We start from the raw sequence: 115,343 nt of genomic DNA on the forward strand, positions 1-115,343 counted from the left end.
TTTCCGAGCCGCGCTCGGTCAGCGACGACACCATCACGACCGGCATCGGTCGCAGGCGCATCAGCTTCTCGAGGAAGTCGAGGCCGTCCATGCGCGGCATTTCGACGTCGAGCGTGAGCACGTCCGGGTTGTGCTGTTTGATGAGATCACGTGCGACGAGCGGATCCGGCGCGGTTGCGACGACCGTCATGTCCGGCTGGCCATTGATGATTTCCGTCATCAGGCTGCGAATGAGCGCTGAATCGTCGACACACAATACCTTGATTTTTTGCACAGCTGTCACGCCTCCTCTGTAGTCCTGGCGTTGTTCTGGTTGGCGGGGCGGGCGCTCGAACCGAACAGTTCGACGCGCGGCTTCGTGCCTGGCGTCGCCGGCGCGGTGGCTGCCGCCCCGAACAGTTCGATGCGCGGCCTGGCTCCTGAGGCCGCCGGTGCGGCGAACAGTTCCACGCGTTCGCGCGCCCGCGCAAGCCGCTGGGCGCGCTCTTCGGCAGTCTGCCGGGCGAGCGCCTGTTCCCGTTCGGCCACCCCTTGATCCTGCTGCAGTCGCAGCTTCTTCACCATCACCTGGCCGGTGCGCGGCATGAACGCGACCTTGCGCGGATGCCCGCCCTGCAGGTCTTCGGCCGTGACGCGGATTTTTTCGAGCGCCAGATAACGGCGCACGAACTCCGAATTGCGGTCGCCGATGTTCATCGTCGTCATGCCCGCGAGCACCGCTGCGCCGCCGAACACCTTGGCTTCGAAGCGTTCGCGCCGGCCACCGGCCTTGATCAGTTCGTTGATCAGCACTTCCATCGCGTACGCGCCATAGCGCATCGAGTCCGATGCAGCCTGCACGACATCGGCGCCGTCGTCGGGCAGCATGAAGTGATTCATGCCGCCGATGCCCGCCGTCCGGTCCTGGATGCACGCCGCCACGCACGAGCCGAGCACGGTGACGAGCACCATGTCTTCGCCGGTCGTGTAGAACTCGTTCGGCAGCAGCTTCACGCCGGGGCGCTTGAAGTGGTTGTCGAAATACAGATTGCTTGCGATCGGCAAGGTGCTGCTCATACGCTCACCTCACCCATCGATTTCGTCGCTGCGCCCGCTGCCGTGAGGGACGAGGCATGCACGCCGCCAGCGTCGCGCGTCAGTTCGTAGACCGTCTGACCACGCAGGCGGAACGCCTGCGTGACATAGGTGAAGTTTTCCGAGTGGCCTGCGAACAGCAGACCGCCGGGCTTCACCAGCGGCTCGAAGCGCGCCAGCACCTGCGCCTGGGTCGGCTTGTCGAAATAGATCATCACGTTGCGGCAAAAAATCGCGTCAAACTGCGTGCGCAACGCATAGTCGCGGTCAGTCAGATTCAGCTGCTCGAAGCGGATCATCGCGCGCACTTCGGGACGCACCTTCACCATCCCAGCATGCGCGCCGGTTCCCTTGAGGAAGAAGCGCTTCAGCCGTTCCGGCGACAGGTGCTTCACCTGATCGAACTGGTACATGCCCGCTTCGCCCTTCGCGAGCACCTGGGTGTCGATGTCAGTGGCGTGCACGGTCGCCTGGCGCGCCGCGCTGTCGCCGAGCGCTTCGATCAGCGTCATCGCGATCGAATACGGCTCCTCGCCCGTCGACGCTGCGGAGCACCACACCGATACCGGCCCCTGCCGCTTCTTCACGAACCCGGCGAGGATCGGGAAATGATGCGCCTCGCGGAAAAACGCCGTGAGGTTAGTCGTGAGCGCGTTCGTGAACGCTTCCCACTCGGCCGGGTCCCGATCCGCTTCGAGCCGGTCGAGATATTCCTTGAAGCTGTCGATATTGCGGGCGCGAAGACGCCGTGCGAGACGGCTGTACGCCATATCGCGCTTATGATCCGACAGCGAAATTCCCGCACTGCGGTGGATCAGTTCGCGAATGCGCGCGAAATCCGCCGACGTGAACTCGAAGTCACGTCCCGGGTCGCCGGAGCGGCCGGCGTCGGCCCGCTCGGGCCGCTGCTGCTGTGCGCGCGTTGACATCATGACTGCCTGCCATTTTCCTAGAACGTTTCCCAGTCGGCGTCCGAGCCGGCTGAGGTGGTCACGGGCGAGGCCGGGCGCGTCGCCGGTTCGCCTGGGCCTGCGGATACCTTTTTCGACCTGAGGACCGGTTCCGCGCGCGTCGCGGCTTCCGGTCTCGCGGCGGGCGCGCCTGCCTGCGTGGCCTGCGTGGCCTGTGTATGGGTCACGCCCGCCTGCTGCGTTGCTTGCGGCTGGCTGTGGGCCTGGGCATGCGTCGGTGCCGCGTGCGCTGCCGGCGCGGCGGCTGCGCAGAACGACCTCACTCCGCCGCTGCGTGCACGCACACCGGATGAAGCCCCCTGCGGCTGCGCCACCGGGCCGCCACGCGCTTCATGCAGACCGCCCGTCACCCGCCACGCGCCAACCACGGTCTGCAGGTGACGCGTCTGTTCTTCGAGCGACGCCGCAGCCGCCGCGGCCTGCTCGACGAGGGCCGCATTCTGCTGCGTGACCTCGTCCATCTGCACGACAGCGCGATTGACCTGCTCGATGCCGGTCGACTGCTCTTCCGACGCCGCGCTGATCTCGCCCATGATGTCGGTCACGCGGCGCACGGCCTGCACGATCTCATCCATGGTCGTGCCGGCACGGCCCACCAGCAGCGAACCGCTCTGCACCTTGTCGGCCGAATCGCCGATCAGCTCCTTGATTTCTTTCGCGGCGCTTGCGCTGCGCTGCGCCAGACTGCGTACTTCGCCCGCCACCACAGCGAAGCCTCGGCCTTGTTCGCCCGCGCGCGCCGCTTCGACGGCGGCGTTCAGCGCGAGGATGTTGGTCTGGAACGCGATGCCTTCGATCACGCCGATGATGTCAACGACCTTGTTCGAGCTCTTCGCGATGTCCTGCATCGTGCTGACGACCTCGCCCACCACCTCGCCGCCGCGCGTCGCGATGTCCGACGCGTTGACGGCCAACTGGCTCGCCTGGCGCGCGTTCTCGGCGTTCTGGCGCACCGTGCCGGTGAGCTGCTCCATGCTCGATGCGGTCTGCTGCAGCGAGGCTGCCTGCTGCTCGGTGCGCTGCGAGAGATCGGTGTTGCCCATCGCGATTTCGCGCGCGCCGGTATCGATCGAGCCGGTGCTGCCGTGCACGGCCTTGACCATCGTCGCGAGGCTCTCCTGCATCCGCTTGATCGCGCTGAAGAGACGGCCGATTTCGTTGCTGCTGGAGACTTCGACGTGCTGCGTCAGGTCGCCCGACGCGATGCGTTCGAAGGCATCGACCGCATCGTCGAGCGGCTGCACGATCAGGCCGCGCAACGCGAAGCGGATCAGCACAACCAGCACCAGCGCCAACACCGTGACGCCGATGATCAGCGCCGTCATCGTCGAGATGTTCGACTGCGACGCGGCCTGCTCGTCGATCGCGCGCTGCTGCAGCGCCTTGACGACCGGCGTCGCGGCCTCATCGTAGGCAACGAACATCGGACTGATTTTCGTGTCCGCGATCGCGTGATAAGCCACCAGGTCGTTCGCGCGCAGCGCCGCGAACTCCGGATCGACGCCGTCGCGCATCACCGCCGCGCGGCGCGCCACCAGCTCGTCGAGCGGCGCCTGATCGACGCCCGTCTTCGGCGCGTTCAGATAGGCCTGCCACGCTTCGTTCGACTTGTTGAGCAGAAACTGCGCCCGCTCGAACACCTTCTTCGCGTCGTCCGTGTTGCCTGCAGCGGTCATCGCATCGAAGCGATTGAGCGTAATGCGTGAGCGCAACATATACGACGCGGCGTCGTCGAGCGAGTGGATGGCGACCAGATCGCCGCGGGCGATCGAGTCGAGTGACTGGCTCGCGCGATTGAGCGCAGTCAGTCCGAGCGCGCCGACCACCACGGTCAGCGCGACCAGAACGACGCCCACCGCCGTCAGCGAGGTGCGGATCGACAACTTGCCGAGCATCGCTATTTCTCCTTGATACCTGTGAACCGGCGCTTAGGCGCCGAGGTTTTCGATCAGCGCCATTTCCCGGCTGGTCATCAGCTTTTCGATGTCCATCAGGATCAGCATGCGGCCGTCGACCGTGCCGAGGCCGGTCAGGTACTCGGTCGTCAGCGTCGCGCCGAATTCCGGGGCGGGCATGATCTGGTCGGTCGCGAGCGTCAGCACGTCGGACACGCCGTCCACCACCATCCCGACTACGCGATGCGCGACGTTCAGGATGATCACGACGGTCTGATGGTCGTACTCGACACGGCCGAGATGAAACTTGATCCGCATGTCGACGATCGGCACGATGATGCCGCGCAGGTTGATCACGCCCTTGATGAAATCAGGCGCGTTCGCGATGCGCGTCACGCTGTCGTAGCCGCGGATTTCCTGCACTTTCAGGATGTCGATGCCGTACTCTTCCGCGCCGAGCGTGAAGACCAGAAACTCCTGGCCGCCGGCGTCGGCCTGCCCCGCATCGCGGCGGCCATTCGCGCCGCTCACGGTCGAATTGATGGATTGGACTTCTGCCACGTTAGCCCCCAAACGGTTGGGTTGAATAAAGGTTGTTAAGAGAGGTTGTTCAGGGCACCGTGCGCTGCACGGGTTTCGCGGTTAAGAGCTGCCACGTCCACGATCAGCGCGACACTGCCGTCGCCGAGAATGGTCGCGGCAGAAATGCCGTGCACCTTGCGGTAGTTCGTTTCCAGATTCTTCACCACCACCTGCTGCTGGCCGACGAGCTCGTCGATCAGCATTGCAAAGCGGCGTCCTTCGGTCTGCATGATCGTGACGATGCCTTGAGTCGGTTCGGCCTTGGCGTCGTCGACGGAGAACACTTCGTGCAGCGCGACGAGCGGCAGATATTCACCGCGTACGCGCACCACGCGCTCGCCGTTGGCGACCGTATAGATGTCTTCGGCCCGCGGTTGTAGCGACTCCATCACGAAGTTGAGCGGCAAGATGAAAATCTCGCTGCCGACCTTCACCGACATGCCGTCGAGAATCGCCAGCGTGAGCGGCAACACGATGCGCGTGGTGCTGCCCTTGCCCGCGTGCGAGGTGATTTCGACGTGACCGCCCATCGACTGGATGTTGCGCTTCACCACGTCCATGCCGACACCGCGGCCCGACACGTCCGTGACCTGTTCGGCGGTCGAGAAGCCCGGCAGGAAGATCAGGTTCCAGACTTCTTCATCGGTCATGGTTTCGCTGACCTGCATGCCCTGCTTCGCCGCCTTGGCGAGAATCTTGTCGCGGCGCAGGCCGGCGCCGTCGTCGCTGACTTCGATCACGATGTTGCCGCCATGATGCGCGGCCGACAGCACGAGCTGTCCGGTCGAATCCTTGCCTGCCGCACGCCGCGCTTCCACAGTCTCGATGCCGTGATCGAGACTGTTGCGCACGAGGTGGGTCAGCGGATCGATGATGCGTTCGATGAGGCTCTTATCGAGTTCGGTCGCCTGACCGAAGGTGACGAGTTCGACCTCCTTGCCGAGCTTCGCCGCGAGATCGCGCACGAGGCGCGGGAAGCGGCTGAAGACGTAATCCATCGGCATCATGCGGATCGACATCACCGCTTCCTGCAGATCGCGCGCGTTGCGCTCGAGCTGCGCCATGCCGTTGAAGAGGCGGTCGTGCAACGCCGGGTCGAAGGTGCTGGTGGTCTCCGCCAGCATCGCCTGCGTGATCACCAGTTCTCCGACCAGGTTGATCAGCTGGTCTACCTTTTCGACGCCGACGCGGATCGAACTGCCTTCCGCGCTGGCAGCCGCTGCCGGACGGGCCGCGGCCTTGCGTTCCGTTTCAGCGGGTGCGGCCGGTGCCACGGGCGCCGCTGCTGCGGTTGCCACCGGTGCGCTGGCGGCCGGCGCTGCGGCGGGCGCCGATGGTGCTGAGCTGGCTGCGGGTGGCGCGGCCGGAGCCGGCACTGCATTGCCTGACACTGCCGCGGACGGCGCCCCCGCGCCGCCGCCTGCCGTGCTTCCTGCGAACGCCGGTGCAGAAGGCGCAGTCTCGGGCGCTCCAGGTTCGCCCTCCTGCGTCTCATCCACTGGCGCTGCGCCGCGGCCGATCACGATCTGACTTTCGTCGATCACGAAACAGCACACGGCGACGATGTCGTCGGACGATACATCGGAGTCGAGCCACAGCGTGAGATCGCCGCCTGTCTTCACCTGTCCGACGATACGCCCCAGGTTGCCGAGTTCTTCCGTCAGCAGTTCCTGGTCCTTCTCACCTACTCCCCGTAGCGTAATCTTCAGATGCGGGCCGCCCGGTGCACCCGTGACGGCCGGCTCGGCTTCGTTCCATTCGCCCGCTGCCTGCACGGCCTGCTCGACCACGTGCTCGGGCGGCCGCGCGCCTTGCGGCGCTTCGGGCGCCGCGGCGGCAACGGCAACGGCGGGAGCGGCGGCTGCTGCGGGCGCCGCATTAGCCGGCGGCGTCGCGCCGGCGGGCAGCACTCCGCGGCTTTCGTTATAGAGATATTCGAGGCGTGCGCAGATCGCCTTCGCCACCGCCGCGTCCGGTTCGGCGCTCGCGCGGTAGTCCGCCAACTGGCCGGAAAGCACGTCCTTGGTTTCGAGGAACGTGTCGATCATGTCCTTGCGCAGCACGAGTTCATTGTTGCGCGCGCGGTCGAGCAGCGATTCGAGGATGTGCGTCGTTTCCGTCAAGGCGGTGAAGCCAAAGGTCGCCGCGCCGCCCTTGATCGAGTGCGCCGCGCGGAAAATCGCCGCGAGGTCTTCGGGATCGGGGCGGCCGATGTCGAGATTGAGCAGCAGCTGCTCCATCTGCGCGAGCAGTTCGTCCGCTTCGTCGAAGAACGTCTGATAGAACTGAGTGATGTCGAGTGTCATGCCTGGTTCACCGCGAGAGATCTGTCTGGGCTGGGGCCGGTTTGCACGTTAGCTTGTTGCCGCTCAGACGTCGCTGGGTACGGCAAGCGCCGCAACCAGTTCGGTCAGCATGTCGGGGTCGAGTGGCTTTTCGATCCAGCCGGTCGCACCTGCGTCGCGCGCCGCCGCCTTGAACGTGTCGCCGGATTCGGTCGTCAGCACAAGGATGGGCGTCGCCCGGTATGCAGGGTTGTCGCGCAGCGCGGCGATCAGATCGAGGCCGCATCGGCGCGGCATATGCTGGTCCGTCAGCACGAGGTCGAAGGGAATCGCGAGCGCGTTCTCCAATCCCTCTTCGCCGTCGGCCGCGAGCGTCACCTGATAGCCGGCCGCCGTCAGCGTCGCGGAGAGAATCTCGCGCATCGCTGCCGAATCGTCGATTGCCAGAATGTGCCTGATCATGAAAGCCTCGTTGCGCTCACTTTAAGTTGCCTCGCCTGCTGCGCCGCGCCGGCGGCGCGAACGTGGCCGGACAACTGCGTTCCTTTACTGCGTCGCCGTCGCCGGCTTCGGGGCAACCGCCGCCGGTTGCGCGATGCTGTCCAGAAGCTGCTTCGAGCCTGCAGCGTCGTCGGACAACGTGGTCGTCGTCGAATCGTCGCGCGTCAATGCCTCTTCCGACCGCTTGTTCAGCACGATGATGCTGATCCGGCGGTTCTCCGGATCCATCGGGTCGGCCTTGTTCAGGTTCTGCGTCGATGCGAGACCCAGCACGCGCAACACTTTCGCTTCATCCATGCCGCCCGCGATCAGCTCGCGGCGCGAGGCATTCGCCCGATCCGCCGACAACTCCCAGTTGCTGTAGCCCTTCTCGCCACCCGCGTACTGAACCGCGTCGGTGTGCCCCTGCACGACGATGCGGTTAGGCACGTCGTTCAGCGTGCTGCCGATCGCACGCAGAATGTCGCGCATGTACGGCTCGACGACGTCCTCCGCGGTCGCGAACATCGGCCGCTTCTGCGAGTCGACGATCTCGATGCGCAGGCCCGTCAGCGTCGAATCGATCCGGATTTGCTGCTTGAACTGGCGCAGCACCGGATTCGCTTCGATCGCGGCCATCAGCTTCACCTGAAGGTCATGCAGACGAACCTGCTCGCGGCGCTCGAGCGTGCCCTGCATCTGTTTGAGCGCTTCGTCGTCGTTGTGCGCTTCGCTGTGCTCGGCGCGCATGATCGAACCGTCGGTCTGACGGGTAATGCCTTCCTTGTCGGTCGAGATGTCGCGGCCGCCGCCCTTCATGACGCTCGAATCCACCGCGCTTCGGTCGCCGCCCCACAGCGTGACTTTCAGCGGCTGGTTGAAGTAATCCGCAATGCCCTTCAGCTGCACCGTCGATGCCGAGCTCAGCAGCCACATCAGCAGGAAGAACGCCATCATCGCGGTCATGAAGTCCGCATAGGCAAGCTTCCACGCGCCCCCGTGATGGCCTTTCTTCGGCGGCGCCGAGCGCTTGACGACGATTGCGCGGTCCTTGTCCTTACTCATCGACTGATCCCTGGCCCGTGCCTTACTTCGCCTTCACGCGGCGCACGTGCTCTTCCAGCTCGGTGAACGACGGGCGTTCGGTCGAGAAGAGCACCTTGCGGCCGAACTCGACGGCGATCGCCGGCGCATAGCCGTTCAGGCTGGCGAGAATCGTCACCTTGATGCACTGGAACATCTTGGTCGACTCGGTCACGCGCTGTTCAGCGACGCTCGCGAGCGGTCCGATCAGCCCGTAGGCAAGCAGAATCCCAAGGAAGGTGCCGACGAGCGCCTGGGCGATCATCTCGCCGAGCACGGCAGGCGGCTTGTCGGCGGACGCCATCGTGTGGACCACGCCCATCACGGCGGCGACGATCCCGAAGGCCGGCATCGCATCGCCGACCTTGGTGAGCGCGTGTGCCGGAGCCTCGCCTTCGTGATGGTGCGTTTCGATTTCCTCGTCCATGAGGCTTTCGATTTCGAACGCGTTCATGTTGCCGCCGACCATCAGCCGCAGGTAGTCGGTCAGGAACTCGACGATATGCTGGTCCGCGAGGATCTTCGGATATTGGGTGAAGATCGGGCTCTTCGACGGATCGTCGATGTCGGCCTCGAGCGTCAGGGTGCCTTCCTTGCGCGCTTTCGCGAGCAGCACGTACAGAAGCGCCATCAGCTCCATGTAGACGTCCTTGTTGTACTTGGCGCCCTTGAAGAGCGACGGGATCACGCGAAGCGTGGCCTTGATCGTCTTCATGCCGTTGCCGAGAATGAATGAGCCAACGCCCGCACCCACGATCATCAGCACTTCGACGGGCTGCAACAGCGCGGCAAGGTGGCCGCCTTCCAGCACATAGCCGCCGAAGACGGACAACAGCGTTACGAGTGTTCCCACGAAAATCAACACTGCCGAGCCCTCACAAAGAAGCGACGGGAGACCGTCGTTAAACTGGTTTACGGCAGGCGGGCAGAAAACTTTGGGGGGAAAAGGGGCTGGCGCCCCCGGTGTATACCAGCGGAGCGCAGCAAGGCGCGGTGCGGCCTGCCGGGCAATCGGCAAGCCGCCGGTTCAGGCGACCAGCACCACATCGTCGGCGGCACGGGCTTTCGCGTCGGCGGCCTTTTTGGTCTTGCCCGCCCGCGAAGGCGGTTGACACAATCCGCAGACGAAACCGTGCCGCGGATCATGCGCATGCGCGACAAAATGCCCACGGCAGCGCGAGCAAGGCGTCATCTGCAGCATGCCGGAGTCGAAGAAGCGCACCAACGTCCATGCGCGCGTCAGGCTCAGCACAGGCTCGTCGCCCTGCAACTCGACGTGCTCCATATACAGCCGGTAGCTCTTCACAATCGACTGGATCGTCTCGCAGCCGCCCTGCACGCTCATGAACCGGTAGACGTTATAGAACAGCGACGAGTGGATGTTCGGCTGCCATGTCATGAACCAGTCGGTCGAGAAGGGCAACATGCCTTTGGGCGGCGACGCGCCCTTCAGCTCCTTGTAGAGCTTGATCAGCCGGTCACGCGACAGGCTCGTTTCCGCCTCGAGCAGTTGCAAACGCGCGCCGAGTTCGATCAGCTCGATTGCCAGGGTGATTTCCCTGACTTCCATCACCACGCTTTTATGTGCCATCCGCCTCTTGTCCCGCGATCCTGCTGGATTGAGTGAGGTGCGACGCGGGCGTCAACCGATCTGCTCGGTCGGCTGGCTCGCCATCAGGATCGCGGAATGGGCCTGGGCAATGACGCTCTGCTTGCCCTTGTCGGCAAGCGACGAAAGAATCGCGTGGTCATCGAACCTGAAGCGGCATAGCACCTGGTTCGATGCGGCCAGCTTGACAGTCTGCGCGAGCGACAGATTCGTCAGCACGTCGGCCAGCTGGTCTGAAATGCCCATGCGGAACATCCCCATGGGCTTGTCCTCGCGAAGAAGGTGCTGGGCCAGCAACAGATAAGACAGGTTAACTTCTCTGATCTCACTGAGCATTTCGCTTGTTGCGCTCATCATTCCCCCGAGTCGATCTGGCTTGGTCTGGTCTTGCGGAAACGTTTGCTCGCTCGCATGCATAAAAAACGCACGAACGGCCCGTTTATGGTCTTGCCAGCATTGTGTCCAAAGGGAATACGAACGGAAATCGGAAAGACGCCCCGTCGTTCTGACGGAAAACTCCATTAATACTGTAAGAATTATTCCTACAAACCGGACAACGTGGGGATTTTGCGGGGATTTTTGCCGCGCCGGGGCGGCGGAGAGAAGAATTCGCCGGGATTATAGAGCGTTTTCATCACGCTGCAAGATATGCGTGATAGATAGACCCGGGTTCTCGCCTGCTGCTCCGCACGATACCCTCCGAAGTGGCTGAACGCCTTTACTGGCAAGGGTTTTCCACCTCCGGTACAGCCCCGCTACAGGGTGTGTATCGCGCTGTAACAACATTAAGCGTTTGAAAAATACCTCGAAATGCTGCGGCCGATCCTGATAATGGACTGTCAGGGATAACCCGATCCGGTTCGGGCATGTTCCTCGTGTGGCGACCAAAAGAAGCTCACCCGCCCGACCAGGCTTTTGCGTGTCGCTCGACCTGAACGCCGCGACGCGAAGCCTTTCTGAACTAGGAGAACCGCATGCGAATTGCACAGATTGCGCCGCTTTATGAAGCTGTCCCGCCGAAATTTTACGGCGGCACGGAGCGCGTTGTGTCCTACCTCACCGAAGCGCTTGTCGATCTCGGCCACGATGTGACGCTCTTCGCAAGCGGCGATTCGGTCACTTCGGCGGATCTCGAAGCCTGCTGGCCGCGCGCGCTGCGTCTCGATCCGACGGTGCGCGACGCGATGGCACCGCACGTGTTGATGATGGAGCAAGTACGCCAGGTCGCCCACAAGTTCGATGTGCTGCACTTCCATCTCGACTACCTGCCCTTTCCGCTGTTCTCTACACTCGACACGCCGTTTGTCACCACGCTGCACGGGCGTCTCGATCTGCCAGAACTGCAGCCGGTGTTCGACGCGTTCTCCAACGCCCCGGTGGTGTCGATTTCCGATTCGCAACGGCAGCCGCTGCCGCAGGCGAACTGGCTCAACACGATCTATCACGGGCTGCCGGAGCAGTTGCTGACGCCGCAAGCCCACAAAGTGCCGGAGTATCTGGCGTTCCTCGGCCGTATCTGTCCTGAGAAACGCGTCGATACAGCCATCAGGATCGCTGCCCAGAGCGGCCTGCCGCTGAAGATCGCCGCCAAGGTGGACAAGGCCGACGAGGAATACTTCAAGACGGAAATCGAACCACTGCTGTCGCAGGCGCACGTCGAGTTCGTCGGCGAGATCACCGAAGCGCAGAAGCCCGAGTTTCTGTCGGGCGCGAAGGCACTGCTGTTTCCTATCGACTGGTCGGAGCCGTTCGGGCTTGTGATGATCGAGTCGATGGCATGCGGTGCGCCGGTAATTGCGTTCAACCGCGGCTCGGTGCCCGAGGTGATCGACCACGGCGTAACCGGCTTCATCTGCGAAGACGTGCAAGGCGCGGTCGCGGCGCTGCAGCGGATCGACGAACTATCGCGCAGCGAAATTCGCGCGCAGTTCGAACGCCGCTTCAGCTCGAAAACGATGGCGCAGAATTACGTGGACGGCTATACGGCACTCGTGGAAGAATGCCGCCGCCCGATACTGCGTCGCGTAGCGGTCGGCTAGGCGCTGAGCGCTAATTGCGCGTAACTTTGTCAGGTGAATCGTTTGCGCGATTCGAAAATTGCTAAAACCACCTGCCATCGACAAAAAGGCTGCCTTTAAAGGCAGCTTTTTTATTGACGCAAAAGAGGCACAAAAAAGATTGATTTGCCCCACATGCCTTCAGAGAGCTTTCACACCGTCGGTTGATTACGGCTCGATCAGGAACCGCTCGCGATTCTTGCCCGCGATCCATTTGGGCGGCTTGCCCCGGCCGCTCCACGTACTGCCCGTCTTCGGATCCTGATAGCGCGGCGGCAGCGGCGCCTTCTTTGGAGGCCGCCCACGCCGCGCTGCCACGGCAAATCCGAGGTCCTGGGCGGACAGACCGTACTCGACGATCTTGCTCCGGATCTCGGCGATGACGTTCACGAGTTCAGTGCGCCGCGCTTCCTCGGCCTGCGCCTGGAGCTTCGCAATCTGAGCCTTCAGATCTGCGTATTGTGACATTTTGGTCTCTGCCCTTTTCTAGGTGTCATTCGATCGGAGATTAGCTGCAAATAAAGAAATTCGCAATGCGAATTACACCCGCATATCAAGAAATCCTCTGATAATAATTAAGCGATGGGTGACTTATAAATCGTGTGACTCTTTCTCCGAAATAATCGAAGTGACCTGCTCGGATTTGACAATTCTTGACCACGTTGCGTTGATCGTTTGTCTAGAATCGGGCAGGGCGGTGCGCATCGGTAGGTTGCCGCGCCGCTTCCCGTCTCGAACTTTTTCGGGCGAATTTTTCAGGCGAATTTTCAGGAATACGTATATGCAGTTGTCAAAACGTGTCGCAGCCGAGCTCTTCGGCACTTTCTGGCTGGTGCTCGGCGGCTGCGGCAGCGCCGTGCTTGCCGCCAGCTTCACCGGGCCGGCCCATGGGCTAGGCATCGGCTTCGTGGGCGTTTCGCTCGCATTCGGCCTTACCGTCCTGACGATGGCCTACGCCATCGGTCACATTTCCGGATGTCATCTGAATCCGGCGGTGAGTGTCGGCCTGACGGTTGCCGGCCGCTTTCCGGCACGGGATCTCGTGCCGTACATCGTGGCGCAGGTCGTCGGCGCAGTGCTCGGCGCCTTCGTGCTCTCGTTGATCGCGTCGGGCAAGCCCGGTTTTGATCTCGTAGCCAGCGGGTTCGCCAGCAATGGTTACGGCGATCGTTCCCCGGGCCACTACTCAATGATTTCCGCGTTCATCTGCGAGGTCGTGATGACGGGTTTCTTCCTGTTCGTGATCCTCGGTGCAACGGATCGCCGCGCACCCGCCGGTTTTGCGCCTATCGCCATCGGCTTCTGCCTCACGCTCATCCATCTGATATCAATTCCGGTCACCAATACGTCCGTCAATCCAGCGCGTTCCACTGGGCCAGCGCTCTTCGTAGGTGGCGCCGCGGTCGACCAGTTGTGGCTGTTCTGGATCGCGCCGCTTCTCGGCGCTGTGATCGCTGGCGTGGTGTATCCGCTCGTTGCGGATCAACGCCAGACCGCCCCGGTTTTGAACTAAGACCACATTTCTCTGATGTCTGCTTGTCGGGCGGACATCACGATCTGAATCCGTGAACGGGCGCATCGGCGCCCGTTCTGCTTGCTACGCTGTCTGCGCAACGGTTCGCGAGAATGGGAAAGGCAATCGCAAAAATTAATGAATGGCACAAATGTAAGCGTCGCTTACCTTGATGCAAGCGTCGCGGCCCGACGACCTCGCACCCGCTCTGTGCGTACTGGTTGAACCCGTTGAAGGACGAGCGATGCACCGCTTGTCGATGTATCTCGCAACGGCTCCTGCGGACCGCACCATTTGCGCAGCTTGCATCGACGCTTGCACTCCGTAACATCTCGTCGCAGTCGAACCCTTCCCGGATGCGTAGATTGAACCTGTGCGACAACTATGTCGCGAGACAGGGGAAGAACCATGAAACGCATCGTTACTCATCTGCTTGTTGCTGCAGGTCTTGCCGCCGGCGCGTGCGGTGTCGCCGAGGCACATACGGATCTGAACATCGGTCTCTCGCTAGGCGCTCCTGCGCCGGTCTATGTACAGCCGACACCGGTCTATGCAGCGCCCCAACCGGTATACGATCATCCCGGCTGGAATCGCGGTGGCTGGGACCACCGTGGCTGGGAGCAGCAGCACTGGGACCGTGGTGACCATCGCCGCTACGACAATGAACGCAACGATCGTGGCGGCTGGGACGCTCGCGGGGACCGTGGCTACGGCTGGCACGGATAAGCGGCTCGATCGCGCACACGGCGGCGGTTGGTTCCACGGCTGATCGCCGCCGCAAGCCGGCTTGCGTGGCGCGGTGAGTGTCGCTGCGTCACACCAGTTCAGGTATCGGGAGACCTATGAGGTCACCGCGCCGTCCATCGCAAACAGCTTGCGCAGATGATGAGCAACGCCCGCCTCGAAGTTGTTGCCGATACGCGGCACGTTCGGCAGACGCGTGATGAGATCAGGATTGGCGTTGTTCATCATGAACGGATGCCCAGCCGTTTCGAGCAGATCGATATCATTCATATTGTCGCCGAACGCGACGCAGCGGGCCGCCTCGATGCCGAGACGGTCCAGCACGACCTGCAGTGCGCGCCCTTTCGATACATTCGCTGTCATCACCTCAAGACAGTCGGGTAGCGAATAGGTCACATAGAGCTTGTCGCCAAACTCGCGCTCGAGATTCGCTGCGACCTGCGCCAGATCACCAGGCTCACCGATATAAAGCACCTTCGCGATATCGCTGCCATCGTGCTGACGAAGGTTCGTCACTTCATACGTGAAGCCCGAATCCTGATGGAAGCGCAGGAGTTCTGGCGCATGGCGATCGATGAGCCATGCCTCGTCGGCGAAGAGATTCACGATCACCCGCCCGTGTTCGCCGGCGACGTGCGGATGCACGAGGCGCCGCACGATGTCCGGCGGCAGATCGCTTGCGTGGATCAATGCGTTGTCCGGCCCATGCACCCGTGCACCGTTCGACGTAACCAGATAGGGGCGGATGCCGAGCACATCGCGGATTCCGGCGACGTCGCAGAAATGGCGTCCCGTCGCGATCACGAAATGCATACCCTGCGCCTCCAGCGCGCGCACTGTGGATACGGTGAACGGATCGACCTGGTGGTCGCTGTTGAGGAGAGTTCCGTCAAGATCGGTGGCGATGACTTTATACATTTCGCAGGCAGCCGGGCAGCATCAGAGGAGCTATTTTAGCGTTCAATCGCGTCACCCCTAACGCCCGTTGCGCCGCTGGATGTCGACAAGAGGTGCGCCGCTTCACGCTGTGCGAGCTGAAGGGCGCCGTGGGCCGAATCGGCGAGCGGCGCGCGCAGCCGGGGACGATACGATTGCGGCACATACGACCGCAGCGGCTCGCCCAGGCCGCCGCACAGCGCGACAGGAAGTGTTCCGGACGGGTCGAGTGCGTCGATCATTTTCGCGATCTCGACGCCCGCCTCGCCTAGCAAACGGGCTGCGAACGGATGCCCGCTGTGCGCGAGCACAATGGGCGCAAGGCCCGCATAGGCAGTCTGGTTAGCCTCGCACAGCCATACGATCAGGTTGTCCCTGTCGCTGGCGCCGACGTGTTCGAGGAGAGCCTGCGAAAACGCGTCGTGCGCCACCCGGCTATCAAGTGCGTGCTGCGCGTGAACGATGGCGCGCAATCCCAACCAGGCACCGCTTGCCTCGTCGCCGGACGGAAACCCGTAGCCGCTCGCGATGCGCCACGGTCCTTCGCCATCGGCCGACGCCGCCACGCTTCCCGTTCCGAGCGCCACGACCACGCCATGCGCTTCGCCGTGCGCGCCGAGGAGCGTGGTGTACGCGTCGCTTTCGACGACAAGGCCCGCGAGTGCGGGCGCGTGCGCGCGGAAGGCGGCGAGCCAGTCACGGTTGTTCACGCCCGCCAGTCCACAACCGAGCACACAACGCGACCAGTCGAATTCGCATCCGGCGCGCATGAACGCGTCGCGACACGCGGACTCGATGGACTGCCACGCGCGTTGGACACCGAGTCCGAGCCCAGATGGACCACCCGTAGCCTGTGCGAGTTCTGCGCCACGCAGATCGCCGAGCACTAGCCTCGTGCCCGACCCACCGCCGTCGACACCGATGAGGAAATAGTCTTGAGTCATCGAAATGCATTCGTTTGAGTAAGTGCTGCAAAGCGTATCGGGTTCGCCTCGATCCGGCAATCGGCCGTCTGGCCAGGTGGCGGCGCGCATCTGTTCGGCTATTCTTGCGTAGCCGTGTCGGCGGCGACACACACGCACAAAATCTCCTTCACATCCCACCCGCAGGAGCCGGAAAGTGACACAGCGATGCAACTGGGCAACGAGCGAAGCACTCGCGCAGTACCACGATAGCGAATGGGGCGTTCCCTCACGAAACGACCAGCACCTGTTCGAAATGCTCGTGCTGGAAGGCGCACAGGCCGGATTGTCCTGGTCGACTATCCTGAACAAGCGTGAAGGTTACCGTCGCGCGTTCGCAGACTTCGATATCGACAAGGTCGCACGCTTCACGCCCAAACAGATCGACGCACTGGTGCTGGACGCCGCCATCGTGCGCCATCGCGGGAAACTCGAGTCGGCTGTCACCAATGCGCGCGCCGTGCAGCAGATCCAGGAGGAGCACGGCTCGCTTGCCAATTTTGTGTGGTCCTTCGTCGACCAGACCCCACTCCAGAACAACTGGGCGTCGTACAAGGAGGCGCCGGCGTCGACAGAGATTTCAGACGCTCTCAGCAAGGCGCTGAAACGATACGGCTGCAAGTTCGTCGGGACGACGATTTGCTACTCGCTCATGCAAGCCATCGGCATGGTCAACGATCATGAACAGACCTGCGAGTGCCGCGCTCGGTGTGCCTCGCTCGGCAAAAAAGGGCGCAAACGCACGGTAGCTTGAAAAATGACGATCCGTGTCACCGTCCCATTTTATGCAGTTGCTTACGGGTTATTCCCGATGCTCGGGAAATCCCGTCTCCCCAAGGCCACCTCCCGAAGCCCCTATGCAGAAGGCTCTGCAATGTACAGCTTCGCTGCAAGCGACTTCGCTTCATGTCAAAATTGCGCGCCCGCAAAACCGGCCGCTACGTTTTTCCCGCTCTGGGTCGTTATTGGGGTACTAAAGAATGTCGGGGCGACGTCTCCCCGAGCAGTTCCCAATCGTTGCCAGTTGCCACAGCGGCGGGCAGCGAGCCGCGTTCTCTAAAGGGGGCGGCAGTTTTGGGCGTTTCCGGCCTTGTTTGTTGCGCCACACCAGACCCGGCTGACATTACACTCGAATAGAACAACCGCTGCGCTTCGCGCAGGGGCATCCGTCACATGAAAAGCCCGAACTTTCTCACTCACCAGGAAATATTCAACCGGGCTGTGAGCCACCTTTACGGGCAAGGACGTACTGCGTTGCTGCCGCGGGGTGGCGGTGCCTACCGGGGTATCTGCGGTGGCTGTCCAGTCGGCAGCTTTATCAAGCCGCGCGACTACATGACGGTCATGGAGGGCATTCCTGTGCGCTACGTCACAAAGGACCCGCTGAATGTGCCGGCCTACATGGACGTCGGTATGCGGCATTGAAGGAAGCACTCTTGCGGGCGCGTATCGACACTTACGACGCTACCGCCGTTGAATTGCTTAGCTGCCTGCAAAACGTTCACGACGCGTTCGGCATATGGGAATGGCCGGAACGGCTTAGTTCGATCGCCCGCCAGTTCTCGCTGTCCGCTGAGCGCGTAAAGAGCACGGCTTGAGTCCGGCTCGTCCGATATCGAGGCGCATCTGAACGGATGCTGCGCCTCGCGACAGCCGGTCCATCGCAGAACGCGAAATTGCAAAACTCTGCGCGCGGACGCCTGCCGGTGCCCGCTTTCGCACTGCCGAAACAAAACGGCGGTGACGCTTCTTTCGAAGCGTCACCGCCGTCGAGCCATACCGGAAAGCTTGCTTAGTGCAGCTTTTTCGGCAGTTGCTGGCTGCGCAGGCGCTTGTGCAGGCGCTTCACAGCTGCTGCCTTCTTGCGCTTACGCGCCGTCGTCGGCTTCTCATACGATTGGCGCTCACGCAGCTCGGCGATCAGGCCATTCTTTTCGATAGCGCGACGAAAGCGGCGAATCGCCACTTCGAACGGCTCGTTTTCTTTCAGAAGAATCGTCGTCATGTAATTCCTAACTAAATCGCTTGATACGGTTAATTGCGTGGCGGCAACCCGCTCACGCGCCGGCACTCCGGTCGTTTCGATACATGGCCAATAACAGGCAAACGAAACCATGGACGAAAACGAGAGGCAAAGCGGCCACGGAGGCCGGAAAAGAGAGGTGGGGAGTTCACCGCGAAACGCGGGCAGACGCACAATGCAGCGCCGCGTCTGATGCCCACTTCGCCACCGACTTTGACTACAAATCGACCACGAAACAGGCAAAGATCTCAATTCACTCCCGATGATATCAGGAAAATATCGTGCCGACCACCGTTTTAGCGATTTGGCTCAGGCACTTGCGTCGTTCAACTGGCGGATATCGGCGTCGCTGAGCGTCAGATGGACCGCTGCGGTGAGACTCTTCAGCTGTTCAACCGACGTCGCGCTCGCGATCGGTGCCGTCACGCTCGGCCGCGCGATCAGCCATGCGAGCGATACCGTCGCGGGTGCGCTGTCATGTCGGCCGGCGACTTCGTCGAGCGCTTTGAGGATGCGAATGCCGCGCTCGTTGAGGTATTTTTCGACGCGGCTGCCCCGCGCGCTTTTGCCCAGATCCGCGCCAGACCGGTATTTCCCGGAAAGGAAACCGCTTGCGAGGCTGTAATAGGTCACGACGCCCAGCCGGTGCGCCTGAGCAACCGGTTCGAGGTCGCTTTCGAAGGCTGCGCGATCGTACAGGTTGTATTCGGGCTGGATCAACTGATATTTGGGCAACCCGTACTGCTGCGCGACCAAAAGCGCCTCCTCAACACGCGCACCGCTGTAGTTCGACGCTCCGATCACACGCACCTTGCCCACCTCGATCAGGCGCTGATAAGCACCGAGGGTCTCCGCGAGCGGCGTATCCGCATCGTCGAGGTGAGAAAAATAGACATCGACACAGTCGGTTTGCAGGCGGCGCAGCGAATCTTCGACCGCCGTCTGGATATTGCCGCCCGACAGGCCCTTGCGCGCTGCGAGCATCCCTACTTTCGTCGCGAGCACAACCTTGTCGCGCTTGCCGCTTTTCTTCAGCCACTTGCCGATGATGGTTTCCGACTCGCCGCCCTGGTGGCCCGGCACCCAGGCGGAGTAAACGTCCGCGGTATCAATGAACTCGAGCCCGGCATCGACAAAGGCGTCGAGAATCGAGAATGAAGTGGCTTCATCGGCGGTCCAGCCGAACACGTTTCCGCCGAATACCAGCGGCGCGACCTGTAGCGAAGAGCTTGCGATAGTGCGTTTCTGCATGACGCCTCCACAAGCGTTATGCCTCAAGATCGTCAAGAATACGCCGCATTGCCGACGCTCACAGCGGACAACATCGACGTCCTCCCTCGGCCCCTGCGCGATTCGATCGCCGCCAGGATCTCGACTTCATGCGCCGAGCGGCTTCCGCCTATGAGTTCGAACCCCCATTTTCAAATCTTCCCTAAAGTTTTCGTCTGATCCCGCCGACAACCAGGAAAGGCGGCGCCACTCATCAAACAGCGCGACGCCTGGAACCAAACAGCCTATCTCCGAGGCGTTTTCCAAAAGAGGAAGCAAATGCTGAGCATAAACACCAATATTCTGTCGCTGACGGCACAGACCAATATCTCGGGTTCGCAAAGCGCGCTGTCGCAGGCGATTAACCGCCTTTCGTCGGGCAAGCGTATCAACACGGCGGCTGACGACGCAGCAGGCAACGCAATCGCGACGTCGCAAACGGCGATGATCAACGCGCTGAACCAGGGCGTCTCCAACGCGAACAACGCGGTTTCGATGGTGCAAACGGCCAACGGCGCGCTTTCTTCGACCGTCGCCGACCTGCAACGTATCCGCCAGCTGGCAGTTCAAGCCGGTGACGGTTCGCTGAACTCCGCTGCGCTGTCGAACCTGGACGCCGAAGTTCAAACGCGTCTTGCCGACATCACCCGCATCGCGTCTCAAACCACGTTCAACGGCACGGCAGTCCTGTCGTCCGCGGGCACGGTGAACTTCCAGATTGGTGCATTTGCGGGCCAACAAACCGCGCTGAGCTTCGGCGCCACCACGTGGAATTCGACCGGCCTCGGCGTCAACGCGCTCTCCGTGTCGACAGCTGCAGGTGCACAAACGGCGATGGGCTTGATCGATACCGCGCTCGCCAGCGTGAATACCTTCCAGGCAACGCTGGGTGCACAGCAGAACACGATCACCCAGGCGATTTCGACGACGGAAACGGAATCGACAAACATGAGCGCGGCACAATCGCAGATTACCGACGCCAACTTCGCACAGGAAACGGCGAACCTGAGCAAGGCACAGGTGCTGCAACAGGCTGGCATCTCGGTGCTGGCTCAGGCAAACTCGCTGCCGCAGCAGGTTCTGAAGCTGCTCCAGTAAGCATGACTGGCAAGCGGCGCGCATCATCGCGCCGCTGTCTGGCCGGAGCTGCAGCAGCAAGCAGCTCCGGCACTCAGGCGCATCGCCGTCTAACCGGGAGGCACGCCTCCCGTCATGCATTTATAACGAGCACAAATCTGCTACTTCGAATCGACGACCGGAGTTTCTGAATGACCGCCACTACGACATCGACGACCGCCTCCAGTCTGAGCAGCCAGCTCGCACAGGCGGCTCAGTCCATCATCTCCGGTTCGACCAAATCATCGCTCGATGTCAGTTCTCTCGTATCGGCTTTGGTCACGTCGAAGACTGTCGGCCAGGCGACCACCATCAGCAACGCACAGACAAGCGACAATACTGAACTGACCGCAATCGGGCAGATCAAGTCTGCGCTGGCTGCGCTTCAAACTTCATTGAGCGGTCTCTCGGACGGCTCCACCTTGGGGCAACTAAGCGCCACCGCGAGCGGCTCAGGGCTGACCGCGACCACGACGACCGGCGCGGCGGCGGGCACCCACACCATTCTGGTGTCCAGCATTGCGACGGCCAACTCGATTTCGTCGCAGGCTTTCACCTCCACCCAAAACTTCGGCAGCGGCACGCTGACCGTCGGGTTGGGCACTAGCTCGATGCAGGTCAGCGTGTCAGCGACGGACACACTTTCCACCATCGCCGCGAACATCAACGCGTCGAGCAGCAATCCCGGGGTAACGGCAACGATCGTCAATGCGGCGGACGGTCAACATCTGGTGGTGTCGTCGAATTCGACCGGCGCCGCCAACACGGTTTCGCTCTCTGCGACGAGCGGTCTCAACCAGTCGCTGGCGACGGGCTACTCGACGGTAGTGGCGGCCGCGGACGCCTCGCTCAAGATTGACGGCAATACTGTCACCAGCGCAACGAACTCAATCTCCAGTGCACTGACCGGCGTGACGCTGAACCTGACGTCGGCTGCTATCAATCAAACGCAGACGCTGACGCTTGCGCAGGATACGACGGGCATTACCACGGCGATCAATAGTTTCGTGACGGCGTACAACAACGTGATCACCACTGCGTCGGGACTGAGTTCGTATACGGCGGCGAGCAGCGGGAACGCTGCGACAGCGGGCCCACTGCTCGGCGATGCAATGCTGAATTCGATCACGAACGGTATCGCCAGCATCATCAGCGCTGGCGTGACATCGGGCAGCAAGACGTACAGCCTGTCCTCGCTGGGTCTGAATCTGCAGCCGGACGGCACGATCAAAGTCGACAGCACGGCGTTACAAACGGCATTGACGTCGAACAGTGCGGCGGTATCTGCTGTGTTCAACCAGGCTAACGGCATCGGTGTGTCGTTGAAGGACTTCCTCACGCCGTACACGGAGACGACCGGCGTCATCGACCAGCGCACGCAGTTCCTGAATAGCGACCTGTCGAAACTGGCGGATCAGAGTACCCAACTAACAAGCTACCAGAACTCATTGACCGCGCAATACAACGCCCAATTTACGGCGCTCAATACCCTGATGGCGCAGATGCAGAGCAATTCCACTTATCTGACCCAGCTGTTTGGCGGTACGAGCAGCGCTGGCACGCTCGCCACCAACAAGTAACGAAACGGCACCTGTCATTATCGACTTTCAGGAGTGGGAAGCATGGAAAGCAATTCGCTTCGCCGCGCCCTCACGTTGACGCACGCACTCAAAACCGCCGTCGCGCAGGGCGACTGGGTGCAGGCAGCGGCACTGGGTGACGAGCGCTCGGCCCTGTTAATGTCCCTGCAGCCCGGGCAGCCGGAGGAAGCGCTCGCCATGATCCGCGAAATCCAGCAAATCGACCGTGCAGTCACGGAGCAGATCAAGGCCGGCAAGGAGAAGCTCGAGGAGCATCACAATTGCGCGATACGGCGTATCGATTCAGTGAGCAAGTATCACTCGACGGCGATGCTTTGAAGTACCGACGGCGCGCGCCGCAACGGAATCTGGCATAACGCAGTGAATACCCCATCCATCGAATGGGGAATGGTAGAGGTGCCCGGGAAAGCCGCAGTCATGCGGCTTTTTTTTCGTGCGGCAGCGGGACGCACATGCGCAGCGACCCGCCGCCCAGGGTCTGCCGACGCTCAGCACGCCGTCAGGTTCCGCTCGGAGCCCCGGCAATGTACCTCTCCCACATTCCTTCGAACGCCTCTTCCAGGTTGCGCGCGAAGCGCGCGGCGTCGCATAGCGGCGATGCCAGAAGCTGCTCGCGCAAGCCCGCCCGCAGCACGCGCAGACGCTCACGGTCCGCAGAGAATGCCACGGCTTTGGCGATGTAATCATCATCGTCTGCGGCAATCCAGTCTGCCATACCCGCGGTCTGGGCAATCGTTTCGCCCACGTGCGACAGAAACCGGTCGCCGCGGCGCGTGAGCACCGGAACGCCCATCCACAGGCTTTCCACGCTCGTCGTTCCCCCCGGATACGGAAAGGGATCGAGCGCGAGATCGACGCGGTTGTATGTCTCGAGATGTGCAGTCCGCGTCGTGAAACCCTCCAGCAAGAGGCGCTCTGTGGCAATGCCATGCGCCTCAAACCGTTCGGTCATTGCGTTGCACCCCGTCGGCCTCATGAACTGCTTGGCCTTCAAAAGCAGACGTGAGCCGGGCACCGCATGCAGTACACGCGACCAGAGCGCAACCGCTGCGTCGCCGATCTTGTCGGCGTTATTCAGACAGCCGAACGTCACGAATCCATTTTTCGACGCGGGCAGCGAGTCGATCGCGATTTCCGGCTCGGGCGGTGCAAAGCACAGATAGCTGTCCGGCAGGCGCCAGGGCTTCTCCACGAAGTGCGACGCTTCGGACTCCGGCAACACATGACGGTCCGCCAGAATATAGTCAATGGCCTCGAGCCCGGTGGTCGCGAAAAAGCCAAGCCAGGTCACCTGCACCGGCGCCGGCTTCCAGGCAAACACCGACAGCCGGCTGTATGCGGTATGCCCTGACAGATCGACCAGGATGTCGATGCGATCGGAACGAATGAGATTCGCGCAAGCGTCGTCAGGCATACCACTCACGTCGTGCCACCGCTCGAAACGGGGCTTCAGGCGCACGGTCATTTGATCCACGAAGGCATGCGTCGAGTACGCGACCAGTTGCACGCGCTTCCGGTTCAGGTGTGCGATGACATTTTCGAGGAAAAAGGCAACAGGGTGGCACTTCAGATCGCCGGAGACAAACCCCACGCGCAGCGGCCGCGTGCCCTCCGTGCTCGCCGGCACGTGATGCCAGGGTCGCGCGTCTTCGGCCGCCCGCTCGCCAAACCGGGACGCATAACCACGCACCGTCTCGGGCGAAAAGCGCGCAACGGATGTCATGCTGAACATCAGCGAGTAATACATATTGACTGCCCGGAAACCCCGTTCGAGTGCTTCGAGATAGGCGTCAACTGCAGCCTCATGCTGCCCGAGTGCGTGAAGAATGTCTCCATGCGTGGCATGTATAGCCGCCGCCCCGTCCAGTAAAAGCGCCTTGCGACAACTCGCCAGCGCCTCTTCAAGCTTGCGCTGTTCGACGAGCAGAACCACCAGATTGTGGTGCATGACGGCATCGTCAGGGTTGAGCTCGAGCGCATGGCGGTAACTCAGCTCGGCCGCCTCATGCTTTTCGAGTTCGCGGTACGCATTGCCCAGATTGCTGTACGCCTCGCCCAGCCGGGGGTCGAGTTCGAGCGCGCGCTGGCACGACACGATTGCCGCGTCGTGTTTCTTCTGGCGCCTCAACGCGCCCCCCAGGTTACAGTGCGCGATCGCCAGCTTCGGATCCAGCGCAACGGCCGCCTCGAACTGCGTCACCGCCTCTTCCAGTTCGCCCGCATCGCGCAGCGCGCAACCCAGACTGTTGTGCGCGTTCGCGTCATCTCCACCCAGCCCGCGGCGCAGGCTCTCGATCGCCTCCGCCAGCGCGCCGCGCTCGCGCAGCGCCAGCCCCAGGCCGTGATGCGCCATGCGCAGCTGCGGCATCAGCGACACCGCCCGCCGGTAGCTTGCGATCGCCTCATCGAGCCGCCCCTGCGCCCGCTGCACATTGCCCAGGTTGTTGTGCGCCTGCGCATACTCCGGCCGCAGCGCCACCGCCTTGCCATAGCTGGCCGCCGCGGCCTCCAGCTCACCCAGGTCCTGCAGCGCATTGCCCAGGTTGTTGTAGGCCTCGGCGTACCCCGGGCGCAGCTCGATCGCCTGCGCGCAGCTGAGCATCGATGCCTGTGGCTGCCGCGCCTCGCGCAGCGCGTTACCCAGGTTGTTGTGCGCCTCCGGGTAATCCGGTTTTAACGACACCGCCCGCCGGTAATGCTCGATCGCCTGTGCCAGCTGCCCACGCTCCAGCAGCATGTTGCCCAGATTGTTGTAATACGCCGGCTGCGGCTGCACCGCGATCGAGCGCTCCATCAGCCTGATGCCCACCTCGTGCTGCTGCACCTGACAGGCCAGCAGCCCCAGGTAATGCAGCGCATCCGCCTGCTCCGGCTGCGCCTGCAGGATCTGCTCGTACAGCCTCTTCGCCTCGGCCAGTTCGCCGGACCGGTGATGCGCCAGCGCTGCTTTCAGGGAGTGAGAAATATCTTGCATCGCTCTTTAGCGCGGCGTTCACGGACAATCACACGCCCGCTCGCCAACTGCTCCATTCATTCACGCCGCGGTGGCTGCTTCGGCGACACCGGCGCAGTACCGGGCCCACATGCCCTGGAAGGCGTCGTCGAGATTGCGGGCGAAACGCTGTGCATCGCATAGCGGCGAGGCCAGCACCTGCGCGCGCAGGCCCGCCCGCAGCACGCGCAGACGCTCGCGGTCCGCAGAGAACGCCACGGCCCTGGCGATGTAGTCCTCCTCGTTTTCGGCGATCCAGTCTTCGAGACCCGCCGTGTGCAGCAGGCTCTCGCAGATGTGGGTGACGAACCGGTCGCCTTTCATGCACAGTACCGGCGAGCCCATCCAGAGGGCTTCGGCAGTCGTGGTACCCCCCGGATAGGGAAACGGGCTCAGCGTGATGTCCACGCGATTGTAGGCATTGAGATACTCCGCACGCGGCGAGCCGGCTTCAAGGATCAGCCGCCCCGCGTCGATGCCATGTGACGCAAAGCGTGCCACCGTCGAGCGCCAGATGTCTTTCACATTGCTCCCCGGCGACTTCAGGAACAGCCGCGAGCCTGGCACCGCATGCAGCAGGCGGGACCAAACGGCAATGACGTTATCGTTCAGCTTGATATGCTTGCCAAAGCAGCCAAAGGTCACACCGTCATTCGTAAGCATCGGCAGCGGACCGATCTTCACCTCGGGCTCGGGCGGCGTGAAACACAGATAGCTGTCCGGCAGGCGCCAGGGCTTCTCCACGAAGTGCGATGCCTCCGACTCCGGCAACACGTGACGGTCCCCCAGAACATAGTCGATGGCCTTGCAGCCCGTGGTCGCAAAAAAACCGATCCACGTCACCTGTACCGGCGCCGGCTTCCACGCGAACACGGGAATTCCGGTGAAGGCCGTATGTCCGGACAGATCGACCAGAATATCGATTCGATCGTCGTAGACCTTTTGCGCGGCCGCTTCAGTGCTCAGGTGATGCAGCGCGTGCCACCCGGAAAAATACGGCTTGAGGCGTGCAGTGATGTCGTCTTCGATCTCGCAGGTCGAGTAGGCGACCAGTTGTACGCGCGCGGAGTCGAGGTGCGCGCAGACAGATTCAAGAAAGATGCCGATCGGGTGCAATCTCAGGTCGCCGGACATGAAGCCCACCCGCAGCGGGCGCGCCTCCCCGCTCACGGGCGGCGAATGACGCCAGGGCCTCGCGTGTTCGGCCATCAGGTCGCCGAAACGGACCGCTTCTTCATGGAACGCTTCCACCGAGGTATTCGGTGAACCCGCGAGATTGAACAGCAGGCGGTTATAGGCCTCTACTCGATCTGGCGCAAGCTGGATCGCCTGGCGGTAAACAGCGGCCGATCTGACGAGGTCGCCTTGCGCGCGCAGAATGTCACCGAGATTGATGTACATCCGCGCAGTCGGCATGACGAGCGACATGGCCTTGTTGCTGCTTACCATCGCTTCTTCGAGCTTCTCCAGCTTGAGCAGCACCGTCGTCAGTTCGTCTTGCACGACGGCATCGTCAGGGTTGAGCTCGAGCGCATAGCGGTAACTCAGCTCGGCCGCCTCATGCTTTTCGAGTTCGTGGTACGCATTGCCCAGATTGCTGTACGCCTCGCCCAGCCGGGGGTCGAGTTCGAGCGCGCGCTGGCACGACACGATTGCCGCGTCGTGTTTTTTCTGGCGCCTCAACGCGCCCCCCAGGTTGCAGTGCGCGATCGCCAGCTTCGGATCCAGCGCAACGGCCGCCTCGAACTGCGTCACCGCCTCTTCGAGTTCGCCCGCATCGCGCAGCGCGCAACCCAGACTGTTGTGCGCGTTCGCGTCATCTCCACCCAGCCCGCGGCGCAGGCTCTCGATCGCCTCCGCCAGCGCGCCGCGCTCGCGCAGCGCCAGCCCCAGGCCGTGATGCGCCATGCGCAGCTGCGGCATCAGCGACACCGCCCGCCGGTAGCTTGCGATCGCCTCATCGAGCCGCCCCTGCGCCCGCTGCACATTGCCCAGGTTGTTGTGCGCCTGCGCATACTCCGGCCGCAACACCACCGCCTTGCCATAGCTGGCCGCCGCGGCCTCCAGCTCACCCAGGTCCTGCAGCGCATTGCCCAGGTTGTTGTAGGCCTCGGCGTACCCCGGGCGCAGCTCGATCGCCTGCGCGCAGCTGAGCATCGATGCCTGTGGCTGCCGCGCCTCGCGCAGCGCGTTACCCAGGTTGTTGTGCGCCTCCGGGTAATCCGGTTTTAACGACACCGCCCGCCGGTAATGCTCGATCGCCTGTGCCAGCTGCCCACGCTCCAGCAGCATGTTGCCCAGATTGTTGTAATACGCCGGCTGCGGCTGCACCGCGATCGAGCGCTCCATCAGCCTGATGCCCACCTCGTGCTGCTGCACCTGACAGGCCAGCAGCCCCAGGTAATGCAGCGCATCCGCCTGCTCCGGCTGCACCTGCAGGATCTGCTCGTACAGCCTCTTCGCCTCGGCCAGTTCGCCGGACCGGTGATGCGCCAGCGCTGCTTTCAGGGAGTGGGAAATATCTTGCATGGCTCTGTCGGGGCGGCGCGCGGAAACGCCTCCCGCGGCACCGTCCGGTTGGTCAATAGGGGTGGGAGGCGGTGCCGAAGCTTACGAGTTCACCGTCGTGCTCGATCATCACGTCCAGCACCGTGATTCCTTCACGTGACATCTCGGCAATAATGTCACGCGCCCGCCACTGCGTGGGTATCACAATGACATCGACCGCAGAGTCCTTCAGCACGTCGCGGTACTGGATCTGCTGCCCGGTTCCCGGCACGTAGGTGCCAGCCTTGTGTGGATCAGAGTCGACAACCAGCGGAAAGCGCAGGGCGTCGGCGCCGAATTGATGGATGAAGGCTGCGGCCTTCCCCGTCCCTCCCCAGATTGCGACGCGTTTGCCCGATGCCGAAATCGCCGACAGTTGCTGCGCGATGGTCTTGCGGCTTGTCACCGTGCGCGCTGCGAAACGGGCCGCGGCTTCGGCACGTACGCGCGACTGCGTAGAGACGCCGAGCCTGACAAGCGCGTAGACAACTTCGCCGTCGTAGCCGTGTTCGAGCGTGACGACCTCGCCCGCACGCGACATCAACGCACGGAACGACTCGGTGGTGAAATGCGACACATGCTCGTAGAAAAAATCAGCGAGCCGGCTGGTTTCGAAGACACGGTCAATACACGGCACTTCAGCGAACAGCCAGCATTCCTTGCCCTGCATGGCCGCGCCCCACGCAAGCGCTTCCAGCAGCTTCGCCGGTTCGGTGAGGTGTTCAAGCACGTGACGAATCACGACGGCGTCGGGCGTGAAAGTAGCCATGTCGACGAGCGGCTCGAACAGCCGCGCATGAAACTCGACACCGTTGCCCGTTTCGGGGCTCGCGTTCGGATCGAAGCCGACAAAACGGCCCGCCTCGCGCGCCTGCGCGAGCCCGCGCACGAAATGCCCTTCTCCGCAACCGATCTCGACGACTAGCGGTGCATCAGCCAGCCGGTTCAACAGCAGATCGCGCGTCTCCGCAAGATGGCCCTTCCAGATCGAGCCGTTGTTGAACATCCGGTTCGGATTGCTTTCGTAGGGAATCGCTTCGTAACGGAATTTGTGATTCCAGACATGCGAACAGGCCGGACATTGGACGAAGTCCTGCGCATGGCGCGGCAACGCGCGTGCGCCTTCGGCCGACGTCGGCCAGGCGAGCGTCGCCAGGGTTTGCTCGCCGGCCGGAAAAAAGCGGGCTGCGACAAAGTGAGCGCAAACCGGGCAGCTCGCTGCCACCATATCGAGACTCATGATGTCACCACCTTCCTGAAATATGCGATGGTCTCCTTCAGACCGTCTTCGAGTTCAATGCCGGGCTGCCAGTCGAGATGCCGGCGCGCCTTCGAGATGTCGGGCCGACGTTGAACAGGATCGTCCGGGGGAAGCGGACGGTACACGAGACGGCTCTTCGAGCCGGTCAGACGCAGCACCGTTTCCGCCAGTTCCCGGATCGTGATTTCCGACGGATTGCCGACATTCACCGGGCCGACTTCGTCGTCCTGGTCCATCATCCGCAGCAGCCCTTCGACCAGATCATCGACGTAGCAGAACGAGCGGGTCTGGCTGCCATCGCCGTATAGCGTGATCGGTTCGCCCTTCAATGCCTGCATGATGAAGTTCGACACGACGCGGCCATCGTCAGGGCGCATGCGCGGTCCATAGGTGTTGAAGATCCGTACGATCCGGATGTCGACGCCGTGCTGCCGGTGATAGTCGAAAAATAGCGTTTCGGCGCAACGCTTCCCTTCGTCATAGCAGGCGCGCGGTCCGTTCGGATTCACATTGCCCCAGTAACTTTCCTGCTGCGGATGCTGCTGCGCATCGCCATAGACTTCGCTTGTCGATGCCTGCAGGATCCTGGCATTGCAGCGTTTGGCTAGCCCCAGCATGTTGATCGCGCCGAGGACCGCCGTCTTCACGGTGGAAACAGGATCGCTCTGATAGTGCACGGGACTCGCCGGACAGGCCATGTTGAACACGCGGTCCGCCTCGACGTAGAGGGGCAGCCACACGTCATGGCGAATCAGCTCGAAGTTCACCTCGCCGATCAGATGCTGGATGTTCTGCTTGCTGCCGGTATGAAAATTGTCGACGCACATCACGTCGTGGCCGGCGCGCACCAGCCGCTCGCACAGGTGCGAGCCAAGAAAGCCGGCGCCGCCGGTAATCAGGATCGAGTCCGCGTTCATTGCGTCGATTCCACACTGGCGACGTGTTGGGCCCACATCCCGTGAAGCGCGCTCTCGAGATTCCTCGCAAACCGCGGTGCATCGCACAGCGGCGACGCGAGAACCTGCTCGCGCAGACCCGCGCGCAGGGTTTTCAGGCGTTCGCGATCACCGGCAAAGGCTACTGCCCGGGCGATATAGTCTTCGTCGTCGTTGGCAATCCAGCCGCCGAGACCAGCCGAGTGCAACAGGCTTTCGCAGATGTGCGACAGGAAGCGGTCGCCGCGGCGACATAGCACCGGCACGCCCATCCACAAGCCTTCGGCCGTCGTGGTACCGCCCGCATACGGAAACGGGCTTAGCGTGATGTCGACGCGATTGAACGCCGCCAGATATTCGGCGCGGGGCGAATGGCCTTCCAGGATCAATCGCGAAGCGGCGATTCCATGGGCGGCGAAACGACGGACGACTGCCTCGCGGACGTGCGCGACGTCGAGGTGTTCAGCCTTGAGGAACAGGCGCGATCCCGATACCGCCAGCAGCAGGCGGGACCATACGGCGATGACGGGGTCGGTCACCTTCGTCAGCTTGCCGAAGCTTCCGAACGTCACGTGGCCGTTGGCGAGCATCGGCAGCGGCCCGACCTTGACGTCATCGCGCGGCGGCGTGAAGCACAGGTAGCTGTCAGGCAGGCGCCACGGCTTCTCGACGAAGTGCGCTTCTTCCGCAGCAGGCAACACGTGACGGTCGCCGAGCACATAGTCGATTGTGCGCAAACCCGTACTGGCAAAATAGCCAGGCCAGCTCACCTGTACCGGCGCGGGCTTGCGCGCGAAAAGTGGCAAACGGTTGTACGTGGTGTGGCCCGACGCATCGATGAGCACGTCGACGCGGTCGTCGCGAATCTTCCGCGCGGCCGCTTCGTCGCTCATGCCGGCAATGCTCGTCCATGCGGCAAAGCGCGGCATGATGCGGTACGTCAGTTCGTCTTCGAGCACGCGCGTCGGGTAGGCGAAGAGTTCGACGCGCGCCGGATCAAGATTCGCTACGACGCTTTCCAGAAAGTACCCGACCGGGTGCTTCTTGAGATCGCCCGAGACGACGCCGACGCGCAACGGCCGTGCCGTTCGCGGTCCGATATCCACCAGCCAGTCCGACGAGGGTTTCACCTGCGCGCCAGCGCTTTGCGCAAAGCGCTGCGCCTCGTCCAGGTACTCTGCTACCGACAGGTCGTGTCTATAGTTCAGAGCGAACAGCAGATTGCTGCGCGGCGCGGCGAAATCCGGTCGCAGCGAAATGGCTTGACGGTATGCCTCGATAGCGGCATCGAGTTCGTCGAGTTCCATCAGCGTGTTCGCGAGGTTGTTGTATGCCTGCCCGTGCTCCGGCTGCAGGCTGAGGACGTCGCAAAACGCCTGCGCCGCCGCTTCATACTCCTTGAGGGCACGCAGCGCATTGCCAAGATTGTTATGCGCGTCGACATAGTCCGGCTGCAGCGCTAACGCCTGGCGGAAACACTCGGCGGCGGCTGCAGGCCGATTGTGTGTCTGCATGACGTTGCCAAGGTTGTAGTAGTAGATCGCCTGCGGGTTGCTGGAGATCGCCGCCATGATCAGCTCAGAGGCGGTGTCGTATTGCCCGAATTGATGCGCGATAAGTCCCAGCAGGTGCTGTGCGTCCGCATGGTCCGGGTGGGTCGAGAGAATTTGCCGATAGAGCGTCTCGGCCTCGTCGAGGCGATCGGCCTGATGATGCTCGAGCGCGGTCTGGAGTGCGGCTTCCAGCGGCACCGTCAGCGGTGCGGGCGTTATGGCGGAGATCGCCGGCGACGGCATACGCAGCCAGGAGGCACCGCCGCCTTCGAGCGGTGACGGGTCGTGATGACCGAGGTCGTTCATGGTGAAATGTGCCCCGTGTGATTCGGGGCGTTCTCTGGTGGGCGTCGCTCTGTGTTAACGACTTTTTGGGCACCCGCTTGAGGGCGCGGACGGGCCTGGGCACCAGCAACGTACTGGCGCCACATGCCCCTGAATGCCGCTTCGAGGTTTCGCGCAAAGCGCGACGCATCGCAAAGCGGCGACGCAAGAAGTTGCTGGCGCAGACCCGCTCGCAGACGCTTCAGGCGGTCATGCGCGGCGGCGAAGGTCACAGCTTTGACGACGTAGTCGTCGTCGTTGTGGGCGATCCACTGCGGCATGCCTGCGTTGTGCAGAATGCTTTCGCCGACATGCGACAGAAACCGGTTGCCCCGGCGAGTCAGCACGGGCACACCCATCCACAACGCTTCGACGGTCGTCGTGCCGCCCGGGTACGGGAACGGGTCAAGCGCAATGTCCACCCGGTTGTAGGCGGCGAGCAGCGCGGCGCGCGGCGACTCCCCTTCGAGGATCAGACGCGCGTCATCGATGCCAAGCGCTGCGAATCGCGCGGCCGTGGCGCACTGCACGGACGGATCGTTGAGCTGCTTCGTCTTGAGGTAGAGCCGCGAACCCGGCACCGCGTGCAGCACACGTGCCCACAGGGCCACGACGGCGTCGTTCAGTTTGACGAGATGGTTGAAGGAGCCGAACGTCACCGTACCGCTTGTCAGCATCGGCAACGGATCAGTGGCGATTTCCGGCTCTGGCGGCGTAAAGCAGAGATAGCTGTCCGGCAAACACCAAGGCAGTTCGACGAAGTGCGCCGTTTCGGTATCCGGCAGGACGTAACGGTCACCGAGCACGTAGTCGATCGACCGTAGACCCGTGGTCGCGAAGTAGCCCAGCCAGCTCACCTGAACCGGCGCGGGCTTCCAGGCGAACATCGATAGCCGGTTGTGATTCGTATGTCCGGACAGGTCGACCAGAATGTCGATGCGGTCCGCGCAGATCTGTTTGGCGCAGGCTTCGTCATCGCGTCCCGCCAGCAGATGCCATGCGGAGAAATGCTGCTTGAGCCGGGCCGTCAGGGCGTCTTCGTGAATTCGCGTCGGGTACGCGACGAGTTCGATCTGCGCCGTCTCCAGCCGGGCGACCACGTTTTCGAGGAAGAAGCCGACCGGATGCGTGTTCAGGTCGCCGGACACCAGACCGATGCGCAGACGGCGCTCTGCATCGCCCACCTCCGGTTCGTGCACAAACGGACGCGTCCGCACGATCTGCAGTTCGCCGAAGCGGCGCGCTTCGGCGAACTGATCGCCCGGCGGCACGTGCGGCAAAAAGTTGAGTTGCAGCAGCAGGTTGCTGTGCGCCTGAAACAGATCGGCATCAAGCGCGATCGCCTGACGAAAGCTGGCAACGGCGTCGTCGAGATAGCCCCGGTCACGCAGCACGTTGCCGAGGTTGTTGTGTATGGCTGCGACGCCGGGCTTCAATGCTATGGCACGGCGATAGCACGCCGTCGCCTCATCGAGCCGGCCCAGCTTTTCGAACAGGTTGCCGAGATTGTTGTGCGCCTCGGCGTAGTCCGGGCGCAACCCGAGCGCTTTCGCGTAGCTCTTCAACGCGGCGTCGTAGCTGCCATGATCCTTGAGCGCATTGCCGAGGTTGTTCCAGGCTTCCACGTAGTCCGGCCGGAGGGCAAGTGCGTTCGCACAGCTTTCCATCGAAGCGACAGGGTCGCCCGTTTCGCGCAGCGCGCTGCCAAGGTTGTTGTGCGCCTCGGCATAGTCGGGCCGGCGTGCGAGCGCCTCCCGATACGCGGCGATCGCGGCGCCCGGTTTGCCCTGTCTTGCCAGCACATTGCCCAGATTGCTGTAGTACGTCGCATCCGGCAGCAAACGGATCGACCCTTCGATCCATTTCACGCCGGTTGCATGCTCGCCTGTATCGCAAAGGAGCAGACCGAGAAAATGCATCGCGTCGGCGTGTTCCGGATCGGCGGCGAGGATCTGGCGGTAGAGCAACGCGGCGTTATCGGTACGGCCCGCCCGATGGTGCGCAAGCGCGGTTTGCAGCAATGCAGCGTCGGCAACGGGCGAAGGCGCCGCGGCGGCGGCGAAAGCCGGCAGCAGCGCGCCATCCTGCGCGCCCTGTCCGCCGCTACCGTTCGCACAACCTTTGTCGCCCACTATGTCCACTGCTCCTGTCCATCGCCATCGCTATCGCTAAAGCGCGTTGCCGCGCTTTAGCTGCCGAACACCGGGTCATATCGATCAGACGGCTCGCCCCCCGGCGTGTGCATGCCTAGTCTGTGTACTTGTGCAGATAGCGCTGATACGCGTCGCGCCATGCGGGTGTACCGAATGCCCCGCCGCTTTCGTGAATAACGCTGATGGGCCACGTCCCCATCCGTAAGCCTTTCAGTTCGGCCTGCCGGCAGAAATCCATGTCGTAAAAGTGAAACGCGAACTGCTCGTCGAAACCCAGACCGACTTCGTTCAGACGCTCGCTATCGGCCGCCAGCAGCAGCCCATCGAGAAGCTTGCACTCCAGCCCTGCGGGCCCGTACATGGACACGTCGCTACACGGGAAGCCCTTACCGTGGCCGACCACGCCGCTGAAGAAGCGCGGATCGTCGCGCGTGAAGCCCGGATCGACAAAGATCCAGGCCGGTTGACGCGGTACCCGGCGCGTGTTGCCCGCCAGACCGACCACGTCGAACTTGTCGACCGCCTCACGGATCCTGTCCATCCAGAAGAAGTCGGACAGGTAAATATCGTCATGGATGAAGACCAGGATCGCTGGATTGTCTTTCGCCTGCTGGATCGCCTTGTTGTAGATCGTCGAGAGGCCTGCCTTGTTGTTGTCGAAGAGGAGAAGCTGCGGCGGATTCCGGTAGCGACTGACCGTCAGCGAACGTCCCAATGCTGTCTTCTGCACGAAGTCGTCGTACGAGACACGGGTGCCGCAAACCAGTCGAATAGGCTTCATAAAAGGAAAATCCAGGAAAAAACGAACGATCCAGTCTCGTCGGGTCGAGTACGTAGAGGCGGAGCGGGAGGCACTGCACGACCACAAGGCCGCCGCCCACTGTCAACATCTCCACTCGCCGATAACGACGCCTGATGCTGGCGTTGTGACCGCGATGATTGAATCTTGCGGGTTATTGTGGCCGCGACCGCAGGATCCTGATCAATGGATCAAGCCGCGTAAATGGTCGCTATTCCGCGTACTGTCGTTGCGCCCAGCCGGCGGCGACAGCACGCTCGCGGAAAGTTGATCTATGGCGCCTGCAACGTCACGTGACTGCGGAGCGCGTGGGCGACCTTGTCGGGTGCATTCCACAACAGCACGTCAATGATCGACAGATGGGGCTCGTACCGGAACGGCGCGGGGTCGTAGGTGAATTCGTCGAACCCGGCAAAGCGGAGCGATACGCCGATGCGCGCGAATTTGACAGGGTCGAAAAGATCGCGACCGCCGAGCGGATTCACGTATTCCGTCGCGCCCAGCGCGCGACAGATGAACGGCGCCCAGTCGCCCGGCCCCATCTCCTCGGGAAACGCCAGGTTCAGTTCAGAGCCGATACGCCACGAAAAGGGCAGGCCGAGATATTCGCACACCGCCTGCAGCGCGTTGACGTTCAGCGCACACAGCGAATCGCCTGTGGTGCGCTCGAACGCGTCACGCACCAGCTGACTCACCTCCGCATAGAACGGTGCATGCTTTCGAAATGTGGAGAGCTTGCCAAGCAGGCTCGTTTTCGTATCGATGAGGTTGAGTACGCGCGCTTCATGCGTTTTGATCGATGTCGAGGAGTTCGCCAGCGGCACTGTCGCGTACTGCCAGCCTTCCTTCGGATGAAGAATGCGATTCCGGTTCATCCACGTCTTCGGCGTGTACTGCGTCACGTCGAAGACGATCCATTCATCGACGGCAGCAATCAGCGCGAAATGCCCGAGATACGGGAAAAAATACGGCTGCATGATGCCGAGTTTCACGAACGCTCTCCACCCGCATGGGTTGCTCGCGAGGAGGCCTCGCCGATGATCTCGCACACCGTGTCGACCATCGGCACGCTCACGTGCGCACCCACGGGTAGCATCAGCCACGACGCGCCGATGTGCGCGGCGGCCGTCAGGCCGCTTATGTCAGCGGACGCTCCTTGCGCCGCAATCACCGGACGCGCCTCGACATTGTCGGCTGCCAGCCGTTCGATCAGCGCATCGCGCGTCAATCCGAAAACCTGCTCGTCGATCTCGCACATCAACGCCTGGTGATTCGATACATCGACGCTCGCGGGCTCGACCACACGTAGTCCACGCACCGCGTCCAGACGCGTGCGATAGGCGTCGAAAAGGGTCCGGTTGTGCGCCCGGTTAGCGGCGTAGTCGTCAAGGCTCAACAGCCCGATCGCGGCCTGCGCCTCGGACATTCGCCCGTTCGATGTCTTCACGACGGCCACCGGGCGGCCCGCACCGTAGCTACTGCGAATGTTGCGCAGGCGGGCGGCAAGCTCGTCATCGTCCGTCGTTACGCAGGCACCGCCACCCGCATTCAGCACGTCCCTTTCGCTGAAGGCCAGCACTTCGACCTGGCCAAACGTACCGACTCGCCGGCCCCCGATTTCGCAGCCGAACGCATGCGCGGAATCAAAGAGCACGGGCAGGCCGCGCGAGTGCGCGAAGTCCTCCAGCGCGCCGGCCGCGCACGCGCCACCCCAGAGATTCGCGGCAAACACAGCACCGACAGGCGTCGTGAGCCGCTCTGCGAGACTCGCGACCGACATCTGGCCGGTCATGGAGTCGACGTCGCAGACAACGGCTTCGACCCCGCACCACGCCATCGCGTGCAATGCCGCCGCGTTGCTCACAGCGGGCACCAGCGCGCTGCCGCGCACGCCTAGCGCCTCGCTTGCCATCATCAGGCCAATGGCTTCATTGGTCACGCAGACCGCGTGCCGGACGCCGACAAAATCCTGCAGACGCTCTTCGAAAGCACGCGCGAGCGGCCCCTGGTTAGTGTAGTAGCGGCGCTCGAAAATATCCCGCATGGCGGCCTCGTAGCGGTCCCACGAAGGCATGTTGTACTGGCCAATCGCCACGACCTGCGCGAACGCTGGCGCGCGCAGATTCATTGCGGCATGCCGCCCCGTCATACATTCACCTCTGCGGTTTCGACGCGTGCGCGGATTTCGTCTGCGTGCGCGCGTATGAACGACAGCAACGCGACGACGGTATCGATATCGTCAATCGTAACGAAGTCGCCGCATGGCATCAGCGCGAAACGGCCAGCGAGGCGGTCCGTTTGTGGCAGATCGGCGGGGATATACGGATACGCCATCGGTTTGCTGTGCAACGGCGGCGCGTAGTATGCCCGCGCCAGCACACGCTCGGCGTTCAGGATGTCGATCGTCAGCGACCGGGAAAGCGGCCAGTTGTCCAGTTGTTCGACCACGATGTTCTTGTAACTGGTGCGATGTGTCTCGTCGAAGTCGATCAGACGGATACCGGGCACAGCGGGTAACAGCTTGCGGTAGTGGTAATAACGCTCGCGGTTGCGCAACACCTGGGCGTCGAGTTCGTCGAGATTGGCAAGCGCCATGGCCGCATGCGTGTCGCCGAGCCGGGCATCGAGTGCGCCCCGCTGCAGCGTGCCGCCATCGCGCAGACTAGCCAGCGTGCTGGCGAGCGCCCGATCGTTGGTGGTTACGTAGCCGCCCTCGAAGCCGTTGAGCAGCTTGCTTGCGTGCAGTGAGAAGCACTCCGCGTAGCCGAAACCACCCACCCTGCCCGAATCGCACGCCTCATAGACGGATTCGACAGAATCGAACAGGAGCGGAATCCCTTGCTGCGTCGCGAGGTCGACGAGACCCTCCACGTCGCAGCAGTTGACTATGGGGTGCACACCGAGCAGCAGCGCAGTGTCGTCGCCGAGGCAGGCACTCGCAGTCGCGGCGCTGATCGCAAGCGTCGAGGAATCAACTTCGCAAAAGCGCGGCAGCATGCCGGTCCACGCAACGACGTCGGCCATGCGCCGATAGGTTAGCGACGGCATCACCACTTCACGCCGGCCGGGACGGGCAAGCGCGATCATCGTCACCGCAAGCGCCCAGAAGCCGCTGCAAAAGCTCACGCAGTGAGCAACCTCGTGAAACTGCGCGAGGCGCTCTTCCAGCAACTTCGTGACCGCGCCCGGCGGCGTGCCTGGCGTGACGAACGCCGCCTGCGCGTAGTCGAGAAAACGTCCGAACTCCGGCTGAACGAGATTCGATGTCGATTTTGGCGCCGTAAAGAGCGGTGGCGCGCCGAACAGCGCGAGATCCGCCGCGCCTTGCCGGCCGTTCATTGGGCGGGCCCTCCGGCACCGCCTGTCGCGCGGCGCCGCAAGACGACGTCGTAGCGATAGTGCACTGAGAAGAACGACGCCGGCATCGACGAGAATTCGGTGTCCCAGCCCGCGTCGGCGGCCATCGCGGCAAATTCGTCCTGGGTGCGCCAAATGCCGATCTGCGCGCGCGGGTCGGTGAGTTCACCGGGCAACGGCGTGCGCGGCGCGTAAAACGCCGCCGCACGGTCGCGATCCGGCAGGTTGCCGATGAAGATCGAATTGACTTTGGCAAAGCGCCGATGCAGCAGGTGCAGCGCAGATTCGGCGTCCTGCTGGGAAAAATACGCGAAGCTGCCGTAGCACAGCACCTTCGTGAACCGTTCTGGCGCCGGCTCGTTGAGCAGATATTCGGCTGCGCCGTTGGCGATAAAGGTGAACTTCGGCGCGTCGGCAAAATGCGCGTTAGCGACCTCGATCAGGTATTCGGACAGGTCGACGCCGACCAGTGCTGCGCACGCATCGAACAGCCGCTGGGACAGCGCGCCGTTGCCGCACGCGAGATCGAGCACGACGTCATCCGGCTGCAACGCGAGATGCCGCCGGATCGCGTGAACGATCATGTCGATATGCTCGTCCGGCACGGCTTTGCCGCGCACCGTGCGCTTGACCTGAGCCCAGAAGTCGTCGGGAGGACAGGTCCGTGCGTGTTCGTCGTAGTCGACGGTGGGGTAGTCGCGCAATGGGGTTTGCGTAGCGTTTGACATGAGGGTCCCAGGTAGCCGGTCTGGCGATTGGCGTGCGGCTTAGCTTGCGCGGCGCTTGCGCCATGCGCACGAAAGAATCGTCTCGATGACGCGCTCCTGGTCTGCGTCATCCAGCGCCGGGAAAATCGGAAGGCAGAGCACCTGACGCGAGATCGCCGTCGCAACCGGCAGGTTGTGCGGACCTGCAGACGGCAGGCCGCGGTACATTGGAAACTCGCTGATCAGCGGGTAAAAATAACGGCGCGCGGCGATATGTTTTTCACGCAGCTCGTTATACAGATCGTCCCGGCTGACAGGGAACTCCGGCGTGACGAGAATCGGAAAGTACGCAAAGTTCCTTGTGCAATGCACCGGCACGTCGTGCATCGCGATCCCGTGCAGATTGCGAAGCGCATCCCGATAACGCGCATCGATGCGGGCGCGCTGCGCGTTGACCTCATCCATGTGCTTGAGCTGCAGCAGTCCGAAGGCGGCCTGAACTTCGTTCATCTTGCCGTTGATACCGGGCGCCACGACCGTCGTCTCATCGACAAAGCCGAAGTTCTTCAGATTGTCGATACGGCGCTTGGTCTTCGCGTCGCGACAGACGATCGCGCCGCCTTCAAAGGTGTTGAACACCTTGGTGCCGTGAAAGCTCAGCACCGACATGTCGCCGTAGTGAAGCACCGAGCGATCGTTGATACGCACGCCAAAGGCATGGGCCGCGTCGTAGATCACACGCAGCCCGTAGGTATCGGCGATCGACTCGATCCGCTCGACGTCGCACGGATTGGCATACACATGGACCGGCAGGAGCGCGGTGGTTTGCGGCGTGATTGCCGCTTCGATTTTCTCGGGGTCCAGATTCAGACTGACTGGGTCAATGTCGGCAAATACAGGCTTGATACCGTTCCAGTGCAGGGCATGGGTCGTGGCGACAAAGCTGAACGGCGTCGTGATGACTTCGCCGGTGATCTTCAATGCCTGCAACGCGGTGATCAGCGCCAGCGTCCCGTTCGAGAACAGCGAGAGATGCTCGACACCGAGGTAGTCGCACAACTGCTCTTCGAGTTGCTGATGGAACACGCCGTTATTGGTTACCCACTTGCGATCCCAGATTTCTTCGAGGTACGGCCGGAACTCGTCCAGCGGAGGTAGGAACGGTTGCGTGACGGGAACGAAAGTCGGTTTCGGATCGCTCATGGAGTGCGCCTGGAATCGGTCGGGTCGAATGAACGTCCCTGTTTTGCGCCCCTGTATGCGCCACGGGGTCTAAGAGCGGGCTCTTGAATGACGATGACGGCGCAGGTTGGCTTGATCGAAGTGTGTCACCAGTCCCCGCGCCCCGATCGGTCAAACAGGCGGGCGAATGCCCGCCAATTCCGCGAAACGCCTGTCATCGGGCACGACGCTCAGGCCGAGAAGGCAGGCATGTGTCCTTTCGAGAAAAGGAAGAACGGTTCGCGCACATTGCAGCCGACGACGTCCGGATCGATCTCGCCCAGCACCGTCTTGTGCGGATACAGATCGCCGCTCAGGCCGGCGCCACGGAAGTAGTCGACGATGTCGGCACCGAAAAGCCGCACGTGATCGTCCTGACCAAAATAGCGCGTGGCGAACGCGCCAGAAACGGGCCGGTTCAACTCGAACGTATGCTTGAGCACGGGCGAATACGGCGTCTGCGCGACCAGATGCCCGGTCGGCGTGAGGCAACGGCTGAATTCGGCAATCGCCTGCGCCGGGTTGTCGACGTGCTCCAGCACATGATTGCAGATGATCAGATCGAAGTAGCCGCCAGGGAAATCGAGCGACTCGACGTTAATCTTGCGATGCGCCGGCGAACGGGGAAACAGGTCGCCTGCGATGTACTCCATCGGCTCCAGGGCACGGATGCGCGGCTCCAGCCGTGCTTCCGGCGCGATGTGCAGGATACGTTTGCTCGACGCGTTCTCGAGCAGACCCGAGTATGCGAAATACAGCCAGAGATGGCGGTCGCGATCGTTGCAATAGCAGTTCGGGCAATGATGCTTTTCAAGCGTCGAGCCGACGGATTCGACCTGCTGCATGAAGTCCCGATCGCTCCCGGCAGCCGGGTGCGGCAGCCATTCCGTGACGGGCTTGTCGCACACCACGCAGAACTTCTGTGCGACGGGTGCCGCCTGCGCCACGGGCTTTCGACGTGCCGCCACGCGCGCCGCCACGGCCGAGCGCGCACGCTCCAGGTCGGCCTGGAAGCGCTGGGAGGCGAACAGTTCGTGCGTCGGACGGGCAATCAGTTCCTGCAGATTGCCGAGCAGGTGCGCGAGTTCCGGCAGCTTGCCGGCCCAGTTCGAATAGAGTTGCGTCAAAAGCTGCTGCGCCGAGGCGAGCGCTTCGCCTTCGAGATACCCGGCCCCCGCCTCGCCGCGCACCATCAGTTCCCATTCATACAGGCCCGCGCTGAAGTTGGGGCTGAGCGCGTTCGAGCTTTGGCCATCGTGCCGCCGGAACGCGCTCAGGTACCCGCCTACTGCGACGAGCGGTCCGTGCGCGGACAGGTTCAGATAGATCGCCACGTCGCCGAGAAAGTCCAGCTTCCATGAGCGATAGTCGAACACGCCCGCCGCATCGATCAGCCTTTCACGGTTGAACATGATGTTGCTCGGCTCGCCGATGAAATTGTTCAGCTTGCCGACCATTTCCCGTACGAGAAGCGCACGGTCGATCAACGCGCGCTCGCCGTCCTTGAGCAAGGGCGGGGGCACCTGGCTCACGGCGTCGTTTTCGTCGATGATCACGCGCCCGTGGAACGCCATCGCCGACTCGGGATGCGCGCGCAACGCCTCGACGAGCGCTTCGACCGAAGTGGGCATCAGGACGTCATCGTCGTACAGCCACTTGATGTACTTGCCGCTTGCCCGCTGCAGCAGCGCCTGCGAATTACGCGTGCCTTTCTGGAAGCCATGATGGAAGTACTGGATACGCGGATCGGCGAAGCTTCTGACGGTCTGTTCAAGCGCCGCATCCGGCGTGTCGTCGCCGACCAGAATCTCGATATCGTCAAACGTCTGGCCTTGCGCACTGGTCAGTGCCCTTCCCAGAAACCGGGCCTTGTACGCCGGAATCAGAATGCTGACGGTAGCCATTGAAGCGAACCCTTTCCTGTAATCGATCTGCCAGCGGCGCTCAGGCGGTCAGCCAGCGTCCCCATGATTGCTCGGCGCCGCGCCGTCAGCAGGGCCAACGGATAACACCGGGTGATGGCGAGAGCTTAGCGTCAGCAGCGACAGTTCAATCAGGCAAACAGACCGGGATTTCGGCGCTATTCCGTTCGCTGGCTGGCCGGGTAGGCGATTTGTGGCCGCGCGGCGGTTGCTTCGACCGGGGGCTGGCGGGACTCGATGGGGGCGGGGGCGGTGGGATGGAGTGCGGGGGGCGATAGTTCCGGGGCTTTCGAATCGAATCTGCCGCCCGGAAACAAAAAAGCCCGCTTGCAACAAGCGGGCCCATCTCGTGCAAAATCGTTATCTTTGGCGCGCCCGGCTGGGATCGAACCAGCAACCCCTGCCTTCGGAGGGCAGTACTCTATCCATTGAGCTACGGGCGCATTCGGCAAAAAGCGCTGCAAAATCAACAAAGCAGCGCCTCAAGCGAGACCGAGAGGATACCCGGTTTCCCGTGACACGTCCACCGAGGGCTCGCTTGCGTCCGCCCGGCGCCGGTGAAAGTGCCCGCGGCCGCCCTGCGGCAGCGGCCCCGCGATGCGGGTAAACGCCTGCTGAAGAGCTTCCCCGCCGCTCGCCGCCGCCGAAACGTTGCGTCTATAATCGTTCTCGCATTAATAGAAAAGGTCGTTGCCGTCACGCTGTACCGCTCACAATATCCCCGGAGACGAGACAAGCATGAGCGAAGCACCCCACGGAAATCCGATCAAAACGCCCGCACAGCTCATCGCTGCCGTCATTGCCGGGTTCGCTGTACCGATCACCATCATCATCCTGCTCGCCTACTACGTCGACTATTCGACCCGCACTGGCGCCGGCACTGACAGCCTCTCCGATGCCGTCGTCGCCCAGCGTATCGCGCCGCTCGCCCAGGTCGAGATCCGCGACACCAACGCGCCCCGCGTCTACAGGACCGGCGAGGAAGTCTACAAGGCAGTCTGCTCCGCGTGCCACGCCGCCGGCACCGCCGGTGCACCGAAATTCACCAATACCGCCGACTGGGCGCCACGCATCGCCCAGGGTTTCGACACGCTCTGGCACACCGCGCTCACCGGCAAGGGCGCGATGCCCGCTCGCGGCGGCACGAGCCCCGACGACTTTAGCGATTACGAAATCGGCCGCGCCGTCGCCTATATGGCGAACAACGCGGGCGCGAACTTCGCCGATCCGCCTGTGCCAGCCGCCGGGGCTTCGGGAACAGCGGCGGCTTCCAGTGCGGCGCCCGCCACCGCAGCCGGGGCATCCGACGCGGGCGCAGCGCAGGCGGCCGCCGCGATGGCCGCCATGGCCAGCATTCCGCAGGCTGCGGCTCCCGCCGCGGGCGCGACGCAAAGCGCGGACGCGTCCCAGGCGGGCAAGGCGCTGTATACGCAGGTTTGCCAGGCATGCCACGCCGCTGGCGTGCTCAACGCACCGAAGTTCGGCGACAAGGAAGCGTGGGCGCCGCGTCTGAAGGATTCGATGGACACCGTCTACAACTACGCGTTGCACGGCAAGGGCGCCATGCCGCCGAAGGGTGGCTCGACCGCGTCCGACGCCGACGTGAAGGCCGCTGTCGATTACATGGTCAGCTCGGTGAAATAGCTGGCCAGGCTTCGGTCAGGCAGGGAACCTGCCGAGCCGAAGTGAACATGAAAAAATCCCTGCGCGCGCCCAGGCGCCGCAGGGATTTTTTTACGCCTGCACGGACAACGGCGTGACGGGCGCGGCGAACGCGTCGATGAACGCCAGCGCCGGTGTTTTGCGCGCAAGCGCCTGAAAGTGTTCAAACAGCGCGTCCGGCGAAAGCCATGGATACGTAAGACCGTTCTGTAGCGACGCGAGCAGCGTCGCATCGTGATCCGGCACGACGTCCATTCGTGCGATGTGGATATGAAAATCGGTGACGCGGACTGCGTGCGCCTCTTCCCCCGCCGCGAACGTCCAGCGGTACAGACCGTGGCCGACGCGCAGCGCGCCCTTCGGCGGCTCACGCATCAGCACGAGCCACGGTAGCGCGTCGATCTGCCCGTCCTGCGGCTCCAGCGCGTCGCACACGTAATAGGTTCGGCACTGCGCATACTGCAAGGCGAAATCGGTGACGAGCGTCTTCGCGATGGCGTCCGCGCCGACCGTACGCGCAGGGAATGCGATGTTTGCGGTGGCAAGCGAAAAGGTGAGCACGGCGTCGGGCGCGAAAACGTCGGCGATGCGTTGCGGTCGCGTGTTGTCCTTCGCGTCGATATAGCCTTCGAGCGCCTCTTTGTAGCGTTCCAGCAATGGTGTGGTCATGCCGGCGAGTCTCCGTTAAGCAGGCCGCGCCACTCTAGCGCAAGCACGCGGGCAAACCGACGATGCACCTGACGCACGCGGGGTTTTACGCCCGCCTCGCCGAGCGCGCGGCGCCATCGCGATCAGCAAGGACGCGAAGGCACGGATGACGCTCACGGCTTCTGCAGCAGCGCCTTCAGGCTCGCCAGCCGGTCCTTCGGCGACATCGGCGCTTCCTCTGGCGTCGGCGGCGGCGCGTCATCGAGGCCCATTTCGGGAATGAAGCGCGACGGCTCGCACACCACGGTCTCCCTTGCGCGCTTTCGCTTCTTGCACCAGTTCAGATGCAGGCTGCGCTGCGCCCGCGTGATTGCGACGTACATCAGCCGGCGCTCTTCCTCGATGCGGCCGTCGTCGATCGGCGCGTCGTCCGAGCCGCCGCGATGCGGCATGATCCCTTCCTCGACGCCCACTAGAAACACATGCGGATATTCAAGGCCTTTCGACGCATGCACGGTCGACAGACGCACTGCATCCGGGTCCTCGTCCTTGCCTTCGAGCATCGACATCAGCGCGACCGTCTGGATCAGACCCAACAGGTTCTTGCCGGTGTCGGCGAGGCCGTCGGCGTTGTCGTAACCGGTGGCTTCGCTGCCGGTCTCAGGTTCGGGTTTCGTGCCCTTGCGCTTCAGCCATTCGAGAAACTCCAGCACGTTCTGCCACTTCGACTGCGCCTGGCGCTCGTCGAAAGCGTCGTATAAGTACGCCTCGTAGTGGATCGCGTCCATCAGGTCGTCGAGCACGGTAGTCGCGGCGTCCTTTTCGGCGCGATCGGTGAGACGCTGCATGAAATCGCAGAAGGTCCGCAGCGGTTCGACCTGACGCGCCGACAGCCGCGCCTCGATGCCACCCATGTACACCGCTTCAAAGAGCGACACCTTCGCCTGCCCGGCAAACGAACCCAGCGCCTCGAGCGTCGTGTTGCCCACCCCTCGACGCGGTGTCGTGATCGCGCGGATGAACGCGGGATCGTCATCGGCATTGGCGATCAGGCGCAGGTAGGCGCAGATGTCCTTGATCTCAGCCTTGTCGAAAAACGACTGGCCACCCGACAGCACATACGGAATCCGCTCGCGCCGCAGCACCTGTTCGAAGATGCGCGCCTGAAAATTCCCGCGATACAGGATGGCGTAGTCGCGGAACTGCGCGCGCCGCTCGAACTTGTGCGCCGACAGCCTGAACACCACCGATTCGGCTTCATGCTCCTCGTCGTTGCAGGGCGTAACGGTGATCGTGTCGCCCATGCCGTGCTCGGACCACAGCTTCTTCTCGAAGAGCTTCGGATTGTTCGCGATCACATTGTTCGCAGCGGTCAGGATACGCACCGTCGAACGATAGTTCTGTTCGAGCTTGATCACGTGCAGCTTCGGAAAATCCTTGCCGAGCTGAGCGAGGTTTTCGAGCGTCGCGCCGCGCCAGCCGTAGATGGCCTGATCGTCGTCGCCCACCGCGGTAAACGCGGCGCGCGGACCGGCGAGCTGCTTGAGCAACTCGTACTGGCAGGCGTTCGTGTCCTGATACTCGTCGATCAGCAGATAGCGCAGCTTGTTCTGCCAGCGGTCGCGCACCTGCTCGTTGTTCGCGAAGAGTTCGGCAGGCAGCCGGATCAGGTCGTCGAAATCGACGGCCTGGTATGCGTGCAGCGTCGCGACGTAGTTGCGGTAGACGATCGCGGCCTGATGCTCGTCCTCGTTCGCCGCGATCGCGATCGCCTCTTCCGGCATGATCAGGCCGTTCTTCCAGAGCGAAATGATCGACTGGATCTTGCGGATGAAACCCTTGTCCGTCGAGCCGACCTGCTCCTGAATCATGCCGAAGCAGTCGTCGGAATCCATGATCGAGAACTGCGGCTTTAGGCCGACGTGCTCCGCCTCCTGGCGCAGGATCTGCACGCCGAGCGAGTGAAACGTGCACACGGTCAGCTGGTTGACTGGCACCTTGCGGCCTTCCTTGCCGGGCGTCGTCAGCACCTTGCCGTCGAGCAGCTTGCCGACGCGCTCGCGCATTTCCGCGGCAGCCTTGTTCGTGAATGTGACGGCGGCGATATGGCGCGGCTCGAAACCCTTGGCTTCGATGAGGTGCGCGATCTTCTGCGTAATGACGCGCGTCTTGCCGCTACCCGCGCCGGCGAGCACGAGACACGGACCATCAAGATAGCGCACCGCTTCGCTTTGAGCGGAGTTCAGGCCTGCGGACATCGTCAGTGGATGGTATTGCGGTTGAGGGGCGCATCGGCAACAGACGGCCCAGGGACAGTCAGCGCGGCGGCGTGGCCGGTGCGCGACCACATGAAATGCGGCGCGCATTCGGGATCGACCACCAGCGCGAGACCCGCGATGTTAACACGGATGACCCGGAGTCAAAGGCGTGCTCGATAGCGATGTCGCGCCGCATCGCGATGCCCGTTAGCGGCCTGTGTTCCGCCGCGCCGGCGAAGTCTCGCTGTAGCCAAGCCACCCAGGAAACACCGGCCAGGCGCGCCTTCATCGAGAGTGCCCCCGGACCGGCGCCTGCCCGTGCCACAATTAGGGCGTTGCGCGCCGCCCCCGCCGCGCGCCGTTTTTTGCAGGAAGAGCTTGCATGACTTCATCGCTGAAAACCGGTCTGATGGGCTACGGATTCGCCGGCGCGACGTTCCACGCGCCCGTCATCGACAATTGCGGCCGCGCGAGCGTCGCGGCGATCGCAACGGGCCAGCCGGACAAGGCCCGTGCCGATTATCCCCAGGCGGCGATCGTGCCGGACCTCGACGCACTGCTCGCGCTCACCGACATCGAATGCGTCGTCATTGCGACGCCCAATGACACGCATTTCGACATGGCGAAGCGGGTGCTCGAAGCGGGCAAACATGTGGTGGTCGACAAGCCCGTCACGTTGACTGCAGCCGAAGCCCGCACCCTCGCCGACCTCGCACGTCAGAAAAATCTCGTGTTCGCCCCCTTCCACAACCGGCGCTGGGATGGCGACTTCCTGACCGTGCGCGATCTCGTCGCAGGCGGCGAGCTTGGCCGGATCACGCATTACGAGTCGCATTTCGACCGCTTCCGCCCGTACGTCCGGCAGCGCTGGCGCGAGGACGCGACGCGCGGTGGCGGTTTGCTGTTCGATCTCGGCCCGCATCTGATCGACCAGGCGCTGACGCTCTTCGGCGTGCCGCAGACGGTGAACGCGACCGTGAAAATCCATCGCGACGAAGGCAGCGCGCCGGACTACGTTCATCTGCAACTCGGCTATGCGGAGCACGAAGTGGTGCTGCATGCGAGCGCCCTGGCGGCCATCGCGCCGCCACGTTTCGCGATCCACGGCACGCGCGGCAGCTATGTGAAGCACGGCCTCGACACCCAGGAAGACCAGCTGAAGGCGGGGCTGCGGCCGGGCCATGTCGAGTTTGGCGCCGGCAACGAGCCGGGCGTGCTGCGCCTGCTCGACGGCGATCAGGAAGTCGAACGCCCGCTGCCGACGCGCGACGGCGCGTACGCCGATTTCTACCGCTCGCTCGCGGCGACGATCCACGACGGCGTGCCGTTCCCGGTCAGCGCCGGGGATGCGGTCGACGTCATGACGATCATTGAGCTGGCCAACCAGAGCGCCGAAGAAGGTCGTCGGCTGCCGTTCAGCCGCGCAGGGTGATGCGTCCGGCGGGGGTGTCGCATGAGCATCGCCTGAGCACCACCCGACGATCCCGCAAGGAATCAATCGCTACAAACGAGCCGGGCAGTCATCGAACGAGGCGGGCCCGGCGTTCTAGACCGTATCAACTCAATTAAAGGGAGAATGGAATGCCTCGTTTGCTTCGCGCACTCGCCTGCTGCGCGCTGGTTTGCTCACTGGCTGCGTGCGTTGTCACTCCGCAGCAGACCGCCCAGCCGCGCCCTAATGGACACGAAATGGCGGTGCAGCGCTTCGATCAGGTCAATGAACGCATCGATAACCTGAGCCACCGCGTCGACGTGCGGGTGAATCAGGGCTACTATCCGCCGCCCCAAGGTGGCGCATTCCATCACCGCCTCGACGTGATCCGCCAGGAAGCACACGACATGGCGACGCAACACGGCGGCGGCCTGTCCGGCGACGAACAGCGCGTCCTGAATCAGGAACTCGATTCCGCGGCACACGCAATCGGCTAAAAATGCCTGATTGCTGCACGGCAGCTTAAGGAAGGGCGCGAGGCACTCCTCGCGCCCTTTTTCGTTCCCGCTACAGGCGCGATTTTTGACGCAGTCGCCGGCTCACGCACCGCCCACGCGCCCCACGTGTCGCAATTTGACAAGCCCCGGGGCCTCGCGTACATTCGCCGCACGCGTCGGGAGAGCGCGCCGTCTGTTGTTCACACGCAGCCAGCGCCGCCGAAGGGGCACACCCGCAAACTCTCAGGCAAAAGGACCGACCGCGTCGAAGAACCCGTCTGCAACGCAATGGCAGGCACCGGTTTTTCGCACTCTGGAGAGCGGCAGTAGCCCGTCGTGATAAGACCGGCAGGCTGCCCACCGAAGGGGCGCGCGTTCGTCGTCGCCGGTCAACGACCGGCTCACGGCAGCGCAATCTCTCAGGTATCGAGGACAGAGGGGTCATGCATCGAATCGCTCGCAGGCACGAGGCCGCGAGGATTTTCGCCGCATGGCCTTTTTTGTTTCGCGAGACGCCCGAGGCCCCATGACCGAACTCAAACACACCCCGCTCCACGCCACCCACCGCGCGCTGAACGCGCGCATGGTCGATTTCGGCGGCTGGGACATGCCCGTCAACTACGGCTCGCAGATCGACGAACACCGCGCGGTGCGTACCGATGCGGGCATGTTCGACGTGTCGCACATGTGCGTCGTCGACTTCACGGGCGAGCGGGTGCGTGCCTTCTTCGAATTCGCGCTCGCGAACAACGTCGCCAAACTGCAGACGCCGGGCCGCGCGCTCTATTCGTGTCTGTTGAACCCGAACGGTGGCGTGATCGACGATCTGATCGTGTACTACTTCGGCGAAGACCACTTCCGCGTGGTCGTCAACGCCGGCACGGCGGACAAGGACATCGCCTGGTTCAACCAGCTCAATGCCGAAGGCGGCTACGGTCTGACGATTGCGCCGCGCCGCGACTTCGCGATCGTCGCCGTACAAGGTCCGAACGCCCGCGAAAAAGTCTGGCAAACCGTACCGGACGCGCGCGCCGCCACCGAATCGCTGAAACCCTTCAATGCAGCACGCGTCGCCGATACGGCTTTTGGCGAGCTGACCGTCGCCCGCACCGGTTACACCGGCGAAGACGGCTTCGAAGTCATCGTCCCGGCCACCCACGTCGAAGCGCTGTGGAACGCGCTTGCCGGCAACGGCGTGCGCCCGGCGGGCCTCGGCGCGCGCGACACGCTGCGCCTCGAAGCAGGCATGAATCTGTACGGCCAGGACATGGACGACGACGTCTCGCCGCTCGACGCCGGCCTCGCGTGGACGGTCGATCTGGTGAACCCGCGCAATTTCGTCGGCCGCTCGAAACTGGAGGCTGAAGGCTCGCAAGCGGCGTTCGTCGGCCTGATCCTGCAGAAGGAAAACGGCAAGGCAGGCGGCGTGTTGCGCGCCCATCAGAAGGTCGTCACGCCCTACGGCGACGGTGAAATCACGAGCGGCACGTTCTCGCCGACCATGCAGGAATCGATCGCCTTCGCGCGCGTGCCGAAGGGTGTGCAGCCGGGCGACGTCGTCCACGTGCAGATCCGCGACAAAGCCCTGCCCGCAAGCGTGGTAAAACTGCCATTCGTGCGCAATGGCAAAGTGCTCGTCGCCTGAGCCGGACCGGCGCGCGCGTCCCCCTTTTCCAGCAATACAAACAATACGCAACAGGAGCATCCGATGAGCATCCCGGCCGATCTGAAATACACCGAATCGCACGAATGGGTCCGCACTGAAGCGGACGGCACACTGACGGTCGGCATCACCGACCACGCGCAGGAAGCGCTCGGCGACATCGTTTTCCTCGAACTGCCGGAAGCCGGCAAGACCGTCGCCGCCGGCGACGCCGTCGCGGTGATCGAGTCGGTGAAAGCCGCCTCGGACATCTACGCACCGGTCGCAGGCGAGATCGTCGAAGCGAATACTTCGCTCGCCGACACGCCGGACTCCGTCAACGGCGCACCGTACGAAAGCTGGCTCTTCAAGATCAAGCCGGCCGCTGGCGCTGCCACCGACCGTCTGATCGACGCCGACGCCTACTCGAAGTCCATCGGCGCGTAATTCTTTAACCGTCAGGTGCGGCCTCCACCCGGCTGGCCGGTCCAGCACACGGGACGGCCGCACCACCAGGAACACCCATGAAGCTCGAACACCCGGATCGTCTGATGAACCGCACCCCTCTCTCGCTCGCCGCGCTCGAAGTGCACGACGCCTTCGCCGAACGGCACATCGGCCCGGATTCCGCCGATCAGCAGGCGATGCTCGAAGCGCTCGGCTTCGCATCGCGCGCCGCGCTGATCGACGCGGTCATTCCGAAGACGATCCGCCGCAGCGAACCGCTGCCGCTCGGCCCCTTCGCCCAGCCGAAGAGCGAAGCCGAAGCGCTGGCCGCGCTGCGCGATCTGGCGGACAAGAACCAGGTGTTCCGCTCCTACATCGGCCAGGGTTACTACAACGCGCACACGCCGACGGTAATTCTGCGCAACGTGCTCGAAAATCCGGCGTGGTACACCGCGTACACGCCGTACCAGCCGGAAATCTCACAAGGCCGTCTGGAAGCGCTGCTGAACTTCCAGCAGATGATCATCGACCTGACCGGCCTGTCGATTTCCAACGCCTCGCTGCTCGACGAGGCCACCGCCGCCGCCGAAGCGATGACGCTGCTGCAACGCGTCGGCAAGCCGAAGTCGAACGTGTTCTACGTCGCCGACGACGTGCTGCCGCAAACCATCGAAGTCGTGCAGACACGCGCGAAGCCGGTCGGTATCGAGGTGAAGGTTGGCCCGGCCGCCGACGCCGCGGGCGCGAATGCGTTCGGCGTGCTGCTGCAATATCCGGGCGTGAACGGCGATGTGCGCGACTACCGCGCGCTGGCTGACGCGATCCACGCGGCGGGTGGCCACGTGGTCGCCGCCGCCGACCTGCTCGCGCTCACCGTGCTCACGCCGCCGGGCGAATGGGGCGCGGATGTTGCCGTCGGCAATTCGCAGCGCTTCGGCGTGCCGGTCGGTTTCGGCGGTCCGCACGCGGCCTATCTCGCCGTGCGCGACGAATTCAAGCGTCAGATGCCGGGCCGTCTCGTCGGCGTGACCGTCGATGCGCAAGGCAATCCGGCGCTGCGTCTTGCGCTCCAGACGCGCGAACAGCACATCCGCCGTGAAAAGGCGACCTCGAATGTGTGTACGGCACAGGCGCTGCTCGCGATCATGGCGAGCATGTACGCGGTCTACCACGGCCCGCGCGGACTCAAGACGATCGCGCTGCGCGTGAACCGCATCGCCGCCCTGCTCGCCGAAGGTGCGAAGCAGCTCGGCTACAAGCTCGTCAACGACACCTTCTTCGATACGCTCACGTTCGAAACCGGCGCACGCACCCAGGCGTTGCTCGACGCCGCAGCGGCCAAGCGCATCAACCTGCGCCATGTGAGCGACACGCGCGTCGGCATCTCGATCGATGAAACCACGAAACGCAGCGATCTTGCCGATCTGCTGGCCGCGTTCGCGCAGGCGGCATTTGCCAGCGACGTCCCGCAAGTCGACGCACTCGACGCCGCACTGAGCGCGTCGAACGCTTCGTCGGTGCCGGCTTCGCTCGAACGCACGAGCGCGTACCTGACACACCACGTATTCAACCGTCACCATTCCGAAACGGAAATGCTGCGCTATCTGCGCAGCCTGTCGGACAAGGACCTCGCGCTCGACCGCTCGATGATCCCGCTCGGCTCGTGCACGATGAAGCTGAACGCGACGTCGGAAATGCTGCCGGTCACGTGGCCGGAATTTGGTCAGATTCACCCGTTTGCGCCGGCAGAACAAACCGTCGGCTACCGCGAAATGATCGATCAGCTCGAACAGATGCTGGTCGCCGCCACCGGTTACGCCGCTGTCTCGCTGCAACCGAACGCCGGCTCGCAAGGCGAATACGCCGGCCTGCTGATCATCCACGCGTATCACGCTTCGCGCGGCGAAGGTCATCGCAACGTCTGTCTGATTCCGGCTTCGGCGCACGGCACCAACCCGGCTTCGGCGCAGATGGCCGGCATGCAGGTCGTCGTGGTTGCCTGCGACGCGCAAGGCAACGTCGACATCGAAGACCTGAAGGCGAAGGCCGCGCAGCACGCTGACAAGCTCGCGGCGATCATGATCACGTATCCGTCGACCCACGGCGTGTTCGAGCAGAACGTCCGCGAAATCTGTCAGATCGTGCATGCGCACGGCGGTCAGGTTTATGTCGACGGCGCGAACATGAACGCGATGGTCGGTCTCACGGCGCCTGGCCAGTTTGGTGGCGACGTGTCGCACCTGAACCTGCACAAGACTTTCTGCATTCCCCACGGCGGCGGCGGACCGGGCGTCGGTCCGGTCGCGGTCGGCGCGCATCTTGCGAAGTTCCTGCCGAACCAGACGTCGTCGGGCTATGAGCGCGATGCGAACGGCATCGGCGCCGTTTCGGCCGCGCCTTACGGCTCGGCTTCGATCCTGCCAATCTCGTGGATGTACATCGCGATGATGGGCGCGAAGAACCTCACCGCCGCCACCGAAGCCGCGATCCTCAACGCGAACTACGTCGCGAAGAAACTCGCGCCGCACTACCCGGTGCTGTATTCGGGCCCGGGCGGACTCGTCGCACACGAATGCATCCTCGATCTGCGTCCGATCAAGGAAACGAGCGGCATCAGCGTCGACGACGTCGCCAAGCGGTTGATGGATTACGGCTTTCACGCGCCGACCATGAGCTTCCCGGTGCCGGGCACGCTGATGGTCGAGCCGACCGAATCGGAATCGAAGGAAGAACTCGACCGCTTCATCGAAGCGATGATCGCGATCCGCGAGGAAATCCGCGCGGTCGAGGAAAGTCGCGGCGATCGTGAGGACAATCCGCTCAAGCACGCCCCGCACACCGCGGCAGTCGTCGTAGCCGACGACTGGAAGCATGCTTATTCGCGTGAAACCGCCGCGTATCCGTTGCCGTCGCTGGTCGCGAAGAAGTACTGGCCGCCGGTTGGCCGTGCCGACAACGTCTACGGCGACCGCAACCTGTTCTGCTCGTGCGTGCCGGTGGCGGATTACGCGTAAGGTCGACGTCGCTGTCTTAAGCCACGTGCTGTCTGATGACAGCACGTGGGAAGCACGTGGCCAGCGTGCAATTCTGTCGTTCGCGCCCCGGAACGGCTAACATCACACACCAAATGAGCCTAACGAAGGAGTTTCGCATGGCGCGAAAGGTGCGATTGATGCAACGCCGGATAAACGCAACGGGGGTGCGCTCGCGACGGTCAGCCAGCGCATCACTGACCACCCTGCTCGTGGCCTGCGGCTCGCTCATGCTGCCGCTGCAGCAAGCGCGCGCAGCGATGAATTTCTGTGCAGCGCCCGCACTGCAAACCAGCGAACGTACGAATGCCGATCCTGGCGTGAAGGCGCTGGTCGCCAATGTGCTGGCGCATCTGAACGATCCGGCGCAAGCGCTTCCGAAGCTGCATACCGAAGGAACGTTACCGCACGAAGGGATTTACGACCAGAGCGTCGAAGCGGAAAAGGATCTCGATCTGCTTCGCGATGCCGCGCTCGCGTGGCGTGCAACCAGCGACGACCGATTCCTGAGACTGGTCGACCGCCTGCTGTACGCGTGGGTGACGACCTATCAGCCGAACTTCAACCCGATCGACGAAACACGTTTCGAAGGCCTCATCCTCGCCTACGACATGACCGCCAGCGCGCTGCCCGTGAAAACTCGCAACGCAACGATGGCGTTCCTGACGAAATTCGCAAATGGCTACATCGCACAGATCGACGCGCAACCTCGACCGCTGAAAGGCACGTTCCGAAACAATTGGCAGAGTCATCGGGTCAAACTCATTGCGATGGCGGCGTTCACCCTCGACAACCGCAAGATGATCAATGCGGCACAGCGTCTCTTCGTGGAGCACATCGGCGACAACATCGCGCCAGACGGCTCGACCATCGATTTCGCCGAGCGTGATGCGCTGCATTACGTGACTTACGATCTCCAGCCACTCGTGACAGCCGCGCTCGCCGCGCGCCGCCACAACCGCAACTGGCTGAACGAAAAAGCGCCAAACGGCACAACGCTGGCCGCGGCGCTGGACTGGCTGATGCCGTACGCGATGGGCACGAAGACGCATGAAGAATTTGCGCATTCGGAGGTGCCATTCGATGCGAAACGTCGCGAAGCGGGCTTGCCCGGCTTTTCGGGTCAGTGGGATCCGAAGAACGCAACGGAACTGTTTCACCTCGCCGCGCGGCTCGACGGGCGCTACACGCCGGTCGCGCTGCAACTGGCACCGACGCCGCCCGCGTGGCTCGCCGTGTGCCTGCCGCTAGCGGCGCGCTAAACCGATCTTTCTATATGCAGGAGCAGTAATGGCAGTCAGCGTGTTCGATCTCTTCAAAATCGGCATCGGTCCGTCCAGTTCGCATACCGTTGGTCCGATGCGCGCGGCCTTGATGTTCGCCCAGGGGCTCGAACGTGACGGGCTGCTGAACGCTACCGCGTCAGTGAAGTGCGAGCTGTATGGCTCGCTCGGCGCGACCGGCAAAGGCCACGGCACGGATCGCGGTGTCATGCTCGGCCTGCTCGGCGACGCGCCCGATACGGTCAATCCGGACACGATCGCGCAACGGCTCGAAGCGATTCGCACGACGCACACGCTCGCGCTACTCGGCAAGCACGATATTCCGTTCGTGCAAAAGGAGCACATCGCGTTCTATCGTCAGGCGCTCGCCGAGCATCCGAACGGCATGAAGCTCCACGCGTTCGACGCACAGGGCGCAACGCTGCGCGAAGCGACGTATCTGTCGGTAGGCGGCGGCTTTGTCGTGACCGCAGGCGCGCCGAATACGAAGGTGATGAGCGCCGTCGAGCAGCTGCCGCACCCGTTTCGCACCGGCAACGAATTGCTCGCGATGTGCGCATCGACGGGCAAGTCGATCGCGCAGCTGATGTGGGAAAACGAGCGCGTCTGGCATACCGAAGAGGAAACGCGCGCAGGTCTGATGAAGATCTGGGACGTGATGCAGTCGTGTGTCGCCCGTGGCTGCGGCATCGGCAATCCGGATGCGGATGGCACACTGCCGGGCCCGTTTCAGGTGAAGCGGCGCGCGCCGCAGCTTTATCGCTCGCTCTCGGGCAATCCGGAACTGGCGTTACGCGATCCCCTTTCGATGGTCGACTGGATCAATCTGTACGCGATTGCGGTCAATGAGGAAAACGCTGCCGGCGGCCGCGTCGTCACTGCGCCGACCAATGGCGCCGCAGGCATCATTCCAGCGGTGCTGCATTACTACACGCGCTTCATGCCGGGTTCGAACGAGCAGGGTGTGATCGATTTTCTGATGACCGCCGCCGCGATCGGCATCCTGTACAAGCTGAACGCGTCGATCTCCGGCGCCGAAGTGGGATGCCAGGGTGAGGTGGGTGTCGCGTGCTCGATGGCGGCGGGCGCGCTCGCTGCCGTGATGGGCGGCACGCCGTTGCAGGTCGAGAACGCCGCTGAAATCGGCATGGAACACAATCTCGGCCTGACCTGCGATCCGGTCGGCGGGATGGTGCAGATTCCATGCATCGAACGCAATGCGATGGCTTCCGTGAAAGCGGTCAACGCGGCACGGATGGCGCTGCGCGGCGACGGCAGCCACTACGTGTCGCTCGACTCCGTCATCAAGACGATGCGCGAAACCGGCGCCGACATGAAGACCAAGTACAAGGAAACGTCGCGCGGTGGGCTGGCGGTCAATATCGTCGAATGCTGAGGCGGTTCATCTATTGAGGCCAGCGCGCCAGCGCGCTTCCCGTTGATGCGCTGCGCAAGCCTCGGTCCGTGACATCGGGCGGCCAGTCGGCGTAAGCTGTCGGAGCCTTTTTCTTCCGACCAGAGACCAGACTGGAGGCTTCTTCGCAATGCCGCTGCCGAACGTTTCAGATTCCACCGACTCCACCCGCTCCACCACCGGCGCACGGCTCGTCGTCGATGCGTTGCTGACGCATGGCGTCGAACGCGTCTTCTGTGTGCCCGGCGAAAGCTTTCTTGCTGTACTTGATTCACTGCACGACGAAACTGAACGCATCCAGACAATCGTCTGCCGCCATGAAGCGGCAGCGGCCAATATGGCCGAAGCCGTCGGCAAGCTGACTGGCCGGCCGGGTGTCGCGCTCGTTACGCGCGGACCGGGCGCCACGCATGCTTCGATCGGCGTGCACACGGCGTTTCAGGATTCGACGCCGATGATCCTGCTGATCGGCCAGTGCGCGCGCGAGCACCTCGATCGCGAGGCGTTCCAGGAAATCGACTACCGGCGCATGTTCGGTCAGATGGCGAAATGGGTTGCCCAGATCGACGACCCGCGCCGCATTCCCGAATATCTGAGCCATGCGTTTCATACCGCGACGTCGGGCCGGCCCGGACCCGTCGTTCTTTCGCTTCCCGAAGACGTATTGAGCGATGTATGTCCCGTCGTCCCCGGCGCGCCGAAGTATCACCGCGTTGCCGCGTCGCCGTCGAAGGCGCAGATCGGACAGTTGCGGCAGTTGCTCGAAGGCGCGAAGCGGCCGATGGTAATCGCGGGCGGCAGTGGCTGGACCACGACGGCGTGCACCGATTTCCGGCGCTTCGTCGAGAACTGGCAGTTGCCGGTCGGGCTTGCGTTCCGCTATCAGGACACGCTCGACAACGAACACCCGAACTATGCGGGCGACGTCGGCCTGGGTGTCAATCCGGCGCTCGCACAGCGCATCCGCGATGCGGACCTGTTGCTCGCCATCGGCCCGCGCCTGGGCGAGGCCACCACGAACGGCTACACGCTGCTCGATATCCCGAAGACAAAACAGACACTCGTGCACGTGCACCAGAGCGCGGAAGAACTGGGGCGGGTGTATGCAGCCGATCTGCCGATCGTCTCGGGCATGCCTGAGCTTGCCGAAATGTTGGCTGAACTGAAACCATCGGCGACGCCCGCCTGGGTCGGTTCGGCGGAAGAAGCACATCGCGCGTATCTCGACTGGCGCAAGCCCTGCACGATCCCTGGCGGCGTGCAGATGGGCGAAGTCATCCAGCAGTTGCGTGCCCATCTCCCAGACGACGCGATCCTCACGAACGGCGCGGGCAACTACGCAACCTGGCTGCATCGGCATTTTTCGTATCGGCATTTCCGCTCGCAACTTGCGCCGACGAGCGGTGCCATGGGCTACGGCGTGCCGGCCGCGATCGCGGCGAAATCCATGTATCCGGACCGCGCGGTCGTCGCGCTCGCAGGCGATGGCTGCTTCATGATGGCCGGCCAGGAACTCGCCACGGCGATGCAATACGATCTGCACGTGATCTTCATCGTCGTGAACAACAGCCACTACGGCACGATCCGCATGCATCAGGAGCGGCACTATCCGGGGCGCGTGCACGGCACGGGTCTGACGAATCCGGATTTCGTGGCGTTCGCGCGCTCGTTTGGCGCGCATGGTGAACTGGTCGAGCGGACTGAGGATTTCCTGCCTGCCTTCGAACGGGCACGGGCGGCGAGGCGCGCCGCGCTGATCGAGATCCGCATGCCGCAGGAAGCAAGTACGCCCGGCGCGACGCTCGAACAGATCCGCGAGCAGGGTCGCAGAATGCGCGGGGAAACGTAATTTGCGGCGCCCTTGGCGTGGCAGTGCCACACGGTGATAAAAAAGCCCCGCTTTTGCGGGGCTCTTTAACTTCCAGCAGCGCGGAACGCGCAAGCATCGAACTGCTTACTTGCCGCCGACGCTTTGCAGCGTCGTCCACTTGCCGTCGACAACCTTGTACAGCGTGATGCCGCCGTTCTTCAGGTCGCCCTTCGGGTCATACGCGAGGTCCTTCGACGTCACTGCCGGCATCGACGTCTGCGCGAGCAGCGGCAGGTACTTTGCCGGATCCGTCGAGTTCGCCTTCTTCATCGCGTTGAACATGGCCATCGCGCCGTCGTAAGCGTACGGCGAGTACGTCTGCACATCCTCGTTGAAGCGCTTCTTGTACTTCGCGACGTAGTCCTTGCCGCCCGGCATTTCGTCCAGCGGCAGGCCAGCCAGCGAAGCCACCGTGCCGTTTGCCGAGTCGCCCGCGATCTTCACGAACGTGTCCGTCTTGACCATTTCGCCAGCCATCAGCGGCGACTTCATGCCAAGCGTCTTCATCTGCTTGACCATCGGGCCTGCCTGCGAATCCGCACCACCGTAGTAGACCAGATCCGGGTTGGCCGCCTTCAGCTTCGTCAGAATCGCCTTGAAGTCGACAGCCTTGTCGTTCGTGTATTCGCGCGCGACGATCGTGGCGCCCGCTGCCTTGGCCGCCTTTTCAAACTGGTCAGCCAGACCCTGGCCGTAAGCCGTGCGGTCGTCGACAATCGCGATCTTCTTCACACCCAGGTTCTTCACCGCGAACGTGCCAGCCACCGAGCCTTGCTGCGTGTCGGAGGTCATCATGCGGAACGTCGTCTTGAAGCCCTGTTGCGTGTACTCGGGTGCGGTCGCCATCGCGATTTGCGGGATGCCTGCGTTCGCGTAAATGCGCGATGCCGGGATCGTCGTGCCGGAGTTGAAGTGGCCCAGCATGCCCTTGATGCCGTCGTCGACGAGCTTCTGTGCGACCGTCGTACCCGTGCGCGGGTCGGCCTGGTCGTCGGCTGCGTCCAGCACGAAGCGAACCGGCTTGCCGCCAATCACCGGCTTCGTTGCGTTCATGTCTTCCACGGCCAGCGTGATGCCGTTCTGGAAGTCCTTGCCGTAGTGCGCCTGAGCACCCGTCATCGGACCGGCAAAGCCGATCTTCACGTCTTCAGACTGTTGCGCCTGTGCGGTCCCCGCCAGCGACATGACCGCGACGAGCGTCGCGCCTGCCAGCCCTTTCATCGTGTGTTGCATAGCTTCTCCATGGTACCAGGTGTAAGTGGAGCGGCTTCGGGGTCGCCGTGCCGCTTCCGTTTTATTGAATTGACCGTCGAGGTTCGCTCAGCCGATCGTCATCAAATTCGCATTGCCGCCTGCTGCTGCCGTATTTACGCTGACCGAACGTTCCGTCAACAGACGTTCAAGTGCGTAATCTTCATCGCCGCCTTCCAGCGCGCGTGCCGCCACGCCCTGCACCGAGACGATCGGTCCCGGACGTTTCGCGACTTCCTTGACGAGCGCGAGCAGTTCGTCGCTGTCGCCTTCGAAGAGCACTCCATCGAAGGCAGCATCGGCGCTCTTGCGCACGCTTGCATATTGCTTCAACCCTGCGGGCAACGCGGCGACCAGCTGCTCGCCTGCCGCGCCTTCGAAGAGCGCGCGGTTGCCCGTCGCCAGCACGGCCGCGAACTGCGCACGCGCGCCGCCGGCGGTCGACGCCACGCACAGCACCGTGCCACGTGCGCCCAGCGTATAGGTGTTGCGCTCACCGGTCGGCCCCGGCAACACCGCCGTCGCCCCCGCCAGCACGTGCGACAGATAACCGTCGCAACGCGCCGCCAGCGCCGGCTGTCCTTCGCCGATCAGCCAGTCGCGCAGTGCCGTCAGCGCGGAAGACGGATTGTCGCCGATTCCGATTCCGTTTTGGGACGGCCCGTTTTGGGACGGCCCGTTCTGGGACGGAGATGGCGCATCGACCATCAGCGCCGCTGCGAGCGACTTTGGCAAACCGGCCGGACGCTTCGCCAGCAGGCGCTGCAGGTACAGCGCGCCGCCCGCTTTCGGGCCCGTACCCGACAGGCCTTCGCCGCCGAACGGTTGTACACCCACCACCGCACCGATCACGTTGCGGTTCACATAAATGTTGCCCACATGCGCGCGGCTGATCACATGCGCGATCGTTTCGTCGATCCGCGTGTGGACGCCGAGCGTCAGGCCGTAGCCCGTCGTGCGGATCTGGTCGAGCAGCCTGTCGAGCGCACTGCGGCGATAACGCACCACGTGCAGCACCGGGCCGAACACCTCGCGCTTCAGTTCGTCGATGCTGTCGAGTTCGATCAGCGTCGGCGGCACGAATGTGCCCGGCGCGCAGCCTTCCGGCATCGGCAGCTGAACGACCTTGCGCCCCTTCTCGCGCATCGCCGCGATGTGCGCGTCGATGCCGCGCTTCGCGTCCGCGTCGATCACCGGACCGACGTCGATCGACAGACGATCCGGATTGCCCACCGCCAGTTCGCCCATCGCACCTGTCAGCATTTCGAGCGTGCGATCGGCGACGTCGTCCTGTAGACAGAGAACGCGCAGCGCGGAACACCGTTGACCGGCCGAGTCGAAAGACGACTGCAGCACGTCCGCGACCACCTGCTCGGCGAGCGCCGACGAATCGACGATCATCGCGTTCTGGCCGCCTGTTTCCGCGATCAGCGGAATCGGCTTTCCGTCGGCGTCCAACCTGGAGGACAGCGTCTTGTTGATCAGGCGCGCGACTTCCGTCGAGCCGGTGAACATCACGGCGCGCGTACGCGCATCGGCCACCAGCGCGGCGCCGACCGTTTCGCCGTTACCCGGCAGCAGCTGCACGGCACCCGCCGGCACGCCCGCTTCGCGCAGGATGCGAACGGCTTGCGCGGCGATCAGCGGCGTCTGCTCGGCAGGCTTGGCGAGCACAGTATTGCCGGCGGCGAGCGCCGCGGCCACCTGGCCCATGAAAATCGCCAGCGGGAAGTTCCACGGGCTGATACACACGACCGGACCGAGCGGACGATGCGTATCGTTCGAGAACTCGGTGCGAATCTGTGTTGAGTAATAGCGCAGGAAATCGATCGCTTCGCGGATTTCCGCCACGGCGTTCGGCAGCGACTTGCCTGCTTCACGCACGACCAGGCCCATCAGCGTGTGCATCTGCGCTTCGAGCAGATCGGCGGCGCGCGCGAGACAATCGGCGCGCGCTTCGACCGGCGTCGCCTGCCAGATCGGCGCGGCGGCGACAGCGTGCGACAGCGCGGCGCTCACGTGCTCAGGCGTCGCTTCGACGACCGTGCCGACGAGGTCACGATGATCGGCCGGGTTCCGCACGTCACGTGCGGTGCCACCAGTGATTTCATCGCCTTCGAGCATCGGCGCCGCGCGCCACGGATGATGCGCACTCGCCAGCAATGCCGACGACAGCGACGCCAGCCGATGTTCGTTCGACAGGTCGAGGCCCATCGAATTGGCACGCTCCACGCCGAACAGGTGGCGCGGCAGCGGGATCTTCGCGTGCGGTGCGCCCGGCGGCACGATCTTCGACGCTTCTTCGACCGGATCGGCGATCAGGTCCTTGATGGGCACGGTTTCGTCGGCGATGCGGTTCACGAACGACGTGTTCGCACCGTTCTCCAGCAGACGGCGCACGAGGTACGCGAGCAGCGTTTCGTGAGTGCCGACCGGCGCGTACACGCGGCACGGACGGTTCAGCTTGTCGCGGCCGGTGACTTCTTCATACAGCGGCTCGCCCATGCCGTGCAGGCACTGGAACTCGTACTGGCCAGGATAGTAGTTCTGGCCCGCGAGGTGATAGATCGCCGACAGCGTATGCGCGTTGTGGGTCGCGAACTGCGGATAGACCGCATCGGGCGCGCCGAGCAGCTTCTTCGCGCAGGCGAGGTACGACACGTCCGTGTAGATCTTGCGGGTGTACACCGGATAGCCTTCGAGGCCATCCACCTGGGCACGCTTGATTTCCGTATCCCAGTACGCGCCCTTCACCAGCCGGACCATGATGCGATGGCGGCTGCGGCGCGCGAGATCGATCAGGTAATCGATCACGAACGGGCAGCGCTTCTGGTAGCCCTGCACGACAAAACCGATGCCGTTCCAGCCGGCCAGCTCCGGATCGAAGCACAGCGCTTCCAGCAGATCGAGCGAAAGTTCGAGGCGGTCGGCTTCTTCGGCGTCGATGTTCAGGCCGATGTCGTAGCGACGCGCGAGGATCGCGAGCGAGCGCACACGCGGCAGCAGCTCGTTCATCGTGCGTTCCTGCTGCGAGCGCGAATAGCGTGCATGCAGTGCCGACAGCTTGATCGAGATGCCCGGGCCTTCGTAGATGCCGCGGCCTCCCGCGGCCTTGCCGATCGCGTGGATCGCCTGCTCGTACGACGCGTAGTAGCGTTGTGCGTCGGCTTCGGTTGTCGCCGCCTCGCCGAGCATGTCGTACGAATAGCGGAAGCCACGTGCTTCGTACTTGCGGCTGTTGGCGAGTGCTTCGGAGATGTTCTCGCCGGTGACGAACTGCTCGCCCATGAGACGCATCGCCATGTCGACACCCTTTCTGATCAGCGGCTCGCCACCCTTGCCGATCAGACGCGTGAGCGCCGACGAAAGCCCCGTTTCGCTATTGGTCGTCACCAGCTTGCCGGTGATCATCAAGCCCCACGTCGCGGCGTTGACGAACAGCGACGGCGCCTGACCCACATGCGATTTCCAGTCGCCCTTGCTGATCTTGTCGCGGATCAGCGCATCGCGGGTCGCACGATCCGGAATGCGCAGCAGCGCTTCGGCGAGACACATCAGCGCGACGCCTTCCTGGCTCGACAGCGAGAATTCGTGGATCAACCCTTCGACGCCGCCACCCTTGCTCTTGGCGCGCAGCGTTTCGACGAGCTTCGCGGCCAGCGCCTCGACGTCGCCCGCGAGATTGGCCGGCAGACGCGCCTGGCCGAGCAGGAACGGCAGACATTCCGGCTCCGGCCGGCGATACGCCGCCGTGATCGCCGCCCTCAGCACCGATTGCGGCTGCACGTTCTGGGCGAATTCGAGGAACGGATGCGACGCACCTTCTTCGTCCGACTCGACGGCCGCGCCGTCGGCCAGATCGGTCGAGCCGTTCAAACCCGAGAGTTCAGGGGGCAGCTGGCCATGTTCGATCTTTTCGAGGTACGCGAAGATGGCCTGCTTGATCAGCCAGTGCGGCGTGCGCTCGAGGCGCGTGGCGGCTTCTTTCAGCCGGGAACGGAGGAGGTCGTCGACTTTGACGCCAAGAGTAGTGCTCGCCATGTTTCCTTCGAATGCCGATTGACATCGGCGAAAAGACTAGAAAGTTGGCCGAATCGTACGCCTCCAAATAAAAAGGTGCAACCGCATTCTGAGATAGGTTGCACCCTTCGTCGGGCCTTACGTGGCGGGGCTTTGCGCCGGTCGGCGCGGCGCGGGCTGCGCCCGGTTGCGATCGGTGTTTTCCCTGGGAATAATCTTTTCGCCCATACCCTTATCGAATCGCCGCTCGCGCCGATATACAGTCATGCACCCGGGACCTGGTGCGCGATAAAAAGGCGGGCGAAATGGAAAAGTGGCTGGTGGTAAGCGGAATCTGGATGATGTGCGCGCTGTGCGCAGTCTTTTTTATCCGCGGCGCGTCATGTTCAGCGGAGAAGCGGATCGAACCCGCGCGCATCAACACGGGGACGGAGAGTCCGGCGAAGGATATGTCCTGAGCTGTCTGCGGCGGGGCAGGATGTGTCCCTGCGTTGCGCACCAGGCTGCGAGTGTGAACTGGCTGCGCGAACGCGCGAGGCCGCACGAGATCAGTCAGTTGGGGTGAACTGGCTGCAGGTGTCGTCGGGCGAAACAAGCCGGTCGTGCAGACGACACAGCCTGCTCGCCGCAACACTGGCGCCAAAGCCTGAACCGAATACCGCGAGGCCAGGAATGCTCTGCTCCAGCGAATGTCGATCGTCCGCACGGTGCCGGCACCCCGCGCAGCAGGGACGGCACGCGGCGAGGAACGCGGCGGTATCTTCGATGCCGCGCGAGACCTTGCTCACGACCCCTGCCCGAGGCTATTCCAGTACGACGCGAACACGTGCGCGGACAGCACGTAGCCGATGGCGATATTGACCACCACGCCCGCCGTGAACGCGAGGAACGGTTTGATGCCCGTGGCCGTCAGCGAGCGCACGCGTGTCGTGAGCCCAATGCTGAAGAAGCAGAAGATGAACGCCCACGTACGCAGCGCGGTAATCGGCGCGACGAATTCCGGCGTGACGACCTTGCGGTAGTCTGCGAGCGAATAGTGGCTCGCGATCCATGTCACGAGTGCCGACGCGATCACAAAACCAATCACGAACTTCGGGAAGCGTGCCCATATTTCGCCCGCGTTCGCTTTTGCCTTGACGCCGCTGTCTTCGGTTTCCCAGCGCGTCGTCGCAACGATGGCCAGCAGGAACGCCCAGATGCCGATCCAGATGTCGCGGCCCACCACTTTCATCAGCGTGAACGCCTGCAGCGATGCCTCAGGCGCGCCGGCAATCGAGTCCGCCGCGCTCTTCGCAAAGTCGCCGTAAGCCTGCGCCGCGGCGATGCCCGCCGCATCGGCAAACTCTGACGTGCCGATCCATGCGCCGGCCACGCCCGTCGACAATCCGAGCGAGCGCGACGCGAACGGCAAGACGAAGATCATCACGATCGCCCACAGAATCACGAGGGTGATCGCCACCGATGCCTGCTCACGCTTCGCACGCACCGCACCGGCAATCGCAATCGCCGCCGATACGCCGCAGACGGCGCCGCCTACACCGAGCACGGCGGCGAAGCGCTTGTCGAGACCGAATGCCGTGGCGGCAAAGAAGATGACGAAGAACGTGACCAGCGACACGATGGTCGCCTGCCCGACCGCCACAGGCCCGGCCCACACCAGCAGCGTGAAGGGCAAGGTTGCACCGAGCAGCACGATACCAACCTTGATGTAGAACTCGACGCGCAAGCCCGCGGAAAACCATTCCGGCAAGCGGAACACGTTCGAGATGACGAGCCCGAGCGCCAGCGCAACCAGCGGCGGCTCCAGGTTGTACTTCGCCGCGTTCACCCACGCCCCAAGATGGAAGATCAACACCGACGCGATGAAGAGGATCAGGAACGACGGCAGGAAATGCGCGACCTTCTGTCGGAGCGCCGCGAGGCTCACGCCGAACAGCACGGCGAACATGAGGAAAAGCGCGACGTAGTTCGGCAGGTGTTTGACGAAATCCGCACCCGCTGCGCCGATGCTCGACCATCTGGCGGGCGCCACTGCGAGCCATTTGATACTGCTGCCCGAAGCGAACAGCGCCCAGGCGATCACAATGACCAGCAGGCCAACCCAGACTGCCCACCAGTCTTCAGTTGAAAAGAGACCGCCGCCGCGGTGCGTCACGTGGGCGCCGCGATCCTTGTCTGTATTGGCTGGATGCCCGCCTGACGGCAAGCTGTGGTTGGTATCGCTCATCGCAATGCCCCGGAAGTTGAGGTGCGTCGGCGCGAAGCAGTTGGTCGGAGTGAGATTGTTGAGAAATGCCGCGCCGATCCGGCGAAATATAGTCGAGCGCATGAGGAAAACGAAACGACCTTTCGCTCTATCCTTATGACTTAAAGGGATTTACGAGCACGATCGCATCAGATGTCGAGCGGATCGACTTCGAGGTTCCAGCGCAGCACCCCTTTGAGCGTGCGCAACACGGGTTGCCAGGCGTGCAAGGTCGCCTGCAGCGCGCCTCGTGAGGCGCTTTCGATCAACAGCTGCGCGCGGTGCACGTGCATCACCTTGACGATCGTCAGGGGCACGGCGTCATACACCGTCACACGTTCGGCCGCCGGGATCTCTGACAGAACGGCCGCCGCCTGCTGGAGAAACGCCAGCGCAGCCTCGAGTGTGCGGCCCTCGGCGCGCAACAGCGCTTGATAGACGAAGGGCGGCAGATGGGCATCGCGGCGTTCTGCGAGTTGCGACTTCGCAAAGCCGACGTAATCGTGCCGGGCCAGCGCGTGATACAGCGCGTGGCGCGGATAGCGCGTCTGCACCAGCACTTCTCCCGGCAGCCCGGCACGGCCAGCACGACCGCTCACCTGCATCAGCTGCGCGAACAGCCGCTCGCTCGCCCGGAAGTCGTGCGAGAACAGCGCCGTGTCGGCATTGAGCACACCAACCAGCGACACGCGCTGGAAATCATGCCCTTTCGCAATCATCTGCGTGCCGACAAGGATGTCGACTTCGCCCGCGTGCACGTCCGAAAAGAGCGCTTGCGCACTGCCCTTGCGCCGGGTGCTGTCGGCATCGATGCGCAGCACACGCGCGCCCGGAACCGCCGCGGCCAGCGTTTCTTCGACGCGCTGGGTACCGCGTCCGAGCGGCGCGATATCGACGTTGCCGCAATCCGGACACGAGCGCGGAATGCGCGACTCCCACCCGCAGTGATGGCAGCGCATCGCGCGCTCCGGCTTGTGCAGCACGACGTACGCGCTGCAACGCGGACAGCCGGCCACCCAGCCACAGGCCTCGCACGACAGCACGGGCGCGTAGCCGCGGCGGTTGAGAAACACGAGGCTTTGTTCGCCGCGCTCAAGACGCGCTTTGAGCGCCGCAATCAACGGCCCGGACAAGCCATCCACTGAAGCTCGCCCGCGTCGATGCTCCTCTTCCAGGTCGATGAGCTTGATCGCCGGCAACACCGCTTCGGCCACGGCGCGGCGCGACAGCGTGAGCCGCGTGTAGCGGCTCTGATCGGCCTGCCACCAGCTTTCCAGTGACGGCGTCGCCGAGCCGAGCACGACCGGAATGCCAAGCTGCTTGGCGCGCCAGATCGCGAGATCGCGCGCTGAATAGCGCAACCCTTCCTGCTGCTTGTACGCCGGATCGTGTTCTTCATCGACGACGATCATCGCCAGCTTCGGCAGCGACGCCAGCACCGCGAGCCGGGTGCCCAGCACAATGCGTGCGCGGCCCGTGTGCGCGGCGAACCAGTGCCGGGCGCGCTCGCCTTCGGCAAGGCCGCTGTGCAGCGTGACGATCGCGCCACGGTCGAGCGCCGCGAAGCGGGCGCGGAACGCGGCCTCGAATTGCGGCGTGAGATTGATCTCCGGGACGAGGACGAGCGCCTGGGCGTCCGGTTGCGCCGCGAGCAGTTCGGCCAGGGCGCGCAGATACACCTCGGTCTTTCCGCTGCCCGTCACGCCATGCAGCAGGAAGGGAGCGAAGCCGTCAGCGGCACCGATCGCCTCGACGGCAGCGGTCTGCTCGTCGGTCAACGTGGGCAGCGCTACGGGCGATGATTCCTGGGCTCCAGCTTCGCGCACATCCGCCGCTACGATGACGTCTAGCGCGACCCAGCCTTGCTCCTGCCATGAATCGAGCGTCGCAATCGCCTTGGGGTGAAGGGCACGGGCATCGGCGGCCAGTAGCGAGCCGGCTTCGATGACGGCATCGGCAAGGCGTCGCAGCGCGCTCGCTCGTGCCGGCAACGCGCCGGGCAACGCCTCTCGCCCAGCGGGCAGCAACCGGTAGCGCTCCTCCGGCGCGAGCAGGCGGCTCCAGCGCGTGGCATCGCGCAACGCCTGCGGCAAGCCGGGCAACGCCACCTCGCCGAGGCCGCGCTGGTAATAATCCGCGGCGAATGCAGCGAGTGCGAGCCACTCCGCCGACAGTGGCGGACAGGCGGAGCAGACAGCATTGACCGCCCGGACGCGCTCAGCCGGCACGTCGCTTTGAGCGGTCACATTGTGGACGAGCCCAACCGTGTCCCGCTTGCCGAACGGCACACTGACGAGCATGCCCGCCACTGGCGGCGGGATGACGTCACACCGGTAGTCGAAGAGGGTCGGCAGTGGGTGATCCAGCGCGACGCGGACAAAAACACTGTTCAAGTGGCTAGCGCTCCGGAATGGCAAAAGACCGGTGACCCACACGGGCGCGACGGCCAGCCTCGAAGTTAAAGTAAAACTTCGCTTTCCACGCTAAGTTTTGGATTCCGCTGAACAATTGCAATGAGCCCGAACGCCTGTGGATAACTTTGTTGAGAACTCTGCCTGGATGGCCGGAAAACCGCGCCGCGCCGTCGTTCTGTGGGTTTCCGCACATTTCCCGGCGAACCGCCAGAAGCCTTGCCAGTCAAGGCGGAGAACGAATGCGCATGCAACTTGCGGGCACAAAACAGTGATGCCCCCCTCTACTGCGCCGCAACGAGACGAATGTGCATAAGTCAAGTCTTGACAACTGCAGGAAGGCCGCGCGACGGCCCCTCTACCCGCTTTTCATCCTTAGGCCGAGAGCCCAGTTCACCGCAGCGCAACAAATCTGTCACGTCGGGGAAGCGGGTGCGGAGAGGTGACCGGCACGAATCGCGCGGCTGTGACGGTGCACTTCGTCGACCAGTTCGGCGACATGCTCCGGCGGCGTAAACTGCGAGATTCCGTGGCCCAGGTTGAACACATGGCCAGGGTGGTTGCCGTAGCTGTCGAGCACCGCACGCGCCTCAATGCGAATCGTCGACGGCGGCGCGAACAGTACCGACGGGTCGATATTGCCTTGCAGCGCAACCTTGCCCGCCACACGCTCGCGCGCCTTCGCGAGATTCACCGTCCAGTCGAGTCCAACGGCATCGACTCCAGTCGCGGCGATTTCTTCGAGCCACAGGCCGCCGCCCTTCGTGAAGGTGATCACGGGTACCTTTACGCCATCGTGTTCGCGCTTGAGCTGCGCGACAACCTGCTGGATGTAGTGCAGCGAGAAACGCTGATAGATTCCGTCGGCAAGCGCGCCGCCCCACGTATCGAAAATCATCACAGCCTGCGCGCCCGCTTCGATCTGCGCGTTCAGATAGGCGGCAACGGCCTTCGCGTTCACCTCAAGGATGCGGTGCATCAGATCCGGACGCGCGTACAGCATCGACTTCACCGTGCGGAAGTCGTCTGAGCCGCCGCCTTCGACCATGTAGCACGCGAGCGTCCATGGGCTGCCCGAGAAGCCGATCAGCGGCACGCGCTGGCGGCCCTGGGCATCGACCAGCGAACGGCGGATCTGGCTGACGGCGTCGGTGACGTAGCGCAGCGTCGCATCGATGTCCGGCACCGCGAGCCGCGCAACGTCGTCTTCGGTGCGGACCGGGCGGGCGAATTTTGGACCTTCGCCGGCCTGGAAATCCAGGCCGAGACCCATCGCGTCGGGAATGGTCAGGATGTCGGAAAACAGGATCGCTGCGTCGAGCGGATAACGATCGAGCGGCTGCAACGTGACTTCCGTCGCGTAATCGGGATTCTTCGCGAGGCCGAGAAAGCTGCCCGCGCGACTGCGCGTGGCGTTGTACTCCGGCAGGTAGCGGCCCGCCTGGCGCATCAGCCAGATCGGCGTGTACTCGGTCGGCTGGCGCATGAGCGCGCGCAGGAAGGTGTCGTTCAGGAGAGTATTGACCACGTTGCGGGCGACGGAAGGCAAAGGGGTATTTTACCGGACGCCGCTGCCCGCATCGTGCTCGATGCCGGCAATAAACGCTGTGCGGTTTTGCGGTGCCGCAGCGAAACCGTTCGACGCGGCGCGAACTCGCCATCTTGGGAATCCGACCTGACTTATCAAGCCCGAATTACCGGACTAGGATCAACGGCCATACCAGTCAATCAACCGCGTTCAAGGAGACCTGATGAAGAAAGCCGCACTTGCATTGCTCGGCGCCCTGCTCTGCGCCGGCGCTGCCCACGCCCAGACGGCCAGTGCCACGAGCGCGCCCGCATCCCGCCTCGACGAAGTCATCGCGAGCGGCACGCTGCGCGCCTGCACGACCGGAGACTACAAGCCGTACTCGTTCTACAAGCCGGACGGCCAGTTCGAAGGCATCGATATCGACATGGCCGAGTCGCTCGCGCACTCGCTGGGCGTTAAGGCGGAGTTCGTCAAGACGTCGTGGTCAAACCTGATGAACGACTTCGTCGCTAAATGCGACATCGGGATCGGCGGCGTATCGACCACGCTCGACCGGCAAAAGCGTGCGTTCTTCACCGAGGCGTACATGATCGACGGCAAAACGCCGATCGTACGTTGTGACGACGTCAGCAAGTACCAGACCGTCGCGCAGATCGACCAGCCGTCCACGCGCGTCATCGTCAATCCGGGCGGCACCAATGAGAAATTCGCGAAGCAGTTTTTCCCGCACGCGAACCTGACGGTCTACCCGGACAACGTGACGGTGTTCAAACAGATTCTTGCTGGCAAGGCCGACGTGATGGTCACGGACGCATCCGAAACCCTGCTGCAACAGAAGCTGAATCCGGGCCTGTGCTCGGTTCATCCGGACAAGCCGTTCCAGTACGGTGAAAAGGCATGGCTGGTGCCGCGCGGCGACGTGGCCTTCCAGCAGTATGTCGACCAGTGGCTGCACCTTGCGCGCGCAACCGGCGAGTATCAGGCGATCCAGGACAAATGGCTGAAGTAAGGCAGGCGCTCGTGCCGTCGGGATAAGGCGTGAGCGGGTTCGTCAGGGCCGCAGAATACGCGGCGCCGGCGAATCCTGGTGGTGCGTGGCACCGAGAATACGCGCGTGCTCAACCTTCACGCACAGGTCCATCGCGACATCGAGGCCCGCCGCCTCGGCGTGTTCAGCGGCGACGTAGTTGATCACGCCGAGTTGCAGCCACAGTGATCGAGCCTTGATCCGGACGGCCTCGTCAGCGACCGGCATCACCTCTTCTGGCCGGCGAAATACATTCACCAGATCGATCGGCAACCCTTCATCGGCCAGTGCGGCCACCGCTTCGGTGAGCGTCGCGAAGCAGCGTTCGCCCAGCACGCCGGCGGTGTCATTGGAGTATTTGGGATTGATCGGCACAATCCTGTAACCGCGCGACTGCATGTAGGCTGATACCGAATAGCTCGGGCGATGCGGCCGGTTCGACAATCCAACCACCGCAATCACGCGATCGCGTTCAAGGATGCGCTGTAAGGTGGCACGTTCGTTCATCGTGATCGTCTCGTAGTCAGGGTCGTAACCGCGCCCGCGTGAATCCCCATTCGACTGGAGTCCGGGCGGTTTCGAGTGCGGATTTTTCTTATAACTTTCCCGCCGAAAACAGCGCAGTATGCATTAGATCAGCGGTCCACTGCGCGGCGGCGCAAGAGGTGCCTTGATTCGGTAAAAATTGCGGGAAATCCGTTTCCGATCGGCAATAAATCCCGCAAAGCCTTATCTGGCGGGCGTTACAACCTGAAACACTTTGTTACCGCGCTACTAGAGTAATTCGCCCACAATGCCCTTCAACGGTTTCAACACGGATGTGGCTGGGTGCGTAGTGTGAGCGGATACGATGCACCACGCCGGTCGGCTATGGCCGAAGCCCTGACAAGGGGGCATCCCTGCTGGGGCCGTGGCCGGCGCTGCTACCAGCATGGCGTCGTCCCAGTCGGTTCCTTCATTGGTCTCCTCGCGCTAACCCCGTAGCGTGTGGTTTTTAGCGGGCTCCAGGCCCGCTTTTTTTTCGCCTCGCCAAACGTTTGCCAGCCAGGTTTGTGGCTCCCACAGGGCGCCGGTTTTTCGCGAACGTTTGCCGTCCCCAGCTGTAGAGAGAGAGCTCTGTGCGCGATGCGCACAGAGCCTCGCCACACTCACGCGGTTTTCTGCTCTGTCAGCTTCAGCTCATTGATCATGCGTTCGCGCATGACGAACTTCTGCACCTTACCGGTCACAGTCATGGGGAGTTCGTCGACAAAGCGGATGTGTTTCGGCACCTTGTAGTGCGCAATCTGCCCACGGCAAAACTCCTGTATTTCCTCCGCAGTCGCCTGCTCGCCCTGACGCAGCACGATCCACGCGCACACTTCCTCACCGTACTTCGCGTCCGGCACGCCAAACACCTGAACGCTCTGGATCTTCGGATGGCGAAACAGGTATTCCTCGATCTCGCGCGGATAGATGTTCTCCCCCCCGCGAATCAACATGTCCTTCAAGCGACCGACGATATTGCAGTAACCCTCTGCGTCGATCGTCGCGAGGTCGCCGGTATGCATCCAGCCGTCGATGATGCTCTCACGCGTCTTCGCCTCGTCGCCCCAGTAGCCCTGCATGACCGAGTAGCCCCTGGTGCACAACTCCCCCGTCTCTCCAACAGGAACGACGTCGCCCAGTGCATCGACGATCTTCACCTCTAGATGGGGCTGGATGCGGCCGACCGTCGTCGTACGCTTGTCGAGCGGGTCCGTAGTCGAACTCTGGAACGACACGGGGCTTGTCTCCGTCATGCCATACGCGATCGTAATTTCCGCCAGGTGCATCTTCGATACGACCTTTTTCATCGTCTCGATCGGACACGGGGAGCCAGCCATGATGCCTGTGCGCAAGCGCGTGAGATCAAAGGAAGCGAAATCCGGATGGTCGAGTTCGGCGATGAACATGGTCGGCACGCCATGCAGCGCCGTGCATTTTTCTTCGGCGACGGCGGCGAGTGTCGCCGCGGGGTCGAACGCTTCGCCCGGAAACACCATGTTTGCGCCGACAGACACGCAGGCGAGCACCGCCAGCACCATGCCGAAGCAGTGGTACAGCGGCACCGGAATGCACAGCCCGTCCTGTTCGGTGAGGCGCATCGCCATCGCGATGTAGCGGGCGTTGTTCACGACGTTTCGATGCGTGAGCGTCGCCCCTTTCGGATTACCCGTCGTGCCGCTCGTAAACTGGATGTTGATTGGGTCGTTCGGCGAAAGTGTGGCGCCGATCGCGTCGAGCTTCTCGACGTCGAGCGTCACCCGGCCTTGCTCGATCACGTCGGAAAACGTCAGCATCCCCGGCGTTTCGGTGTCGCACATGCGGATGACAATGCGCAGATCTGGCAGACGCGCCGCATGCAGATCGCCGGGCGCATGCGTTGCCAGCTCGGGAGCAAGCTCCTTCAGCATCTCCAGATACATCGATGTCTTGAAACGCTCTGCCGCAATGATCGCCTTGCAACCCACCTTGTTCAGCGCGTATTCAAGTTCGGCGAGCCGGTAGGCCGGATTGATGTTGACGAGCACCGCGCCGATACGCGCAGTCGCAAACTGCGTCAGGAGCCACTCCACCCGGTTAGGCGACCAGATCCCGACCCGATCGCCCGTCTGGATCCCAAGCGCAAGCAAACCCGCCGCGAACACGTCGACTTCATCTGCGAACTCCTTCCATGTCCAGCGAATGCCCTGCTCTCGAAACACCACAGCGGGCCGGTCCGGAAAGCGCTGCGCAGAAGCCAGCAGAAACTGTCCGACGGTTGCCTCGCTGAGCGGAATCTCCGTCGAGCCACGTACGTACGAGAGTCCGTCCTTCGGTTCGATGAGGGCGCCGTCGCCTGCAGCTTGCGTTGCCATGGTGTCGTCTCCGTGAGCGGAACGTCGCTCTATTGAAATGAATTTGAAACCGATTGTGCCATCGGCTTGTGACCGGACGGCATCAAGTCTTACCCGCAGCATAGGCGCTGCACCTGACACGTGATTTTTCTGACCTTTCCGTAAACGTCAAGCTCAGATCAAAAAAAAGCAGCCCGTGGGGGCTGCCTTTTCCTTTCAGCTTTCGCCGCGGCAGATTTAGCGCTGACCGCGCAGCTTGCGCAGACGCTGGATTGCAGCGAGTTGAGCCGTCGCGTAGGCGAGTTCCGCTTGTGCGGTCGCGTACTCGAGGTTCGAACCCGTGTTCTGCAGCGCTTCTTCCGCACGCTTGCGAGCCGCTTCGGCCTTGGCTTCGTCGAGATCCTTTCCGCGGATCGCCGTGTCGGCCAGAACCGTCACCGCACCTGGTTGAACCTCGAGAATGCCGCCGGCAACGAACACAAACTCTTCTTCGCCGTTTTCAGCTTCGATGCGCACCGCACCCGGACGAATCCGCGTGATGAGCGGCGTGTGGCCCGGCAGAATGCCAAGCTCGCCCGCTTCGCCCGGGAGCGCGACGAATTTCGCCTGGCCCGAAAAGATCTGCTCTTCCGCGCTGACGACGTCTACTTTAATGGTTGCCATATCGACTCCTGGTTGAGCGTATTACGAGGGCGCCGGTTTTACGCAAAGCCACCGTTTGGGTAGCTTTCACATGCGGCGCGGCGCCCGCTTCATTACACCCGACCTTTACTGGATCTTCTTGGCCTTTTCGAAGGCTTCGTCGATCGTGCCGACCATGTAGAAGGCCTGCTCCGGCAGATGATCGCACTCACCTTCGACGATCATCTTGAAGCCGCGGATCGTTTCCTTCAGCGGCACGTACTTGCCCGGCGAGCCCGTGAACACTTCGGCAACGTGGAACGGCTGCGACAGGAAACGCTGGATCCTACGAGCGCGCGCGACCGTCAGCTTGTCTTCCGGCGACAGTTCGTCCATACCCAGAATCGCGATAATGTCGCGCAGTTCCTTGTAGCGCTGCAGCGTTTGCTGCACGCCGCGCGTGATCGAGTAGTGCTCTTCGCCGATCACGTTCGGGTCGATCTGACGCGAGGTCGAATCGAGCGGGTCAACGGCCGGATAGATACCGAGCGAAGCGATGTCACGCGACAACACGACGGTTGCATCCAGGTGGCCGAAGGTCGTAGCCGGCGACGGGTCGGTCAAGTCATCCGCAGGGACGTACACGGCCTGCACCGACGTGATGGAGCCAGCCTTGGTCGACGTAATACGCTCTTGCAGCTTGCCCATTTCTTCAGCCAGCGTCGGCTGATAGCCCACTGCCGACGGCATCCGGCCAAGCAGTGCCGACACTTCGGTACCGGCCAGCGTGAAACGGTAAATGTTGTCGACGAAAAACAGCACGTCGAGGCCTTCGTCACGGAAGTGCTCAGCCATCGTCAGACCGGTCAGCGCGACGCGCAGACGGTTGCCCGGCGGCTCGTTCATCTGGCCGTACACCAGCGCGACCTTGTCGAGAACGTTCGAGTCCTTCATTTCGTGATAGAAGTCGTTCCCTTCACGGGTACGCTCGCCAACACCGGCGAACACGGAGTAACCGCCGTGTTCCTTCGCGATGTTGTTGATGAGTTCCATCATGTTCACGGTCTTGCCGACGCCTGCACCGCCAAACAGACCAACCTTGCCGCCCTTCGCGAACGGGCAGATCAGGTCGATAACCTTGATGCCCGTTTCGAGCAGCTCGGTCGACGGCGACAGTTCTTCGAACGCCGGTGCCTTCTGGTGAATACCGCGCACGACGTCCGAGTTGATCGGACCGGCTTCGTCGATCGGACGGCCCAGCACGTCCATGATCCGGCCGAGGGTCGGTTTGCCGACCGGCACGCTGATCGGCTTGCCGGTGTTCTTCACCACCGTGCCACGGCGCAGACCGTCCGAAGCACCCAGACAGATGGTACGGACAACGCCGTCGCCCAGCTGCTGCTGGACTTCGAGGGTCAGTTCCGAACCTTCGAGAATGAGCGCGTCGTAGATCTTCGGCAGGGTTTCACGCGGGAATTCCACGTCGATCACCGCGCCGATGCACTGTACGATCTTGCCTTCTACCAAAGCAGTAGTACTCATCGCTTTTCCTTTAGATACTCAATTCTTCACTCGCGCAAGGGCGCAGTTTCGGTGGGCTCGCCTCGCGGCGCATGCCCGCATCGTCAGACCGTCACGGTCAGACTGCTGCGGCGCCACCGACGATTTCCGACAGTTCCTTCGTGATCGCGGCCTGGCGGCTCTTGTTGTATACGAGCTGCAGTTCGTTGATGACCGTCTTCGCGTTGTCCGAAGCGGCCTTCATCGCGACCATCCGTGCCGACTGCTCCGATGCCATGTTTTCCGCGACGGCCTGATAGACCAGCGCCTCGACATAACGCACGAGCAGCTCGTCCACCACTGCCTGCGCGTCCGGCTCGTAGATGTAGTCCCACGAAGACTTCGGCGTAGCGTCGTCACCGGCCTGATCCTTGCGCTCGAAGTCTTCTGCCGCCAGCGGCAGCAGCTGCTCGATCACCGGCTCCTGCTTCATCGTATTGATGAAGCGCGTGTACGCGAGGTACACCGCGGAAACCTTGCCTTCCGAGTACAGGTCGAGCTGCAACTTCACCGCACCGATCAGCCTTTCAAGGTGCGGCGTATCGCCCAGTTGAACGACACTCGACACTACGTTCGCGCGCAGACGGTTCAGAAAGCCGAGGCCCCTCGTCCCGATCGCCGTTGCTTCGATGCTCTTGCCAGCGGCTTCCAGCTCTTTGAACTTCTGGAGCGAAGCGCGCAGCACGTTCGTGTTCATGCCGCCGCACAGGCCCTTGTCGGTCGTGACAAGAATGATGCCCGCCGTCTTCGCGTCGTCGTTCGGCACCATGAACGGGTGACGATACTCCGGGTTCGCACGGCTCATGTGCGCAGCGATGTCGCGGACCTTATCGGCATACGGGCGAGCAGCGCGCATGCGCTCCTGAGCGCGACGCATCTTCGATGCGGCCACCATCTCCATCGCTTTCGTGATCTTGCGCGTGTTTTGCACGCTCTTGATCTTGCCGCGAATTTCCTTCATTCCAGCCATTGCTTGCTCCTTGATCGAAGCAGCGCGGGGCAGTTGCCTGCTGCCCGCGCCGCTTCAAGGTCCGTTTATGCCTTGCGGGTCACTCGCGGATCAGTAAGCGCCGGACTTCTTGAAGTCCTTGAGGGCAGTATGCAGCAGCCCCTCGTCGTCCTTCGACAAGTCCTTGTTATCTTCGATGCGCTTGATCAGGTCAGCGTGCTTCGACTTCAGGAATTCGCGCATGCCCTTCTCGAACGGCAGCACCTGCGCGACTTCGAGATCGTCGAGGTAGCCGTTGTTCGCTGCGAACAGCGACACCGCCAGTTCCCACACCTGCAGCGGTTGATACTGCGGCTGCTTGAGCAGTTCCGTCACGCGGCGGCCGCGCTCGAGCTGCTTGCGGGTGGCTTCGTCGAGGTCCGAGGCAAACTGCGCGAATGCGGCCAGTTCACGGTACTGCGCAAGGTCGGTACGGATACCGCCCGACAGCTTCTTCACGACCTTCGTCTGAGCCGCACCGCCAACGCGCGAGACCGACACACCAGCATTAATCGCCGGGCGGATACCTGCGTTGAAAAGGTCGGTTTCGAGGAAGATCTGGCCGTCGGTAATCGAGATCACGTTCGTCGGCACGAATGCCGTCACGTCGCCTGCCTGCGTTTCGATGACCGGCAGTGCCGTCAACGAACCGCTCTTGCCCTTGACTTCGCCGTTCGTGAACTTCTCGACGTACTCTTCCGACACGCGAGCCGCGCGCTCCAGCAGACGCGAGTGCAGATAGAACACGTCACCCGGATACGCTTCGCGGCCCGGCGGGCGGCGCAGCAGCAGCGAGATCTGACGGTACGCCCAGGCTTGCTTGGTCAAGTCGTCGTAAATGATCAGCGCGTCCTGGCCACGATCGCGGAAGTATTCGCCCATCGTGCAGCCCGCATACGGTGCAAGGTATTGCGTCGCAGCCGATTCCGATGCCGAAGCCGAGACAACGATCGTGTAGGCCAACGCGCCGGTTTCTTCGAGCTTGCGCACCACGTTCATGATCGACGAAGCCTTCTGGCCGATCGCGACGTAGATACAGATCAGGTCCTTGCCCTTCTGGTTGATGATCGTGTCGACAGCCACTGCGGTCTTGCCGCACTGACGGTCGCCGATGATCAGCTCACGCTGGCCACGACCGATCGGCACCATGGCGTCGATCGACTTCAGACCGGTTTGCACCGGCTGCGACACCGACTTACGCCAGATCACGCCCGGAGCAATCTTTTCGATTGCGTCGGTCATCTTCGCGTTGATCGGGCCCTTACCGTCGATCGGGTTGCCGAGCGCGTCGACCACGCGGCCGACCAGTTCCGGGCCCACCGGGACTTCGAGAATGCGGCCCGTCGTCTTGACGATGTCGCCTTCCGAAATGTGTTCGTATTCACCCAGAATCACGGCGCCGACCGAGTCGCGCTCGAGGTTCAGCGCGAGACCGAAGGTATTGCCCGGGAATTCGAGCATTTCGCCTTGCATTGCTTCCGACAGGCCGTGGATACGCACGATACCGTCGGTCACGGAGATCACGGTGCCCTGGTTGCGAACGTCTGCGCTCGCTTCAAGGCCCTGGATCCGGCTCTTGATCAGCTCGCTGATCTCAGAGGGATTGAGTTGCATTATTCGCTCCTGATAGTCAATTCTGTTGCGTGCCAGCCGCGTAAGCGCTTCAGGCGGTCAAAGCCGTCTGCATGCTGGCGAGCCGCGCGCGGACCGAGGTATCGAGCACTTCGTCACCGACCGTCACGCGAACGCCGCCGATCAACGACGGGTCGACTTCAACCGTCGGCTTCAGTTTGCGCTTGAATCTGCGTTCGAGACTTGCGACGAGGTCGTTCAACTGCGCGCCTTCGAGCGGGAATGCGCTGACGACCAGCACATCGGCCGCCCCTTCGCGGGCATTTTTCAACTCTTCGAACTGCGTGGCGATTCCCGGCAGCAGTTGCAGACGATGATTGTCGACCAGCATCTGCACGAAATTCTTCGCCTGCGTGTTTTCCTTCAGCGGCGACTTCACCGCGGAGAGCAGCAGATCGCTGACCTGCGCGCGGCTCACTTTCGGGCTCGTGGCGACCGACAGCACTTCGGGCAGACGCGCAACCTGTGCCAGCTCCTGCACGAGCGTGGACCAGGCGGCGATGTCACCAGCTTCGGCCACGCCAAACAGCGCTTCTGCGTACGGACGGGCGATGGTTGCAAGTTCGGCCATGATCAGAGCTCAGCTTTCAGTTGATTCAGCAGGTCAGCGTGAGCTGCCTGGTCGACTTCGCGCTTCAGGATCTGCTCGGCGCCCTTCACAGCGAGTGCGGCCACTTCGCCGCGCAGCGCTTCACGCGCCTTCACGACTTGCTGCTCGGCGTCGGCCTTGGCCTGAGCAACGATGCGGGCTGCTTCGGCTTGTGCCTGGGCCTTGATTTCACCAGCTACTGATACTGCGCGCTTTTCGGCTTCAGCGATACGTTGCTGACCATCGTTGCGAGCCTGTGCCAGTTCCTGGTCGACGCGCTTGTGAGCAGCTTCGAGTTCCGCCTTGCCCTTTTCAGCGGCCGACAGACCGTCGGCGATCTTCTTCGAGCGCTCGTCGATGGCGTTGATCAGCGGCGGCCACACGAACTTCATCGTGAACCACGCGAGGATCAGGAACACGACCATTTGCGCAAACAGGGTTGCGTTGAGATTCACGGTGTTTCCTTAAACGTTGCGATATCGGAAATCGAAACGGTAAGGCGCTCATCGATTCTGTCGTCGATCAGCGCCCGAGTACCCGTTCCGCCCTGCGCCCTTATCCGTTATAGGTCAGGCGCAAACTTCCGAGGAACCTCAGCCTGCCAACTTCGACAGCAGCGGGTTCGCGAACGCAAACAGCATTGCCACACCAACGCCAATCAGAAACGCCGCATCGATCAGACCAGCCAACAGGAACATCTTGGTTTGCAGCGGGTTCATCAGTTCCGGCTGGCGGGCGCACGCTTCAATGTACTTGCCGCCCATCAGACCGATACCGATACAGGCGCCGATTGCACCCAGGCCGATGATGATGCCGATACCGATGGCGGTCAGACCCTGGATGTTGGCGATAAAAGCTTGCATGATCACTCCTTTGTGAAAAGACTTTGGAACTGGGATTTAATGGAAAACTAAAAACTAAAAACGAGTCTTCTGGTCGACACACCACGTTAGTGGGTGTCGTGCGCCTGACCGATGTACACCAGGGTCAGCATCATGAAAATGAACGCTTGCAGCAGGACGATCAGAATGTGGAAGATCGCCCAGACCGTACCCGCGATCACGTGACCGATGAAGCCGAGGACTGTAAGGTCCGCGCCGAAACCCCACATGCTGCCAAGCAGGGCAATCAGCAGGAACAGAAGTTCGCCGGCGTACATGTTGCCGAACAGCCGCATACCGAGCGAAACCGTTTTCGCGACGAACTCGATGATGTTCAGTGCGAGGTTCGGAATCCACAGCAGCGGATGCGCACCGAACGGCGCGGACAGCAGTTCATGCACGAAGCCGCCGGCGCCTTTGATCTTGAAGTTGTAGTAAATCATCAGCGCGAACACGCCGAGCGCGATGCCGAGCGTGCCGTTGAGGTCGGCGGTCGGCACGATGCGATGATGCGGAATGGCTTCGGAGAGACCCAGCCAGCCGATGACCCGACCCGGCAGGTCGACGGGGATGAAGTCGAGGGAGTTCATCAGCGCGACCCAGACGAACACGGTCAGCGCGAGGGGAGCGATGAATACACGGCTACCGTGGATCATCGACTTCGATTGATCTTCGACCATCTCGACCAGCATTTCGACTGCGCACTGGAAGCGGCCCGGCACGCCGGAAGTCGCCTTGCGGGCAGCGAGATGCAGAATCAGGATGGTGGCCAGACCGCAAACGATCGACCAGAAAAGGGTATCCAGATTCCACACGTGAATGTCGAAAATCGACGTCTGGTGTGCAGTGGAAAAATTCTGCAAGTGGTGCGCGATGTACTCGGACGGATCCAGAGCGCGCGTGCCTTCGCTAGCTGCCATATCGTTAATGCCACCCAAATTGTCGAAAATCGTCTCTGGCCATTCCCGCCGCAATACAGCATTGCGGGAACACGCCAACGCGGATCGTGTCGAATCCGCGCGTCTGATACTGACGCCGTGCGTCAGCCTCTATTCTTTTCTACTTCACCGCCAGGCCAGCGCGATCCAGTACGTCTTCAGCGCGATGAGGTAGGTCACGAGCAGCGGCACCCAGCGTACGTCGTGATACCAGAAAGCGATGGCAACAAACATCGCGATCGTGGCTCCCATCTTGAGCGCTTCGCCGATCATCCAGCTCATCACTGTTTCGGCGCCACTCAGCGTTCTCAGACGTGCCGCGAACATCGCACCCGGCACCCAGCAGATCGCCCCTCCCAGGAATGCGGACAGCGCAGCATCACCCGGCGGCTTGTAGAACAGCCACCACAACAGCGTCGCACCCAGGGACAAAACCATTTGCGCTGCCACGACCCGGAAAGGTGTAACGCGCGATGGACGACTCACGTTCGGACCAAACAGCTTTTCTGCTTCGGCCCGCGTGAGCGGAACGATATTGTTATCTTGCTGCTCGACATCCCCCGCATCGTCCTGCATTGCGTGCTGACCGGCGGACGCATCTGAAACGGAGCGTGCTGCGCGGTGTTCGTCGTGCCCTTCGTCCGGCGTCTTATTCGACGATTGAGCCACCATCGCAGTGTTCCGCAGAGTCCTGTTCAGCCCGCGAGCTTACGCAGCGTTTACGGGGTTGCCTAGCAAATAAATCCGGGCGATTGTAAGCGATAGTTGCAGGCAATTCAAGACTTTAAGTCGACCAATAACCCTCGTGAAACGAGCCTTCATGATGCGAAAAGTGGTCGTCTACGGCAGTAGACACTGGAACTGTAAGGCAGTCGCGGCAAGGCGAAATTGGCTTGCTTGAGTCATGTCTTGCGGGGTCTTTTGCGACGTCGTCAGACGCTGTTCTCGCGTGTCATAAATGCAACAGAAGCCAGCCGCCGACGATGCCGCTCGCGATCCAGAATGGCATCGAAAACAGATGGAATTGCAGCCACATGCCATGCTCTTTTGAAAGCCGCACGGCGATCAGATTGGCGAGCGAACCAATGGCAATACCGAAACCACCGACGCTCACACCGAACGCGAGCGCGCGCCAGTCTTTTGTGAACTCGGCGAGCATGATCGCTGCGGGAACGTTGCTGATGCCCTGAGACAGAATCGCACCGGCGGCATACGCGCGCAGCGGCGTCTGGAGCCCGAACTGTCCGATCACTTCATGCACCCAGGGCAGTGCGGCGACACTGCGCAGTACGATGAACATGAATACGAAGATCATCAGCAGCAGCCAGTCGATTTTCAGCACGATCTTGTTACGCCATAGCAGAAAACCGATTCCGACGCCGGCGACTCCGGCGCCGGCGTGATGCGCATCGGCGAGCAGCACAAAAGCGACGAACAGCAGCGCGGCGACGCCGACAAGCGGCCGGTCGACCGGATGCGGCTCCACATCTTTCGACAGATCGAGCGGGTTCGCCCGAAACGCCGCAGCCGTCAGCAGATAAAGCATCACCATCAGCGCGGCGCAAAGCGGCCCAAGCGCCCACACAAAGCGGATGAACGACACCCCGCTTGTTTGCCACAGGAACAGATTCTGCGGGTTGCCAAGAGGCGTCAGGATCGAGCCGGCGTTCACCGCGAATGCGATAAAAATGACGAGGCGCCGAATCGGCAACGGTGTCAGCTTGTGCAGCGAAAGCGCAAGCGGCACGACGACGAATAACGCAACGTCATTGGTCAGCAGCGTCGACAAGGTCGCCGCAAGGCCGATCATCAGATAGGCCAGTCCTCGTTCGGAGTGAATGCGATGCACGACACGATGCGCCATCCACATCAGGAATCCTGAAGATTCGACGGCCCTCGTCAATATCAGGAGTCCTGTCAGTGTCAAGACTGTCTGCCAGTCGACCAGCGCCGGCAGCGTGGTCCACGCGGATGCAGGCATTGTAGTGCGATCAGCGCAGCGACGAGCACGGACAACACCGGCTCTTTTGCGGCGAAAGCAAGCAGCCCGCGGAAGACTTTTCCAGGCGCCTTGGACGTGCGCTCCGCTACCGGCACGATTGCGGGCGTTCAGGCAGTTGCGTTGCCGCGAAGACGCACGAGGATGCCTTCGAGCGCATCGAGGTCACCGAAGTCGACGAGCACCTGCCCTCGTCCACGCCGGCCCAGCTTGATCTTCACTGTGGCGGCGAGGAGATCGGAGAGTTCCTCCTCCAGACGCCGCGTGTCACGACCGCCATCATTGCTCGCGCGCGCCTTCACGGCGGGCGCAGCCTTCGTCGTCGTGGTCACCAGCTTTTCGGTCTCACGCACCGACATCCTCTTGTTAACAACCTGATTCGCGAGCGTGATCTGCGTCGCGCCGTCGACGGCGAGCAGTGCGCGAGCGTGCCCCATGTCGAGATCGCCGGCCAGCAGCATGGTCTGCACAGGCGCCGCGAGATTCAGCAGGCGCAGCAGGTTCGACACCGCGCTACGCGAACGACCCACCGACTCCGCCGCCTGCTCATGCGTGAAATGGAATTCGTCGAGCAGACGCTGGATGCCCTGCGCTTCTTCCAGCGGATTCAGATCCTCGCGCTGGATGTTCTCGATAAGCGCCATGGCCGCGGCGACCTGGTCGGGCACCTCCTTCACCAGCACCGGCACTTCGTCGAGTCCGGCGAGACGTGCAGCGCGGAACCGACGCTCGCCGGCGATGATTTCGTACATGTCCGCCGATACCGGCCGCACGAGGATCGGTTGCATCAGCCCCTGCGCGCGAATGCTCGCGGCCAGTTCCTGCAATGCGCCTTCATCCATCCGCATACGCGGCTGATACTTTCCGGCCTGCAATTTGTCGAGAGGTAACACGTTGGGGGCGCCGTTGATCTTCACCGCTTCGGTGATATCCGCGCTTCCGCCCAGCAATGCCTCGAGCCCCCGGCCTAGTCCCTTCTTTCTAGCCACTGCGTTCATCGTGCTTCCTCGATCCGCCTTGAGTGCTGCCTTGTTCGCCACCTTGTTTCCCCACTCTACGTCCCTGTTCGCACGCTACAGCGCCCGCACCCGCTCGATCATTTCCGCACCAAACTGAACGTACGCCTGAGCGCCCCGCGACGCCCTGTCGAATACCACCCCCGGCAAGCCGTAGCTTGGCGCTTCCGCAAGGCGCACGTTGCGCGGGATCACGACATCAAACACCTTGTCACCAAAATGCTCTTTCAACTGGTCGGAGACCTGCTGCTGCAATGTGATGCGCGGATCGAACATCACGCGCAGCAAGCCAATCACCTTCAAATCGCGGTTCAGGTTCGCGTGCACCTGCTTGATCGTGTTGACGAGATCCGAGAGGCCTTCGAGCGCGAAGTACTCGCACTGCATCGGGATCACCACGCCATGGGCGGCGCACAGGCCGTTGAGCGTCAAAAGGGATAGCGCCGGAGGGCAGTCAATCAGCACAAAGTCGTAGTCACCGGCGACCAGCGCGAGTGCGTCTTTCAACTGGCGCTCGCGATTCTCAACGGTGACCAACTCTACTTCTGCGCCGGCAAGTTCGCGATTGGCCGGCAATACATCATACGAAACACCTTCGGGCTTCACGCGTGCATCCGCAACCGTGACGCCGTCCACCAGCACCTCATACACCGTGTTCTCGCATGCGGCCTTGTCGATGCCGCTGCCCATGGTGGCATTGCCCTGCGGATCCAGATCGATGAGCAGGACCCGCTGTCCCTGTGATACGAGGCTCGCGGCGAGATTGACTGCTGTCGTCGTCTTACCGACGCCGCCCTTCTGGTTCGCAACACAGAAGATCTTTGCCATCGTTGGTGTGTCCCTTTTGCCGCTTTGAGTGATTGGAATGACGGTGTTGCTTCAGTCAGACGCCCAGCGTTACTTCGACGAGGTGCCGCTCTGCATCGAGCGACGGTACTTTGAGCCGGATAACCTGATTCACGTGCGCGCCGGCTGGTAGCCGCTCTATCTCGCCGTCAGGACGTACACCCTTCATCGCCCAGATTGCGCCCTGCTCTGCGACGAGATGACGGGCCAGTGTAACGAAATCTGAGAGATCTGCGAACGCGCGCGACACGATTACACCGAATTTAGCCGGCACCTCGACCCCGGGCTTCAATGTTTCGACCCGTCCGGTCACGACCGACAGATTCGCGAGACCCAACTCGGCCTTGGCCTGGGACTGAAAGGCCGTCTTCTTATGAACGATGTCGTTCAGCGTGACGGTCCAGTCCGGCAGCACGATGGCGAGAACGATACCAGGCAATCCACCACCCGAGCCCACATCGAGCACCGACGAACGACCACGCCCGGCAAGGTGCGGCACGATCGAGAGGGAATCGAGAATGTGCTGGATCAGCATCTGCCGGGGATCACGGATCGCCGTCAGGTTGTACACCGCGTTCCATTTGGCGAGCAACGCGACATAGTCGAGCAGCTTTTCTTGCTGCTCGATGGCCAGATCGAGGTCGAGTTCGCGTGCGCCCTCAGCCAGCAGTGCGGCCAAAGACTCACGGGTGTCATTCCCGCCGAAGCTTCTTTGCCTTGCGGTCATTGGGCCACCGGCGTGCTGTCGGTGCCCTTGTCGGCCGGTTTCGTCGAGCGGCGCCCCAGGCCGCGTTTCAAATGAACCATCAGCAATGAAATAGCGGCCGGCGTGATGCCGGAAATACGCGACGCCTGCCCTATCGTCTCCGGCCGGAACTGCGTCAGCTTCTGACGCGCTTCAAACGACAGGCCGCGCACTTCGGCATAGTCCAGACCTTCCGGCAGGCGTGTATTTTCGTGCGCTTCGTTGCGCTCGATTTCGCCCGCTTGACGTTCGATGTAGCCCTGATATTTGACGCCAATCTCGATCTGTTCCTTGATCTGCGCCAAGAGAACATCGTCGTCGGCCAAGGCTTCGGTGGGCCCACAGTTCCCCTCGAGCAAACCGCAGACGCCGTCATACGTCACGCCAGGGCGCCGTAGCAGGTCGGCGAGGCTGTATTCGTGATCGATTGGCTTGCCGAGCAGCACTGTCGCTTCATCGGCCGATAAAGTCTTAGGATTGACCCACGTCGTGCGAAGGCGCACTGTTTCACGTGAAACAGCATCGCGCTTGCGACTGAATGCATCCCAGCGGGCGTCGTCCACCACCCCAAGTTCACGACCGATCTCTGTCAAACGCATATCAGCGTTGTCTTCACGGAGACTCAATCGATATTCGGCCCGGCTGGTGAACATCCGGTACGGCTCTGACACGCCGCGCGTCACCAGATCATCGACCAGCACGCCGAGATAAGCCTGATCCCGGCGTGGACACCAGGCGTCCTTGCCTTGCACCTGCAAACCCGCGTTGATACCCGCGAGCAACCCTTGGGCGGCCGCTTCCTCGTAGCCCGTCGTGCCATTGATCTGGCCGGCGAAGAACAAACCGTCGATTACCTTGGTTTCCAACGAAGCCTTTAGCCCGCGAGGATCGAAGTAGTCGTATTCAATCGCATATCCGGGGCGCAGGATATGCGCGTGCTCCAGCCCGCGCATCGAGCGCACGAGTTCCAGTTGCACATCAAACGGTAGGCTCGTCGAGATGCCGTTCGGATAAAACTCGTTGGTCGTCAGCCCTTCCGGCTCCAGGAAGATCTGGTGCGACTCCTTCGAGGCGAACCGATGAATCTTGTCCTCGATCGACGGGCAATACCGGGGCCCTACCCCTTCGATCACGCCCGTGTACATTGGCGACCGATCGAGACCGCCGCGAATGATGTCATGCGTGCGCTCGTTCGTGTGCGTCACCCAGCACGGCACCTGTCGCGGGTGTTGCTCGACGCGGCCGAGAAAGGAAAACACCGGCACCGGATCCAGATCGCCGGGTTGCTCTTCAAGCTTCGAGAAATCGATCGTACGGCCATCAATCCGCGGCGGCGTACCCGTTTTGAGCCGCCCCTGCGGCAGCTTCAACTCCTTCAGCCGTGCGGACAACGACACAGCAGCAGGATCACCTGCTCGCCCGCCGGTATAGTTGTTGAGACCGACGTGAATCTTGCCGTCCAGAAACGTCCCGGCAGTAAGCACCACAGCGCGAGAGCGGAAACGAATCCCGACCTGCGTCACTGCTCCCACCACGCGATCGCCTTCCACCATCAGATCATCGACCGCCTGCTGGAACAGCCACAGGTTCGGCTGATTCTCCAGACGATGTCGGATAGCCTGCTTGTAAAGCAGACGATCGGCCTGTGCACGCGTTGCGCGAACCGCCGGCCCCTTCGACGAATTGAGAATGCGGAACTGAATGCCGCCCTCGTCGGTTGCAGCAGCCATTGCGCCGCCCAGCGCATCGACTTCCTTGACCAGATGGCCCTTGCCAATGCCGCCGATCGACGGATTGCAACTCATCTGACCGAGGGTCTCGATGTTGTGCGTCAGCAGGAGCGTTTTTGCGCCCATGCGTGCGGAAGCCAGTGCGGCTTCGGTGCCGGCATGACCGCCGCCGACAACAATTACGTCAAACTCTGTGGGATAAAGCATCGCGGATCTCACGCCGAGTGCGCCGCGTGAGCCTTTCTGAGGAAAATGTATGGGCGAATTATAACGGGTTCGCTTTTGGCCCGAATTTCGTCCGTTCGGCCAACAACAAAAAAGCGGTGTGTTTCACGTGAAACACACCGCTTTAACGAGACCGACAGAAGCGCTTCGAGAGACCTACGCGACCTTTTTCGCCAATCCCAGATACGTCTCGATGACCCGCGGATTCTGCGCAAGATCCGCGGCGGCGCCCTCGAGCGCAAGTTCGCCGGTCTCCAGCACGTATCCGTAGTCAGATATCTGCAGCGCCGCACGCGCGTTCTGTTCGATCAGCAAGGTGGCGACGCCCGTTTGCCGGAGCGCGCTGATGATATGAAAGATCTCCTTCACGATCAGCGGCGCAAGCCCGAGACTCGGCTCATCCAGCATCAACAGATCCGGCTTGCCCATCAGCGCCCGGCCCACCGCCAGCATCTGCCGCTCCCCACCCGACAACGTGCCAGCGGCCTGTTTCCGCCGCTCATTCAACCGGGGAAACAGTGTGAACACCGACTCAAGCTGATCCAGGTAGTTGCGCTCGCCCGCGCGCTTGCGGCGATACGCGCCAAGCACCAGATTGTCCTCGACGGTCATCGTCGAAAACAGCTCGCGCTTTTCCGGCACAAGGCACATTCCACGCGCAACTCGTTTTTCGACCGGCACAGCACTAACGTCTTCACCTCGGTAGACGATCGCGCCCTTCGCGTGTCCGATCACCGGCAGCGCCCCCATGATCGCGTTGAGCAGCGTGGACTTGCCCGCGCCGTTCGGTCCGATCACCGAAACGATCTGTCCGGGCCGCACCTTGATGCCAGCACCGTGCAATGCCTCAACCTTTCCGTAACGAACAGACAACCCCGTAACGTCAAGAATCGGCGTGGCGGAATCCGCCGTTGTACCCTGCGTCATCATTCCACCCCGCCAAGATAGGCTTCCAGCACTGCAGGATCCTTCTGCACATCCTGCGGCAGACCTTCCGCGATCCGTGTCCCAAACTCCATCACCACCAGCCGATCGGTCAGGTTCATCACAAAATCCATGTCGTGTTCGACCAGCAGCACGCTCATCCCCTCTTCTTTCAGCTTCCGCAACAGGACGGCCAGTTGTTGCTTTTCCTGATATCGGAGTCCTGCCGCTGGCTCGTCGAGCAGAAGCAGCGTCGGATCGCAGCACAGCGCTCGGGCGATTTCCAGAATCCGCTGCTTCCCGAGCGCAAGACTCCCGGCTTCGTCATACATATGCTGCTCGAGGCCCACGCGACGGATCTGTCTCGCCGCTTCCGCCATCAGTCGTGCCTCCTCCGCTCCGTTGAGCCTTGCGACGCTGCGCCAGACGCCTGCGTGGCCACGCAGATGTGCGCCGATCGCAACGTTCTCGAGCACGGTCATACCGGGAAGAAGCTTGACGTGCTGGAACGTGCGCCCGATGCCGCGCCTCACGATGTCACGTGACGTCAGCGAATCGATCCGTTCTCCGCGGAAGCTGATTTCTCCACCGGTCGACTGCAAGACGCCTGTGACGAGGTTGAACGTTGTCGACTTGCCCGCGCCGTTAGGGCCGATCAGTCCGATGATCTGACCAGCCTTCACCTCGAAGCTGACGTCATTCACTGCGACAAGCCCGCCGAACTGCTTGCGCGCCTTGTTGACCGTCAAAAGCGTCTCTCCCGCTGCCGGCTTGCTGCGCTGCGGCAATGGCTCGGCATCGTCCGGCACATGTGCGCGCGGGCCGCGTGGAAAGAACCGTGCGACAAACGGCCAGACGCCCTGCCGCGCGTACTGCAGCAGTAGCACCATCAGAATGCCGAAGACGATCACTTCGAAATTGCCATTCTCGCCGAGCAGCTTCGGCAACAGCGTTTGCAGATAGTCCTGCAGCACGGTCAGAATCGTCGCGCCGAGCACCGCACCCCAAACGTGAGACACCCCGCCAACCACCGCCATGAACAGGAACTCGATGCCGTGATTCAGGCCGAATGGCGTCGGGTTCACGGCTCGCTGCAGATGGGCGTACAGAAAGCCGGAAATCGCCGCGAGAACCGCCGCGTAGACAAAGATCACCACGCGCATCCACGCGGTGTTGACGCCCATCGCCTCAGCCATCGAGCCGCCCCCGCGCAGCGCCCGAATCGCGCGCCCCGGCCGGCTATTAAGCAGATTCTGAACAGAGATCACCGCGCCGAGCACGACAATCCAGATCAGGTAATAAATATGCCGGCCCGATTCCAGATTGATGCCAAATACGTTTAGCACCGGGATACCGTTGATGCCATCGTACTTGCCGAGCATGTCGAGATTGCCGAACAGGAAGAACAGCGCGAGCCCCCACGCGATTGTTCCGAGCGGCAGGAAGTGTCCCGACAACCGCATCGTCACTGCCCCGAGCACGAGCGCAATCAAGCCCGTCAGCACGACACCCGCGATCAGCGCGAGCCATGGCGAGACGCCGAACTGCGTCGTCAGATACGCCGTCGTATAGGCGCCGACACCGACGAACGCCGCCTGCCCAAAGCTCGTCATCCCGCCGATGCCGGTCAGGAGCACGAGTCCGATGGCAACGATGGAATACAGTCCGATGTAGTTGAGCAGCGTGACCCAGTACTCCGGTACGCGAATCGGCTGCGGCATGACAGGCAGCGCAAACAGCACCACGAGGAACAGCCAGAAGAATCTGTTTTGCATGATCCGTTTCATCGTGTCACTCCTCCTCCTCTTCCGCGTGCGGACTCGCCAGGCTGCGCCACAGCAACACCGGGATGATCAACGTGAACACGATCACTTCCTTATACGCACTCGCCCAGAACGAGGAATACGACTCCAGCAGGCCGACGAGAATCGAGCCGGCCGCCGCCAGCGGATAGCTGACGAGACCTCCGATAATCGCGCCGACGAAGCCCTTAAGGCCGATCAGGAAACCTGAGTCGTAGTAGATAGTGGTGAGCGGCGCGACGAGGATGCCGCACAGCACGCCAAGACCTGCTGCAAGCGTGAACGCAAGCCGCCCGGCCTGCGTCGTGCCGATGCCGACGAGACGCGCGCCGAGCCGGTTCACCGAAGTCGCACGCAAGGCCTTGCCGGAGATCGAACGGTCGAAATACAGGTAGAGCGCCGCGATCAGCACGATCGCCGTGCCGACCACCCACAGGCTCTGGCCCGAAACCGCCAGGCTGCCGATATTGAAGCTGGCGTCGGAGAACGCCGTAGTGCGTGAACCTTCCGCGCCGAACATCACGAGCCCGAGGCCCACCATCGCGAAGTGCACGGCGACCGCGACGATCAGCAACAACAGCGTCGTCGCTTCGGCGATCGGTTCATACACGAGCCGGTACACGAATGGCCCCATCGGAATCACGATCAGGAGCGTGAGCGCGATCTGCACGATCATGGGCAGCGGCTGCATGAATACGCCGCGCGTGATCGCACACACCGCAATGGGAAACAGAAGGTACTTGCCCGCCAGCGTGACAAGCGTGCGCGGCGCATGACGACGCCGCTCCGGATGCCGCACCAGCCCTGCCGTCTCGACGACAAAGCATGCCGCGCCCATCGCCATCAGCAACCAGCAGGTCGCCGGAAATTTCTGCGACTGCAGTGCGGCGAGCGTCAGTGCGCCGTATGAAACGAACTCACCCTGCGGGATGAAGATCACCCGCGTCACGGAAAACACCAGCACCAGCGCAAGCGCGAGCAACGCGTAGATTGCGCCGGTCGTGATCCCGTCCTGAGCGAGGATCGCCGCTATTGATAGATCCATACTTCCCCTGGAACGTCGTAATCGAAACCGGAAAACGGCCTTGTCTTCGGAGTGAGTGGTTCACCCCTGCCCTGAAACGCGACCGCCGCGCCCGAGTAAGGCGCGGCGGTCGTTGCTATTGTCATCGAACAGAATGTCGAAGCGGCGTCGCCACCGCTGCGTGCGCGAGAGGCGCGTGCTTTTTTAGTCGTTCTGAAGCTTCCACCTGCCGTCGACGATCTCGACCATCACGCGAGCGCGATCATCGAGGCCGTTGTGATCGGTCGTCGTGGTGTTCATGATGCCGTGCGCAACCGGCAGGTCTTTCAGGTTTTCCAGCGAAGCACGCAGCGCTTCACGGAACGCCTCGGTGCCGGGCTGCCCTTTCTTCAGCGCCTCGGGAATCGCCCGCTGCAGCATCTGGCCGGCGTCCCATGCGTGCCCGCCGAACGTCGACAGCGTGCCTGCTCCGTAGGCCTTCTCGTAGGCGCTCTTGTACGCTTCCGACGACTTCTTCACCGGGTTCGAATCCGGCAGTTGCTCGGTCACGAGGATCGGGCCAACCGGCAGCAGTTCGCCTTCGCAATCCTTGCCGCACACGCGCAGGAAGTCATTGTTCGCCACGCCGTGCGTCTGGTAGATCTTGCCCTTGTAGCCGCGCTCCTTCAGCGTCTTCGCAGGCAAGGCAGCCGGCGTGCCTGAGCCGGCGATCAGCACTGCGTCCGGGTTCGAGGCGACGATCTTCAGCACCTGGCCTGTCACCGATGCATCCGTGCGGTTGTAGCGCTCATTCGACACCAGCTTCAGATGGTGCGCATTCGCGGCCGCATTGAACACGGTGTACCAGTTCTCGCCATACGCGTCCGAAAAGCCGATGAAGCCGACCGTCTTGACGCCATGCTTCTCCATGTACGCGGCGATCGCGTTGGCCATCAGGCTGTCGTTCTGCGGCGTCTTGAATGCCCAGGCGCGTTTGGCGTCCATCGGCGAGATGATCGCCGCCGAGGCCGCCATCGAGATCATCGGAGTCTTCCCTTGCGAAGCAGCGTCGAGCATCGCGAGCGAATTCGGCGTCACGGTCGAGCCGATGATTGCGTCGACGTGATCCTCATCGATCAGCTTGCGTGTGTTCTGCACGGCATGGCTGGTATCGGACGCATCGTCCAGCACGATGTACTCCACGCTCTTGCCGCCGATCTCCTTCGGCAGCAACGCGATCGTGTTCTTCTCGGGAATCCCGAGCGATGCCGCCGGCCCCGTCGCCGACAATGTCACACCGATCTTCACCTGCGCGCTCGCCGCGGTCGCACCGCACAGCAGCGCCGCTGCGAGGCCTGCGCGCACCCATTTCCTTGTCGTTTTCATTGCCTGTCTCCAAACGCTTTGTCGCGTATCGTGTGATCCGGCTCGCGGGCCGGGCTTCTGAATCTAGTTTTCGGCTTTCGGCATGCCTAGCATGGTTTTCCCTGCTCGACGAAAATCGCCTCGGCACTTGTGTACGACTCCCCTGCTGCTCGCGCCACGCTCATGGCGCAAGTGCATTTCACGCAGCCAGAAAAAAAGGCACGTCCAACTGCACGTGCCTTTCTTCTGCTGTTCACATCGCTATCTCGCCTTCGCTTAATCAGTGGCCAGCTTCCACTTGCCGTCGACGACCTCGACCATCACGCGCGCCCGTTGATCGAGGCCCGAATGGTCGTTTGCGCTCATGTTGAAGATGCCGTGTGAAGCGGGCATGTCCCTCGTGTCTTCGAGCGCTGCGCGCAACGCTTCACGGAACGCCGGCGTGCCTGGCTGGCCTTTCTTAAGTGCAATCGGGATCGCGCGCTGCAAAAGCAGGCCTGCGTCCCATGCGTGACCGCCGAAGGTCGATACCGAGCCCGCCCCATACACGGCCTCATACGCGCGCTTGTAGGACAGCGCGGGTTTCTTTACGGAGTTCGAATCAGGCAGCTGGTCGGCAACCAGCAGCGGGCCGGCAGGCAGATAGGTGCCCTCGCAATCCTTGCCGCACACGCGCAGGAAGTCGTTATTCGCGACGCCGTGTGTCTGGTAGTACTTGCCCTTGTAACCCCGTTCTTTTAGCGTCTTCTGCGGCAATGCGGCCGGCGTGCCGGCGCCGGCGATCAGCACGGCATCCGGGTTCTGAGACATCATCTTGAGCACCTGCCCCGTCACCGACGCGTCGTTGCGCGCAAAGCGCTCGCTCGCGACGATCTTGATTTTCGCGAGATCCGCAGCCTTGCTGAACTCCTTGAACCAGCTCTCGCCGTACGCGTCCGAGAAGCCGATGAAGGCCACCGTCTTCACGCCGTGATTCGACATGTGCTGCGCGATCGCCGTGGCCATCAGGATGTCGTTCTGCGGCGTTTTCAAGACCCATGCGCGCTTTGCATCCATCGGTTCGACGATCGACGCAGCCGCGGCCATCGAAATCATCGGCGTGGACGTTTCGGAGGCGACATCGATCATGGCGAGCGAGTTCGGCACCACTGTCGAGCCGACCATCGCGTCGACGTGGTCTTCGCTTGTGAGCTTGCGGGCGTTCTTGACGGCCTGGGTGGAATCGGTGGCATCGTCGAGTACGATGTAGTCGATTTTCTGCCCGGCGACTTCCTTCGGCAGCAACGCGATCGTGTTCTTCTCCGGAATACCGAGCGAGGCCGCCGGACCGGTTGCCGACACGGTAACGCCGATTTTCACATCTGCCCATGCATGGCTGCTCCATGCCGCCGTGACGCCAACCGCGACGCTCGCCGCGCTAATCCACCGCATTGCCGACTTCATTCCGCTCCTCTGTCGCCCCGTGTTATCCGCGCTCATTTGCGTGGCTTATTTGCGTGACTTAAATTCGTCGATTAAAACGCCGACCACGCGGTCGGCGAATGGCGAGTTTAGCGGACGCGAGCCACGCGCGGCAAGCGTTTTGCAAGCATCTGCGAGGCCGAAATCCGGCCGCAAAAGCGCAATGAAAAGGTGTGGGAATTAACTTGAGAAAAGCGAAAAAATGGATCAGGAATTGCGAAGGCACAAATAAAAAGCGCTGTTGGATATCAATCCAACAGCGCTTTCGTCTTGGGCACTTTGTGCCTCATGTCTCCTCGTTCTCCACCTGCAAATTTCGTGTTGCCGGTGCTTCAGAACTGCGTGAAGATTAAACAACCCTGATTCACCAGACAACTAGCATTTACCCTAGTGGTGCAGCGCAGCACCAAATTGGGGCGCAATTATGCGTCTAAAAGCGAGTCTGCCAACTGTCATGAAGCGCGACTACAGATTCAATTAATCTGGATATCGAATCAATTTACAACGTCACGCCCGCAGCGGCCGGACACGCGCAATGATCTCCCCGACGATACCGCGCCGGAACGCCAGCACGCACGCAATGAAAATCAACCCGGTAACGATCGTCGCCGACTCGCCAAGCGAGTTGAACCAGTCCACCCCCGTCAGCGACGCCAGCGACGCACCGATATCGCCGAGCCGATCTTCGAGCGCCACGATCAGCGCCGCACCCAGCAGCGGCCCGAACAGCGTGCCCATCCCGCCCACGAGCGTCATCAGAACCACCAGCCCCGACATCGTCCAGTACGCGTCCCCGAGTGTCTCGAAGCCAAGCACCAGCACCTTCATCGAACCCGCGAGACCCGCAAGCCCCGCGGACAGAATGAAGGCGAGCAGCTTGAAGCGATCGGTGTCGTAGCCAAGCGAGATCGCGCGCGGCTCGTTCTCCTTGATCGCGATCAGCACCTGGCCAAACGGCGAATGCACGATCCGCACGATCAGCAGGAATGCCAGCACCATCACGACCAGCACGACGTAGTACAGCGTCAGATCCGGAACGAGGCTGAGCGCGCCGAACAGCTTGCCGCGCGGCACGCCTTGCAGGCCGTCTTCGCCATGCGTGAACGGCGCCTGCAGAAACACGAAGTACACCAGCTGCGCGAGCGCCAGCGTCACCATGGCGAAGTAGATGCCCTGCCGCCGGATCGCGAACAGTCCGACGACAAGCCCCAGCATCGTCGCCGCAGCGGTTCCTGCGAGCACGCCCAGTTCCGGTGACAAGCCGAGTGTCTGGATTGCATAGCCGGTGGTGTACCCGGCGCTCGCGAGAAACATCGCGTGACCGAACGACAGCAGTCCCGTGTAGCCGATCAACAGATTGAATGCTGCCGCGAAGAGTGCAAAGCACAGCACCTTCATCACGAACACCGGATAGGCGCCGACGAACGGCGCGACGATGAGCGCGATCAGCAGCAGACCGTAAAGCGCTTTTCTCTGCATCATTTTTCCTTGCCGAAGAGGCCCGCCGGACGCACCAGCAGGACGAGCGCCATGATCACGAAGACGACGGTCGCCGACGCTTCCGGATAGAACACGCGCGTGAGCCCTTCGATCACACCGAGCATAAGGCCGGTGAGGATCGAACCCATGATCGAGCCCATCCCGCCGATCACGACGACGGCGAACACGGTAATGATCATCGGCTGGCCCATCAACGGCGACACCTGGATCACCGGTGCGGCGAGCACGCCCGCAAACGCCGCGAGTGCGACGCCGAAGCCGTAGGTGAGCGTCACCATCACCGGCACGTTGACGCCGAATGCCTCGACCAGCTTCGGGTTTTCCGTGCCTGCACGCAGATAGGCGCCAAGCCGCGTCTTTTCGATGACAAACCACGTCGCGAAACAGACGAGCAGCGACGCCAGCACAACCCACGCCCGATAGTTAGGCAGAAACATGAAGCCGAGGTTGGTCGCGCCCGACAACGCCGATGGCACGTCATACGGTTGTCCGGACGAACCATAGATCGAGCGGAACACGCCTTCGACGACGAGCGTCAGACCGAACGTGAGCAACAGCCCATAGAGGTGATCGAGCCGGTACAGCCAGCGCAGCATCGTCCGCTCGACGAAGACACCGAACAGCCCGACGACGAGCGGTGCGAGCACCAGCATCACCCAGTAAGGCATGCCGAAATACGACAGGCCCATCCACGTGAGCATCGCGCCGAGCATGAACAACGCTCCGTGGGCAAAGTTGATCACGTTGAGCAGGCCGAAGATCACCGCAAGGCCGAGGCTCAGAATCGCGTAGAACGAGCCGTTCACGAGCCCGAGCAGCAACTGGCTCAGCATCGCCGGCAGGGGAATGCCAAAGATATCCATTAAACCCGTCGTCCAGTTGAGATCGTTAGACGCGCGAACCGGTCGGCGCGCGCGGGCCGTCGGGCGTCAGCATGCATCCCGCTTGCGCGGGACACTCGCGACGGTTCCGTCAGCCGCGCCCGCGACACGGCGGGCGTCAGCCGACGCTTACTTCCACAACGCGCAGCGCGACTCCGCCTTGGTGCCGAACGCCTGCTCGCCGGGGATGGTCGCGGTGATCTTGTAGTAGTCCCACGGCTCCTTCGATTCCGCCGGCGTCTTCACCTGCATCAGGTACATGTCGTGGATCATGCTGCCATCCTGACGGATATAGCCCTTCGCATAGAAGTCGTCGATCTTCTGCTTCTTCAGTTGGGCCATCACCTTGTCGGGATCCGTCGAGCCAACCGTCTGCACCGCCTTCAGGTAAGTCGTCGTCGCGGAATAGTCGGCGGCCTGCAGGCTGGATGGCATCTTCTTCATCTTGTCGAAGTACCGCTCCGCCCACTTGCGCGTGTTGGCGTCCTTGTTCCAGTACCAGCTGTCGGTCAGCACGAGGCCTTGTGTCGTCTCGAGACCCAGGCTGTGGATGTCGTCGATAAACACGAGCAAGGCTGCGATCTTCATCGACTTCGTCACGCCGAACTCCTTCGCAGCCTTGATCGAATTGATCGTGTCCCCTCCGGCATTCGCAAGGCCGAGCACCTGCGCCTTCGATCCCTGCGCCTGCAACAGGAACGACGAGAAGTCCGAGGCCGACAGCGGATGCCGCACCGCGCCGAGCACCTGGCCGCCACTCACCTTCACCACATCCGACGTGTTCTTTTCGAGCGCCTTGCCGAACGCGTAGTCAGCCGTCAAGAAGTACCACGTCTTGCCGCCCTGCTTGGTCACCGCGGAACCCGTGCCCTTGGCAAGCGCCATCGTGTCGTAGGCGTAGTGAACCGTGTACGGCGTGCACTGCTCGTTGGTCAGGGTATCAGCGCCCGCGCCGATGTTGATGTACGGAATCTTCTTTTCGCCGGCGACCTGGCTGGTCGAAAGCGCCGTCGCCGAATTCGTGCCGCCGATGATCGCGTTGACGCCATCGCGATCGATCCATTCACGTGCACGCGATGCCGCGATGTCCGCCTTGTTCTGGTGATCGGCATACACGACGGTGATCGGCTTGCCGTTCACCTTGCCGCCGAAGTCGGCGACTGCCATGCGGATCGCTTCGAGCCCGCCCGGGCCGTCGATGTCCGCATAGAGGCCCGACATGTCTGTGATGAAACCGATCTTCACGGCATCGTCGGCTGCCCACGCGTTGCCCATCGTCAGTGCGGCGCCTGCGGCTGCCGCGAAGCAGAACGACGAAAGTCGCGCGAGTGTCTTCATTTTCATTCCCGTCTCCTTGGTTCCCTACATTGTTATCAGAGGCAATGCGGCGTTCGGTTTAGACGCCCAGCAGATCGTGCAGAACCGGCATCTTGCTTTCCAGTTCCCCTGCGCCGAAATGCTCGACGATACGGCCGTGTTCCATCACGTAAAAACGGTCAGCGAGCGGCGCCGCAAACCGGAAATTCTGTTCGACCATCACGATCGTGTAGCCGCGCGACTTCAGCGTCATGATCATGCGTGCGAGTGCCTGCACGATGACGGGTGCGAGGCCTTCGGAGATCTCATCGAGCAGCAGCAGGTTCGCACCCGTGCGCAGAATGCGCGCGACCGCCAGCATCTGCTGCTCGCCACCCGAAAGACGCGTGCCCTGACTTGCACGTCGCTCCTTCAGGTTCGGAAACATCGAATAGATTTCTTCGAGCGACATCGTGTGCGCAGCGTCGCCGACAGGCGGCGGCAACAGCAGGTTTTCCTCGCACGACAGGCTCGAAAAGATGCCGCGCTCTTCAGGGCAATAGCCGATGCCGCAGTGGGCTATCTTGTGCGTGGGCATCGCGATCGTTTCACGGCCGGCGATCTGGATCGAGCCGGTGCGGCGACCGGTCAGGCCCATGATTGCACGCATCGTCGTCGTGCGGCCCGCGCCGTTGCGACCCAGCAGTGTGACGACTTCCCCCGGGTTCACCGTCAGGTCGACGCCATGCAGAATGTGGGATTCGCCATACCACGCTTGCAGACCGGCAATCTCCAGCGCGGGCACGACGCCCGCCGCGTCGCTCACTTCGGCGCTCTCGCGCTCCGCAATCGTATTCATGCGTGCGCTCCGGCAAGGGTGGCGTCGGCACTGCCCATATAGGCCTGCATCACGAGCGGATTCTTCGACACGTCGGCATAGCTGCCTTCGGCGAGTACTTCACCGCGTTGCAGGACCGTAATGGTGTCGGAAATGCCGGCGATGACATTCATGTTGTGTTCGACCATCAGGATCGTGCGGCCGGCCGATACTTTCTTGATGAGCGCGGTGACCCGATCGACATCCTCGTGACCCATGCCCTGGGTCGGTTCGTCGAGCAGCATCAGTTCGGGCTCCATCGCGAGCGTCGTGGCGATTTCGAGCGCGCGCTTGCGGCCGTATGACAGCTCGACGGTCGGTGTATCGGCGAAATCCGTCAGGCCGACCTGGGTGAGCAGGTCCATCGCGCGGTCGTCGAGTTGCCGCAGCGTGCGCTCGCTCTTCCAGAAGTGAAACGCGGTGCCGAGCGAGCGTTGCAGCCCGATGCGCACGTTCTGCAATGCTGTCAGATGCGGAAATACGGCGGAAATCTGAAACGACCGGATGATGCCGCGCCGCGCGATCTGCGCCGGACGCTCACCTGTGATATCGACGCCGTTGAATACGATCTGTCCCGCTGTCGGTTCGAGAAACTTTGTCAGCAGGTTGAAGCAGGTTGTCTTGCCCGCGCCATTCGGGCCGATCAACGCATGGATGGAACCACGGCATACGCGCAGGTTCACACCGCTCACAGCGGTAAACCCCTTGAATTCCCTGGTCAGCCCGCGCGTTTCGAGAATCGTGTCGCCGAGAATCATGTTCCCTTCCATACGGAGTAAGGCGAACCACTACGATCTTCCGCGCATGAGGCTGCGCGACGTTTTATGACGACACCCCCGTGTCGCTCGTTGCGTGGTGCACCAATCCGGACGGTAATCCATCCCGCACCACGCAGCACGGATGCCATTGTCTCGCCAATGATGCAGCGCATTCATTGGGATTTGCACTTAGTGTTTTATGCGCACCCGTCACAGGAATTACGCATGACCATTGCGTGTCATGCAATTGACACCGACGGCGGACGGTGCGTCTCCGTTTCGAGACCGGCAAGACGCGCGCGACGATCCGCGCGGATCATGTCGCTTGCGCGCTCGGCGATCATGAGGGTCGGCGAGTTCGTATTGCCCGACGTGATGTTGGGCATGACTGATGCGTCGACGACACGCAATCCATCGACACCGATCACGCGCAGCCTGCTATCAACTACCGCCCCGGGGTCGTCGACGCTGCCCATGCGGCAGGTGCCCACCGGATGAAAGATCGTCGTGCCCACATTGCCTGCCGCCTGCTGCAGTTCTTCTTCCGTCTGGAACTGGATACCGGGCAGGATTTCTTCTGGCCGATAACGGGCAAGCGCGGGCGCCGCGGCGATGCGTCGTGTAAGCCGCAACGCGTTGACGGCAACGTGACGGTCGTAGTCGGTCGAGAGGTAGTTCGGAGCGATCAACGGGGGCGCATTCGGATCGCGCGATTCGATGTGGATGCTGCCGCGCGAAGTCGGACGAAGATGACACACCGATGCGGTGAACGCATTGAAGCGATGCAACGGCTCGCCGAAACGATCGAGCGACAGCGGCTGCACGTGATACTCGAGATCGGGGCGCGTGAGCGAAGGGTCCCCGGTATCGGACTTCGCGAACGCGCCCAGTTGCGAAGGCGCCATCGACATCGGTCCGCTCTGCGTCAGCAGGTACTGCAGGCCGATCATTAGTTTGCCCCACCAGTGCGCAGACGCCGTGTTGAGCGTACGCACGCCGTCGACCTTGTACGCCATACGCAGCTGAAGATGATCCTGCAGATTTTCGCCGACGCCACGCAGATCGTGCACGACGTCCACGCCAAGATTCTGCAGACGCGCGCCGTTACCGATGCCGGACAGTTCGAGCAGTTGTGGCGAGTTGACGGCGCCCGCACTCAGCACGACTTCGCAGCGCGCTTTCGCGAAGTAGTCGGTGCCGCCGCCGCGGTACTCGACGCCGATACAGCGACGGTTTTCGAAGACGAGTCTCTCTGTCACCGCGCCGGTGATGACCGTGAGATTCGGACGTTGTTGTGCGGGACGCAGAAAGGCCTTCGAGGCATTCCAGCGGATGCCGCGCTTCTGGTTGACATCGAAGTAGCCGACGCCGGTGTTGTCGCCGCGGTTGAAGTCATCGGTGGCGGGGATGCCGGTTTGCTGCGCGGCCTGCGCGAAGCTCTCGAGGATCTTCCACTTCAGGCGCTGTTTCTCTACGCGCCAGGGACCGCCTGCGCCATGCGATTCGCTGGCGCCGCCGTGATAGTCCTCGCTGCGTTTGAAGATGGGAAGGACGGAGTCCCATGCCCACGATGGGTCGTCAACCAGGCGCGCCCATTCGTCGTAGTCTTCGCGCTGACCGCGCATGTAGATCATGCCGTTGATCGATGAACTACCGCCCAGCACGCGTCCGCGTGGGTATGACAATGCGCGGCCGTTCAGCCCCGGTTCTTCGCGGGTTTTGTAGAGCCAGTCCGTGCGCGGGTTGCCTATGCAGTAGAGGTAGCCTACCGGGACGTGGATCCAGTGGTAGTCGTCCTTGCCGCCGGCTTCCAGAAGCAGCACGGTTACCTTCGGGTCTTCCGTCAGGCGGTTGGCGAGCACGCAGCCTGCTGTGCCTGCACCTATTACGATGTAGTCGTATTCGCCTTCCAGCGTGCGGTTTTTGCCCGCTTCCTGCTTTGTCGTACTCACCCTCTGTCTCCTTGACGGGCCGCCGTTCGCGGCATTCGTGTTCGGGTTTTTTTCTGGTTTGCTTTTTTTGTTGGCCTTTCCTTGAATTGTTAGTGGTCTATTAGCGTTGCCCCTGTGCGGGGCGGCACCTACTTTTCTTTGTCCTTGCCAAAGAAAAGTAGGCAAAAGAAAGGCGCCGAAAACGTATCTCTTCCCGATGTGTGACTAACCGGGGATGGCACCCCATGAAGTGTCGTCCTCGCACAGATACGACATTGGTCCGACGCCAGACGATCCCTCGCACAGCACACTCAGTGACAAGGCACTCATCCATTCGACTCCGCGCTACGCGCGTCGCCGGGCGGTATAACACCTTCTGCATGCTCCGTTGCTATACATCCCACCGTACGTGACTCACAATCACACCACCCCGCGCCAGGCACTGTCATCGTCGCCCTGCGCACAACACGTCCGCCCTCGCCATCCCCCGAAAAACCCGTCCCCGACGCACGCAGTGCGGAGTCCGATGGATGAGTGCCTTGTCACAAAGTGTGCTGTGCGAGGGATGGTCTGGCGTCGGACCAATGCCGTATCTGTGCGAGGACGACACTTCATGGGGTGCCATCCCCGGTTAGTCACACATCGGGAAGAGATACGTTTTCGGCGCCTTTCTTTTGCCTACTTTTCTTTGGCAAGGACAAAGAAAAGTAGGTGCCGCCCCGCACAGGGGCAACGCTAATAGACCACTAACATTTCAAGGAAAGGCCAACAAACAACAACGAAACCTTTACTTAGCCACCGGCATGGTGAACTCAGCCCCCTTGGCAATACTATCCGGCCACCGTTGCATGATGCTCTTGTACCTCGTATAGAACCTCACACCCTCTTCGCCGTACGCATGATGATCCCCAAACAGCGACCGCTTCCACCCACCAAAGGAATGCCAGGCCATCGGCACAGGAATCGGCACATTGATCCCCACCATCCCGATCTGGATCTGCCGCGAGAACGCACGGGCCACACCTCCATCGGAGGTAAACAGCGACACCCCATTGGCAAACTCATTCGAATTGACGAGTTCAACAGCAGAAGCAAAATCCGGCACCCGGACAACACACAACACAGGCCCAAAAATCTCTTCACGATAGATCGTCATATCAGTCTGCACGTCATCGAACAGCGTTCCGCCAAGGAAGAATCCCTGCTCGTGACCGTCAACCTGATGCCCTCGTCCGTCAACCACCAGCTTCGCACCCGCAGCCACACCCGCGTCGATGTAGCCTGCCACCTTCGCGCGATGCGCAGCGGTGACCAGCGGCCCCATCTCCGCCTCGCGATCCATCCCATTGCGGATCTTCAAGGTCTTCACCCGCGGCGTGAGACGTTCGATCAACTCGTCGGCGATATGTCCCACCGCAACAGCCACCGAGATCGCCATGCAGCGCTCGCCGGCGGACCCATAAGCCGCGCCGATCAGCGCATCGACGGCCTGATCGAGATCGGCGTCCGGCATCACGACCAGGTGATTCTTTGCGCCGCCCAGCGCCTGCACACGCTTGCCGCGCTTCGTGCCTTCCGTGTAGATGTATTCGGCAATCGGTGTCGAGCCGACAAACGACAACGCGCTCACGTCCGGATGCGCAAGCAGCGCATCGACCGCCACCTTGTCGCCGTGCACGACATTGAACACGCCATCGGGTAGCCCCGCTTCCTTCAGCAATTCGGCAAGCCGGATCGATGCGGACGGGTCACGCTCCGACGGCTTCAGCACAAATGTATTCCCGCACGCGATCGCGACCGGGAACATCCAGCACGGCACCATCATCGGAAAATTGAACGGAGTGATACCCACGACCACACCCAGCGGCTGACGGAGATTCCAGTTGTCGATGCCCCCACCGATCTGGTCGGTGAAATCAGTCTTCAACAGGTTCGGAATGCCGCACGCGAATTCGACGATCTCGATGCCGCGCATCACCTCACCCATCGCATCGGAAAACACCTTGCCATGCTCGCGCGTGATCAGCTCGGCAAGTTCGTCATGGTGACGGTCGAGCAGTTCCTTGAACTTGAACAGCACACGGGCCCGCTTGATCGGCGCGGTTTCGCTCCAGGCCGGGAACGCGGCGTTCGCGGCAGCGACGGCTGAATCGACTTCAGCGACGCTCGCAAGCGGCACGCGCGCGCTCACGCTTCCGAGCGCGGGATTGAACACGTCGGCGAAGCGGTCGCTCGTGCCTCCGATGGCGTGGCCGTTGATGACGTGCGTCAGCGCGCGCACGCGCGCCTGGTTTTGATCTGTCTCGCTCATGGTGTCCTCTTCGATGAATAACATGGTTCGCGGCCGTCTCTCGCGACTTGCCCCAAGCGTAAGCGCGCAGGAGCCACGAAATCCAATGAGAAATGCTCAATTGCGGTATAAGGCGCGCTAATATCAGGATATGGACCTGACTCTGCTCCGGGCATTCGCCACCGTCGCGCGCGAGGGCAATCTCACGCGCGCGGCAGTGCAGCTGCATCTGACCCAACCCGCCGTCAGCCTGCAGATCAAGCATCTGCAGGAAACGCTGGGCGTGACCCTGTTCACGCGAACGTCGCACGGACTGACGCTCACCCGTGACGGTCAGGCGCTGCTGCCGCACGCCGAACGCGCGCTCGCCGCCGCCAGCGACGTGCAGCGGGCCGCCGCCACGCTGCGTCACGAAGTGCGCGGCCGGCTGCGAATCGGAACGATCCTCGACCCGGAATTTCTGCGTCTTGGCGGTTTCCTGAAACCGCTCGTCGAAACCTGGCCGCATATCGAAACCGCGTTGCGGCACGGCATGTCCGGCTGGGTGCTCGACCAGATCCGCGCACGCGAACTCGACGTCGGCTATTACATCGGCCGGCCGGCCGAAGACGACAGCCGCGGCGACCTGGCGTTTCACGCGGTCACGCTCACCCATTTCCAGTATCGGGTGCTTGCGCCGGCCGGCTGGAAAGATCGCGTCAAAGGCGCGCGCGACTGGCGCGCCCTCGCCGCGCTGCCATGGATCTGGACGCCGCCCGCCTCCGCGCATAACCGCCTGTTGTCGCATCTGTTCGACGAAGCCGGCGTGAAACCGGTGAAGGTGGCCGAAGTCGACCAGGAACCGTCGATGCTCGATCTCGTCAAATCGGGCGTCGGCCTGACGCTGGCCCGCGACGCGACCGCCATCGCCGAGGCTCACGCCCATGCGCTGACGATCATCGAAGGCATCACGGTGCCGACCGAACTCACCTTCATCACCCTCGCCGGCCGCAAGGACGAACCGGCAATCGCCGCCGCGCTGAAGCTGATCGAGCAGCAATGGACGCTGTGAACGCGATCGGCGACGATATGAGCCGCGCTCATGACAGCAGCCGCGCGTCTGTTCGATGACGTAACGACACCGTCACGCGCTTTTTGCTAGATTGGTGTTTTGCGCATCGCAGCCTTCGCTGCCTTTCAAGCGGTTTTCGTTGGTCCATTCCGGCTCGCTTCCATGCTGCATCTGAAGCTGCCGCCGTCCTATCCTTCGACTGGAGCCTTACATGGCACGCAACATCGAGATCAAAGCCCGCGCCCGGCAGTTCGACCAACTCCGCGAACGCGCCGCCCAGCTTGCGCCGGAAGCGCCGCTGATCTTTCGCCAGCAGGATTTCTTCTACGACGTGCCGCGCGGCCGCCTGAAACTGCGCCAGTTCGACGACGGCACACCAGCCGAGTTGATCTTCTATCAGCGCGACGACCGGGATGGCCCGAAAGCGTCGTACTACACGCGCAGTCCGGTCACCAACGCCGATGCGATGCACTCACTGCTCGCCACCGCCCTCACAACACGCGGCATCGTCACGAAGGAGCGCCACGTCTATATCACCGGACGCACGCGGATTCATCTCGATCGGGTCGACGGTCTGGGAGATTTCGTCGAACTCGAAGTCCTGCTCGCGCCGGATGACGACGAAGAAGGCGGCGAAGCCGAAGCGCACGCGGTGTTTGCGAAGCTGGGCGTGCCTGAGTCGGATCTCGTCGCAGTCGCCTATGTCGACCTGCTCAACCCCAATAGCGAACCGCTGAAGGTGGCCTGAGCCAGCCGGTGCCGTCACGCCCCGCCGTACTTCACGCGGCGGGAGCGCCCGGCGAAAGATGGCCGAGCGGCAGCGGCCCGTTGCGTTTGAAGGTCGTCAGCACGATGTTCGAGCGCACGCTGTCGACACCCGGCACGCGCATCAGCTTCTTCATCACGAACGACGACAGCGCGTTCAGATCCGGCGCCACGATACGCAGCAGGTAGTCAGCGTCGCCTACCACCGCATGGCACTCCAGCACCTCGGGCAACACGTCAAGCTGCTGCTGGAACTGCTCGATGATCGAGTCGCCATGATGCTTGAGCTTTAAACTGGTGAACGCAGTCACGCCCAGCCCGAGCTTTTCGGGCCGCAATACAACCCGGTAACCATCGATCACACCCGCCGCCTCCAGCCGCTGGAGCCGCCGGCCGATCTGCGAAGGCGACAGCGGTACCTGCTCGCCGAGCTGTTGATGTGTGGCGCGTCCGAAGCGCTGCAGCACTTCCAGCAGCGCCAGATCGAAGTGATCGAGTTCCAGCATGATGATTCTCCGCACCAATTCCTATATGGATGCATGATTATTGCATAAATCATGTATATCAAGCCAGTATTGCGCCCTTTCCGCACCTTACACGCTCTACACTGACAGGCATTGGAACCCTGCTGCAAAGCGCAAGATCATGTCGACCGCAAACACCGCGAAACTAAAGGAACAGTTCGAAGCCGGCCTCGAAACCCGCGCCGATTTCACCATCGACCAGCCAATGCATCGCTACGGCGCCGTCGATCACGCGGTGTGGAGCCAGCTTTATACGCGGCAAGCCGCCCTCCTCAAGGGCCGCGTCTGCGATGAATTTCTGGCGGGTCTCGAACGGCTGAATCTGTCGGCCGAACGCGTGCCGTCGTTCGACGCGATCAACGCCAGGCTCACACCTTCCACCGGCTGGCGGATCGTCGCGGTGCCTGGGCTCGTGCCGGATTGCGTGTTTTTCGAGCATCTCGCGAATCGCCGTTTTCCGGTGACGTGGTGGATGCGCCGACCCGACCAGCTCGACTATCTTCAGGAGCCGGACTGTTTCCACGACCTCTTCGGCCATGTTCCGCTCCTGATCAATCCTGTCTTCGCCGATTACGTGCACGCGTATGGCCGCGCTGCACTCGCCGCCAGCGACGCCGGCGCGCTGCCGCTGCTCGCCCGCCTGTACTGGTACACGGTCGAATTCGGCCTGATTCGCGATGCGGCGAGCCCGAACGGCGTGAAGATCTACGGTGCGGGCATCGTGTCGAGCAAGGGTGAGACGCTGTACAGCCAGCAGAGCGACGCGCCGAACCGGCTCGGCTTCGACCTGGAACGCGTGATGCAAACGCGCTACCGGATCGACACGTTCCAGAAGACCTACTTCGTGATCGACGACCTGGCACAGCTATTCGATGTCGCCCGCACTGACTTCGCGCCGCTGCTCGCGAGGCTCGCCAATGCGCCGGCCTTCACAGCAGGAGAAGTCCACGACGCAGATCGCGTGTTCACGCGCGGCACCCGGGAAGGCTGGGAAGCGGATGGCGACATCTGACATCTGATAGCGCCGGGGCCGGCCTGAAGACGCGAGTGTCAGGTCAGCAGGTCCAAAGCAACGCACGGGTAAACGTGAAAAAATAGCTGCACGAACGCGTTTCGCGCTGAAACCACTGTCTGTATGGCCGGCGTGAGCGCGCGCCCACATGTGCAAAAGAGGTAACCGCGATGATCCACAAACTGACTTCCGAAGAGCGCTCGACGCAAATCGGCCAGCTCAACGGCTGGCAGGCCGCCAGGGGACGCGATGCGATCCAGCGCCAGTACCAGTTCGCCGACTTCAACGAGGCATTCGGTTTCATGACGCGCGTCGCGATCAAGGCGCAGGAAATGGACCACCACCCGGAGTGGTTCAACGTCTACAACAAGGTGGAAATCACGCTGTCGACGCACGAAGCAGACGGCGTCACAGAACGCGATATCAAGCTGGCCCGTTTTATCGACGAAGTGGCGAAATCCATTCAGGGCGCTTAAACCAGGGTCAGGCTCAGGAGGAAAACCGGCTAACGTCTATAATGAAAGCGTTTTGCAGGTATTCAGGCGGGCAAACCTTCACTTCTAAAGGCCATTTTTAAGGCGCACGTAAGAATCCCACGCTTCGCGCGCGGCCGCGTCCAAACCTTCCGGTGACAGCCTGGTCTGACGCTGTACAATCATCTGCGCATACGGCTTGGAGAGCGCGCTTGCCTCCTTGCACAAGCTGAGTTCGTCGCCGCTCGAAGGTGAGCGGCTGCGCCAGAAGTTGATCGCGGCTTCAAGTTCGTTGATCGTAATATCGGACATGACTTTCGTGATCACTCGATGGCCGTATGGTGCGGCGGGCCCGCACCGCTTGTGCAGCAGGCGCCCCGGCGAACCGAGTGCCTGATACGCCTAACCCATTGTACTTGAGCGAAATCCATGCGACTCCTTCTGATCGAAGATGACCGCCCCATCGCACGCGGCATCCAAAGCAGCCTCGAACAAGCCGGCTTCACGGTCGACATGGTCCACGACGGCATCTTCGCCGAACAGGCTCTGACGCAGAACCGGCACGAACTCGTGATCCTTGATCTGGGCCTGCCCGGCATCGACGGCATGACGCTGCTCTCACGCTTCCGCCAGAGCAACCGTCACACGCCAGTGATCGTGCTGACCGCGCGCGACGAGCTGAACGACCGTGTTCAAGGTTTGAACTCCGGCGCCGACGACTACATGCTGAAGCCGTTCGAACCCGCCGAACTCGAAGCGCGTATCCGCGCCGTGATGCGCCGCAGCGGCCCGCACGGCGACATGCCGCGTCCGGAAGTATCGCTGGGCGGTGTGCGCCTGTCGGGCGTCGACCGTCGCATCTTCAACGACGACAAGCCGCTCGAACTGTCGCCGCGCGAATTCGCAGTGCTCGAAATGCTGCTGCTACGCCACGGCCGCGTGGTCAGTAAGGCGCAACTGCAGGATCATCTGACGCATTTCGGCGGCGATCTCGGCGATACGGCAATCGAAGTCTACGTGCACCGCGTGCGCAAAAAGCTCGAAGCCTGCCGCGTGGAAATCGTCACGGTGCGGGGCTTCGGTTATCTGTTGCAGGAAATCCGTCAGGCCGCCTGAATCTGCTGGAGCCTGGTGGAAGTGGTTAGACCTCGTGTCAAACGGGCTGGCCAGGCAGGGCCGGAGCTGTTCAGCGGCGCGTCGGCATCTATCCGCACCCTTCTGCATCCGATGCGCGGTACGCAGACATCCGGCCACTTTCCGCGGATCAGGGCGACCTGATCCGCAGTTGATACTCTTCGCGCGTTCGACCATGTCCCATCCGGTCGCGACCAGCCTGCGGCGCTCATTGCTGCGCCGCCTCGCTGCTCCTCTTTCGCTGCTCGCGCTGATGAGCGGGCTCATCGCTTACTGGCTTGCATGGCAGTACACGCAGCATGTCGTCGACCGGTCGCTGGCCGACCTTGCCACCGCTATCTCGAGGCAGGTGCAGATCTCCGGACCGGATGTGCGGATCACCGTACCACCGCTCGCGCAGGCGATGTTCTCGGATCCTGTCGAACAGCTGGTCTACCGGATCAGCAATGGCGAAACGGAAATCGCCGGTGATCCGAAACTCCCTCTGCAGGGCGCCAACGTGCGTCGCATGCACTATGCGTATGTGTTCGAGACGCTGCACGAAGGCACCAGCGTGCGCGTCGCGCAGGTGCGGGTCGATCAGCCAAGCGGCAATCCGATCGTTGTCGAGGTCGGTCAGCCAGTCCATCACCGCTTCCGCATCGCCGCAGAATTTCTCGTCGCCATCATGATGCCGCTGCTGCTGTTGCTACTGGCCGGCTGGGTGATCGTGTGGCGCGTCGTGAACCAGCAACTCAACCCGCTGACCGACCTGGCCGATTCACTGAACCGGCAGACGCACACGTCGCTCGAGCCCGTCGATGAGACTTTCGTGCCGGTCGAAATCCGGCCGCTCACAGGTGCACTGAACGCACTGCTCGAACGCCTTAAAACCGCGCTCGACGCGCAGCGCAAATTCATCGCTGATGCCGCGCATCAACTGCGCACGCCGCTCACCGCCGTGAAACTGCACGCCGAACAGGCGGCTGTCGCGCGCGAACCGAAACAGGTGCTTGCCGCCGTGCGTGAACTGCGCGCGGCCGCGGATCGCGCGGTGCGCCTGTCCAACCAGTTGCTTTCGCTGGCGCGCGCGGAGCCAGGTGAACAGGCCGCCCGCTTCGTGAACGTCGACATGGCCGCGCTCGCGTTCGAGACCGGCGCCGAATGGGTGCCGCGCGCGCTGGGGGTTCATATCGACCTCGGCTTCCAGCGTCTTGACGATCCAGCCAACGATCAGCCGTTGATCGCGCGCGGCAATCCGGTGCTCCTGCACGAAGTGATCGCGAACCTGCTCGATAACGCATTGAAGTACGTGCCGCCCTCCCGCTTCGACGGCGGACGCATCACCGTCACGGTATCGCAGACCGAGATAGACGGGAAGCCGATGGCCGAAATTGCCGTCGAGGACAACGGCGCCGGCGTGGCGCCGAAGCAGCAGGCCGAACTCTTCAAACGCTTCTTCCGCGGCGACGGACAAAGCGACACCAGCGTTGACGGCGGCGCGGGACTTGGGCTCGCAATCGTCCATGACATCATGGTGCTGCACGGCGGCAGCGTGCATTACGAAGACGCACCCGACGGCGGCGCACGTTTCATCGTGCGGATCCCGCTCGTCACTGCCAGTGCGACCAACGCCTGCGATACAGCACGGCGCGCTCCAAAAAAATCGGCGCATCACGCGCCGATCGATATGTGACTGTGTGCCGGGCTGCATTGCGTTGCAGCCCGCCCAGATCATTTCTTCTTCTTTGCTTTCTTATCCGTCTTGTCAGGGGCGGCCAGCATCGTGCCACGACATTTACGCGCGCCGCAGCGGCACTCGTATTCGCGCTTGAGTTTCTTCGTCTGACGCGCGTCGATCACAAGACCGTAGTCATAGAACAGTTCTTCGCCAGCTTCGATCTCGCGTAGTGCGTGGATGTACACGTGCCCGTCGATTTCTTCCGCTTCGCAGTTCGGCGCACACGAATGGTTGATCCAGCGCGCACTGTTACCGTCGACCTTGCCGTCGATCACATGTCCGCTATCCAGTGCGAAGTAAAACGTGTGATTCGGTTCCTCAGGGTTGTGAGGATGACGTCGCAAAGCTTCTTTCCACGAGATCCGCTCACCCTTGTATTCGATCAGGCGCTCGCCGGCTGCGATCGCTTCTGCGGCAAACACGCCTTTGCCGTGCACACCTGAGCGGCGCACGACGATCCTGCGTGAACTCATTGAATGAATCCTTGTGAAGAACTGGAGCTGAACATCCGACTGTCGCCACTCCTGGCACCTTGAACCAGCCGACTTTTTCCGACGCGGATAGCAAACGCGGCGCCCTGGCGGCGCCGCGTGGTCCTGCGACGCTCGTGCGCCACAACCGGCATCGTACACGTTAGAGACGGCTTCGTTCAACCTTGAAAGAAGCGAGCCCACTATCGGGGTGCTGCGTCTTCAACGCTGCCCTAACGTGGTCTCACCGAATAGCGCTTTCTGGTCGCGCGGTTGCGAACGCCAGTATTGCGGCGGTGCTTCGACGGTCGCGCCGAGTTGCGCGGCAGCGTGCCACGGCCAGCGTGGATCGTAGAGCATCGCGCGCGCCATCGCGATCATGTCGGCGTTGCCCTTTTCGATCAGATCGTTGGCATGCTGCGGATCGGTGATGAGGCCGACAGCGATCGTCGTCATACCCGTCGCTTCCTTCACCGCGTCCGCGAATGGCACCTGATAGCCAGGTTCGAGCGGAATCTTCTGCAGCGGCGATACGCCACCGGACGACACGTCGATCCAGTCGCAGCCACGCTTTTTCAGTTCGTGCGCAAAGGCAATCGTGTCGTCGAGGGTCCAGCCGCCGTCCACCCAGTCGGTTGCCGACACTCGTACGCCGACCGGTTTGTCGGCTGGAAATGCCGCGCGCACGATGTCAATGATTTCCAGCGGGAAACGCATGCGGTTTTCACTCGAGCCGCCGTAGTCATCGGTGCGCTGATTGGCGAGCGGCGACAGGAATTGATGCAGCAGATAACCATGCGCGGCGTGCACCTCGATCGCATCGATGCCGAGACGCGCGGCGCGCCGGGTCGAAGCAGCGAACGCTTCCCGGATTCGGTTCAGCCCCGCTGAATCCAGTGCGAGCGGCGGCTCTTCGCCCGCCTTGTGCGGCAGCGACGACGGCGCATGCGGCAACCAGCCGCCTTCCGAAACCGGAATCAGCTGACCGCCTTCCCATGGCACATGACTCGACGCCTTGCGCCCCGCGTGCGATAGCTGCATCGCCACGGGAATGTGAGCATGCTTGCGGATTGCCGCGAGAACCGGCTTGAGTGCCGCTTCGGTGACGTCGTCCCACAAACCGAGATCTCCAGGTGTAATGCGTCCGTCGGGTTCGACGGAAGTCGCCTCGATGCACAGCAGACCGGCACCGGACAGCGCAAGATGGCCAAGATGGATCATGTGCCACTCGTTCGCCTCGCCACGCTCGGCGGAGTACTGGCACATCGGGGACACGACGATGCGGTTCCGAAGCGTCACGCTACGCAGCGTGAGCGGAGAAAAGAGCGCACTCATGGGATTCTCGCGAAGGAAGAGCCGAAGAGCGAACGAGAATAGCACCGTGCCCGATTTACCGCTGGGCGCATGACGCAGACCGCAGCCAAACTGAAATGTCGAGCTACGCGACCTGCTTTTTGCTGGACGTCTGGCTGGACGGCGTGTCGAGACGGCTTGCCCACGATTCGACCTTGCCGCTCGCGAGGCGCTTCGACGCAATCGCGCGCCAGGACGGTGTCAGCGTTTCGAGATTCGCCATGTCTTCGAGCGCCGCACGATCGTCGCGATCGACGTAAAGCACGCGTAGCAGACGCTCGACGGTCCACGCCGGATGAGGGCGTGCAAGCCGCTCGATCGAATCGCCGGCCCCAATTTCACCGGCTTCGAGCACGCGGTAATACCAGCCAGTGCGACGTGTGTCCTGCACCCGGCGCGACATGTCATCCCGATCGAATCGGACGCTGAGCTTCCAGCACGGCTGCCTCGGCTGGGAAATCTGCACGAGCGCGCCGCCGATGCGATACACGTCACCAACGCACACCGTCGTCTCGGTCATTCCTGATGTGCTGAGGTTTTCGCCGAATGCGCCGCGTGCGTCTAGCCGTGTCGAACCGGCCGCACCAATGGAAGCCGCAGCCCACTCGTCGCGCCACACCGCGTAGTGATCGAATGGGTAATGGTGCAGCGCCATTTCTGGTCCGCCGTGGTGCTTACGTTCAGCCTGCTCGTCGCCTTCGAGACCGGTCTCGCCAAGCCACACCCGCCCTTCGACTGGCAATTTGCCGATTGCACTGAGCTTGCCTTTGTCGCCAAGCGGCGCAACGATGCCAGTCAGTACCGCGTCGACGCGATAAATCGCCTCGCTCACACCTTTCCCTCAACCTGATCCAGCCATTCGGTGAACATTTTGCGGGCCGCTTCTTCGAGACGCGGACCGAGCCGCGCCGTATCCGCACGCAGCTGAAGAACACCGCAGCCGTCACTGCCGCCGATCTCCGCTGCATGGCCAATGAGCCAGGGTTCAAAGCGATCAGCGCGGATTTCCGGATGACATTGCAGGCCCAGCACGTGATTGCTCCACGAGAAAGCCTGATTTTCGCAGGCTGGCGTCGAGGCAAGCCGCGTCGCGCCGTTGGGCAGATCGAAGGTATCGCCGTGCCAGTGCAGCATCGATGTCTGTGCACCGTCCAGATGACGGACGGGCGATGCGCGCCCGGCATCGGTGAGCGTCAGCGGACTCCAGCCGATCTCAGACTGCGCCGCCCGATAGACTTTTGCGCCCAGTACGCGCGCGATGAGTTGAGCCCCGAGGCAGATACCGAGGGTCGGCAGCCCCGCAGCAATGCGTCTTTCGATCATCGACACGAGCGGCACGAGCGTCGGATAGCGCTCGTCGTCGCACGCGTTGATCGGGCCACCGAGCACGACCATCAGCGACGGGACGACAGGATCCGGCGCCTCGATACGCGCAAAGCCAACATCGAGATAGCGAACCGGCCGGCTGCGTTCGCCGAGCACGCGTTCGAGGCTGCCCAGATCCTCGAAGTGCACATGTCGAATGGCCAGAACTTCCTGATTCATCGGCACACCCCGCCCTCGAGGTTGACTAAAAAGACGCGTGTGACAGCTTCCTGACAACGAAAGTCACATCACGACAAGACCGGACGGCCTGAAGGCACCCAACACGGCCCTCGACCCGATCCGGCCTTGCAGTTTAGCGGAGTCGGCCTTACTGCGCGAAGATCTTCCAGACCTTTTTCTGCGTGGCGACGTCGGCAGTTTCATGTACCGAACAATCGAGACGCAGATCCGTATCGCCCATATTCAGATCGAGCAGCGCGCAATGGTGCGGCGTCTTCTTCGGATTCTTGCTGGGTTCGAGGTGCGTACAGGTCAGGCACATCCGGTGCGGCGGGATCTGTTCCTGCGCTTCCAGCTGGCGGATCGTCTTGAGCAGCGTGCGATACAGCATCGCCTGCTCCTCGTCGCGCAGCGCGCCGACCGCCTTCGACAGGAAATCCGGCCACTGCGCCGCGCGCTTCGCCGCCGTGCGGCCGCGTGCGGTCAGTCGCACAGCCAGCGCCCGACCGTCGTCCAGCGCGCGGCGCTTTTCGACGAGGCCCTTGCCTTCGAGCGTGCTCACGGCATCGCTCGTTGTCGCAGCGGTCAGCGCCGTTTCACGTGCGATCTCGCCGAGACGCATCGGTCCCTTGCGTTGCATCAGCAACACAAGAATTTCACCCTGGGTCGGCGTGAGACCCGCGCCTTCCGCCCATTCCCATGCCTGGCTTCGCATGGCCGTGCTCAGTCGCAGCAGGCTGTGGGTCACCCGCCCGGTTGCCTGCTCGCCGTATACGCCTTCGCTCATAGTCTTTCGTTCGTTATTGACAGCGTGTCGCTGTGTAGTCGGCCGTCAGGTGGTAAATCACGCCGCCAGCCTGCGTGTGGCCGCCCCGCCCGGGGATCAGGCGGGCCGATTTTACTATCTCAAAAATACCCTGCTTGGCACGCCTGTTCCGGCATGTTGTGCAGCGATGCTCTCCATTTAACGCTGCGGCCATCAACGCAGCTACAGCGCTAAAACCGACATTCTATGCGAGAGCGGCCAATCGTACAGCTAAGTTATCCAATGAGAGTTGTGGATAACCTCTGAATATCTACTGGGACTGCGTGTGTGTGGATTCTTGATAACGTCAGTAGAGGTATCCAGGGCAGCTGAAGTTATCCGGACTTCCGGCGCCCGATACACTCACAATCCGCCTGGTTGTAGTTTACGCAGACCATTGACTTTGCTGGAAAAACTTCAGTTGTCCACAGGGGAAGCCGATGCTTGTTAACTATTACTACATACGTATACGTAAATATTAGAAAAACCTTAGGGATCGGTTGCTGGAAATGGAGAAACGAAAAAAACCCGCAAAAGGCGGGTTTCTTCGAAGACCGTGACGGCCCGAGGCCGGAATTTACGCCCGCCATTGCAGACATTGTTGCCGCACGGCCTCGTGAAGCGACTTTTCTTCGGCAAATACGCCGCGCAACCAGGTCGCATCATTGACCTGTCCGCGCGCGATCGTGCCGATCTCTTGCAATGCCTTACCGGAGCCCAGCACATCGGCGTGCGGCGCAATCCGGTCCAGCGTCGCAATGATGTCTTCGGAAATCGTCCGGCGCTCGCCGGTCTGCGGATCGATGCAGGTGCCCGCAAGGCCAAAGCGGCATGCCTCGAAACGGTTGAAGGTGTAGACGAGGTAATCGTCTTCTTTCGGCGTGAGAGGTTTGTCCAGCAACAGATGGCGTGCCAGCGTCTGGATGTAGCAGGCGATCGCCGCGGCGCGATCAACTGACATCGGCGTATCCATCACGCGCACTTCGATCGTGCCGAAGCCGGGTTTCGGCCGGATATCCCAGTAAAAATCCTTCATGCTGTTCACCACGCCCGTGTGGACCATCTTCGAAAAGTATTCTTCGAAGCTGTCCCACGTCAGCACAAACGGCGCGCGGCCCGACAGCGGAAAGGCGA

The 115,343-nt window shown here is 62.4% G+C and carries 95 protein-coding genes, 1 tRNA gene, 2 pseudogenes and 2 riboswitches (2 of these 100 cut by a window edge); of the genes and pseudogenes, 24 read left to right on the forward strand and 74 right to left on the reverse strand.

What is annotated here, in order from left to right; translation table 11 throughout:
- The 11 genes from B0G77_RS06215 to flhD all read right to left on the reverse strand — a co-directional run.
- Positions 1-274, reverse strand: partial view of a chemotaxis response regulator protein-glutamate methylesterase gene (locus B0G77_RS06215; RefSeq protein WP_166656120.1) — the beginning only. 815 nt of this gene lie to the left of the window's left edge; 274 of the gene's 1,089 nt are visible here — the first part of the coding sequence; its start codon is at positions 272-274; the stop codon falls past the left edge of the window.
- A 5-nt stretch (positions 275-279) separates the two neighbouring features.
- A complete protein-coding gene (gene cheD, locus B0G77_RS06220) occupies positions 280-1,056 on the reverse strand; it encodes a chemoreceptor glutamine deamidase CheD (RefSeq protein WP_133661325.1) in 777 nt (258 codons plus the stop codon).
- On the reverse strand, positions 1,053-2,006 hold the full coding sequence (locus tag B0G77_RS06225) for a CheR family methyltransferase (RefSeq protein WP_133661326.1): 954 nt from the start codon (positions 2,004-2,006) through the stop codon (positions 1,053-1,055). Before B0G77_RS06225 ends, cheD begins: the two co-directional genes overlap by 4 nt.
- A 17-nt stretch (positions 2,007-2,023) precedes the next feature.
- Entirely contained in the window at positions 2,024-3,940 is a 1,917-nt protein-coding gene (locus B0G77_RS06230) for a methyl-accepting chemotaxis protein (RefSeq protein WP_133661327.1), read from the reverse strand.
- Between the two features lie 33 nt (positions 3,941-3,973).
- Positions 3,974-4,501: a chemotaxis protein CheW gene (locus tag B0G77_RS06235; protein WP_133661328.1), complete on the reverse strand. Its 528-nt coding sequence runs from the start codon at positions 4,499-4,501 to the stop codon at positions 3,974-3,976.
- A 35-nt stretch (positions 4,502-4,536) separates the two neighbouring features.
- Positions 4,537-6,828, reverse strand: a complete 2,292-nt coding sequence (cheA, locus tag B0G77_RS06240; protein WP_133661329.1) for a chemotaxis protein CheA — start codon at positions 6,826-6,828, stop codon at positions 4,537-4,539.
- 63 nt (positions 6,829-6,891) lie between these two features.
- The gene (locus B0G77_RS06245) at positions 6,892-7,269 is read right to left on the reverse strand and encodes a response regulator (protein ID WP_133661330.1); all 378 of its coding nucleotides are present in this window, start codon (positions 7,267-7,269) and stop codon (positions 6,892-6,894) included.
- A gap of 84 nt (positions 7,270-7,353) precedes the next feature.
- Complete coding sequence (gene motB / locus B0G77_RS06250) at positions 7,354-8,352, reverse strand: flagellar motor protein MotB (protein WP_133661331.1); 999 nt, start codon at positions 8,350-8,352, stop codon at positions 7,354-7,356.
- 22 nt (positions 8,353-8,374) lie between these two features.
- A complete protein-coding gene (gene motA, locus B0G77_RS06255; protein WP_133661332.1) occupies positions 8,375-9,235 on the reverse strand; it encodes a flagellar motor stator protein MotA in 861 nt (286 codons plus the stop codon).
- Positions 9,236-9,397: 162 nt separating this feature from the next.
- Entirely contained in the window at positions 9,398-9,961 is a 564-nt protein-coding gene (flhC, locus tag B0G77_RS06260; RefSeq protein WP_133661333.1) for a flagellar transcriptional regulator FlhC, read from the reverse strand.
- 51 nt (positions 9,962-10,012) lie between these two features.
- Positions 10,013-10,333 (reverse strand): flagellar transcriptional regulator FlhD, encoded by a 321-nt coding sequence (gene flhD, locus B0G77_RS06265; protein ID WP_279571282.1) that lies wholly within the window; start codon positions 10,331-10,333, stop codon positions 10,013-10,015.
- 620 nt (positions 10,334-10,953) lie between these two features.
- On the opposite strand from flhD, the gene B0G77_RS06270 reads away from it, so the two are divergent.
- On the forward strand, positions 10,954-12,018 hold the full coding sequence (locus B0G77_RS06270) for a glycosyltransferase family 4 protein (protein WP_133661334.1): 1,065 nt from the start codon (positions 10,954-10,956) through the stop codon (positions 12,016-12,018).
- Positions 12,019-12,204: 186 nt separating this feature from the next.
- Here B0G77_RS06270 and B0G77_RS06275 read toward each other — a convergent pair whose 3' ends face one another.
- Complete coding sequence (locus B0G77_RS06275; RefSeq protein ID WP_133661335.1) at positions 12,205-12,504, reverse strand: H-NS histone family protein; 300 nt, start codon at positions 12,502-12,504, stop codon at positions 12,205-12,207.
- A 313-nt stretch (positions 12,505-12,817) separates the two neighbouring features.
- On the opposite strand from B0G77_RS06275, the gene aqpZ reads away from it, so the two are divergent.
- Positions 12,818-13,549 (forward strand): aquaporin Z, encoded by a 732-nt coding sequence (gene aqpZ / locus B0G77_RS06280; RefSeq protein ID WP_133661336.1) that lies wholly within the window; start codon positions 12,818-12,820, stop codon positions 13,547-13,549.
- 408 nt (positions 13,550-13,957) lie between these two features.
- The gene (locus B0G77_RS06285; protein ID WP_133661337.1) at positions 13,958-14,275 is read left to right on the forward strand and encodes a PXPV repeat protein; all 318 of its coding nucleotides are present in this window, start codon (positions 13,958-13,960) and stop codon (positions 14,273-14,275) included.
- A 114-nt stretch (positions 14,276-14,389) separates the two neighbouring features.
- Here B0G77_RS06285 and B0G77_RS06290 read toward each other — a convergent pair whose 3' ends face one another.
- Positions 14,390-15,211, reverse strand: coding sequence for a Cof-type HAD-IIB family hydrolase (locus tag B0G77_RS06290; protein WP_133661338.1), 822 nt, complete (start codon positions 15,209-15,211; stop codon positions 14,390-14,392).
- A gap of 35 nt (positions 15,212-15,246) precedes the next feature.
- Entirely contained in the window at positions 15,247-16,173 is a 927-nt protein-coding gene (locus B0G77_RS06295) for a BadF/BadG/BcrA/BcrD ATPase family protein (protein WP_133661339.1), read from the reverse strand.
- Positions 16,174-16,348: 175 nt separating this feature from the next.
- Between B0G77_RS06295 and B0G77_RS06300 the strand changes: the two genes are divergently transcribed.
- Together B0G77_RS06300 and B0G77_RS06305 are read left to right on the forward strand one after the other, a co-directional pair.
- Positions 16,349-16,945 carry a DNA-3-methyladenine glycosylase I gene (locus tag B0G77_RS06300; protein ID WP_133661340.1) on the forward strand — a complete coding sequence of 199 codons (597 nt, stop codon included), beginning with the start codon at positions 16,349-16,351 and terminating at the stop codon, positions 16,943-16,945.
- A gap of 419 nt (positions 16,946-17,364) precedes the next feature.
- Positions 17,365-17,789 (forward strand): annotated as a pseudogene (locus tag B0G77_RS06305) (hypothetical protein).
- A gap of 194 nt (positions 17,790-17,983) precedes the next feature.
- On the opposite strand, the gene rpsU reads toward B0G77_RS06305, so the two are convergent.
- Positions 17,984-18,196 carry a 30S ribosomal protein S21 gene (gene rpsU, locus B0G77_RS06310; RefSeq protein ID WP_074262890.1) on the reverse strand — a complete coding sequence of 71 codons (213 nt, stop codon included), beginning with the start codon at positions 18,194-18,196 and terminating at the stop codon, positions 17,984-17,986.
- Positions 18,197-18,523: 327 nt separating this feature from the next.
- On the reverse strand, positions 18,524-19,465 hold the full coding sequence (locus tag B0G77_RS06315; protein ID WP_133661341.1) for an aldo/keto reductase: 942 nt from the start codon (positions 19,463-19,465) through the stop codon (positions 18,524-18,526).
- A gap of 297 nt (positions 19,466-19,762) precedes the next feature.
- Between B0G77_RS06315 and B0G77_RS06320 the strand changes: the two genes are divergently transcribed.
- The 3 genes from B0G77_RS06320 to fliT all read left to right on the forward strand — a co-directional run bounded on the left by B0G77_RS06320 (position 19,763) and on the right by fliT (position 22,518).
- Complete coding sequence (locus B0G77_RS06320; protein WP_133661342.1) at positions 19,763-20,581, forward strand: flagellin domain-containing protein; 819 nt, start codon at positions 19,763-19,765, stop codon at positions 20,579-20,581.
- Between the two features lie 170 nt (positions 20,582-20,751).
- Positions 20,752-22,179 (forward strand): flagellar filament capping protein FliD, encoded by a 1,428-nt coding sequence (gene fliD / locus B0G77_RS06325; protein WP_133661343.1) that lies wholly within the window; start codon positions 20,752-20,754, stop codon positions 22,177-22,179.
- A gap of 42 nt (positions 22,180-22,221) precedes the next feature.
- Entirely contained in the window at positions 22,222-22,518 is a 297-nt protein-coding gene (fliT, locus tag B0G77_RS06330; protein WP_243750943.1) for a flagellar protein FliT, read from the forward strand.
- Between the two features lie 181 nt (positions 22,519-22,699).
- Here the strand turns inward: fliT and B0G77_RS06335 are convergent, their stop codons facing one another.
- From B0G77_RS06335 to B0G77_RS06400, 14 genes are all read right to left on the reverse strand, one after another.
- On the reverse strand, positions 22,700-25,174 hold the full coding sequence (locus B0G77_RS06335; protein ID WP_133661345.1) for a tetratricopeptide repeat protein: 2,475 nt from the start codon (positions 25,172-25,174) through the stop codon (positions 22,700-22,702).
- Between the two features lie 60 nt (positions 25,175-25,234).
- Positions 25,235-27,721, reverse strand: a complete 2,487-nt coding sequence (locus B0G77_RS06340; protein ID WP_133661346.1) for a tetratricopeptide repeat protein — start codon at positions 27,719-27,721, stop codon at positions 25,235-25,237.
- Positions 27,722-27,773: 52 nt separating this feature from the next.
- Entirely contained in the window at positions 27,774-28,979 is a 1,206-nt protein-coding gene (locus B0G77_RS06345) for a class I SAM-dependent methyltransferase (protein WP_133661347.1), read from the reverse strand.
- Positions 28,976-29,917 carry a UDP-glucuronic acid decarboxylase family protein gene (locus B0G77_RS06350; RefSeq protein WP_133661348.1) on the reverse strand — a complete coding sequence of 314 codons (942 nt, stop codon included), beginning with the start codon at positions 29,915-29,917 and terminating at the stop codon, positions 28,976-28,978. Before B0G77_RS06350 ends, B0G77_RS06345 begins: the two co-directional genes overlap by 4 nt.
- The gene (locus B0G77_RS06355) at positions 29,914-31,731 is read right to left on the reverse strand and encodes a tetratricopeptide repeat protein (RefSeq protein ID WP_133664050.1); all 1,818 of its coding nucleotides are present in this window, start codon (positions 31,729-31,731) and stop codon (positions 29,914-29,916) included. Before B0G77_RS06355 ends, B0G77_RS06350 begins: the two co-directional genes overlap by 4 nt.
- Positions 31,732-31,790: 59 nt before the next feature.
- A complete protein-coding gene (locus B0G77_RS06360; RefSeq protein ID WP_133664051.1) occupies positions 31,791-33,830 on the reverse strand; it encodes a tetratricopeptide repeat protein in 2,040 nt (679 codons plus the stop codon).
- 229 nt (positions 33,831-34,059) lie between these two features.
- On the reverse strand, positions 34,060-34,746 hold the full coding sequence (locus tag B0G77_RS06365; protein WP_133661349.1) for a glycosyltransferase: 687 nt from the start codon (positions 34,744-34,746) through the stop codon (positions 34,060-34,062).
- Positions 34,747-35,036: 290 nt separating this feature from the next.
- The gene (locus tag B0G77_RS06370; protein WP_208116400.1) at positions 35,037-35,756 is read right to left on the reverse strand and encodes a WbqC family protein; all 720 of its coding nucleotides are present in this window, start codon (positions 35,754-35,756) and stop codon (positions 35,037-35,039) included.
- Positions 35,753-36,913, reverse strand: a complete 1,161-nt coding sequence (locus B0G77_RS06375; RefSeq protein WP_133661350.1) for a DegT/DnrJ/EryC1/StrS family aminotransferase — start codon at positions 36,911-36,913, stop codon at positions 35,753-35,755. The genes B0G77_RS06370 and B0G77_RS06375 overlap by 4 nt, the downstream gene beginning before the upstream one ends.
- Complete coding sequence (locus B0G77_RS06380; RefSeq protein ID WP_133661351.1) at positions 36,910-38,103, reverse strand: aminotransferase class I/II-fold pyridoxal phosphate-dependent enzyme; 1,194 nt, start codon at positions 38,101-38,103, stop codon at positions 36,910-36,912. The genes B0G77_RS06375 and B0G77_RS06380 overlap by 4 nt, the downstream gene beginning before the upstream one ends.
- Positions 38,100-38,849 (reverse strand): class I SAM-dependent methyltransferase, encoded by a 750-nt coding sequence (locus tag B0G77_RS06385; RefSeq protein ID WP_133661352.1) that lies wholly within the window; start codon positions 38,847-38,849, stop codon positions 38,100-38,102. The genes B0G77_RS06380 and B0G77_RS06385 overlap by 4 nt, the downstream gene beginning before the upstream one ends.
- 39 nt (positions 38,850-38,888) lie before the next feature.
- Complete coding sequence (locus B0G77_RS06390) at positions 38,889-40,031, reverse strand: DegT/DnrJ/EryC1/StrS family aminotransferase (protein ID WP_133661353.1); 1,143 nt, start codon at positions 40,029-40,031, stop codon at positions 38,889-38,891.
- A 209-nt stretch (positions 40,032-40,240) separates the two neighbouring features.
- Positions 40,241-41,953 (reverse strand): glycosyltransferase, encoded by a 1,713-nt coding sequence (locus B0G77_RS06395; protein ID WP_133661354.1) that lies wholly within the window; start codon positions 41,951-41,953, stop codon positions 40,241-40,243.
- A 385-nt stretch (positions 41,954-42,338) separates the two neighbouring features.
- A tRNA-Arg gene (locus tag B0G77_RS06400) sits at positions 42,339-42,414 on the reverse strand.
- A 295-nt stretch (positions 42,415-42,709) separates the two neighbouring features.
- Between B0G77_RS06400 and B0G77_RS06405 the strand changes: the two genes are divergently transcribed.
- Positions 42,710-43,615 (forward strand): c-type cytochrome, encoded by a 906-nt coding sequence (locus B0G77_RS06405; RefSeq protein WP_133661355.1) that lies wholly within the window; start codon positions 42,710-42,712, stop codon positions 43,613-43,615.
- A gap of 90 nt (positions 43,616-43,705) precedes the next feature.
- On the opposite strand, the gene B0G77_RS06410 is transcribed toward B0G77_RS06405, so the two are convergent.
- Together B0G77_RS06410 and B0G77_RS06415 are read right to left on the reverse strand one after the other, a co-directional pair.
- The gene (locus B0G77_RS06410) at positions 43,706-44,302 is read right to left on the reverse strand and encodes a hypothetical protein (RefSeq protein WP_133661356.1); all 597 of its coding nucleotides are present in this window, start codon (positions 44,300-44,302) and stop codon (positions 43,706-43,708) included.
- Positions 44,303-44,454: 152 nt separating this feature from the next.
- On the reverse strand, positions 44,455-46,539 hold the full coding sequence (locus B0G77_RS06415) for a UvrD-helicase domain-containing protein (protein WP_133661357.1): 2,085 nt from the start codon (positions 46,537-46,539) through the stop codon (positions 44,455-44,457).
- A 382-nt stretch (positions 46,540-46,921) separates the two neighbouring features.
- Here B0G77_RS06415 and B0G77_RS06420 point away from each other — a divergent pair, with 382 nt between their 5' ends.
- The 8 genes from B0G77_RS06420 to B0G77_RS06455 all read left to right on the forward strand — a co-directional run bounded on the left by B0G77_RS06420 (position 46,922) and on the right by B0G77_RS06455 (position 58,135).
- On the forward strand, positions 46,922-47,971 hold the full coding sequence (locus tag B0G77_RS06420) for an oxidoreductase (protein WP_133661358.1): 1,050 nt from the start codon (positions 46,922-46,924) through the stop codon (positions 47,969-47,971).
- A 149-nt stretch (positions 47,972-48,120) separates the two neighbouring features.
- Positions 48,121-48,468: a hypothetical protein gene (locus B0G77_RS06425; protein ID WP_133661359.1), complete on the forward strand. Its 348-nt coding sequence runs from the start codon at positions 48,121-48,123 to the stop codon at positions 48,466-48,468.
- A gap of 167 nt (positions 48,469-48,635) precedes the next feature.
- A riboswitch (glycine riboswitch) is annotated at positions 48,636-48,738 on the forward strand.
- Between the two features lie 33 nt (positions 48,739-48,771).
- A riboswitch (glycine riboswitch) is annotated at positions 48,772-48,914 on the forward strand.
- Between the two features lie 80 nt (positions 48,915-48,994).
- A complete protein-coding gene (gene gcvT, locus B0G77_RS06430; protein WP_133661360.1) occupies positions 48,995-50,113 on the forward strand; it encodes a glycine cleavage system aminomethyltransferase GcvT in 1,119 nt (372 codons plus the stop codon).
- 63 nt (positions 50,114-50,176) lie between these two features.
- On the forward strand, positions 50,177-50,557 hold the full coding sequence (gcvH, locus tag B0G77_RS06435) for a glycine cleavage system protein GcvH (protein WP_133661361.1): 381 nt from the start codon (positions 50,177-50,179) through the stop codon (positions 50,555-50,557).
- A 77-nt stretch (positions 50,558-50,634) separates the two neighbouring features.
- Positions 50,635-53,571: an aminomethyl-transferring glycine dehydrogenase gene (gene gcvP / locus B0G77_RS06440; protein ID WP_133661362.1), complete on the forward strand. Its 2,937-nt coding sequence runs from the start codon at positions 50,635-50,637 to the stop codon at positions 53,569-53,571.
- Between the two features lie 137 nt (positions 53,572-53,708).
- Entirely contained in the window at positions 53,709-54,851 is a 1,143-nt protein-coding gene (locus tag B0G77_RS06445; protein WP_133661363.1) for an alginate lyase family protein, read from the forward strand.
- Between the two features lie 28 nt (positions 54,852-54,879).
- On the forward strand, positions 54,880-56,268 hold the full coding sequence (locus tag B0G77_RS06450) for an L-serine ammonia-lyase (protein ID WP_133661364.1): 1,389 nt from the start codon (positions 54,880-54,882) through the stop codon (positions 56,266-56,268).
- A 148-nt stretch (positions 56,269-56,416) separates the two neighbouring features.
- On the forward strand, positions 56,417-58,135 hold the full coding sequence (locus tag B0G77_RS06455) for a thiamine pyrophosphate-binding protein (protein ID WP_133661365.1): 1,719 nt from the start codon (positions 56,417-56,419) through the stop codon (positions 58,133-58,135).
- Positions 58,136-58,240: 105 nt separating this feature from the next.
- On the opposite strand, the gene B0G77_RS06460 is transcribed toward B0G77_RS06455, so the two are convergent.
- The 6 genes from B0G77_RS06460 to hemE all read right to left on the reverse strand — a co-directional run bounded on the left by B0G77_RS06460 (position 58,241) and on the right by hemE (position 69,611).
- Positions 58,241-59,389, reverse strand: coding sequence for a branched-chain amino acid ABC transporter substrate-binding protein (locus B0G77_RS06460; protein ID WP_133661366.1), 1,149 nt, complete (start codon positions 59,387-59,389; stop codon positions 58,241-58,243).
- Positions 59,390-59,476: 87 nt separating this feature from the next.
- Positions 59,477-63,448 carry a trifunctional transcriptional regulator/proline dehydrogenase/L-glutamate gamma-semialdehyde dehydrogenase gene (gene putA, locus B0G77_RS06465; protein ID WP_133661367.1) on the reverse strand — a complete coding sequence of 1,324 codons (3,972 nt, stop codon included), beginning with the start codon at positions 63,446-63,448 and terminating at the stop codon, positions 59,477-59,479.
- 527 nt (positions 63,449-63,975) lie between these two features.
- Entirely contained in the window at positions 63,976-64,215 is a 240-nt protein-coding gene (locus B0G77_RS06470) for a hypothetical protein (RefSeq protein WP_243750944.1), read from the reverse strand.
- Entirely contained in the window at positions 64,212-65,654 is a 1,443-nt protein-coding gene (locus tag B0G77_RS06475; protein WP_133664054.1) for a putative sulfate exporter family transporter, read from the reverse strand. Before B0G77_RS06475 ends, B0G77_RS06470 begins: the two co-directional genes overlap by 4 nt.
- A gap of 167 nt (positions 65,655-65,821) precedes the next feature.
- A complete protein-coding gene (locus B0G77_RS06480; RefSeq protein WP_133661368.1) occupies positions 65,822-68,065 on the reverse strand; it encodes a primosomal protein N' in 2,244 nt (747 codons plus the stop codon).
- A gap of 433 nt (positions 68,066-68,498) precedes the next feature.
- Positions 68,499-69,611 carry a uroporphyrinogen decarboxylase gene (gene hemE / locus B0G77_RS06485; protein ID WP_133664055.1) on the reverse strand — a complete coding sequence of 371 codons (1,113 nt, stop codon included), beginning with the start codon at positions 69,609-69,611 and terminating at the stop codon, positions 68,499-68,501.
- Positions 69,612-69,834: 223 nt separating this feature from the next.
- Here hemE and B0G77_RS06490 point away from each other — a divergent pair, with 223 nt between their 5' ends.
- Entirely contained in the window at positions 69,835-70,623 is a 789-nt protein-coding gene (locus B0G77_RS06490; protein ID WP_133661369.1) for a transporter substrate-binding domain-containing protein, read from the forward strand.
- Positions 70,624-70,665: 42 nt separating this feature from the next.
- Here the strand turns inward: B0G77_RS06490 and B0G77_RS06495 are convergent, their stop codons facing one another.
- From B0G77_RS06495 to B0G77_RS06630, 28 genes and pseudogenes are all read right to left on the reverse strand, one after another.
- Complete coding sequence (locus B0G77_RS06495) at positions 70,666-71,148, reverse strand: CoA-binding protein (RefSeq protein ID WP_133661370.1); 483 nt, start codon at positions 71,146-71,148, stop codon at positions 70,666-70,668.
- Between the two features lie 641 nt (positions 71,149-71,789).
- Positions 71,790-73,520 (reverse strand): AMP-binding protein, encoded by a 1,731-nt coding sequence (locus B0G77_RS06500; protein ID WP_133661371.1) that lies wholly within the window; start codon positions 73,518-73,520, stop codon positions 71,790-71,792.
- A 216-nt stretch (positions 73,521-73,736) separates the two neighbouring features.
- The gene (locus B0G77_RS06505; protein WP_133661372.1) at positions 73,737-74,162 is read right to left on the reverse strand and encodes a F0F1 ATP synthase subunit epsilon; all 426 of its coding nucleotides are present in this window, start codon (positions 74,160-74,162) and stop codon (positions 73,737-73,739) included.
- Between the two features lie 105 nt (positions 74,163-74,267).
- Complete coding sequence (atpD, locus tag B0G77_RS06510) at positions 74,268-75,662, reverse strand: F0F1 ATP synthase subunit beta (protein ID WP_133661373.1); 1,395 nt, start codon at positions 75,660-75,662, stop codon at positions 74,268-74,270.
- 97 nt (positions 75,663-75,759) lie between these two features.
- On the reverse strand, positions 75,760-76,650 hold the full coding sequence (atpG, locus tag B0G77_RS06515) for a F0F1 ATP synthase subunit gamma (protein WP_133661374.1): 891 nt from the start codon (positions 76,648-76,650) through the stop codon (positions 75,760-75,762).
- A 90-nt stretch (positions 76,651-76,740) separates the two neighbouring features.
- Positions 76,741-78,282: a F0F1 ATP synthase subunit alpha gene (atpA, locus tag B0G77_RS06520; protein ID WP_133661375.1), complete on the reverse strand. Its 1,542-nt coding sequence runs from the start codon at positions 78,280-78,282 to the stop codon at positions 76,741-76,743.
- Positions 78,283-78,331: 49 nt separating this feature from the next.
- Complete coding sequence (locus B0G77_RS06525; protein ID WP_133661376.1) at positions 78,332-78,871, reverse strand: F0F1 ATP synthase subunit delta; 540 nt, start codon at positions 78,869-78,871, stop codon at positions 78,332-78,334.
- Between the two features lie 2 nt (positions 78,872-78,873).
- Complete coding sequence (locus B0G77_RS06530) at positions 78,874-79,344, reverse strand: F0F1 ATP synthase subunit B (RefSeq protein ID WP_133661377.1); 471 nt, start codon at positions 79,342-79,344, stop codon at positions 78,874-78,876.
- A gap of 138 nt (positions 79,345-79,482) precedes the next feature.
- Positions 79,483-79,752: a F0F1 ATP synthase subunit C gene (atpE, locus tag B0G77_RS06535; protein WP_007180033.1), complete on the reverse strand. Its 270-nt coding sequence runs from the start codon at positions 79,750-79,752 to the stop codon at positions 79,483-79,485.
- Positions 79,753-79,838: 86 nt separating this feature from the next.
- Positions 79,839-80,690, reverse strand: coding sequence for a F0F1 ATP synthase subunit A (gene atpB, locus B0G77_RS06540; RefSeq protein ID WP_133661378.1), 852 nt, complete (start codon positions 80,688-80,690; stop codon positions 79,839-79,841).
- A gap of 144 nt (positions 80,691-80,834) precedes the next feature.
- Positions 80,835-81,380, reverse strand: a complete 546-nt coding sequence (locus B0G77_RS06545) for an ATP synthase subunit I (protein ID WP_133661379.1) — start codon at positions 81,378-81,380, stop codon at positions 80,835-80,837.
- A gap of 280 nt (positions 81,381-81,660) precedes the next feature.
- A pseudogene (locus B0G77_RS06550) lies at positions 81,661-82,805 on the reverse strand (SLC13 family permease).
- A gap of 12 nt (positions 82,806-82,817) precedes the next feature.
- Positions 82,818-83,705, reverse strand: a complete 888-nt coding sequence (locus B0G77_RS06555) for a ParB/RepB/Spo0J family partition protein (protein WP_133661380.1) — start codon at positions 83,703-83,705, stop codon at positions 82,818-82,820.
- A gap of 75 nt (positions 83,706-83,780) precedes the next feature.
- Positions 83,781-84,551 carry a ParA family protein gene (locus tag B0G77_RS06560; RefSeq protein WP_133661381.1) on the reverse strand — a complete coding sequence of 257 codons (771 nt, stop codon included), beginning with the start codon at positions 84,549-84,551 and terminating at the stop codon, positions 83,781-83,783.
- A 55-nt stretch (positions 84,552-84,606) separates the two neighbouring features.
- Positions 84,607-85,296 carry a 16S rRNA (guanine(527)-N(7))-methyltransferase RsmG gene (gene rsmG, locus B0G77_RS06565; RefSeq protein WP_133661382.1) on the reverse strand — a complete coding sequence of 230 codons (690 nt, stop codon included), beginning with the start codon at positions 85,294-85,296 and terminating at the stop codon, positions 84,607-84,609.
- Positions 85,293-87,251 (reverse strand): tRNA uridine-5-carboxymethylaminomethyl(34) synthesis enzyme MnmG, encoded by a 1,959-nt coding sequence (mnmG, locus tag B0G77_RS06570; protein WP_133661383.1) that lies wholly within the window; start codon positions 87,249-87,251, stop codon positions 85,293-85,295. Before mnmG ends, rsmG begins: the two co-directional genes overlap by 4 nt.
- Before the next feature lie 174 nt (positions 87,252-87,425).
- Positions 87,426-88,196: an ABC transporter ATP-binding protein gene (locus tag B0G77_RS06575; protein WP_133664056.1), complete on the reverse strand. Its 771-nt coding sequence runs from the start codon at positions 88,194-88,196 to the stop codon at positions 87,426-87,428.
- Positions 88,196-89,980 carry a branched-chain amino acid ABC transporter ATP-binding protein/permease gene (locus B0G77_RS06580; protein ID WP_133661384.1) on the reverse strand — a complete coding sequence of 595 codons (1,785 nt, stop codon included), beginning with the start codon at positions 89,978-89,980 and terminating at the stop codon, positions 88,196-88,198. Before B0G77_RS06580 ends, B0G77_RS06575 begins: the two co-directional genes overlap by 1 nt.
- 4 nt (positions 89,981-89,984) lie before the next feature.
- On the reverse strand, positions 89,985-91,040 hold the full coding sequence (locus B0G77_RS06585) for a branched-chain amino acid ABC transporter permease (RefSeq protein ID WP_133661385.1): 1,056 nt from the start codon (positions 91,038-91,040) through the stop codon (positions 89,985-89,987).
- Positions 91,041-91,223: 183 nt separating this feature from the next.
- Entirely contained in the window at positions 91,224-92,384 is a 1,161-nt protein-coding gene (locus tag B0G77_RS06590) for an ABC transporter substrate-binding protein (RefSeq protein ID WP_133661386.1), read from the reverse strand.
- 255 nt (positions 92,385-92,639) lie between these two features.
- Positions 92,640-93,806 (reverse strand): ABC transporter substrate-binding protein, encoded by a 1,167-nt coding sequence (locus B0G77_RS06595; protein ID WP_133661387.1) that lies wholly within the window; start codon positions 93,804-93,806, stop codon positions 92,640-92,642.
- Positions 93,807-94,331: 525 nt separating this feature from the next.
- The gene (locus B0G77_RS06600; RefSeq protein ID WP_166656220.1) at positions 94,332-95,303 is read right to left on the reverse strand and encodes a branched-chain amino acid ABC transporter permease; all 972 of its coding nucleotides are present in this window, start codon (positions 95,301-95,303) and stop codon (positions 94,332-94,334) included.
- Complete coding sequence (locus B0G77_RS06605) at positions 95,303-96,187, reverse strand: branched-chain amino acid ABC transporter permease (RefSeq protein WP_133661389.1); 885 nt, start codon at positions 96,185-96,187, stop codon at positions 95,303-95,305. The genes B0G77_RS06600 and B0G77_RS06605 overlap by 1 nt, the downstream gene beginning before the upstream one ends.
- 147 nt (positions 96,188-96,334) lie before the next feature.
- Complete coding sequence (locus B0G77_RS06610) at positions 96,335-97,549, reverse strand: ABC transporter substrate-binding protein (protein ID WP_133661390.1); 1,215 nt, start codon at positions 97,547-97,549, stop codon at positions 96,335-96,337.
- Between the two features lie 52 nt (positions 97,550-97,601).
- Positions 97,602-98,360 carry an ABC transporter ATP-binding protein gene (locus B0G77_RS06615; RefSeq protein ID WP_133661391.1) on the reverse strand — a complete coding sequence of 253 codons (759 nt, stop codon included), beginning with the start codon at positions 98,358-98,360 and terminating at the stop codon, positions 97,602-97,604.
- Positions 98,357-99,136, reverse strand: coding sequence for an ABC transporter ATP-binding protein (locus B0G77_RS06620; RefSeq protein ID WP_133661392.1), 780 nt, complete (start codon positions 99,134-99,136; stop codon positions 98,357-98,359). The genes B0G77_RS06615 and B0G77_RS06620 overlap by 4 nt, the downstream gene beginning before the upstream one ends.
- A 239-nt stretch (positions 99,137-99,375) precedes the next feature.
- A complete protein-coding gene (locus B0G77_RS06625) occupies positions 99,376-101,088 on the reverse strand; it encodes a choline dehydrogenase (protein ID WP_133661393.1) in 1,713 nt (570 codons plus the stop codon).
- A gap of 766 nt (positions 101,089-101,854) precedes the next feature.
- Entirely contained in the window at positions 101,855-103,378 is a 1,524-nt protein-coding gene (locus B0G77_RS06630; RefSeq protein WP_133661394.1) for a CoA-acylating methylmalonate-semialdehyde dehydrogenase, read from the reverse strand.
- A gap of 130 nt (positions 103,379-103,508) precedes the next feature.
- Here B0G77_RS06630 and B0G77_RS06635 point away from each other — a divergent pair, with 130 nt between their 5' ends.
- Together B0G77_RS06635 and B0G77_RS06640 are read left to right on the forward strand one after the other, a co-directional pair.
- A complete protein-coding gene (locus tag B0G77_RS06635) occupies positions 103,509-104,408 on the forward strand; it encodes a LysR family transcriptional regulator (protein ID WP_133661395.1) in 900 nt (299 codons plus the stop codon).
- A 211-nt stretch (positions 104,409-104,619) separates the two neighbouring features.
- Complete coding sequence (locus B0G77_RS06640) at positions 104,620-105,156, forward strand: class IV adenylate cyclase (protein WP_133661396.1); 537 nt, start codon at positions 104,620-104,622, stop codon at positions 105,154-105,156.
- A 31-nt stretch (positions 105,157-105,187) separates the two neighbouring features.
- On the opposite strand, the gene B0G77_RS06645 is transcribed toward B0G77_RS06640, so the two are convergent.
- On the reverse strand, positions 105,188-105,679 hold the full coding sequence (locus B0G77_RS06645; RefSeq protein ID WP_133661397.1) for an Lrp/AsnC family transcriptional regulator: 492 nt from the start codon (positions 105,677-105,679) through the stop codon (positions 105,188-105,190).
- Positions 105,680-105,818: 139 nt separating this feature from the next.
- On the opposite strand from B0G77_RS06645, the gene phhA reads away from it, so the two are divergent.
- Both phhA and B0G77_RS06655 read left to right on the forward strand, forming a co-directional pair.
- The gene (gene phhA / locus B0G77_RS06650) at positions 105,819-106,709 is read left to right on the forward strand and encodes a phenylalanine 4-monooxygenase (RefSeq protein WP_133661398.1); all 891 of its coding nucleotides are present in this window, start codon (positions 105,819-105,821) and stop codon (positions 106,707-106,709) included.
- A gap of 119 nt (positions 106,710-106,828) precedes the next feature.
- Positions 106,829-107,185, forward strand: a complete 357-nt coding sequence (locus B0G77_RS06655) for a 4a-hydroxytetrahydrobiopterin dehydratase (protein ID WP_279571344.1) — start codon at positions 106,829-106,831, stop codon at positions 107,183-107,185.
- Positions 107,186-107,269: 84 nt separating this feature from the next.
- Here B0G77_RS06655 and B0G77_RS06660 read toward each other — a convergent pair whose 3' ends face one another.
- The gene (locus B0G77_RS06660) at positions 107,270-107,494 is read right to left on the reverse strand and encodes a DUF3717 domain-containing protein (RefSeq protein WP_133661400.1); all 225 of its coding nucleotides are present in this window, start codon (positions 107,492-107,494) and stop codon (positions 107,270-107,272) included.
- 117 nt (positions 107,495-107,611) lie between these two features.
- Between B0G77_RS06660 and B0G77_RS06665 the strand changes: the two genes are divergently transcribed.
- On the forward strand, positions 107,612-108,298 hold the full coding sequence (locus tag B0G77_RS06665; protein WP_133661401.1) for a response regulator transcription factor: 687 nt from the start codon (positions 107,612-107,614) through the stop codon (positions 108,296-108,298).
- 193 nt (positions 108,299-108,491) lie between these two features.
- Positions 108,492-109,991, forward strand: coding sequence for a sensor histidine kinase (locus tag B0G77_RS06670; protein WP_133661402.1), 1,500 nt, complete (start codon positions 108,492-108,494; stop codon positions 109,989-109,991).
- 38 nt (positions 109,992-110,029) lie between these two features.
- On the opposite strand, the gene B0G77_RS06675 is transcribed toward B0G77_RS06670, so the two are convergent.
- From B0G77_RS06675 to B0G77_RS06700, 6 genes are all read right to left on the reverse strand, one after another.
- A complete protein-coding gene (locus B0G77_RS06675; protein ID WP_133661403.1) occupies positions 110,030-110,509 on the reverse strand; it encodes an SET domain-containing protein-lysine N-methyltransferase in 480 nt (159 codons plus the stop codon).
- Positions 110,510-110,728: 219 nt separating this feature from the next.
- Positions 110,729-111,841, reverse strand: a complete 1,113-nt coding sequence (locus tag B0G77_RS06680; protein ID WP_133661404.1) for an NADH:flavin oxidoreductase/NADH oxidase — start codon at positions 111,839-111,841, stop codon at positions 110,729-110,731.
- Between the two features lie 103 nt (positions 111,842-111,944).
- On the reverse strand, positions 111,945-112,691 hold the full coding sequence (locus B0G77_RS06685) for an MOSC domain-containing protein (RefSeq protein WP_133661405.1): 747 nt from the start codon (positions 112,689-112,691) through the stop codon (positions 111,945-111,947).
- Complete coding sequence (locus tag B0G77_RS06690; protein ID WP_133661406.1) at positions 112,688-113,404, reverse strand: glutamine amidotransferase; 717 nt, start codon at positions 113,402-113,404, stop codon at positions 112,688-112,690. Before B0G77_RS06690 ends, B0G77_RS06685 begins: the two co-directional genes overlap by 4 nt.
- A 148-nt stretch (positions 113,405-113,552) precedes the next feature.
- A complete protein-coding gene (locus B0G77_RS06695) occupies positions 113,553-114,191 on the reverse strand; it encodes a MarR family winged helix-turn-helix transcriptional regulator (RefSeq protein ID WP_133661407.1) in 639 nt (212 codons plus the stop codon).
- 595 nt (positions 114,192-114,786) lie between these two features.
- A protein-coding gene (locus tag B0G77_RS06700) for a YbdK family carboxylate-amine ligase (protein ID WP_133661408.1) crosses the window boundary here: on the reverse strand, positions 114,787-115,343 show its 3' end. It continues 559 nt past the right edge of the window; the window shows 557 of its 1,116 coding nt (coding positions 560-1,116); its start codon lies off the right edge, out of view; the stop codon is at positions 114,787-114,789.

This window comes from Paraburkholderia sp. BL10I2N1, from assembly GCF_004361815.1.
GTDB lineage: Bacteria > Pseudomonadota > Gammaproteobacteria > Burkholderiales > Burkholderiaceae > Paraburkholderia.

Coding starts and splice junctions, on each gene's coding strand:
- cheD (WP_133661325.1), bottom strand. CDS start 1,056: ATGAGCAGCACCTTGCCGATCGCAAGCAATCTGTATTTCGACAACCAC.
- B0G77_RS06225 (WP_133661326.1), bottom strand. CDS start 2,006: ATGATGTCAACGCGCGCACAGCAGCAGCGGCCCGAGCGGGCCGACGCC.
- B0G77_RS06230 (WP_133661327.1), bottom strand. CDS start 3,940: ATGCTCGGCAAGTTGTCGATCCGCACCTCGCTGACGGCGGTGGGCGTC.
- cheA (WP_133661329.1), bottom strand. CDS start 6,828: ATGACACTCGACATCACTCAGTTCTATCAGACGTTCTTCGACGAAGCG.
- B0G77_RS06245 (WP_133661330.1), bottom strand. CDS start 7,269: ATGATCAGGCACATTCTGGCAATCGACGATTCGGCAGCGATGCGCGAG.
- motB (WP_133661331.1), bottom strand. CDS start 8,352: ATGAGTAAGGACAAGGACCGCGCAATCGTCGTCAAGCGCTCGGCGCCG.
- flhC (WP_133661333.1), bottom strand. CDS start 9,961: ATGGCACATAAAAGCGTGGTGATGGAAGTCAGGGAAATCACCCTGGCA.
- flhD (WP_279571282.1), bottom strand. CDS start 10,333: ATGAGCGCAACAAGCGAAATGCTCAGTGAGATCAGAGAAGTTAACCTG.
- B0G77_RS06270 (WP_133661334.1), top strand. CDS start 10,954: ATGCGAATTGCACAGATTGCGCCGCTTTATGAAGCTGTCCCGCCGAAA.
- B0G77_RS06275 (WP_133661335.1), bottom strand. CDS start 12,504: ATGTCACAATACGCAGATCTGAAGGCTCAGATTGCGAAGCTCCAGGCG.
- aqpZ (WP_133661336.1), top strand. CDS start 12,818: ATGCAGTTGTCAAAACGTGTCGCAGCCGAGCTCTTCGGCACTTTCTGG.
- B0G77_RS06285 (WP_133661337.1), top strand. CDS start 13,958: ATGAAACGCATCGTTACTCATCTGCTTGTTGCTGCAGGTCTTGCCGCC.
- B0G77_RS06290 (WP_133661338.1), bottom strand. CDS start 15,211: ATGTATAAAGTCATCGCCACCGATCTTGACGGAACTCTCCTCAACAGC.
- B0G77_RS06295 (WP_133661339.1), bottom strand. CDS start 16,173: ATGACTCAAGACTATTTCCTCATCGGTGTCGACGGCGGTGGGTCGGGC.
- rpsU (WP_074262890.1), bottom strand. CDS start 18,196: ATGACGACGATTCTTCTGAAAGAAAACGAGCCGTTCGAAGTGGCGATT.
- B0G77_RS06315 (WP_133661341.1), bottom strand. CDS start 19,465: ATGCAGAAACGCACTATCGCAAGCTCTTCGCTACAGGTCGCGCCGCTG.
- B0G77_RS06320 (WP_133661342.1), top strand. CDS start 19,763: ATGCTGAGCATAAACACCAATATTCTGTCGCTGACGGCACAGACCAAT.
- fliD (WP_133661343.1), top strand. CDS start 20,752: ATGACCGCCACTACGACATCGACGACCGCCTCCAGTCTGAGCAGCCAG.
- fliT (WP_243750943.1), top strand. CDS start 22,222: ATGGAAAGCAATTCGCTTCGCCGCGCCCTCACGTTGACGCACGCACTC.
- B0G77_RS06335 (WP_133661345.1), bottom strand. CDS start 25,174: ATGCAAGATATTTCTCACTCCCTGAAAGCAGCGCTGGCGCATCACCGG.
- B0G77_RS06340 (WP_133661346.1), bottom strand. CDS start 27,721: ATGCAAGATATTTCCCACTCCCTGAAAGCAGCGCTGGCGCATCACCGG.
- B0G77_RS06345 (WP_133661347.1), bottom strand. CDS start 28,979: ATGAGTCTCGATATGGTGGCAGCGAGCTGCCCGGTTTGCGCTCACTTT.
- B0G77_RS06350 (WP_133661348.1), bottom strand. CDS start 29,917: ATGAACGCGGACTCGATCCTGATTACCGGCGGCGCCGGCTTTCTTGGC.
- B0G77_RS06355 (WP_133664050.1), bottom strand. CDS start 31,731: ATGCCGTCGCCGGCGATCTCCGCCATAACGCCCGCACCGCTGACGGTG.
- B0G77_RS06365 (WP_133661349.1), bottom strand. CDS start 34,746: ATGAAGCCTATTCGACTGGTTTGCGGCACCCGTGTCTCGTACGACGAC.
- B0G77_RS06375 (WP_133661350.1), bottom strand. CDS start 36,913: ATGACGGGGCGGCATGCCGCAATGAATCTGCGCGCGCCAGCGTTCGCG.
- B0G77_RS06380 (WP_133661351.1), bottom strand. CDS start 38,103: ATGAACGGCCGGCAAGGCGCGGCGGATCTCGCGCTGTTCGGCGCGCCA.
- B0G77_RS06385 (WP_133661352.1), bottom strand. CDS start 38,849: ATGTCAAACGCTACGCAAACCCCATTGCGCGACTACCCCACCGTCGAC.
- B0G77_RS06390 (WP_133661353.1), bottom strand. CDS start 40,031: ATGAGCGATCCGAAACCGACTTTCGTTCCCGTCACGCAACCGTTCCTA.
- B0G77_RS06395 (WP_133661354.1), bottom strand. CDS start 41,953: ATGGCTACCGTCAGCATTCTGATTCCGGCGTACAAGGCCCGGTTTCTG.
- B0G77_RS06405 (WP_133661355.1), top strand. CDS start 42,710: ATGAGCGAAGCACCCCACGGAAATCCGATCAAAACGCCCGCACAGCTC.
- B0G77_RS06410 (WP_133661356.1), bottom strand. CDS start 44,302: ATGACCACACCATTGCTGGAACGCTACAAAGAGGCGCTCGAAGGCTAT.
- B0G77_RS06415 (WP_133661357.1), bottom strand. CDS start 46,539: ATGTCCGCAGGCCTGAACTCCGCTCAAAGCGAAGCGGTGCGCTATCTT.
- B0G77_RS06420 (WP_133661358.1), top strand. CDS start 46,922: ATGACTTCATCGCTGAAAACCGGTCTGATGGGCTACGGATTCGCCGGC.
- B0G77_RS06425 (WP_133661359.1), top strand. CDS start 48,121: ATGCCTCGTTTGCTTCGCGCACTCGCCTGCTGCGCGCTGGTTTGCTCA.
- gcvT (WP_133661360.1), top strand. CDS start 48,995: ATGACCGAACTCAAACACACCCCGCTCCACGCCACCCACCGCGCGCTG.
- gcvH (WP_133661361.1), top strand. CDS start 50,177: ATGAGCATCCCGGCCGATCTGAAATACACCGAATCGCACGAATGGGTC.
- gcvP (WP_133661362.1), top strand. CDS start 50,635: ATGAAGCTCGAACACCCGGATCGTCTGATGAACCGCACCCCTCTCTCG.
- B0G77_RS06445 (WP_133661363.1), top strand. CDS start 53,709: ATGGCGCGAAAGGTGCGATTGATGCAACGCCGGATAAACGCAACGGGG.
- B0G77_RS06450 (WP_133661364.1), top strand. CDS start 54,880: ATGGCAGTCAGCGTGTTCGATCTCTTCAAAATCGGCATCGGTCCGTCC.
- B0G77_RS06455 (WP_133661365.1), top strand. CDS start 56,417: ATGCCGCTGCCGAACGTTTCAGATTCCACCGACTCCACCCGCTCCACC.
- B0G77_RS06460 (WP_133661366.1), bottom strand. CDS start 59,389: ATGCAACACACGATGAAAGGGCTGGCAGGCGCGACGCTCGTCGCGGTC.
- putA (WP_133661367.1), bottom strand. CDS start 63,448: ATGGCGAGCACTACTCTTGGCGTCAAAGTCGACGACCTCCTCCGTTCC.
- B0G77_RS06475 (WP_133664054.1), bottom strand. CDS start 65,654: ATGAGCGATACCAACCACAGCTTGCCGTCAGGCGGGCATCCAGCCAAT.
- B0G77_RS06490 (WP_133661369.1), top strand. CDS start 69,835: ATGAAGAAAGCCGCACTTGCATTGCTCGGCGCCCTGCTCTGCGCCGGC.
- B0G77_RS06495 (WP_133661370.1), bottom strand. CDS start 71,148: ATGAACGAACGTGCCACCTTACAGCGCATCCTTGAACGCGATCGCGTG.
- B0G77_RS06500 (WP_133661371.1), bottom strand. CDS start 73,520: ATGGCAACGCAAGCTGCAGGCGACGGCGCCCTCATCGAACCGAAGGAC.
- B0G77_RS06505 (WP_133661372.1), bottom strand. CDS start 74,162: ATGGCAACCATTAAAGTAGACGTCGTCAGCGCGGAAGAGCAGATCTTT.
- atpD (WP_133661373.1), bottom strand. CDS start 75,662: ATGAGTACTACTGCTTTGGTAGAAGGCAAGATCGTACAGTGCATCGGC.
- atpG (WP_133661374.1), bottom strand. CDS start 76,650: ATGGCTGGAATGAAGGAAATTCGCGGCAAGATCAAGAGCGTGCAAAAC.
- atpA (WP_133661375.1), bottom strand. CDS start 78,282: ATGCAACTCAATCCCTCTGAGATCAGCGAGCTGATCAAGAGCCGGATC.
- B0G77_RS06525 (WP_133661376.1), bottom strand. CDS start 78,871: ATGGCCGAACTTGCAACCATCGCCCGTCCGTACGCAGAAGCGCTGTTT.
- atpE (WP_007180033.1), bottom strand. CDS start 79,752: ATGCAAGCTTTTATCGCCAACATCCAGGGTCTGACCGCCATCGGTATC.
- atpB (WP_133661378.1), bottom strand. CDS start 80,690: ATGGCAGCTAGCGAAGGCACGCGCGCTCTGGATCCGTCCGAGTACATC.
- B0G77_RS06545 (WP_133661379.1), bottom strand. CDS start 81,380: ATGGTGGCTCAATCGTCGAATAAGACGCCGGACGAAGGGCACGACGAA.
- B0G77_RS06555 (WP_133661380.1), bottom strand. CDS start 83,705: ATGAACGCAGTGGCTAGAAAGAAGGGACTAGGCCGGGGGCTCGAGGCA.
- B0G77_RS06560 (WP_133661381.1), bottom strand. CDS start 84,551: ATGGCAAAGATCTTCTGTGTTGCGAACCAGAAGGGCGGCGTCGGTAAG.
- rsmG (WP_133661382.1), bottom strand. CDS start 85,296: ATGACCGCAAGGCAAAGAAGCTTCGGCGGGAATGACACCCGTGAGTCT.
- mnmG (WP_133661383.1), bottom strand. CDS start 87,251: ATGCTTTATCCCACAGAGTTTGACGTAATTGTTGTCGGCGGCGGTCAT.
- B0G77_RS06575 (WP_133664056.1), bottom strand. CDS start 88,196: ATGACGCAGGGTACAACGGCGGATTCCGCCACGCCGATTCTTGACGTT.
- B0G77_RS06580 (WP_133661384.1), bottom strand. CDS start 89,980: ATGAAACGGATCATGCAAAACAGATTCTTCTGGCTGTTCCTCGTGGTG.
- B0G77_RS06585 (WP_133661385.1), bottom strand. CDS start 91,040: ATGGATCTATCAATAGCGGCGATCCTCGCTCAGGACGGGATCACGACC.
- B0G77_RS06590 (WP_133661386.1), bottom strand. CDS start 92,384: ATGAAAACGACAAGGAAATGGGTGCGCGCAGGCCTCGCAGCGGCGCTG.
- B0G77_RS06595 (WP_133661387.1), bottom strand. CDS start 93,806: ATGAAGTCGGCAATGCGGTGGATTAGCGCGGCGAGCGTCGCGGTTGGC.
- B0G77_RS06600 (WP_166656220.1), bottom strand. CDS start 95,303: ATGCAGAGAAAAGCGCTTTACGGTCTGCTGCTGATCGCGCTCATCGTC.
- B0G77_RS06605 (WP_133661389.1), bottom strand. CDS start 96,187: ATGGATATCTTTGGCATTCCCCTGCCGGCGATGCTGAGCCAGTTGCTG.
- B0G77_RS06610 (WP_133661390.1), bottom strand. CDS start 97,549: ATGAAAATGAAGACACTCGCGCGACTTTCGTCGTTCTGCTTCGCGGCA.
- B0G77_RS06615 (WP_133661391.1), bottom strand. CDS start 98,360: ATGAATACGATTGCGGAGCGCGAGAGCGCCGAAGTGAGCGACGCGGCG.
- B0G77_RS06620 (WP_133661392.1), bottom strand. CDS start 99,136: ATGATTCTCGGCGACACGATTCTCGAAACGCGCGGGCTGACCAGGGAA.
- B0G77_RS06630 (WP_133661394.1), bottom strand. CDS start 103,378: ATGAGCGAGACAGATCAAAACCAGGCGCGCGTGCGCGCGCTGACGCAC.
- B0G77_RS06635 (WP_133661395.1), top strand. CDS start 103,509: ATGGACCTGACTCTGCTCCGGGCATTCGCCACCGTCGCGCGCGAGGGC.
- B0G77_RS06640 (WP_133661396.1), top strand. CDS start 104,620: ATGGCACGCAACATCGAGATCAAAGCCCGCGCCCGGCAGTTCGACCAA.
- B0G77_RS06645 (WP_133661397.1), bottom strand. CDS start 105,679: ATGCTGGAACTCGATCACTTCGATCTGGCGCTGCTGGAAGTGCTGCAG.
- phhA (WP_133661398.1), top strand. CDS start 105,819: ATGTCGACCGCAAACACCGCGAAACTAAAGGAACAGTTCGAAGCCGGC.
- B0G77_RS06660 (WP_133661400.1), bottom strand. CDS start 107,494: ATGTCCGATATTACGATCAACGAACTTGAAGCCGCGATCAACTTCTGG.
- B0G77_RS06665 (WP_133661401.1), top strand. CDS start 107,612: ATGCGACTCCTTCTGATCGAAGATGACCGCCCCATCGCACGCGGCATC.
- B0G77_RS06670 (WP_133661402.1), top strand. CDS start 108,492: ATGTCCCATCCGGTCGCGACCAGCCTGCGGCGCTCATTGCTGCGCCGC.
- B0G77_RS06675 (WP_133661403.1), bottom strand. CDS start 110,509: ATGAGTTCACGCAGGATCGTCGTGCGCCGCTCAGGTGTGCACGGCAAA.
- B0G77_RS06680 (WP_133661404.1), bottom strand. CDS start 111,841: ATGAGTGCGCTCTTTTCTCCGCTCACGCTGCGTAGCGTGACGCTTCGG.
- B0G77_RS06690 (WP_133661406.1), bottom strand. CDS start 113,404: ATGAATCAGGAAGTTCTGGCCATTCGACATGTGCACTTCGAGGATCTG.
- B0G77_RS06695 (WP_133661407.1), bottom strand. CDS start 114,191: ATGAGCGAAGGCGTATACGGCGAGCAGGCAACCGGGCGGGTGACCCAC.